The sequence below is a fragment of the Anabaena sp. WFMT genome (genome assembly GCF_051781005.1).
Classification (GTDB): domain Bacteria; phylum Cyanobacteriota; class Cyanobacteriia; order Cyanobacteriales; family Nostocaceae; genus Anabaena.
Map to the genome: position 1 here is coordinate 57,672 of NZ_JBPWOA010000054.1, position 107,691 is coordinate 165,362.

The following is a 107,691-nucleotide window of genomic DNA, read 5'->3' on the forward strand; positions in this document are numbered from 1 at the left end:
AAACTTTGCCTTTAAAGCATCAAAATCATCAGATGGAATTGTACTACTAACCAAGTAAATTACAGAAAGACCCTTTTTCGTTTCTAGTGGTACCTCTTGTGGAGGTAAAACATTAAATTCAATATTTTTAGATTTAAACCAATTTTGAACTAATTCTGTTTTGTGGTTGTCCACTGCTATTCCTATTAATCCCAGTACCTTATCTTCCTGACTAGTAAACAACATTGTCGGACGTTCTTTGATCTTCTCCAGCAATAGCCAACTTTTTTCAACCATCACCTCTTGCTTTGTTACCGTATTTAATTGGGAATTATCTTGAAAAGCTTGAGATTCCTTTGTCCAAATTTGGGGATATTGTAATGTGCTGGGTTCAATATTAATAAAAGTGTGAGAAAAATTACTTTGTAATGTACAATTCACAGAACCTTGTTGACCATGTTTAAGCACTCCCAAATTTTGTAGTGCTTCCTTATCTTTTTTATAGTGAAGAACTCCTAATAATTCTCCATTGAGAAAAACAGCATCCCTATTTTTACTGGTTGGTACTTCTAAACTAACGCTTTTATATTCTTCTCCAGTAAAAACTTGACCTTTAAAATCATAAACATTAATCTTATTAATTTTCAACAAATTCCCATGAGGTGATTCAGCAATAATAAAACCACCTTCATGTTGACTATCACCAATAGATTTTAATTTAAGTTGTAGCGGATTCCCATTAGCTAAATAATTTATTTTTCTTAATTCTTGAATTGAATCATTATCCAATTCTCCTAACGTTTGACCAGCTAATTTAATTTTAGCTGTGTCAATGGGAACTGCTACATTACCAATAGCGAGTGTGACTTGTTCATTATTGAAAGTCTTACCTGCATGAGAAAATTTGCTAATTTCTCTAATGGTAATGTTGATTGGTGGTTGTGATGGTAAATTAATAGTTGCTGTGGCTGTATAAGATTCACCAGGTGTAATATATGCTTGTGCCTGAGTACCAATTGGTAATTGGCCTGTTCTTTGTTCCAAAACAGCAAATTCTTTGTATTTTTCATCATTGTCTTTGACAAATACCAATCTAGAATTATGTCTTTCATGTCCTGGAGGATAGCGACTGGCTTGTATTTCTATCGAATATTTTTCTTGCGGATTCCATTCTCTACCAACAAAATTATCTCCTTCCTTACCAATTCCTAATACTTTGAGTTGTGAAAATTGTAATTTATCTAATTGGCTAACTATTTCCTTACCAAAAGTTGCAAATACAAAGTTAGAAACTTTCTTACGAGAGTTTAAACTTGAATTATCTCCTTGTTCTAATTCATCTTGTCGAGAAGCTGATATATTCCATGTTGCGGCGGCGGCTGGTAATTTTTGGTCTTCAGGAATTAAATTATAGAAATTTTCAGCAACAGCATAAGCTTCTTGAAACAATAATTTGATTTGACTTTCTCTCAGTTCAGGTTTCAGTTCAACTAATGTTGCTCCCTGAGTTATCATTCCTGGTTTAAGTTTATAGTCAATTACAGATTGTTGACTAACTGTTCCCAGTTTTGAATATTTAGCTTCTCCATTTTCCGTTTCTCCATCAATTTGCGCTATTGCTAACAAAGTATGGGGACGTTGCAAAGACCGATATTTTTCTGGAATTTCTTCTAAACGAATATTGAGTGTAGAACCTTTCCAAATTCCTGGATGTTCGTAGCGAGTAAGATTAGTGATGGTAATTTCTGTACCATTGCTTGTTTTGACAACAGCATAAGGTCCTTGTTCAGTTTCTCGACGTTTATTCAATCTGGTAGCTACATTGAATTTATCATCAAATTCCTGTTTGGCTAATATAGCCTGAAATTTTTGTTGAGGAGTAAATTCTACACCTTTAAATAAATCTTGGAATTGGATAATAGGACGTGATTCTAAAGCAGATGATTCAAAGTATTTATTAACTTGGTTAATTAGTAACTCCACTGGTGAATAACCAGTAGTGTTAATGCCTTCCTTTAAGTAAGCAGATGAAGATTTTTTATCTTTTATATAATTAACATCTCGATAAAGATAGCGTTTGTTTTCAGCTATTACCTCCATATCAGGTTTTTTGGCACTTTTAAATAAATCCACCGCAATTTGATTTTGGAAACAAGCTTCTTCAATCATTTGTCGGTAAATATTCCGATTAATTGCCATTGCTTGTTCTATCACTTGAGAATTTCTATCTTGAACAGATGCAAGTTTGAGAAATTCCTGCATCTGTTCTCTGTATTCTTCCCTTATGGCTTGAGGATGGTTTTGATTATTTTCTAAATTGACTAATTTTTTATAATGACTACCAACTTGGTCTAAATATTCGGTTTGTTGTTGAGAATTCCCATAAGTTATTAAAGTTTCAATTTCTGACTCTAAAGCTTCCAGTGCTGTCACATGATTATTGATAATACCAACGCTGATACCATCGCTCATGTGAATAGCGATTTCTTCAAATTCAGGTTGTGTACCATCTTCTCTGTAAAAAGATTGCTTTTTCAGTTTGACTGTGGGAGCATAAGCATTTTCAGGCAGATTTCTGTATTCAGCTTCGGCGGTAAAATTTGGATATTTACTGGCTAATTCCACACCAATACAGTCACCATCAAAGTCTCGACCTTGACGTTCTGATTCGGTTTCTATGGGGTCTAATTCTTCGGTTTCAATACCTTGTGCTTTTAGGGCTTCAATCCTAGCTTGAATGCGCTTATGGTCTTCATCGTTGACGATAATAATTCCTGCCAAGGGGTTGCCATCTGGTCCTAAGTAATCTTCAATATGTTTGTTGATAGAAACACATAAACCATTAGCATTTAAAAAAGGTGAGCGAAAATTCAGGATTTTTTCACCTTCTATCATCCAAGGTACACAAATTTCACCATTTTTAAGTTCTTTGGAGGGAATAATCATTCCCCTGTCAAATGTGAGGACACGACCAAGGGCAATATCCCGCCATTCATTTTGTACAAATCGTGTAAGTTCTTGTTTAACTTTCTCAGTTTCTAACAGTTGGTTATGGCCAAGTAAGTCTGCTTTGATAATTTTGTACATTAACAAGTCATCTTGTTCAGATTCACTATCTTCTTGTAAATCATCTAAATTAGGATTATCGTTATATAACTCTACTGGTTTATCTGGTGTTTCATTCTCTAATTGCTCTGGTTTTTGCTGTCCAATAAATGCTTTGCGTTTTTCGTATTTTTCGCAATATAGCTGTGCGACTTTTCTAGGGTCTTTCTGAATTTCTGCAAGTTCTTGTGCTTGCTTTTCTAATTCTTCCGCAAAGTCTTTTATACCTTGGGGGAAAGAAGCTAGTAGTTGAGAAATGGCAGTTTTACCCTTTTGAGACTGTGATTTTTCACCTAACCAAATAGTTTGATTATATAAACCTGGTTTGATTTGGGGTTTAATTGGTGTGGATGGGTTATCTTTATCCGTTCCTTTAAAGCTAGATATGGGGATAATGAGGTCAATTTTGGGTGAATCTTTTCGCCAAGAAAGTTCCTCGATACGCTGCGGACGCAACGTTCCTTTACCAAATCTGTATTTGGTATCCTCTCCATCATTTTCTCTCCATCCAAATCGGTGCTGAATTACACAAAAGTTTTTATCTTTTAGTTCGTTTTTATTAGTTAATTTATTGTATAGCTCGGTTGAAATTTGCCCGTAGCAGTCACCTACTAATTTCCAGGCATCTTCGTTTTTAAGAAATCCTCCGTTTTCTCCGGTGGCATCATCTACCACTAAAATATTGAGTTTTTCATGGATGGCGTTTTTGCATGAGCCTAAAAAAATCGAACCGTAAGCACCACGGTCTTTTCGATCTGGACAGAGTTTTTCAATGACCTCTAAACATTCTGGTGAACCATAGAGTAGCCTAGTTTTGGATGAAAACAGTAACACATCACCATTTGGATGGTTTTTTAAGTCTTCTGCGGTGCAGTGTTCATCCATTTGTCCAAAGGAAAAATCCCTCTCTGGTAAGAAGAATTCTAAAAGTGTATTATCTAGTTTTTCAGTTAAAATTGAATCAGCATTTTTGGCATTACCATCTGTATGAATCCACTGCTTTAGTCTAGTATCAAAATGTTTAAATTCTAGAGTCATGAGTAGTATTTGAGTTTTAATGAATAATAGATTTTTGTGAGGTTTAATATGTCAAGATTAAAACGCTGGCTAAATATCAATCAAAATAAAGTCAACCAAGATGGATATTTGAAACAAAAGTATTATCAACAATTAATTGATGAGGGGATGCCTTCCCATCTTATTGAACAACACGCTATGACATTGAAGAAAAATTATGATCAGTTAAAAAAATTAGATGAAACTGACCCTGAACCGTGGATCAATTACACTGCCTACGATTTCTTTACAGAAGAAGAGAAGCATCAATTTAATGTTGATGGTTCTTTGAAACCAGAGTATGTGAAATATGCTCATAGTATTGGTATCAGTGCTGAATCATTAGCAGAAATGGAACGTCGTAAAAAAATTGAAGTTGATAATTACAATGAATTGTCGGCTCGATATGCGGAACAGGGCATAAATTTTGGTGAACAGCAAATGCAAGCAATTATTTCAAACAACAAAACTTATTTACAAAGAAGGAAGCAGATGGAAATAGATTTGCGTAATTTTGAAGATGTTGATACCTTGCCTTTTGAACCAGAAACACGGTATTGAAATTTGCCAATTTGGTAATTTATACATCACTGTTACAGGAGGTCACAAGGAATAGGTGACAGGTGACAGTGTGAAAAGTCTTTTGTTATCTGGGTTTTATCATCAATTGATGTCCTAAGTAAGTCGGCACGAAAAAAACAAGTTATGTAACAAAATGTAAAATGCCTTCTGCCTCCTGCCTTGCCACAACGATAAATTTCAACGCCTACCTACTTAACATGGGCGATCGCTATAACTACTAATAGTTTCCTCAGATTTGATTCTAAAAGTTATTTCAGTGATGGTGCTAGTAAAAAAAAGTAGAATTGGAGGTAATTTTTGTTTGTCGCTTTATATCGTTTGATATAAATCAAACCCATTTTTGATATAACTGTCTTTACTCCAATTCTCCGCTGTTTTCTTTTTCTTTTTGTCGGTTGTGGGTTAACAGTAGCATTTTCAGTCTTTCCAATATCATCAAATCTTCATCTGTCAACCCTTTATCTTTACTTTCAGCGTCATCATAGAGAGAAATTTCTGCAATTTCTTCCCCATTTTTGCGTTTTAGTTTGAGAATGTCTTTCTCTAGTTGAAGATCGTAGTATTTTCCTGAATATGTTTCTGGTTGTCCTGCTTGTTGCCAAAAAAATCTGATAATTGGGCTGATGTTGTTAGTGTGATTTTTTGAACTATTAACCGATTGGTGTGCGCTCAACAAAGGTGTAATGTTGGAAGGTATTGCATTACTCCCCTGACCGGAAGCTGGGTTGTCTACAGAAACCTTGCTTCTATTCTCAGTGTCCAGAGTATTTTTTGCAGGTTTACTAGAAGCGATAGCGAAGCGCTGCTGCAAGCAGTTCGCCTCCGGTAGTGCGCTCCGCGCAATCGCCAAGTGCTGCTGCAAGTCGTTTGCCGCCGATGGGTGTTTCGCCATAACTTGGCGTTCTGTTATTATCTTCGTTACTGCATTTTGAGCGATCTCCAGAGGTGGGTGTTTCGCCATAACTTGACGTTCCGCCATCGCCTCCTCAACTTCGATTAGTGCTTGACTACCCTCATTTGTATTATTTTTAGCTAATGGTGTAGTAATAGCTTGATGTAATTCTGATTGTGATATGTCTGCGGTGAGGGAAGTGATTACTTCCGGTAGTTCTGGTGCAGAATTCCGCGCCGCACTAATTCCTGAAGTAGTTTCTTGTTTATGCGTAGTTTTATTGGTTAATGGTATTGCTTCCTCCGAAGACAATATTGTTACCGTTGTTTCTATAGCAGGTGTTGGCATTTCTACCTGTTTTTTACCCTGACAAGAATATATTGCTGGTAAATCTCGCTCAGGGTTATAAGATACACCTCGTTTTTTCTGAAGTCCTGGAAAGCTGTATGCTGACCCTAATTTATACCCACCGACTTTGACACCATTCAACTCGAAAGCGATCGCCTCTTTAAACAACCCCCCGGTACTAAATTGGGGATGAACCACAACACTTTGTTGCTGAAGTCTGTGTATCAATTGGGTAACAGTTGGCTGGTCTTTCGTGGCTGCATCAATGATGTCAGCCAACAGTTGGGTAATAGGGGGTTGATTGGAAGAGTGGTGTTTTTGTTTTTGGGTTTGAGAATGGCGATCGCTAATAGTTGTTTCAATTCCAATTTTCTCCACTGTTTTAGCCACCCTATCACTGCTACAAGACACCTCTTCCAAACCGTACTCTTTCTCCAATTGTCGTAATATCACCTCACTGCGGCGATAATCCCAGGAATCTGGCACAACTGAGCCATTCATGCGGATACGCGAAGCAATGATATGAATGTGTTCGTGGTTGGTGTCATGGTGACGGGCAACAACGTACTGGCTTTGATTTAATTCCTCTCCCAAGAATTTCATGGCCTTGAGCCAATGCTGGGCAATTTCTGTGTATTGCTCATCCTCCAAATGTTCATGGTATTCCCCTTTGTTATGGGATACATCGCGGTGAGGAATAGAGAGAATGACATGAGCGCAAGCACGTTGGAGATTGGGGCGAAATCTTCTGGCTGCACCAAACTCTTTAGTTAGTTGTATGGGTGTATTTCCACCCATATTGCTCTCGATCATGGTGGCTTTCTCCTTACCCAGCACATATTCTAGGGTAGAGCGAAAGCTGTGATTTTTAAACTGTTTGCCAATCAATGGAACTCCTTTCAGCACTTTCTACGACGGGTTATGTAGGGGTTGGCTGAATACTTTGTTGAGATAATGATTTTGGAAAATGTGGTGAATTTTAGAGCGATAGCGTACCCCTACGGAGAAGCAAGCTACGCGGAGCGTCCCGGAGGGAACTAGCGCTGCTGCAAGCAGTTCGCCTTCATCATGTCTTTGACTAATCAAATAATCTCTTCTGGTTCATCAACTGTCACCCCACACTCCAGTAGTTGCATTTGTGTTTCCTTGATGGATGTACGCAGGGATTCTACTAAGTTTTCTAGCTGCTCAACATCAAAATTGACGGCTTGTCCTGTTTTCGATGCGTGAGTTGCTGCTGTAGCTATCTGGTTAAGATTCACCCCAATAGCATTCAGTTCTGTGTACAACTTCCAATTTAATTCAGGGGGAGGGGGCAATTCTACAACACGCCGTCGAAATGCAGCACGTCGAATAAATTCTGTGATACTCACTCTGCCTTCTTTTGCTTTCTGTTTAAGTTGCTCGTACTCATCAGCAGCAAAACGAACTGAAAGCCTAATTGTTCTGATAACTCCATCTGTTCTCTGAGTTTTTTTTGGCATGATGATTATTTCCAAAAAAACTTGTTCAGCTAAAAAATGCAGTGAAAATACGATTTTGAGTGGTTGAGTCCGAGTATAACGCATGCACAAAACATGGCTTGCGTCTCACCGGGAATTAAGGCAAACACGATTAAGGTATAATTTATAACGTATGATTATACCTTTCAAACCTTTCTACTGTAGGTATTTCAAGGCTATTTACTTAGTATGTAAATTAATATACAAATGTATAGTCCTTACTGGAAATTGGCTAGGATTGGCTAGGATTGGTTGCTTTTTTGCCACCTAAAAAGTTTATTTAGTTAATTTGTACTATTAAATTATCCATCAAGTGGCTGGGATTGGCTAGGATTGGCTAGGATTGGTTGGGATTGGCTAGACTTACTAAAATGAGTATTATTACTTATAACAACGGAAGTACACAATAATACTTTTCTAACCTAATAGTTTTCCATTAGGGTGTGAAATTTTTTGTGCTTTATTTATTTTATTTGTTTTTAAGCGTGTTTGCATATAAATAGTAATCAAGTTATATCAAAAATTATATCTGTTTTATACTTTTTGTTAGTTTTATATTCATACCTGAATGCTGCAATATAGTTTTTATTATTTATTAGATTTTGTGATACCAGATACCTTACCTATTGGATATTAGGGTTTAAAAATCATAAAAGATAAATGGAATGACTATTATGGCAGAGCAAAAACTTATAACCAAGAGACTTAGATTTCAATTTCGAGAAAATACACCAGATGGAATATTGTTGAATTATTTGGTTAATTATCCCCATAAGAATTTTGATGAATTAGTATGGCAAGCAGCTCGAATATATTTTATGCCATTAGCTTATATCAACGTAAATGGAGTTGATGATAATTTATTGAAGGAAATAACTTTATCATCATTATTTGATTGTTTAAACCATTGGAATTATATTCAAATAAAGTTAAATTTTAATTTACCCTTATCTCAAATAATTCTTCAAAGTATGGACAGTTTTAGTACCGCTTTGATTACAAACGATTCTGTAATAAAACAGAATTATGCTAGTTATCAAAACCCAATAGAACAAATAGTTACTAATAACACAACAGTTCTCCAATCTCCAGAAACTGATCTACATGATGATTTTTGGGATGAAGATGTAGAGGTAGAGATGGAATTAACGGATGAACAAAAGGCTGTTAGACAGGATATTCGTTCTTTATTTGGATAAACACTATAACTAAATAATTTAGCTACTTCCTGAATTCATACTTAACAAAATTCAATCACAAAAAATATATTTTAGTTAATTGGTGGAAAAGTGAGTAATAAAATGACTAAAACTGCAAATAGTGTAACCCCGGATTTAATGCTGGCTATAGATTTAGGTGGTTCTCAAACTAAAGCAATTGGAAGTGTATCTCATAAAAATGACTTTCCTACGTTGCTGTGTATGGAACCAGAAATAGCAGATGTATCAGTTGCGTCAGTAGAAGACTATGAAAAAACTAAATCAGGTGAAACAGATCCAGAGAATACCTGTTGGGTGGGTATTGGTGAGGAATATTATGCTATTGGTTTCCTAGCGAGAAAAAAATATGGTGGTAACTCCTTACTCAAGCAGTTGAAAGAAGAAAATGCAGTACAAAAAATCTGTGGTGTTTTGTGGGTGGTTAGTCAAAAATTGAAACTGATGAACAAATTCACAGTTTCACTTGCTGTTTTATTACCACCTTCAGAATATCAAGATAAGGAGCGTCTTGAATCTAAATTAAAACAGGCACTAAAACGTTTCAATACACCTACTGGTGAAATCAGGATCAAGTTGATAGACTTGAACGTTGTCCCCGAAGGAGTTGGTATTTATCTACATAGACGCACTATTTTGGGAACAAACATTAGGAATTGCAACCTTGCGGTAGTAATGTTGGGATATCGCAATGCTTCTGTACAGATATCTAATAAAGGTGCAGTAACTCCAGGGGTATCAAATACCTTTGGGATGTCATGGATGTTGGATGATTTTGTTAGACGTTGTAGTGGTTTATCGAAAGATGATCCACATCTGATAGCTGCGGTGGTAGCAGCAGGATCTGAATGTAAGTCGGAAGTTTTAGCTACCTTATCACGACGTAAAAGTGAAGCTGAGGTGTTAGCAGAAGCTCAAGATATATCTTTTGCTCTCAAACTTAGTCGGGATGAATATTTTCGAGCATTAGTACGCTGGTTATTACAAGAAATACCCCGTGATATTAATGAGATGATTTTGTGTGGTGGTACTGCGGAATATCTTAAACCAGAATTAGAGGCATATTACAGTAATGTGAAATTGATTTGGAATGGTGGTGTAGAAATTCCCCCAGCACTCGATAAAGTAGGAATGGGTATGCGATTAGCAGATGTATGGGCTTTGTATCAAGTATTGTTTGGTAGTGCCAATTTAACTACTAAAAATAGTAATACTACAACTAATAATTCTGGTTCTACTGTTTCAGGGAACAAGGTTGTTAACCTGCCTTCACCAAAGCCAAAGGGCTTTTTGGAAATGCCAGATAGACTTTAAATTTGTTAATGAAGTCGAATTTTTGTAGCTGGTAGTTTATTGTGATGATTAAACCTTTAAAAATTAAGAGAGGCGATTGCCTTTGGCAGTGTGCTACGCGCAATCGCCTGAGACAACTCCTCCCTTTTTTGGTTCTTCGGTACTTGCTATTCCTCTACGGAATTTGGTCTATTTTGTAACCATTGTTCTAGATCAGCTATCGTTGAGAAATCTAAAAGTGCTTCCCCCAGTAATTCTAACTGTTCAACAGATAGTTGATGAATTTGCTCAATTAAGGTGGATGCAATTACACCAAATCGCCGACTAAGTTGTCGTATAACTAATCGTTCTTCACCTATTAGTTCACCGCGTTCCATAGCCAGTTTTTCTGTTGGGCTAACTAAGGGCATTTTTCTTTCCTCCTCCAAACGTTTAATTTTAGTGATTAATTCTTCTTGCAAATGCTTAGGTAAAGTCATCATTGTATCAATGATTTTGAATAGCTTAACGATTTGTTCTTTCGTTAACCCTCGCTCGTAAAGTTCTCGAATTAACTTCCATTTCCATGCTTCCCGTTCAGTAAGATTACTGGTTGTGGCTTTAGTCTTCAAGTGCGCTATCGTGATGATAGCAAAGGGATTGTTACTAGATTCTAGCTCATTCCAACGCGATTCGTAATCAAGGAGTTTAGCAATGGGAAATTTAAGGTGAGTTTCACCATTTCCAATAGAATAATGATAACAATCAGGTCGCCAATTTGGTCTATTATCACCTAAAATTGCTAGGCTAAGTACCTTGTTGTGGTAAAGATCAAAAGCGCGGTAGTGGTAGATAAACATTCTTTCTGCAAAGTCAACTTCATAATGACTTTGAACTTCAACGTGAATCAAAATCCATACCTGTTGTTTATCTAACAACCAAACTTTATAAAGTTTATCCGCAATCCGTTTTTCTGTTTCTGATGAAGCTGTAATCTCTTGAAGTTCTTTGTCTAGGGGTTGAGGGGATTCTTTCCAATCAATTAATTCATGGATTTGAGGAAAGAAAAAGAATAAGAAGCTTTCAAAATATTCATTTAATGCTTCTTTCCATGATTCATCATAGTTAGCTGTTAATTCAGTCATTTTTTTAGTAGATGAGCATGATTAAAAAAAATATTATATACAGATTTTGCTCTATTTATAATTTTTTTACAATAAATATGATTTGAAAAATGCTTTAACTTTCAAGACTATCGAAGATTGTTCCACAACGCTGGCACATAAAAGAATTATCCCATTTTTTATAAAGTCTAGGGTATTTACGTGAGTATAAAATGTTTTTTCTTAATGCCCAGAATAGATAGATTGGGAAAACTACAAACATTAACAATTCAATCATAGCTAAGGCTTTAAAAATTGTGAATACTATAATACCTATCCAGGTAATAAAAATGGTTTTAAGAATTAATATAATATTTGATTTTGGTTTTTCGGGTGGTGCTGCTATCTTGCCTAGTGATGTAGTATTAGTTTGATTTTTATAAGCAGCAGCAGACTTTGAACCTATAGAACCTCTGACTGTGCTAGTGCTATGGGTGACATTTTCTTGATAAATTAGGGATAATTTACGGGAATTATTACTTTGGCATTTAGGGCAAATAATTAGCATAGTTATCCAGATGATATTTACAGCAGTTTGTATTTTGATGAATTACATTTTCTATGCTGGTTTCCAATCATTGAGTGGTATTAACCAGATTTGATAATGCTATAAATTTATTCAAGCTGTATGATTTTATCCCAGGAGTGACTTTAATGTTTGAATACGCGAATCTAATATTTTCTAGTATAGACATAACAAATATTATTGTCAATGAAAAGAACTATTCCCCCCTTGGTTTATGAGTTTGTAATGATTCAGTTATTGAGGGAAAGATTAAAGGTGAATTTTTTTTCTTTCCCTGTAATAGTAAAACCTGACCAGGATTGATACCTAAACCATAAATTAAGATTTAAAAATGCTATGATTTAGGCTTTTGGATTTTTTACATATTCTCCAAACATGAATTAGACAGTGAGTGATTATCTTTATTTGTTCACGCAGCAGCTTTTTGAGGTGATTTGCGTTTGCGTGTAGAAGTAGTTTTTGGATTAGGAGTTGTATTATTCTTTTTTGGTCTTCCTCGACGTTTTGGTTCTGATTTAATTTCTTTTGCAGGTGGTAAAAGTTTTAGTGTAGGAACAGGAAGAGGAAAAGGAATAGTTTTACTTTTCATTGTTTCGTAAGATGAAATATCATTTTCTAATTCCATTGTCCAAGGATCAGATAATATTTGATAAATAACTGGTTTATTGACTTTAGGAATTGATATTGATATTGATGTGTTGTCTGGTGTAACTGATGTTGTAGCTTGTATTAATTGAAAAATCCCAGTAACAAAATCTATAAACATCGCTACAAAGAAAGTAACAACAATAGCTTCAATCATTAAAGTAAGTATAGATTGCATAATTTTCTCCTAAAACACAGTGATTTTTGGTTTTCATGATTTTCACAAATGTTTCGCGTAGCGATATATCAATATTTTCACTGTATTAAAGCAAGATTTATATGTCGTTATTTAAGTTTTTTTGATGTATATGTAAGACTCAATACTGTCCGGTTGATTTTTGTAACGACCGTCTTGAATGTTAAGTGATGCCTGCGGCGGGCGTAGCCATCACTACATGATTTCATTTTTTGAGCTTAACCGATAAGTATTGATTTAAGACTCGATAAAAGTTGATGTGAGAAATAAATGAAAAATGCGTAAGTTTATTTTTGTTTAATACCAATTCTGTATAAAGATGCGCTCAATTTAAAGATTAGCGAACCGCAGAGACGCAGAGGACACGGAGAAAGAAAATACAAGGTTGAAAAATTCGGCGCAGCCTCATAAAGAAATGGTATAACCCTCTTCTGTCAAAGTGGGGGAATTAAAATAGGAGAGAGAGGCTAAAACCCTTGCCATCAAGGAGGTTTGAGATGAACCTACCAAGAAAAGCAACAAAAACAGTTTCATTTGTAGATGAGTACTGTGAAACATACAAAGATATCTTCCCAGAAGTAAGAAGTTACGAATGTTTGAAATACTTGCATCTGGGAATGATATCGGAAGTAAAAAGAAAGACGCTACCAGCAATAGCAAAGGTAGTAGGCATAACAAATGCTCAATCATTACATCACTTTTTGAAAGAATCACCGTGGTCAGTAGAAAAGTTAAGAGAGAGAAGATTAAAGCTATTATCAAAAGCCCTAAAAGAGAAAAAGTTTATATTGGTAATAGATGAAACAGGAGATAAAAAGAAAGGAAAGAAGACAGACTATGTAGACAGACAATATATTGGCAACTTAGGGAAAATAGAACAAGGGATAGTCTCAGTAAATGCTTATGGAATTTGGGAGGAAGCAGTATTCCCATTAATCTGTAAAGTGTATAAACCTCAAAAGAGGTTGAAACCAGAAGATAAATATCAAACCAAGATAGAAATCGCCAGAGAAATAATAGAAGAACTCAGAGAACGCCAATTCAAATTTGAGGTAGTATTAGCAGATAGCTTGTATGGAGAGAGTAGTGAATTCAGGCGGACTCTAGAGAAACATAACCTCAAATATGTCGTAGCAATTCGGAGTAATCATGGTGTGCTAATGCCTGCTGGAGCTAGGGTTAAGAGGAATAGATGGCAAGAATTTGACCGAGTATTTACAAACGGGAAAAAGGAGAAACGCTACATTAGAGAAATTATTTTTGGTCACCGCCGAGGCGATATTAGATATTGGGAAATTACAACCGACCCGGAACAACTGCCAGAGAACTCTACCTGGTATATTATGACTAATTTACCCGGTAAAATCCAAAAGTCTGTCGGTAATACCTATGGTTTAAGAACTTGGATTGAATATGGATTTAAACAATGTAAAAATGAGTTAGGTTGGGCTGATTATCGCGTAACTGATTATGCTGAGATAGAGAAATGGTGGGAAATTGTTTTGTGTGTCTTTTTGATGGTTAGTTTGCAATCTCCATCCTTTCTCAAATTGGCTGCCGATAATTGTGTCATCAATTCTCCATCCCTTCTATCTCAGTTTCAACAACATCCTTGGTGGCAATTTGGTCACGGGTGGAAGCACATTCTCAATAACTTTCGCTTAGTTATTCAACCTGCTATCTTTTTAGCTTTGATTCTGCCCTGGTTATCAGTTTTTTCTTTCCCCTCTGTTTATCACTATTTGTCAAAACTTGTGGCTTTAATGAATCAATTTCATGTGTACGTACCCTCTGGATAATCCCATTTTTTCTTCTTCCTTAATTCCCCACTTTGACAGAAGAGGGATAACAACAGAAAATTATCCCATACTGGATATGATTGAACCGCAAAATACACAAAGGGAAGAGAGTTTTAGAGAGTTTTTGGTGTGGCTGCATTTATTTTTTCAAAATTGAGAGCATCCCAATTTACCTGGAAATGCTGTATGTAATGTTTTTGAAGTATTCATTATCTAACTTAAAAAATAAAAAATAGGTATTAGGAAACTACTTCCCCAATACCCAGTTTTAAAGTAATCAAAAACTCTAGCAGTAATTTCAAAACAGACTAAGTTGCACACCTGCTACCTTCTTTAGACTGCTAGGAAAATCATGAATTTTGCTAATTGTGCTAGATGTAGAAGCTTGATAATCAATAGGTTTGATAGTCTTGACAACCTGAGAAATATCACTAATCCATTCAATATCTTCCGTGCTGCGACTAAACAACTTATCTACTATTCCTGGGTGAATATGGCATTCTTGAATACACCTTTCATCATTTAGCCAGAAATCATCATCACTGTCTTCACCATTCTCATCATTAGAAGATAATTCTGATGTATCCAAAGCAGCTTCATCTTCTTGTAAAATAGCATCAATTTCCTGCAATCGTTTGGAGACATCATCAATCCTTTCTGAATGTGGAAAAGATTGTCCTACAAGAGATTCCAATCTTGCTTTTTCAACCTTTGCATTTTCAAATTCTTCCTGCAATCTTGGTAGATATTTCGGTAATGAATCTATCATAGTATCAAGACTGATTAAAGGATGAGAACGTTGAAACTCAATACTTCCTTTTTTGTTGTCAATAACCCAAGGGAAATAATATTCATTTCCACAACATTTGATGTAAACGCCTAACTTATTATTACCGGGACGATAATAAGCATACACATCAAAACCTCGGTAATTAGCAACCTTTCTTGTAGAAGTATTTTGATCCTGGAAAATCTCTTTGCACTCCAGCGATATTCGTCTAGAAATTTGCGCTGCTTTTATTTCCTTAAAAACTGGCTTGATTATTTTCAAATCTTCCTGAAGCCAGTCAATCTTGCGTTCTAAATCTTGAATTTTGCGATTCCAGTTATCTATATTCCAACCCAAACTAAATTGTTGTCTTTGATGACTCCTTTGTTGAATAAGTAGAGAATTCAACTCACTACGCAAATTGGACTCCTCAATTAACAGAGAATTTCCTGTAGCCATTGACTTAATTTGAGCATAGGAATAAATTCCCTGATCACAATCTTCAACATTATCCAAATCCTCACCATTGAGGAATTTAGCAGTCATTTCCTGCTTCCATTGCAAAGTTTGCCATCTGAGAGCATCTAGACGTTCAGTAATATACCTAAATATCCACACAAAAGGTAGGGTAAAACCCATAAATTCCCCATTTCCCTGCCTAATACCTCTCCCCTCCCTTTGAGTAAGGTCAGATGGTCGCCAAGGAGCATCTAGGTGGTGTATAGCCCATAATCCGCGACGGTGGACATTGCAACCTGTACCTAATTTCTTTGTGCTTCCCAGTAAAATACGCACCTGACCAGAATCAATTAACTCAAACAGTTTAGTCCGTTTAGATTTATTGAAATCATGGACAAACGCAATTTGTGATTCTGGAATTCCTAATGCTATAAACAGCATTTTCAAATACAAATATGTACTGTATTTATCTGGTTTAGGAATACTAGCATCACAGAATATTAATTGAGTTCCCTTGACAGTATTCGTCAGTTTCCAAATTTGCCAACTATTCCAAACACACTCATGCAACTTACTGATATCTGCTTCTTTATTTTCTCCCAATAAGCGCATAGTTAAAGCAGCTTTTGTGAGGTCCGTTGTTACCTTCAGCATATTATCAATGCTGGGTGCAACTTGCCGAGTGTAAATTTTCTCAGACCTTTTGAGAGCATCCCTAAGAAATTGTAATTGTGCTGGAGATGGGTCTACAACAACATCAATAAACTTAGGTTTGGGACGTTTTAAAACATCACCAATGTTATCATTTGTGCGAAGGTCAACAAATTGATCCATTAGCCCTCGGAGAGCTTGGATATTGCAGAAACTCTTAAACCGAGTCACTACTTTATATTTACCACTAGCAGTAACTTCAGCCGAAGAAGTAGGTTCGGCAAATTGACTAGCCCATTCATCGAAAGTTTCTATTCCCAATTCTCGTAATTTAGGAAGTTGAAACATCCGCATCCAATTAAATAATTCTGCCATAGTATTGGACAGAATTGTACCCGTTGCACCAATTACCTTTCCTGTGAATTTAGAACAAGTTTCTGTGAGCATATCTCCCAGAATATGCAGAATCTTCATGTAGGTATCACTAGCACGTTGACTCCAACTTTTGGGAATACCTCTGATGTTATACATCTTGGTAATAATCGAGAGATTCTTAAATTCATGAACCTCATCTATCACCAACATATCTGTCAAATTATCAAAATCAATGTGATTGTCTTTTCTTGTGGATGCTGTTACCTTGTTGATTTTATTTTCTAGGCTTTTTAACGCCTTCTTTAATTGTTTAGTGGTGATTCTATCGTTTGACTCGTTTCTCAAGAAAGCTTGGAGAATTTCTTTTTCTTGATTGTGGAACGCTAATTGATAATCTTCCGATAATGCTAAACTGAAGAATTGGGAGTGAGTAATGATAGTGCAATCAAAATCCCCTGTTTGAATGGCAGCAGTGAAGATTTTTCTCCCTTCGGCATCTAGCTTTTCAGGAACTAATAAGTTTGCCATTGGATAGAGATATCTAAAACTCTCTTCAATTTGCTTTTCAGTGCCATTCAACACAACTAACATTGGCTTGTTAGCTAATCCTAACCTCCGACATTCCATGATAGATGCAATCATGGTATATGTTTTACCAAGTCCCACATCATGGGCTAGGAATGTGGCATTTTCTTCAAGGATTCTCGAAACACCATCTAATTGCCAATAGTTCAATTGCACATGAGGATTACTACCTGGAAGCTGGAGGTAATTACCATTATATTTTCGGGCAGAGAAAACATTAATTTGTGTGTTGTAATATGTATACAGTTCCACACATCTTTGTTGATTCTCCCAAATCCAATTTCTAAAGGCAAATTTGATGACTTCTAATTTAGCTCTGGCTTCTTCTGTTGCTTCGTTAGATGCTAGAGTATTAATGGTATCCTTGCTTTCGTAGATAATGATTCTGGGGTCTTGACGATTTAATCCTTTTTCCAAAAGTTTGGCACTATCTATATAACTTGTGCCGTATTCTGTAAGGTCGTCAGAATTCCCTCCTATTGTCCAAAAAGATGTGCTAGATGAAGTAATGTGAGATATCGTTACTTTAATTTTCAATATCTCTTTCGCAAACTGCTGGTAAATTTCTGGTTTAATCCAGTTTGTACCCAACATTATGTGAATCTTCTTGTTCAAGATTTTATCTTTTTGGGAATCTGTGAGAGAATTCCAATCAATATTGGATGTTTCTAGACAAGTAAGTTTGATATCTTCTGTAGCATCGGGAAGCATTGGTAACGGTTGAACTGCTTTGAGTGCTTCTATGTTTTTGGCTAAATTAACTGCGATTGCTTCTTGCAGTTTTCTGTAAACGTTACCAGATAAATATTGAGCAGCAAGTTCCCATTTCTGGTTAATTGGATTATAAAAGATGAGATTATCAGCATCGAGTTCTTGAATGATTTCCTCTTGACTCAGGTTGCTAATTTCTGAGATATAATCCAAATCTAGACAACCTTTGATATTCAGTGAATGTGTCAAAGCATCTTGGGCTGAATTAACTTTTGTAGGAGCAGAATATGAACGACAGACTCGTTTAGAGAAAATATCAGCTAATTTGTAATTGCTCTTTTCTAGAGTTCTGACTAAATAATAGTTGGGGTCTTTTCCCAGATGTATTAGGTTGTACTTACTATTGATTCTGCCCCATTTATGAATGAATGAGTTGTAGCTGTTTTTAAGTTCTTGTTGGAGTTGTGTTAATTCCTCATCATTTACTGTTTGTTGGGCATTGATAACTTTTATTAAACAGCTACGTAGTTGCCAAAAATCTTCAATTCGATTTCTCTCTACAGTTTCTACTAAAACTAAATGGCTTTTCGCTCTTTGATAAATTTGGTTTTCATGAATACAAAAAGCCATTTCTTTAATATGTTGCAGTTCAGGGAGAACTAACAGAAGATCTTCAGTTTCCTTTCTAGGAGAGTAGTTAACATTTAGAGGTATTTTGCACAGGGATTCAGATAAATCTCTGCCGTCATCTAATAGTGCAAAACCTTCACCGTACAGTTTATTAATGCTTGGTGTACCTAATAAGTGATGTACATGAGGATAGATTCTCTGTTGTAAATGTGTGTATTGGGGAGATTTTTGCAGTTGGTTTTGATAATATTTATCAAAACTTCTGCCTTGAAATTCACTCAAGAAATATTCGTTGAGATGAGCTTTAGTTTTGTCACCTTCATTACCCCAATCTTGAGGAACAATTTGTACTTCTTGAGTATTTATCCATTTTGATGTATTAGCATGACGAGGATTTTTGACTTTTTGAAAGATTAGTAGAATGGGACTAACTTGAGTTCTAGCTATGGTGTTAAATACTCCACTAGGAAGTCTTACGGCTGTTACCAGTTCTAGTTTTTGTCCTAACCAAGCTCGGAACTTTTGAGAACTAGGAGCATCTAAAGTGTATGTAGAAGTAATGACTGCAATTAACCCTTCTTCTCTTACCAAGTCGGCAGATTTGGCTAGAAAATAGTTATGGATATTGACTCCGAGAAAGTTATATTTTGAGTCATTTACTCCATAATCACCAAAGGGAAAATTCCCACATACCAAATCAAAATATCCTTCTGGGAAGCTGACTTTTTCAAAACCCTGATTATAGATTTGAGCTTCGGGATATAAATGTTTGCCTATTGTAGCGGGTGTTTTATCTAATTCAATTCCAAATAGTTTTGAGTTGCAGCGTATATCTTCTGGCATTAATCCAAAGAATAAGCCTGTACCGCAAGCTGGTTCTAAGATTCTGCCTCCGGTAAATCCTATGCGCGATAGCATTTCCCAAATACTACGGATGATTTTAGGTTCTGTATAATGGGCATTTAATATGCTACTAGCAGCGTTATTAAATTCATTTTGTTCCAGTAAAGTTAGCAATTCTTTTTGTGCTTTAGCAACCCATCTGCTTTGTGGATTTAAGCTAAATATTTCTGGTAAACAACCCCATCCGTTGAATTTGGCTAATGTTTGTAGTTCCTCTTGGTTGGGTAAGTCATTGAGTGTTTGTAGAGTAATAATTGCCTGTTTGTTGTTTTCCCATCTTTGTTGGGGTGTGGCTTTTAATTCTGATTCTATTGTTGAATTGATTGTAAACATATACCATTGCCAAAAAATAGTTTTGGTAATGGGCGCATAGCGCAAATTTACGATTTAAATATGTTATAGATATTCGCATTCAAGTCAAGTATGGGCAGTAATAATTGAACGCAGATAAACGCAGATGATTTGGGAGCATCCCAAATGTGTAAGTTTATTTTTTGTCTGATGTCAAGACATGAAATGAACTAACCACGAAGGAGCGAAGGACACGAAGGTAAGAAGCAAGAAGAGAGTTTTCAGATACTTATTCTGCTTTTTTGTAAAATTGTGATGATTCCGATGATTTTGTACTTCATTAGACTAGGAAATGCTATATGTGCATCTTTAAAGTAAAATGATATCAGAGAAAAAATATAGCTTACATTCATTAGTAAGCCATATCATTTATAAATAATTTGTGAACATTTATGGTTGAAAAAATTACATTAACAGGTTGAAAAACTTGAGAATTTAAATGTTGAACAGTATTAAATATGCCTCCAAAAGTTCTTACTAATTGTTTTTAAGCTGACAACTTTCCTGTTATTACCAGATTCTGCTGTATTTTCACCTTGAACAGATTCAGTCGCCAATAAAGATTTTAGTAGTGATAGTTGGTGGTCTACGTCTCCTACATGACGGTATATTAAGGATGGTATTATTTTCATGCCCAAAGGTGTAGGGACAATTTTTAGATATTGGTTTAATGTCTCTAAATAATTGCTATTTGCGAATTGTCTTTCAGCTACATAAGGGCGTAATATTTCTAGCAATTGAATAGCTCTTTTGATTTCCAAAGAATCAGAAGTATGATCAATTTGAGGTTGGCTTTCTCGGTAGCCTTTCATTTTCTTTTCAGCAATGAGATTGTTGAATTTAGAAACTGCTTGTTGAAAATTACCAAATGAGTGAATTTTCTGTTGAGATTTGTAGCCTACTCGACCCCATTCAACAGTTAAATTTTCTTGCTCAACTTTAGCACTCCAGAACTTATTGCTATTCTGGGCAGCATCTACGAATACTAAATATATTTCCATGATGATTACAACGATATTTCATGGTGGTAAACCGCTAAAAACTCTCATTGGTATTTAGCGGTTTAGTGATTTATGGCTTACTTGACTACTGAAAGCGATAGCGAAGCGCTGCTGCAAGCAGTTCGCTTACTTCTGTACCGGAGACAATCTAATTGGTACGGAATTTAGAGGTACGAAGACTTCTCTTGGAAACCTGCACAGGACTAGAAGCTGGTCGTGCCACCTTTGACCAAGACTGCATCCGTTCAACAGCAGCAGCATCTTGAACAGCTAAAGGCGTAATATTTCGCTGGCAATTTTCTAAATCAGCTAGTGTCACCTGCTGCGGTCTTCCTTCATCAAAAGCCAGTAGTGCGGCTTCTGAGGCTAGAGTTTCCAATTCAGCACCACTAAACTTGCTGGTACTAGCAGCGATCGCTTCCAGATACTCTTCAGGAACTTTTATACCGTAGCGTCCTAGATGAATCCTGAGAATTTGACAACGTTCAATTTCTGTGGGTAGGTCAACAAAGAAATTCTCATCAAACCGTCCTTTTCGCTTAAACTCAATCGGTAAAGCCGTCGGATCATTACAAGTTGCTACCACAAACACCCCTGCCGTACACTCAGACATGAAAGTGAGGATATTTCCTAAAATTCTTTGTGAAACCCCAGAAGTATCGCCATTAGCGGAAAGCGCCTTCTCAACTTCATCAATCCATAGAACACAGGGAGCGATCGCTTCTGCTGTACTGAGTGCGCGGCGGACATTACCTTCAGATTCTCCCACCAGACTACCAAGCATTGAGGCAATGTCTAGTTGCAACAATGGAAGATTCAGGATGGTGGCAATATTCTTTGCTACTATTGATTTACCTGTCCCCGGTGGTCCTGCTAATAGAACCCCTTTAGGTTGGGGTAAATTGAGCGATCGCGCTTCTTGGGAAAATAACCGACGACGGCGTTGCAGCCAATCCCGTAGTAAATCCAGACCGCCAAAAGGTATTGTTGTGGGTTTACCCAGTTCAATACCCATTTGAGCCAATAGCCGGGTTTTGTATTCGACCACTAAGGAAATGACTGTTGCATCAATCACAATGCCTTGAGAAGTTAATCGTTCTTTCACAGTCAACCGCAGAAAGTCGCTAATTTCTTCCAAAGTTAGTCCTAATGCTGCTCTTGCTAAGGTTTCTTTATCTTCAGTGGTAAGAGAAACCGTAAAATTCACCTCTTGCTCACTGGCAGATTCTTGCAAATAGAGTAAATATGATTCTAAGTGGTCTTGAATTTGTTCAATGCTGGGTAAAGGAACTTCACAGCAAGGAATTAGCCTCAATAAAGATTCATGCAGTTGAATATTTTGACCCAGAAGTACAATGCGCTTTTCAGTTGGTTTGAGACGATGGTATAAGTTTTTGACTCTGGTGAGAATTTCCCAACTCAATTGCAGGGAGTTTTTGCCCACAAAAGGGTGAATATCTCCCAGAATGAAAACCCCATTCCCCTCGAAATTGTTGATGTACTCGAATACATATATTAGAGGGTCTATGTGAGGAGGCTTTTTATAAGTCTCAATTGATTTGAATACCAGTCCACCGTCGTCAGCAATCAGACATTGTTCTAAGCTGGATACTCCTAAATTCCAGAAATACACAGGACTGTTGAGTTTGTCCATAACTTCAGTAGTTAACCATTGAATAATAGTTGCTTCTTCAGGAGATAGAACCTCTAAAGCCACAATGGGTATTTGAGAATCAATGGTGGTAATTAGGTTTGATAGTTTCATGGTTGTGAATAAGGAATTTTATTTGTTCCTCAGTGAAAATGTATTGATGAAGTAGCAAAGCTTGTTTAGGCGAAGGATAATCAAGAGAGGGAGGAATATTGAAGATATTTTCCCCCTCTCTGGTTTGGATTTATTGATGTAGTCGGTGTTGATGGGTATTAGTGGTGCGAACCTGTTGTTGAGATTCTGGTTTGTAAGAGCGATCGCTCTCTACTATTCCCAAAGCTTCCTCAAAAGGTTGGGTTGCTTCTAGACAGGACAATCCCTCAAATCCTTCAGCTTCTATTTTTACTTCACCTGTAGCAGTGTCAAAATGTATCAATATTGCCCTTTCCATAGATTATCTCCGTACTTGCTGAGTTTGTTGATGTGCTGAGAATGCAAGACGCAAGGTATGTACTTGACCCTTGGTTTCTTCGGTGATGGTGCATTCTCCTAGCTGTTCCTGTAACTGTGCTGCTTTAGCGCGAACCATGTTTTTACCGTAGGCTTGCATGAGGGTATGAGAAAAGAAGTTTTCTCCCAGTCGGGGTACGGTTTCATAGGAATCGTGGATGATTTGATACACCTTTACTTCTTGATCCCACAGAAACCCGATATCTGCGCGGGCATTTAAAGTAGGACCAGGGACAACAATCTCTGCACTTTTTCCTTCAGAGTCGTCGTAATAACCTTTGAGCAATTGTGGTTTCTCATAAACTTGCACGGTAAGCTGCAAATCTTGTAGAGCATCAACTAAACATTCACGATTAGTTAATTTTGTGGTGACAGTTGAGAAATGTGACATCTTAGTTACTGTGAATTGGGAAATTAAGACTGATAAACAGGGAAGCAAACAGTTGCTATTACTTCCTCTCTTAATTGCGTAGCAAGTGTATGAGGTGTATTATTCTCATCTACACCTCACACCTCGTTTTTGCTCAAGGATGATACAGACAGGTTTTTCTACCGAAGTTTGAGAGACATGGCTGTAGCTTTGCTTAACCCCATACCTTCATCACTTGCTAATCTTTGAAGATGACGTTGTTCATCCAGCAGCTTGGCGTAAATTTCGTCCATTTTTCCCTCTAATTGAGAACGTCCCTGTGAATCAAGCCTTTTGGCATCTACAGAAGCGTTTTCGAGAATGTCTTCTAGATGAGTCATCATTTGTTCGAGACTGCTACCTGCTTCAAAACTGGCGTTACCCAAAAGCATTTGCACTTTCTTGAAATGACGTTCCATCTTTTTCTTGAAGTTGACTGGCTTGCGTCCTGGTTCCCAGTTGCTCAAATCTTCGAGTAATTGCGCTGCTAGTTGTTCACCTCCAGCGATCGCTGATTCTCTGAGTGTTTGTTCTAAATTTGTGTCATACTGCTCGATGAATCGAGTTATTTGCTGCAAACATTCAGCTTGTTGTTCTGACAATTGCTCGCTAATAGCAGGAATAATCACAGGACGACCAATTATTACTTGTAAGTAGTCTTCTAGTTCCTCTAAACAGGGAAAAGCTTTTACTAAGTTTTGCTTAACTTCTTGTTGTTGTTCTACAGATAACTGCCAAGCATTCAGTGAGAGGAATTTATCAATTCGTTTTTGGTAATCTGTGTAACCCTCGTCATACTCTTCTCTCAATTGGGTGCGTAAAGTAGGAGCAATATTATCTCGAATTTCGATTAATTGACTCCAGACTATGGGCGCTAAATCTATGGAACAAATCCAATCACCATTGTCATAATTCATCCATTCTTGGACTGAAGCAACTTCTTGTCTTAATTTGTTTGCGGCTTCATCTAAAGCTTTGAAAACTTTGATGCCTTTTAAACCAACTTCTGAAGTTGTAACTTTTACTAAGTCAGATTCTTGCTCATTTTGAGACGTTTTGAGAACATCTGCCCATTTCGGAGCATTGCTTTTAGTTGTTTTCTTTAATTGAATCTTGAACCGGATGCGTGTTTTGTTTAATTTGGAGAAGTTGTATCTTTCAACAACAGCGTTTTGGAGGAAGGTTTCATTTGAGTTGGGAATGACTACTTGTAGCATATTGTTTTGGGAATCATATTATTTGCTCACTCCCAGATAAGCGTTAGCTTGCAACTGATAGCTACACAAATTTGTTCCCAAAATTGTGATTTCAAGTTTGAGATTGCCGACGTTATGGTTGAAAAAAACGGCGGTGCTGATTTGAGGTATGAACGTGATTTTGGATGATGTAAGAACTCTTGTAGAGATGTTATCTGGAACGTCTTTACACCTAAATTTATACTTGTCTTCAGTAACGCAAAAAAAAACAGTGTAATTAATTTAAAAGACCGATGCTTATTCAAGTTTATCTAAATACAAAAATCATACTTTTCTTGCTATAAGATAGTACGAACTTTATATCCATTGACATTTTGTTTTCTAGTGCTAGTAAATGGCGTTATATACTTCTCGCATATCAGTAGTACGTAGATGCCTACCTGATTTGGCTGGCGGGATTAAAGGAGTTAAAATTTCCTTCTTTGCATGATACTGAACTGTTGGATAGGTTCTGGGAGACATATTTCTAAATAATCGGACAAAATTAATTACACAAAAATCTGGACTAAAATCCTTGACTGGTAAAGGATTGGTAAATAACTAATATGTAATTAATTCTGTCCAATTACTTACCAATTTTGTGTGAAGATTTGCCGAAAAAGTATATAATGAACACCAAAGGATACGAAAAAAGAACTAAAGAAAGAAATTTGGCGTAGCCTCATAAAGAAACTCTATTACACACTATATACACTTTTTCAGAAGTATCTTTTCATTATTATTCAACCTTTTTACCCCTTTTAAATTTACTTTATAAATAGCCTCTCAACAAAATTCTAAAAACTAAAGAGAAATAAAAGTTGAAGTGGCAATAATGACAGCTAATACCCATAAAGCTTAGTAAACCAAGTTACCAGTACCTCGTAACTGTCGCAAAGAATTGAGACAAAACGGACAGTCACACTTAAATATCCTAATTGCAGCGTCGCTTTCCTCCTCCGTAAAATTCAGTTCTGCAATTTTGCTATCAGATGGCTGTGCCGAGAGTACCATAGACTTAGGTGCAGGAGCAGCCTTGGGATCTCTCTCGGAATCTCGAATACACACGAAATCTTTCAGACCGTGAGGATTAGTAATACAAGTACGACCGTCACTAGTGTGCATTAATCGCTGATTTAGATTAACACTAGCAAGGGCAGGATTAATGATACCCAGTGTAGACATTAATGATGTAAAAATTGAGGAACTGGCAAGTAAATTTAGTATGAGCTTTTTATTCATAAACTTCCTAAAAAAAGATAACTGACCATCTACGTTATTCGATTCACCATCAAAAATCAAGTGAATTTTTGGAACAACTAATTTGATAATGCCGTTCAGAGAAAGTTCCTCATCCAGTTAGGCTAAATTTAAGAGTAAGCTTTTCTGGTTCACCCTGAAAATAAACTTATTAAAAACGATTTATACTTAATTTCGGTTCTTTTTATGGAAAACCCGGTTCAAAACCATTGAAAGCCTTATTGTGTAGGCATTTCATTAAAAATATCGTCATAATTGTTTATAACCCTTGCCCCGTAAGGTTTTTGTTATAATCCATCCTCCATCACCATAAAAGTAATGCAAGAGCCTTAATTTCTAGCTTTAATATTACTTACTGCTGAATTTGCTGAAGCAGAGTTTGTGTTTGCTGATACCTCTGAATATCTCCTTGCTGTTGAAACAGACTTGCAGCTTGCTGTAAATCGGTAATAGCACTTTTGCGATCGCCTAAAGCATATTTAGCCAGTCCTCTGTTACCATAGGCATCAGCTAAGTTGGGGTTGATTTTTAGTGCTTGGTTAAAATCTGAAATCGCCATCTGATGATTTCCCTGTCTATAATTCAAAAAACCTCTATTGTAATAAGCATCTACAGACTGCGGATCAATTTTGAGTACCTGATTAAAGTCGGTAATAGCAGCTTGAAGATTTCCCAGTTCTGCATGAGCCATTCCACGACCATTGTAACCATCTGTATGGCTAGAATTTAGTTGCAATACTTGATTAAAGTCGATAACGGCTGCTTGAAAATCTCCTAACTGAGACTTGGCCAAACCCCTCAAGCAGAAACCTTCATAGTATCGGGGATTTAACTTGACTACCCGACTAAAATCTTCTATTGCACCGTTGAAATTGCCTTGCTCCAGCTTTTGCACCCCCTGGTTATAGTATTCCTGAAAATTCATCTTTGGGATAGGTGTTGGTGATTCCGGGGCAGCATAGACAGCAGTAGGTATACCACTCAGTACGCTAGTTGTTATTCCTAGAATAGTAACAACTTTGTGAATATAGTTCATGACTTGACTTTCTCCATGTTAAAACACATCAAGACAACACAATATTTTTTGCAACTAAATCCATCCTAAGCCATTTATCAATTGAAATTCAACCAACCCAAAATACTTTGTAAGAGCAACCAAACATTTAGTCCAACGATAACAATAGCGACCAGCCAAGCTAAAGATTTAAGCCATAACGGATTGACAAACTCACCCATTAAGCGGCGATTACTCGTAAATATCACCAAAGGAATCACTGCAAAAGGTAACTGTAAACTGAGGATAACTTGACTTAAAACTATGAGCCGGCTAGTGCTATGTTCCCCAAAGACAATAATTGTGATCAATGCTGGAATGATAGCAAGCAGACGGGTAACTAAACGCCGTAACCAGGACGGAAGACGAAATTGTAAAAAGCCTTCCATAACTATTTGTCCAGCCAATGTTGCAGTCAGCGTTGAACTTTGACCGGAAGCAAGTAAAGCGATCCCAAAAATAGCACTAGCAGCACTAACCCCTAACAATGGTGAAAGTAGTTTGTAAGCATCTTGTATTTCTGCTACATTCTGATTTCCAGAAAAATGAAATGTTGCAGCAGATACAATTAAAATTGCTGAGTTAATAAACAGTGCTAAGGATAAAGCAAACGTTGAATCAAATGTGCCAAACTTAATCGCTTCCCATCTTTTCTCAGAAGTTGGTTGCCAATCGCGGGTTTGCACAATGGAAGAGTGTAAATATAAGTTATGAGGCATCACTGTTGCCCCTAAAATACCTATAGCAATGTAGAGCATTTCTGGGTTTTGTAAAATTTCTTTTTTGGGCAGATATCCAAACATTATCCCCCCCATATCAGGTCGAGAAAAAAGAAGTTCTGCTGCAAAACAGATGCCTACAGTTGCTACTAGCATTGTTACCAAAGCTTCTGTATAGCGAAAGCCTTTATGTTGTAAAAGTAGTAATACTAGGACATCCAGCGCAGTGATACATACGCCCCATAATAAGGGAATACCGAATAATAATTGCAGAGCGATCGCACTTCCTAACAATTCTGCCAAATCACAAGCAGCGATCGCAATCTCACATAATACCCACAAGCAAAAGCTCACTTTTGGACTGAAATAATCCCGACAAGCCTGTGCCAAATCTCGCTCCGTAGCCACACCCAAACGCACACACAGCGATTGCAGCAATATCGCCATCAGATTCGACAACAGAATGACTGTCAACAAGGTATAGCCAAACTTAGACCCCCCAGCAATATCTGTTGCCCAGTTTCCGGGGTCTATGTATCCCACAGAAACCAGATATCCTGGCCCCGCATAAGCCAGCATTTTGCGCCAAAAGCTATTAGTGTTAGGGACTCTAATACTACGATGAACTTCTGGAAGGCTAGGTTTATTTTCTGGGATAGTCATTTTGGTGTTTTTACATTGTCATAATTTATTCTTTCATATTCTTCTCATAATTTCAAAAAAATCTGCCACGAATATTAATTTTCTCAAGATTTCACAAGTAAAATTCCTGTCTTACTACTAAAAATTGTTATATTTTTTATACTCGTCAAATAACCAGGATGTTCTTAAGTGAGAGAAATACTAAAATCCTTACTAAACTTTATATGGGCTGGCCTATTTGAGATCGGTGGTGGTTATCTTATCTGGCAATGGTTAAAAGATGGAAAACCTTTCTGGTGGGGAATTGCTGGAGGTATTGGGTTAGCTGTATACGGTATGCTTGCTACCCTCCAACCTGCTAACTTTGGTAGAGTGTATGCTGCCTATGGAGGCGTATTTATCGTTATGGCAATGCTTTGGGGTTGGAAAATGGACAAAGTAGCTCCAGACCGCTACGATATTTTAGGAGGATGCTTGGCGCTATTAAGTGTATTAATTATTATGTATGCGCCCAGAAGATAGAAAAATGACCAATCAGCAACTAAAGACTTGATTCATTTAAGTGTTCTTCTACAGAACGATATAAGTTAATAATGTAACTATCAACCAAACTGTAATAGACATTTTTACCTTCTCGACGATAGTTCACCAACCGCATCGCTTTAAACAATCGCAGTTGATGACAAACGGCTGATTCCGTCATTTTTGTTAATGCAGCTAAATCACAAACACACAACTCTTGAGAAGCCAAAGCTGATAGCAGACGTAGGCGGTTTGGATCTGCAAGTATCCCAAATACTTCTGCTATCTGTTTGGCCTTGGAAGTTGCGAGAATTTCCGCTTGAGTTGAGCGCACATTATCTAAATGCACTACATGAGCGTCACAATTTGGAGCATCAGAATGTTGAAAATGCTCGAAGTCTGGCTTTCCCCGGCTCTTTTTCATAGTTTTTGTGCGTAAGCAATGGTTATTAATTTCATAGTATCTAAAATGATAACCATTGTACAATTGAATAGTTGTTCAATTGTTGTATTAGAATATTGGCAGTTAACTTTATAGTTTTTTCTGTAAAACTGTCATGACTCAAACCCCCTCCCTCAAAACCCAGTTTTTGCAAGTTGATGGTATGGACTGCGGAAGTTGTGCCAAGACGATAGAAGCCAGTTTGCAACAGCTTGGCGGTGTAATGGAAGCTTCCGTGAGCTTTGCAACTGCAAAAGTTAAAGTTTTTTATGACACAGATATCCTCAGCGAAGCTGAAATTATCAATCGCATCACTGCTTTGGGATATACGGTTAAACAAAATAGTGAGGTCAAGCCTCATAATCGTGACCATTCCTGCAACGGCGACCACGACCATCATCATACCCACTCCTATGAGAGCGAACATGAGCATTTTGAAGTAGCTTCTACTCAAAAACTACAGGCAAAAATTGGTGGGATGGATTGTGGCAGTTGTGCCAAAACAGTTGAGGTTGGCTTACAGCAAATAGTAGGCGTTCTTCAGGTATCAGTCAGCTTTGCAACTGAAAAAATGCAAGTATCCTACGACCCGCAACAGGTCGATGAAGAGACAATTTATAATCGAGTTCGCAGTTTGGGTTATACAGTTGAACTCACTCAAGAATTAAGCTCTCACCAACAAAGCCAAAGCTGTAACCACGACCAACATCAAGACAATTCAGTTCCAAAACAAATTCCAAAACGCGACTCAGCAAACTGGAAATTTTGGGTGAATAACCGCCGGGGACAAAGCGTAATTTTAGCGGGAATAGGGTTAGTTTTGGGCTTAGTTGCTCAATATTTAGCATTACCTATTTGGATAATGCGAGCTTTTTATGGCATTGGTATAGTAATTGCAGGCTATCCTATTGCACGGGCTGGTTTGTTTGAGTTGCGCTTGCGTCGTGCCGATATGAATCTGCTGATGACCATATCAGTTATTGGGGCAGTGATTTTGGGGGACTGGTTTGAAGCAGCATTAGTCCTGTTTCTGTTTTCTTTGGGTACAACCCTGCAAGTTTTCACATTTGGTCGCACACGCAATGCTATCAGCGCCCTTATGGATTTAACTCCACCTACTGCTACTGTGAAGCGGGGGAATAAAGAAGTTACAGTGGGCGTGGAAAGTGTGCAAGTTGGTGAAATTTTGACAATTCGACCAGGACAACGTGTGGCTTTGGATGGTGTTGTTGTTTCTGGTACAAGTGCTATTGATCTTTCGCCAATTACGGGAGAATCAATCCCAGAAGATAAAGAAAAAGGTGATACTGTCTTTGCGGGAACGTTGAATCAGTCAGGCTTTTTAGAAGTTAAAGTAACTCATATTGTTAGTGATACGACTGTTGCTAAAATTATCCATTTGGTAGAATCAGCCCAAGGCAGCCGCGCTCCTTCTCAGCAGTGGGTGGATCGGTTTGCAGAAGTTTACACCCCAATTGTAATTTTGATGGCGATCGCTATTACTCTGATTCCGCCTTTGGCATTTGCTCAACCTTTTAATGTTTGGTTCTATCGAGCGCTGGTAATGTTGGTGATTGCTTGTCCTTGTGCTTTGGTGATTTCTACCCCAGTTTCCATTGTTAGCGCCATTGGTGCTGCAACTCGCCACGGCGTTTTGTTCAAGGGGGGTAATGCACTGGAGACAGCCGGACACCTGACAACTCTGGCTTTTGATAAAACTGGTACGATTACCCAAGGGTTGCCCATTGTGCAGAAGGTTTATGACTTTGGCAAGGTAAGTGCAAACATGGTGTTACAAATTGCCGCTTCACTGGAGCAACAGTCAGAACATCCGCTCTCTAAGGCAATTGTAGCCAAGGCGCAAGAACAAAAGATGGAGTTAGAAACACCTATGAACTTCATGGCATTACCAGGTAAAGGAATTCAGGCAAACTTCGGTGAGATATTATACTTAGTTGGTAATCGGCGGTTGTTTTCAGACCAAGGGATTCTTTTGTCTGATGAGGCTGAATCTTTGTTGGCTGAAATTGAACAACTTGGTCAAATTCCGGTACTTGTAGGGGCAAAGGAAGGGTTATTAGGAGCGATCTCACTTTCTGATGGTATTCGATTAGAAGCAACCGAAGCCGTGCGACAATTGAAGCGGCTGGGGCTAAAGCGGTTGGTAATGCTGACAGGCGATCGCACCCGTGTTGCAGGGCAAATTGCTCAACAAGTGGGAATTACAGAGTATCGGGCTGAACTGCTACCTGAAGATAAACTCCAAGAAATTCAACAGATGCGTCGTGATGGAGTGGTAGGGATGGTTGGAGATGGTATCAACGATGCCCCAGCCCTGGCTGCTGCGGATATTAGTTTTGCGGTGGGTGGCATAGATATTGCTTTGGAGACAGCAGATGTAGTCATAGTGGGAAATGACCTCAGACGACTGGCTTATGCAGTAGAATTGAGTCGTCGCACTGTATCTGTGATCCAACAGAATGTTATTTTTTCTTTAGTAACAAAGGCTTTATTTCTGCTATTGGGAACGTTTGGGTTTGTTGGGTTAGCTGTAGCCGTCTTAGCAGATACAGGGACTTCTTTGTTAGTGACTGCAAATGGAATGCGGTTATTCAAAACTAGGACTTTTGATGATTAGATAATGGTGTATGATAGCAGTCATAAGTTGTTTTATCGATTAGAATTTTTGCGTATTCAAGTGATTGCTGAGATAAAATCGGCGGACACGCTTTGGCTTATGTAACCTCACAAGCAGTATGTAGGGCGTTTCAAACACAAATCATTAGCTGACATTTGTAGCCCTACTTTTAAATTTGATTGCATACTAAACTTTATTATCGTTGACAGCTTTTTCATGGATTACCTCTTCAATCTCTGCCAGTTTCTTGCGAAGGACTTCCTGAAACTCCATTAATTGCGAAACCTCAACTTTCTTCAACGCTTCCCCAGAAACTTTATATAAAGAGCGTGTTGCTGTTGCTACTGGTTTAACTTGTTTTTCGATTTTCTCAGCGTCGGTACTTTGTGAAGCGATCGCCTCAGTGACTAATTGCCGGGTTTTTTGTACAGATAATTTTTCTGCTAATACCTTTTGGGTGATGTTGATTCTAATTTCTTCTGCTTCTGATTCTGGTAGTCCCAAATTTTTCGCAGAGAGTTTTTGTAATGCCATTGCGTGAACACCTTTAAGTCCAGAAGACCTAATAGCAGCTTTTAAGTCTTCAGCTAAAGAAAGCATGGGAAAAATATTGGCATCAATAGAAGCGGGATTAAGTTGTAAATCTAAAAGTATAGTCAACACTGCCACTTCTCGCTCATCTAAGTCCAAAGTAGCTAAACCTTGTTGCTGTTCCTCTGGCGTTACCGTGAGCAGTTCAACAACAGAGTTCATTCGTTTTTGTGCATTCAACCGTCGCACTACTGTTGAGAGAATCCGGGGAATATCCTGGGGTTCTAAACCAGTATTAGTTGCCAATTCCCGGACAATAGCTTCAGCTTTATCAAGAGGATTGAGGTCTTCCCGGTGTAATGAAGTGATTAAAGCTTTGCGGTGTAGAGCATCAGGTTCAGGAATAATGACAGCTTGCAGATTTTGCCAACCCAAGTTTTTCGCACTACGCCAACGCCGTTCACCATCAAATATAACTAAGTGTTCCCGTTGAATTAAAATAATTGGCTCTAGTTGTCCATCTGATACCAGAGAACGAGACATAGACTCAATACTTTCTGATAAAAATGTCTGTCTCGGTTGTTCTGGGTTGGCTTGAATTTTGTCTAAAGGAATATGTTGGATACCTGATTGTGACTGAAGTTGCGCCCTAAGTGTTTGTAGCTGTGCTTCTAACTCACTCGACCCTTGAGAGCGAAGTTCTTCTATTTCGGCTTTGAGACGCTGAATTTCTGCCTCAGCTTCTGATAACTGTTGGGATTGCTTTGCGCCTGAAAAATAATTGGTGAGGTCAGGAGATTTACGGGTGGTCATAAGTTAGCACAGTTTTAATTTGTTTATTGAAACAGCGATCGCGCAGTACCAATAGCGCAGCGTGGCCTAAGCCATCATGCGATAGCGAAGCGCTGCTGCAAGCAGTTCGCATTAGGTAAGTGGTTATGCAAAATTATTGACACATCAAGAGTTTGATTAACAAGTATTTCAAGCACTTTGATGAGGCATTAATTTCAATGAGCTACTGAATAAAGGAGTATTTTCCAGCTATTGCTAAAAAATAAAAATGCGTAATTTTTACAACAGCTTGGTTAAATTGAGAGTTTTTTTACTCCTGCCATCAACTTGGTTAAGCCGTGACTTTCTCTTTACTCTTACTGCCAATCAAAGCGGCTAATTTTGAGGCAATTTCTTTAAAATCATCTTTTGCTGGATGACTAGGACGGTGAATAGGTAATGGTAATCCTTGTCCACTGGCGTTAACAAATTCAGCACTATCCCGAATTTCTGGAAAAGCATGGATATTCATCTGCTCTAACTGAGATGGTAATGCAGCTAACATTTGTCTATGGGCTGCACGTCGAGCATCGTATTGGTTGGGAACAAAGCCAAGAATTTCTGGTGTGGGTTTTAAGCGTAAGTGTTTGCAGTGGTAGTAATACCATTCCAGTAAATGAGCCGCTCCTTGAATTGATTTTGGTTCTAGCTGGACAGGAATAATTATGTGTGTACTAGCTGTCAGTGCCATTAAAGGTAAGGGACCAAGGGTCGCTGGACAATCAAAAATGATTAAATCATGTTCTAGAGGATAGTCAGTTAGGCGATCGCCTAATAAGTAAGCTCCTCGTTTGTGTAAAACTAATTCATCTGCTGTTTGGGTCAGAACCATACCACCCTGACAAATGACTACTTTATCAGTGTGTTCACTCCAGCAGGGTGTCAACGGCCAGTTACCATCAAAATTCTCTTTGAGGACAGCAGCTAAAGTATGTTCTGGTTCTGGTTGATTTAAACCACAAAACAGTGTCAGTGACCCTTGCGGGTCAAGGTCAAACAGTGCTACCTTATACCTGCGTTTTGCCAGAGCATGAGCTAAATGGACAGAAAGGGTTGTCTTACCACTTCCTCCGGCATTACTTATTACAGCTAATCTAATTTGCATGACTATTTTTTTTGATATTAGGGAGTATCATATATTGAGTTCTCCACCTCATATATCAATATCTGATGTTTTGATGTGGAAGTATCATAATATCGAATACTGACTTTTCCACGTCATATATCAATATCTGATGTTTTGATGTGGAAGTATCATATATCGAATTTTTTAAATCATATATCAATATCTGAGGAATCAGACAATCTGGAGGAGGTATTTTTTTGGTGAAAATTCAAGCTGAAGTCATAGCCTTGCCCCAACAAGTGAAAACAACTATCTGCCCACAGAAAAAAATACCTCTGGCAAAAAGCCAGAAGTAAGAAGATTAAAAGGGAATGTGAGAAATATCAGTATTGCGAGAATGTCCGTTTTGAGAAGCTGTAGCTACACCAGCACCAACTAGCTGTTGAGTATTTTCCTGTGGTGTGGGTGGTTGAACAACAGGAGTAACAGTTGGTGTATAAGTGCGATTACCAGCAGTAGTGCAGATGAAGTTGCGAATAACTAAGGCAGTTTTCTTTTCTTTATATCCCTTACCGCTATCCACTACGTTAAGATCCAGATAGCCGATAGCGATACCAGTGGCATTAATTCCAGATTCAGCAATGGAAACTGCTGCTGCTCCCTTGGTTCTGTAAGGAATTGTGTCTTCCACTACGCCATCTTTTGAATAGTAGGAGAAAGTACATTCACCATAGACAATCTTTACACCTTGACTGTCAAAAGCTTCATCAATAGTCAGTAGTTGGATGGTTTGGGTTGAGTTAATCATGGTTTATCCTTGTGATGAAATTGTCAATTGTTCATAAAAATTGCGCTTTGCGCTTTTTAACCAAAACATCCCACAGACAGAAGTGATGCTGCGGGATGATTGACTGGCTAGAAATTGGCGTTAATTATGGAGTCTTGGTCTTCACCAATTTCATTTGAGTCTTTGCGTTGAGCAGAACTGATGAGTTCCAAATTGTTGACACGAATGATCGGTTTTTGTCTGGGTTCGTTGGTGTTTTTGTCTATCCATCTATCAAAGACTATTTCACCGGTGATCCCAATAGTTGAACCTTTTTGAACCCAGTCTGCTGCAACTTGAGCAATATTTCCCCAAAGTTCTAAATCAAACCAAAGGGGAGTTTCACTTCTGTAGGGAGGTTTAACAGCAAGGGTCAAGGATGTTTTCATTGCACCTGATTCAAAATAGCGTATCTCAGGTGTTTGACCAACGCGACCAACTAAATCAACTTTATTGATGTATTGCTGAGTCATAATATTTTCCTTGGGTAATCAAATTTTTCACTGTATTAGCGCGACAGCGCATTCTCGGTTATGCAGCAAAATGAATGATTTGGTGCTAATTTGGTGCTGGTATTGGATACAGCCCAGTATCAAACTTGATTGCGCCTAGCGCATTGATTACTGGTTGTATTGGGGAAAAACTGCGTAAAAAAATAACCCCAAATCTGCTAGAGATTTGAGGCTGATGACTATTACACAATTTTTTCTTTGGTTGCTAAACCATGCAATTTGGTTACTAACTTTTCCTCTTTCATGCGAGAGAAACCAGGGACTTTGTGCAATTTGGCTAACTCCCTCAGTCTTTTTAAAGTTAGTGTTTGTAAATCTTCCAAACTTGCTAAATCTGGGGAATCGGGAATATTTGTTACTTTTGAGGAAGAGTTATCAGGTGTAGGAGAATCGGTTGAATCGGTGATAATTTCTGCTGTGTTTTCAGAAATAATAACTTTACTGTCATCAGTATGACTTTCGTCTGGTGAGGAAGTAGATTCAGATAATGTTGCTGGGGCGATCACTTCAACTACTGAGCTATCCTCAATCTCTTCGTTTATGGTAGGTACTGTATTAGCACTATCTTCACCAGGAGTATCATCTGTTGAGGAAGTAAATTCAGGTGATGTTTGAGCGATCGCATCCACTACTGAGTTATCCTCAATATCTTCGTTTAAGGTAGACACTGTATTAGCACCATCTTCACTAGGAGTATCATCTGTTGAGGAATTAGATTCAGATGATGTTGGTAAAGCGATCGCTTCCAGCAGTGTGCTTTCCTCAATTTCTTCGTTTACGGTAAGTAATGTATTACTACCAGCTTCACTAAAAGCATCATCTGGTGACGGAGTGCTTTCAGAGGGTGAAGCAATTGCATCATTACTGCTGAGGTTAGGCGTTTCTGTATCCCTGCTTGTGTCACCAAGAATTTGCTCAATAGTGGTTACACTGGGTTCTTTCAAAACGGTAATTCTGTGGAAATTTCCCACTTTTCTCACAGAAATTCTTGCCCCAGCCGTGCGGAGTTTTGTTGTCAAGTCATTGAGTAGGAGAAAAGCTACATCCAATTGACGGTAATTATTGATAATGGCACTCATGGTTTTTTGTTTGATTTAGTTCACCACAAGAGCGCATAGCGCAATCCTTTTATCTAAAAACGTTTTTGGTATCTTTGATGAGGTTTAGATAGATTGCGTTGAAAATGTAGTTTTTGGTATTAGTCAGGAAATAGTAAAACTTCCCATACCAAGCGGGGAGAGGCCATTTTTAACAGAGAGTTTTTTGCATCTTCCAGTTTTAACAGCCAATTTTGATCACTGAGAAATTCCTTCCAGCAATATTGCAGGTAATCTATCAGCCATAGTTGTTGATGAAAATCTAATTGCACTTCAATATCTTTGGAAATACTTAACGCTGTTAACACATTGCTAGGTGGTTGAATTAGTTGTTGCAAAATTGATTGTGGGATAGATTGGAGTTGATCATGGTAAGCGATCGCTACCCCTGGAGAACCACCAGCAAACTGTATAACATTTGGGTGATTGACAATTTCAGAACGTCCCACATTTTCTAAAACTGTGGTCATTTGGGCGTTGTTTAGTCGCTGGAAAGGAATCAGTTGGCAACGGCTGGTAATTGTAGCAAGTAACCGTTGGGGTTGGGATGAAATGAGGATAATTGTGCCGGATATTGGCTCTTCCAAAGTTTTCAGGAGTGCATTAGCAGCAGTGGGTGGCATTCTTTCCGCATTTTCTACCACAACAATTTTGTAAGGTGCAATTAGGGGGGAGGTAGTCAGGAATTGGGTGATTTCTCGAATCTGCTCAATTCTAATTTGGGATGGAGTTTTTCGCAGTACCCCAGAAGCTGCTATTTCACTTTCACTTAACAACTGTTTTTGGTGTAGGTATGTTGGTTCAACCCATAAAATATCAGGACAGTTAGTTAGGTTTTGGATGTTGAAAGTTTCAGCGATAAAGCTTTTAGCAGCTAAGGATTTTCCTACTCCCTCTGCTCCAGCAAATAAATAAGCAGGGACAATTCGGTTGTGTGCGATCGCACCTTTGAGTAAAGATACTGCTAAATTTTGACCAATGATTTTTGATAACTGCCAGTTTTCTGCAATTGGCTGTGTAGATTCGGAATCTATACTTTGAGAAGGTTCAAAAACAGAAAGGTCTGTTGTGAGATGAAGTAGATCAAGTTGCTTCATTTTTTGAGTTTTGGAAATTGTTGATTAGACATCTCCAGAAATTTAATATCCCTCCAACAACCGCAGCATTTTAGGTTAAATTTCCGAGGTGTCTATTGCATTTGAAAGAAGTAGTACCTACGAGCAAAGTTTGATAATTTGAGTTTGCAAGGCGAGTTTTTCATCTACACCAGATTTCAGCATTAGCTCTAGTTCCAATAGTATTTTCAAACCATTTTTCAGCTTGTTTACACAACAATTAGCAACCTCTTGGCGGATGTAATACAAGCGTTTGGGATTTTTCACGTCTGCGAGTTGGGTGATCGCATTGTCGTCTTGACACCCGGTGATGATCATCTGTTTGACTGTTAGCCAAGTGCGAAAGGTTGTAGTCAGGGTAGCGGTAATCTTTAAAGCTGGTTCATTACAGTTAATTAAGCGATCGCCAAATTCCAATGCTTGAGCAATGTTACCCAAGCGAATGGCGTTGGCTAGTTGTAAGCTATTAGCAGCACTTTCTGACACTAATTCTTTCACCATATCCCCATTGACTGTTTTACCCAAAGCATAGGTTTTGAGCTTTTCTAGTTCGGTGAATATCAGTCGTGTATGATTGCCTGTGTAATCAATCAATACTTTGTAGGCATCGGTAGTGAGTGTTACACCTACTTCGTCAGCTAAAGTACGAGCTTGCTGTATTAATGCTTGGGTTTGCCATTGGGGAATGAGAGGAAATTCCTGTACCTGTGCGTATTCAAGTAGGAGTTTGACTGATTTATTTCTCGCGTCAGGTTTGTGAGTGTTGGTGATCAGGAGGGTATTTGTTGAGGGAATTTTGGGGAGAATGGACTCCAACTGCAACAAAATTTCTTTTGAACAAACTCCCAGTAATGTGCTGTTGGGCAAATGTACTAATCTTCCTCCACTCCCAACTGGTGGTGTCATGATATCGGATAATGCTTGAGGAATGGTTTCTTTAGATTCTGGGGGGTATTCTGTATAGTTAAAGTCTGCCCATTGTTGATCTAGAGTGTGGGTTTTTAGTTGTTTGATGGTGCGAGTTAGGAAGAATTCGTTTTCACCAAAGTATAAGTATGTTGGCATGGTAGTACGGCAATTGTATTGTCGTACATGAGCGTTAGCTCTAAACCCACTATTGAAATTTTATAAAGATCAAAGAAACATATAGCTATTTTTTTTTAACCATGCTAAAATTTTTTTTCTGAATGCTAAATATTTAAAAAACAATGAGTAATATACAAAAAAATCTTGAGCAGTATGGATTTGCTGAAATTACTGTTGAAGATGGAATGACACAAGGCAAAGCATATACAAAGCAGTGTTCGGGATCTCGTTCGGAATGTTGTACGCGGACTTGCTCAAGGGATGAAAACTTTGTAGGGAGTGCAGATGAATGGGAACAGTTTCTTAATGTTGAGGGTGGACAGGTTCAATACTGATGAATGAAATATCAAATAAGTATAAACCCCGTCTTCGAGATGGGGTTGATATTTATCTAGAGTCTGAGAATGATGTTACTTTTGTTTATTTAGCTTCTCGAAAAAGAATAAAATTTCGATGTCACCCTTTGCTGATAAAAAGTCTTTCTTGGTTAACAGGAGAGTTCTCTATTGAAGAGTTGAACTGTCGTTTAATTAACTTGTCATGTGAAGATTTTTTAGTAAATAATGGATTTTCAGAATTTATTAAAAATTTATATAAAAAAGGAATTCTTATATCTGAACATTGGATTGAAGAAATTTCTTTACCATGTTTCTATAAGAAAAGGTTAGAACGCCAACTAAATTTCTTACTTGATATTACTGATAGCTCTAATGAAGTTGCTAGAATCCAATCCAAAATTTATCAAGCTAAAATAGCAATATTTGGTGTTGGTAGTGTTGGTAGTTGGTTATGTCGAGAACTTGTGATGATGGGATTTCACAATTTCTTGTTAGTTGATTACGGTATTGTTTCCGAATTTGATATATCTAGACATGGATTTTTTGAACAAAAAGCAATAGGGTTTCAAAAAACTGAAGTAGCCAAACAAATGATTCTTGATATTGATCAAGAGGCTTGTGTACAAGTTCTTGATCATGCCTTAACAATAGATTCTGATTTAGAAACTTTATTGCTAGGCATTGATTTTATTATTGATACAGCTGATGAACCTTATATCGGTTATACAGGTTTAAAACTGTCTCGTTATTGTGTTAAACATAAAAAGCCACTAATGATTGCTGGTGGTTTTGATGCACACTTAGGCTCTTTGGGTGAGTTAATAATACCAGGTGATACTCCTTGTGCAGATTGCTATAATACTTTTTTTAAAGAATCTTTAAAAGATTGGAAGCCTATTAGTCATCCTGTCAAGGATAGAAGAAGCTCTTTTGGAGGTTTAGTATCTTTGTCGGTTCTTGCAGCTTCAACATCTGCGATGACTATTCTTCGTTATTTTATTAATCCTACAGCTACATTTGAAGGCGAACGAGGAGAATTGCTCTTCGATGATTACGACTTATCAGTATTTCCTGTTCCAAAAAATCCGACCTGTTCTGTATGCAGCAATTTAGATAATGAAAGATAAAAATTTTCGTCTTAGACCATCTGTTAGCTTTGTTCCTATTGATGTAAATAATGAAAAAAATCAGCGTTTTGACTTCTTTTTATCTAATACGCGTCGGATAGTTCCAGTAGTATTCTCTCAACCTATATTAACTGAGATTATATCTAATTTAGATGGAACTAAATCTGTCTCTTCTATTATAGAAGAATTTGGCAATAATCATGAAATATCTATATGTTCTCTCTTCAATTTTCTTGCTTCTAAATGTCTTATTGAAGATATAGAAACCGCAGACAAAATTGCCAAAAGCTCTTATCGAAGAGTATTAAATTTTCTTGGAGATTATGTTTCTTATAATTCAATTTTTGAAGTGTGGAATCAAGTCAAAAATCATCATGTTGTTATAGTAGGATTGGGTGCAATTGGAAGTTGGGTATCTGTTCTTTTAGTTCAAAGTGGAATACAGAAATTAACCCTTATTGACAATGACGTAGTACAAGAAAATAATTTAAATCGTTCGCTCTTTACATATAAAGATTTAGGTTTAAAAAAAACTACGGCAGTATCCAATAGACTAAAGTCTATTGATTCGGATGTCAAAGTTAGTGAAATAACAAAAATTATTCTGCAATCAAATGATATATTAGAAATATTAAATGATCTAAAAAAAGATTATGAAAATATTTTATTAGTTAACTGTGCAGATTTTCCAAATGTTGATGTTACATCAAAGCTAATTCATGAAGCTTGTATGCAAAGCAAAATTCCCTATATTATATCAGGAGGTTATAATCTTCATTTAAGTTTAATTGGTCCCACAATTATTCCTTATGAAACAGCTTGTTTTGAGTGCATGGCTCTGACGCTTGAAGACATAAACGCACCAGAATTAAAAAATATTAGAAAACTTCCTCGAACACAGCGTAATATAGGAAATCTTGCTCCATTAACTGGAATATCATCATCGTTTGTAGTTAATGAAGTAATACGTATTGCTTCAAAAACGCCTGAGTTAAAACCTGCAATGGTAAATAGAAGAGGAGAATATAATTTTTTAACCAATAAAATTAATTTCATTGATTTACCAAGACGACCTGATTGTCCGTGTTGTGGAAATAAAAAATAATTTGATATGCAAAACAATCAACCTGTTAATGATTCAGAAGAATTTGTTTACCAAGTTTGTCATAAATCCTTCCTTTCTCTCTGGAGTTATGCAAATCCTAAAGGCAAGAATTCCAAAGAGCTATGTGACATCCTTATTGTTTGCGAGCCAGATGTTATTATTATCAGTGTTAAGGATATTAAGCTCACTGATAGTGGAAATATTAAAGTAGATTGGCAAAGATGGCTTAGTAAAGCTATTGAAGGTTCGGCAAATCAAATCTATGGGGCTGAAAGATGGATCAAATCAGCTTCAAATGTGATCCGAAGCGATGGAAGCCAAGGCTTACCCTTTCCATCATCAGACGTGCGGCGTATCCATCGTGTTGCTGTTGCTTTGGGTGGAGATGATAAAGTTCCAATTCAATTTGGTGATTTTGGCAAGGGATTTGTTCATGTATTCGATAAAATTTCCTTTGAAATAATACTAAAAGAACTTGATACAATAACGGATTTTGTGCAATACCTTATTGATAAGGAAGATTTATATGATTCTGGCAAGCTAACCGTCTTTGAGGGATCTGAAGAAGACCTTTTAGGTTACTACATATACAATGGACGTTTTTACCCACAGGATTTCGATGTCATTGTTGTGGGAAGCAACATTTGGGATGAGATAATTAAGAAACCAGAATATAAGGCGAAAAAAGAAGCTGACAAAGACAGTTATATGTGGGATAGACTAATTGAACATCTAAGTCAGGATGCCCTGAACAATAATTTAGAATTTGGACCAGATTTAAATGAATCTGAACTTGTGTTTCGTGCAATGGCAAGAGAAAACCGATTTCAACGCCGAATGCTAGGAAAATCTTTTAGGGATTTCATGGATTTGGCTGCTCAACGTATGATCGAGTCAAGAACCTTAATATCACCGCAATCCAGTATAGCTTATGTATTTTTAGCAAAGCCGCACGGAGAAGAAAGACAACACCGTATCACTGAGTTAGAAGGAAGATGTTTTGTAGTGCGAGGGTTGCAACAGGATTATAAAACTGTCATTGGTATTGCAACTGAGCGGTACGAACCTGGTAAGGGGTTTTCCTTCGATATAGTTTATCTGCATAAAGAAACCTGGACAGCCGAAGACCAGAAACAACTAGAGTATGCCCAGAGGGAATTTGGCTGGTTTGCAAGTCCACAACAAAAATTAGTTCATGAGGATGAATATCCAACTAATTAATATTGTGCAATACCACTCTATCCCCAACAGTTATTATGTTGCCAATTCTACTCGCACTTTACACTGAGCGATCGCCCTTTCCATTACCATAGACGATCGCTCATAATTAGTATAATCCCTAACTCAAAACAGACTCAACTGCTTCCCCACATCACCTTGAGGCTCAACAACCGAAAGTAACTCATCTCGTTTTTTAGCCATCAACTCCAAATAATACCCACTGGAATAGGCTTCAGAATTAGTCAACCCCTTAATTCCTTGATAAAACGTCACAACATCCCCAGTATTACCCAGAACCAAAAGAGCCTTTTCACCCTTCTTAATTTTCCGAGTAACCTGTAACTGTTCCACAGGAAAATCACCAGAACGAATAACTTTGGTTAATTCCTGGTAATATTGTTCTGCCTTAGCTTTTGACAGAAGATATTGTGTCAGGTAGTTCAAAGGAAACTCCTTTTCTAAACGAGAGCGATCGCGTTTCCGCCATGAACCCTTAGTAGTAATTTTACCATCTTCATGCCAGATAATATAATTCTTAGCTCCTCTAGAGGGAACAAACATCGCTTGAGCAAGAATTTCCAACTCTATATTGATACCAGTAGGTAAAGCATTTTGCAGCTTTTCAAATATCAGCAGAGGTTCAGAGTGGGAGAAGAACACACCATCAGTATCACTTTCAACCTGGATACCTCCCGCTTTTTCAATCACATCAATCATGAATCGTAGAATCCGTCTACCATAAGCTGTAACCAGTGCAGCAGCTTCCATATCGTTAAAACCAACACCAGAAGTCCCATAAAAGCCAAACAACGAGTTGATTAACACTTTGAGAGCAGCTTCAGCTTGTTTAGCAGCTAAATCTCCAGCTTTTCCTAATTCCTTGAGTCTGAGTCGTTCCCTGGTGAGATAATCGAGAATACTTAACCCCACTCGTTGCGTATCCTTGCGGGAGCAAATCCCATATTTAAGCATAATGCTGGGATACAGACTGGAAACATCAATTTTGGCAATGTGTTTGTGTAAACCTGGTACAGAAATTACCAGTCCTCCCTCAAATTTCAACTTCAGATCAGCAGTTGGTTTGTAACCTGAATATTGTCTTTCTAAAACGCGCTGCCATTTAGTACCATTACCAGTGAGCGATAGTTGTTGTAAATTCATACCTGGTACTATCAGCGATTCATAGTAATAGGAAGGAACTAATTTATCAGCAATTAATTTCGTATCTTCCAAGTCATAAATTAGGTATTTTCTGATTTTTTCCCATCCTTGAGAACCTGCACCTTCACCCCAACAATGTTGAATTTCTTGGGGTGTTAAAACCAACCTAGCAGATTCTCGCAATCCCATTTCTATCACTGCACTTTTTAGGGAATGTTGATATAAAGCTTTATTGACAAAATCCCATCTCAAGACACAAATGTAAACATCAATATGTTGGCTGTTGCTGATGAATATTTCGGAGATATTCATAGGCTTGCCAAATACCTGTGCTGTCTTGATAATTCTCGATTGCTGAGAAATAGTAAATGGATGAGATATGTTATTGATTAGGCATCTAATAATGATAAATGGAAAATCAAAATCTGTACCGTTGTATGTGAGAACTACATCAGGAGATATAGACTGAAAATAGGAAATAAATTGGCAGAGTAATTTTGATTCATTTTCATCCATAAATACAAAATACTCGCCCAATTCATTCATACAACCAATAGCGAAAATTCTATCTTGACTAGGAATCAGCCCTGAAGTTTCAATGTCAATAACCATTTGCTTCAGGGCATTGTAAGGTTTAATAGTCTGTAAAGGTTGCCAGGAGCGATAAACTGTATTATCTGCGTAGAAGATGTTTAATTTATCTTCGGCAACAGTAATTTGATTATCGCTTTTGGTGATAAAATGGCGATGATTGTAATTAATATTCATTTTTGGTGTTGGTTACTTACCAATAGTTCCTATCTTTTGCATTTTGAAAAGTGCAGAATTGATTTCCAGTAAATATTGTGGTGACGGATACTGAGATAAGAAATAGTGAAAGTCGTCTAAATGTGTAATCGTCAGTTCTTGAGGTAAGATTTTTCCTTGAACATTCAGGAGAATTTTCGGATGTTCACGCCATTCACAGGTTGTTATTTTAAATAATTGGTAAATCACAGAATTAATGTGGAAATTGTAAGAGGATACCGGGTGATTTTTGACAAATTCACATAATTCCTCTAAAGTATTTAAACTTTGTGTGCAGGATTCTCCACTTTTAGATTGACAAGATATTTGCATGATTATTACTCCAATGGTAACAAATAATTTGAAATAGATAGACTGAGCTATTACGAATGACTAATTACTCTCTTTCTTTTAGAAAATATTGATTAAACCACGAAGACGCGAAGAACACGAAGGAAGAAGAGAAAACAAGAGAAGAAAACAAAAGAAAAGGAAGGAGATAGGTAAACTGATACCAATTCTTTATGAAGATGCGCGAAATTAAGATTAACGTTCGCGAAGCGTGGCGTTAGCCATACCGCAGAGACACAGAGAGAAAATCAAAAAATTTGGCGCAGTCTCACGAAGAAATGGTATGACAGTAAAAAGGAAGTGGTAATTACAGCAGATTCAAGGTTTATGAGATACAGTAACGATTGAATTTCGAGTTTTAAATCTACTTCCTAAAATTGGTGTACCTCATTTACTCTAAAAGTGCTGTATTTAGTTGAATAGCTACTGTTGAATTTTTAATTTTCATTGATAATCTTTTATCGAAAAGATGCTAATTGTTGTACCGTTTCTACCCAAATAGGAGCTTTCTTACCATTGACTGGAATCAAAGAATTCCAATGTTCTTGCAGGGATTCAAGACTCATATTTGGTAGTTTCTGTTGCCCCCAAGCGATCGCATCAGCAGGTGTTTTCCAATTCGTCCAAGGTGGATTTTCAGCAATGGGAATAAATTGACTCGAATTTGTAGAATTAGCAGCAGGTAGTAAACCTAAAATAGCAACTTCTAACCATAACTGTGGTTGAGTAGATAATTTTACTTGCACTTCACATTGTCTCAAGTGCTGCTGTCCTGCCAAAATAGTTGTAGTCTCCCAATCTTTAGCTATTTGACACAATTGTTGCCAAGTATCTTCAGTTAGCATCACCATTTCCTTACTGCTAGGAGAAGTTTTAGCAATCAACATATCTCGATAAAAGCTAGTGAGGTTTTGCATAATTATTAAAGGTTCTTTACCCCATTCCAACAAATTCCGAATGATGGTAATGATTGAATTACTATCATTTTCAGCGATTCTTTCCACCATTGTTAGCAACTCATACTCAGGCACATTCCCCACCATTTCCCATACCCAATTTTGGTCAATGGTGATATTTAGTAAACTCAATTGATCCAGTAAACATTGACTATCCCGCAAACAACCAGAAGAGATTTGTGCTACCAGACGTAATGCTTGTGGAGTAATATCAATTAATTCCTCATTCACAATTTGGTTGAGGTGTTGTATCATATCCTCAACACCAATTCTTTTAAAATCGAACCTTTGACAACGAGAAATTATTGTTGCAGGAACTTTGTGAATTTCTGTGGTGCAGAGGATAAACACTACATTTTTTGGTGGTTCTTCCAAGGTTTTGAGTAAAGCTTGAAATCCTTGTGAACTGAGGCTATGCACTTCATCTAAAACAAACACCTTGTAGCGACTATTGACAGGTATAATGTGAGTACGGTCAATAATTTGTCTGATATTTTCAACACCAGAGTTACTAGCAGCATCTATTTCCACCACATCCAGAGATAAACCTTTGGAAATGCTGGTACAGGAATTGCACAGGCCGCAGGGTGTAGGAGTAGGAAAATCACCATGTTGACAATTGAGAGATTTAGCAAATATGCGTGCGCTGGAAGTTTTACCTGTACCTCTAGGTCCAGTGAAGAGGTACGCCGGGGCAATTCGTTGGGATGTGATAGCATTGGTGAGAGTAGTTGCGATCGCTCTTTGACCAACAAGTTCAGCAAAAGACTGGGGACGATATTTCAGGTGAAGTGGTTGGTATGTCATGTTTTTTCAAAAGTAGATAAGTTGAATTTCCCCAAGCTCATGTATTAGTAATAAACTTGGGGTGTGAGTAATTTTTGGTGTGGTTGTTAAAACAGATTTGATGTAACGAACCACAGAGACACAGAGTACACAGAGGAATTAGGGTTGAAGAGAAATTTTGCGTTACTTTTGACTGACAAGTATTGAGGTTTGGTTTGATAAATCTAAACTACTGCAATTTTTTATTCAGTCATTCTATGCAGCAGCGACTTTCTTTTTCCTTCCTCTAGGTTTAGGAGTAGAATTGGCAGAAGTTCGAGAATTAGTTCTAGTTTCTGCTGTAGTTTTCTGTGGAGAAGAATCTGTTTTTATCACATCATTTTTATCCTTGATATCTTCTTCTATTTCCACCGCTTCAGCCGCTACATTTATTCCCTCATTTACTTCAGTTACTGACGAAATATTTTCTGTAACGATAACTTCCTCGTTATCATCTGAAGCATCTTCTTCTATTGCTGTGCTGTTATTATTAATAAGTTGAACTGGCATTACCAAAATTAATTGATTGAGAATGCCATCAACAGGAGTAATAACCACAGGAGTTGTAGTTTGGTTGATATTAATTAATACCTCATTTGTAGGTAGAAATTTGAGAGCCTGTTCCATATATTTGATATTAAACCCCATGACTAATTGTTGCTGATAATCATCTTGTGGTTTAATATTCAAAGATTCCACAGCACCACCTATATCTGAAGATTCAGTAGATAAAGTTGCTTGTTGATGCTGGTAGTCACAGATAATTTTGACAATCTTATTCTTTTGGTCAGCGACAATTCCCACTCGTTTTAGAGCATTATCAAATAATTTTCTATCAACAATAAATTGATGTTGAAATTGTTGGGGAATTAGAGATGAATATTTCGGATAATCTCCTTCTAATAATCTCGTGGTAATTTGGATATTGGGTAATGTAAATACCGCAATTCCATTGTCAATGTTAATAGTACATTCGCTGTTATCTCCTACACTACCTAAAATCTTTTGTAATTCTATTAGTGTAGGTTGAGGAATTGTGACTTCTACTGTATTTGAATCAGCTTCAATTTGTGCATGTTCTGTCAATTGCTCATCTGTTTCTATCGTTCCAGAAACAACTGCTAATCGATGTCCATCTGTTGCTGCTGCTTCCCAACTACTATTAGTAAATTGGAAATGAACTCCAGCTAAAACTTGTTTATTTTCATCATGACTAGCAGCAAATAATGTTCCTTCTAATGCTTGTAACAACTTAATTGCTGGTAATATAATATTCTTCCCTTCAATTTCTGGCAAAGATGGAAACTCTTGAGGACTAACTGTTTGAATTCGACATTTACCACAGGAGTGAGTAATAATGGCAGCATTATCTACAATTTCCAAAATAATATCTTGTTTGGGAAGACTAGAAATTACTTGGGTGAATAATTTAGCAGGTAAAGCAATTTTACCTTCTAGTTCTATTCTAGATTTGCATTGAACTCGAATTCCTAAACTCAAATCAAAAGCAGTCACTAAAATTTCTTGTTCGTGCTTATCCGCAACCAACAATATATTGTTGAGAATAGGATGGTGAGGTTTGTTAGGTACAGCATAACTAACCACAGCGAGGGTATCAGCCAGTTCCTTTTGAGAAATTGTAAATTTCATAATTGTGGGTTCTTTAATGTCAATGAAGTAATGAAATAAGAGGTGCTTAGTTTGCTACTAAACACCTTTATTTACCCTGTAGTTTGTATGCAGATTAGTTATTTTCTGGAATTCATGTTTGGTAAATTCTAATCAATCGCTAAACACCATTAAGATAAAAAAGACTACAGAAACGAAGATGTATGTTTATGAACTGATTTCTACTGCGTGACATTTACCGTTATTACTTGGAGAAAGTGACATGAGATAATGATGAGTCAACTGTTCAAGTTCATTGGTAAGTTGTTGTTGTCGTTGTTGAGAAAGAGATTGATAAATATGTTGAAGGGCTTTGATAGTTTCTCGTACTTGGTGAAGACAATCAGTATTGAAATTTATTGTTACTGTTTCTCCATCAGCAAAAAATGAACAGGATTGATGATTATTATTGCTGTATGAACTGACATGGGTGTCTTTGGTAATATTGGCTGTAAATGAATGAGATATTTTCATGTTTAGATAGAGATTGTACAATTTTTGGCAAGAAAGTATGATTATCTGATTGACAATGAAAGCGTTGACTGTATACAGTATTTCTATCTGTATACACCTCTTGAAAATTAGAAAACCTATCTAAAAAAAGAGATTGCGCCTTCTGATTAAAATCATCAAATACTTGGCGCGTAGCGCATAATAAATTATTTGTTTTCGTGTCAAATACCTATTATTTAAACTAATTCTGTTGATTTTGAAACTGGGTTTGTTGGTTGATATCAAGTTTGGCGATTTGAATAATTAACTCTGTTGGTACATTCCAAGATTTACATTCCCAATTTTGACTTAACCTCTCTGCTTTTCTTACATAAGTAGAGGAATTAGTGGTATTTTCAATTAGCCATTGTTTAAATTGAATTGCTTTTTCTTGAGTTTCAAAACCGAAATATGTGACTTTTCTTTGTCCCAAAGGACTGGTGATAGTAGCAACTCTGGGTGAAAGGATATTGAGAGTCCATCCACTAGCACTAAGTTGTACTCTAGTAATGTTGAGCATTGGTTTTATCTCTGTGGTTAGTTACAAAGACCTAAAATACATAAAAAATAAGAGTTTCAAGGATTTTTGTAAGTGTTATAAATAATCTTCTCCCTTGAATTTCTCCAAGGAAGAAGCGCGTCAGCGAAAGTGATTTAATCCTGTAGTGCTAAACTAAAATTGAACGACTTGGTGAAATTATTTCCTCATCTGTAAACTTTTGCAGAGAATCCATGCAAGTGTACAGTGAACGACAAGAACCTGTAGTATTATGGAAATAGGTTGCAAATTTTCTCAAACTTCTAGTTAGTGTTAATGCCAGCAAATACTCCGCAGCAATAACAGCTACCTGTTGATTAACAAATAAGCTTTGGCGGTTTCGTGCTTGAATTTCAGCACATGATAAACTTGTTGAATTTGATTCTTCAGGTAATGGGGTTAGCAGTTCTGGATGTTGTCTAGAAGGACTGGGAAGATTAAAACAAAAATTGGGTTTTTGAAGATTATCAAAAGCATCTGCTAAGGTAAATTGGTTAGTAGAACCAAGCACTACTTGTCCAGAACTAGAATTAGTATGATTACCGCAATCTAACCACCAAATTTGTGGTAGAGAACCTGAGTAAGTTTGGTCTAAGCAATTGCTAATTTCAGCACGCGCAGCAGCATTATCTACGCAACCGATAATAACTGTTAACTTGCGCCATTTGGTTGATACAATCTTTTTTGTGAATGGTTTAGCGATCGCTCTAATCTGTACTCCTAATCCTAAACTGTATCTAGCTGCTAGGACTTCCGCTTTGTATAACCCAACCTCAGACTGTTGAAAATTCTGTCGGGGGATGTTTCTGGGTTCAATGATATCTGGGTCTACAACTATACAAGAAGTGGTTTTGTTGCTGTTTGCTTCAATCTCCAGCATCAGTCTAGCAACCGACGGAATCAAAAAACCTCCTGTCCCACCAGCACCCACAACTATAAACTCAACGTGATTATGTGCGGGTAGCATAAGCGGGACAGAATGAGCAAAAGATAGGTCTAATTTCATCATGGTGTAATATCTGTGACATCAAAACCGTTTTGTAGCGGTATCATTCCTTGAATTTTTACCTCTGCGTTCTCTGCGTCTCTGTGGTTATTTACAGATGTTTTCAACTATTTAAATCACACATTGATTCCTAACGCACTTCGTGCTTCGCTCCGCTGGTGCGCCTTTGTTTCTCTGCGACTCTGCGCGAAACAAAAACTGTGGTTTATTTACCTGTAATTGCTGTAATCATTTAGATACTACTGAATTGGATGTTAAACAACTTGGTAACTCAAATACCCAGTCACCAGGGATGTACCAAAAGTGGCTGTATGTACCCAACCGCACGCAGATATGGGGATTAGTGAAAATCTCACCCAAAACAGCGAAGATTCTGAATTTTCCGGCTTCTTCCTCGTCGTCAGTAGTAGAAAATTGTGCGCTCATACTGTGGTGACTGTGTATCTCAATCATCGCAGTCTCATAGAACAAGCTGGTTGCCTCTACTGGAGTTACACTGGTAGATGTGGCAGTTTGTTCTGGGGTGTGCAGATGCCACTGTCCGTCCGTAAAGCAGAGATAAAAGAGTATTTCTTGGTGTCCCGCATTTTGAGCTAACTGTAAAATTTGCAACGTTAACCTAGCGGAAACTAAGGGATATTGCAGGTGAAAGTAGGGTGTGAGATGTGGTAAACCGCGAATACTGCATTGGTTGATAGGAAAGCACGCAGATAGTCCTTGACGTGCAGCACGGACAAACGCTCCGTTCCCAGCTACCCAGTATTCCATCATTTTGCCTGTTATCAGTGGTAAGTCGGTGCTGGTGGCAAATTGATAATTGATAAGTGCAGGTATAGTCATGAGATAATCTCTTCAATTGCAGTGGTAATGGTTTTGTTACCCCAAGGCACTAAATCCCGTGTGGGGTATCTTTTAGATTTGTTGTTGTGTAGTTGCTGTAAAAGCAATCGCACATCTTCAGGATATGATTTGGATTTACCCTGCACCGAATCTTGATTGAAAGCACTATCCCAAAATAATTGCCATACCTGCATGATATTTTCAAGGGAACAATGGGGAACAGAATTTTCACCAAAACAGATAGAACCGTTCTCCATCACGTTTGGTAAAGGTGCATAAAACAGTGGAGAACTTTGGTTAAATTTCTTAATAGCCCAAATCCAATATTGACGATTACATCCTGCAAATATTAACCCCGGCATAGGTATTTTTAAAGTTGTAGTTTCTAAGGAGATGCAAGAACGTTGTGGTGGATAAAACTGCACTAACCATTCTCCTTTGTGGCATCTTCCCCACCTCACGGTATTTACTGGTAAATAACCTGAATCAATCGGTTCAGCAGCAAAAGCTTCTCTCAATGCAGCAGGAGCGATAAATTTGTAATTTGTTGTTTCTCCTTCTTTGTAAACTAGAAGGTATTGACCAGGCAGAAATAGTAGATGTGCCAGTGTTTCTGTATGAGTAGTTTGGTTAATAATTGAATGTGAGATATCACCAATGTTGAGTTGAGGTAAAATGTTAGTTAATACCGTGCTTTGTTCCATAGTTTGATTACCTGTTTTCTATGGTCAATAGAAGATTCAATCCATTCTGAAAACTCCGTCATTTTCTGGCAATATGTTTGGCATAATTGCCATTGTTCGGCTAAATATTTCAGCACTGCTTGCTCCCAATCAAATGAGACATATTCTTCATGGGTGACATTTAACCAAATACATTCTGTACTGTGGTCAATGATAGATATGACATCATAAAGTAGAGACAAAGGTGATGTTGTTTGTTGACATAGTAAGGAAAGATTATCCCAATTTATTTTATCCACCGTTACCAATTTATGAGGAATGAATCCAAAGCAAGAATTCCAATCTTCTTGAGGATGTCCATAACCTATAATTGATAATAGAAATTGTTCTGTGAAACTGAGTTCTTCTAAACCTATTTCCCACCAATCTATGTTTTGGGAGTAAACGGGAATTTCTGTGTATCTTTCTGTGCATTCCCGAAAATCTTCGTGGTAATCTATGGGAAATAACCACTCATTTACCAGTTCCAAAAACTCAATTTCTAGGTCACTGTAAACACTGGGATGTGAATGTTGTCTCAAGGGAGTCGTTGAGGATGACCATTCACTGGGGAACAGTTCTTTGTAGAGACTGAGGTAATTAATTTGTTCGCTGAGTTCTTCTAAATACCAAATTCCCTCTTGCACAGTTTGGGGAATCTGGTATGTTTTCAAAGACTCAGCAGCCAATTGATATTGAGACTGCATTAGAAGCCGGAAATTGGTATTTGTGAAGGTATAGGTGGAGATTTTTTGAGAATATTTAAACTCTTCTCTAATTCAGTTTGCCATTCTCTCCCAGTGGTAATTGCTGTTGTTAGTTCATCTTGTAATAACAGCAGATTTTCGATATTCAGATGACCTTGAATTTCTAATATTTTGATTTGCCAACTTAATAGTAAAGCTGGGTTAAATTGATGTTCGCTGGTAATTAAGGTTTGGAGGATATTACCTAAACCCTTAGTACCTGCTTTCTTGACCATGCGAATTTGGGTAATTCCCTCTTTATCCGTTCGCGTAATTTCTGCATGAGCAATTTCTGGGTAGAATGGTGTCAGGGCATTGCGGAGAGTTTCGTCAGTAGCTGCAATTTCATCAGCTATGGGTATTTCTTGACCTTCAATCATCAAAATGTGAGGCATATTAAAACAGTGTTAATTGATTAGAGGGTTTAGTTTTGTGAGGATTAGTTGGTGGTAAATCAGGAGGATTGACAATTTTGTTATTCTCTGATTGGTTGACAGATAATTTCTGTTTTTGAGCTTCTTTTTGTTGGGCTTGTTCTGCTATTTGTGGTAAAATAGCTTTTAGTTTCGTAAAAACTTCAGCTATTACTGGATATTGTTCGATTTCATGCAGTGTACTAACTTGCATGATTGGTGGTTGTTCCTTGATTCCAGCCGTGATTAATACCTGCCGTAAATCGTTTGTAGTAGCTGGTAAAATTTGGATGCCTAAGATGATAGTGTTGCTGTCAAAATCAAATCTATCTTCTTTTTCAGATGCTACGTTAACAACATCAGTTTCTGTGAATGAGGTGGTGAAATCAGCATCGTTATCGTCAGTTTCTACATCTTCATCTACAATTTGTTGATTTTCAATTTTTGACATAATTAGTAGTTAGGAAAGATTAGCTAAACGGTGTAAAATCTGTATATTCATTCCCCATTTCCTGAATGATTGCCATTTGTATTCACACTCCCCTGGTGTGTATTTAGCTGATAGCTGACTCCATTCCTCCCAAGCAGAAAGTAGGGTAGGATTGACTGATTTCAAAGCCATTCCTACCTTGATCCATGAATCATATTTATCTGCAAAGCGAGGATGAATAATTTCTAGTAGTAGCAGTGCTGTTTCTGTATCCTCACCTGTAAATTCTCGATTGGTTGGTAAGGTATTACTGTTTTTGTGGTAGCCTCTTTTTGGTGGTTTCGCACGTTTGGTCATTTGTTCGATTATCCAAGATGGTGCGATCGCAACTTCAACTTGGTCAGGACGACAACCACTCAGCCAACGATAATAACCTGTTTGTGGATGAATACTGGGGGGAAGTATTGATGGTAGTTTAGTACCTCTAAATTCTAAAACTTCACCGGGGGCGGTGGTGATTTTGCGGGATTTGAGGTGAGGGTGAGTGTTACCTGGTAATTTCAGTAAATATTGCGCCCTTCCTGGTCGTCCCGATGTAAATGCAACTGTAGTGGGTAGTGGTTGATGTGCGATAATTGCTGCATGGGCGCTGTATCCATCACAGTCTATGGCGATTAAAAATTCTTGGGAGTTTTGACCGCAAAGTATACCTATACCTGTGGGGGTTACTTTGTAAAACCCGTGATGTCGGTTTCTGACTGGTACTTTCTCATATTGCTGGAGTTGGTTCAGCAATGCTTGAGGAGACCAGGGGTGTTGTTCCCATTGATACCCTAATGGTCTTTTTCCTTGGGTGGGGATGATAGGCCAGTGTGGGGGGAGTAGTTTTAAGGTGTCAATTAGTTTTTGGGTTTGTGGTTTTTTTCAGCATGGGTTTTAATTTTGGTTGAGGTTGCAAATGGGATAAAAATGTTGGCAGTTTCTGACTTGAATGAAAAATAGGCCTTTTTGGTTAGAGTCGATGAGGAGTATTGTTTTGTTTAAAGGATAAAGTGGCTGCTCCAATTAAGCTGGAAGGCTTATTTTTCCGTTGTGCAAAACCTGTTGCGATTGCTGTGACTTGAACCATAATTCGGGTCTTGGTAACTTTTGGTGATGATGAAAGGTTACGACTATTATGATCACCAAAAACTGACAACAACCACTTTATCCTTTAAAAAACTGCAAACAATTCCTTTAAGTCACACAAAAATAGTGAAAGTAGAAAATTCATCTTTTCCATTAGACTTTTCAGCAATGTCTGCGTTAGCAGACTTTGGTCACATATCACTAATTTGGGTAAGTTTATATTATATCTTGTATAAACTAAATAAATTGTGATTTCAAGGATAAAGTGAGTCTATTGCATTTCTTCCACGTAGTTATGACCAACGCAAACAGATTGGTTGAATTAAGCTACTGGTAACCATATCAAGTAACCCATGTAAGTTATGATTTATTTTGGGGTACTAAAATAAGCTTAATTGGATGTATTCTGGGGCTTGCTCTATTACAGATTCATCTAATAAATCATCCTCAAAATCATCAAATTCTTCCTCAACATTTAGCCTAGATATATATTCAGAAATTTGTTTGGCAGAATGAACTGGTTGTGGTAGTAAAGTTACTATTTCTGTGTCAAGAAAAGGAGAAGCTTCTCGTAATCTATGTACTACTAATGTCCATTCTTCTGGCTTATCTTCTGATTGGAGACATAACCAAGAAATTTCTAGCGCGGATTGGTTCCATCCTGGCTTTGATACTCTATCACGCTGCCTTGAACTTGCTGGTCTTTTTGCAGATTGGGGAGAACGACCTATTGAGTAAAAAGCAGAGCTAAAATCCGGGTTATGATAAATGCCACTATACCTGTTAAACCCAGATATAGGACAAACGTGAGCTACCAAACCATCACTGGAATATCGTAGTCTAGCTACACGCAGAAGTTGTGGATTTTGGCAAGAAAGAAGTTTGTTTTGATGCCAAAGATTATTTGGGTCTTTTGCCTCGTCTCCTGACACAAGTTTTAAAAGTGAAGGAAGGTCTTGGCGGAGATTTTGGTCATCTAATAATAGTAGAGTTGGATTTTTTATTTCTAAATCTGCAAAAGCTCGCCCCACAAAGTTTTTTATCTGCTCTGAGGTATAGTTTGAGTTATACTTCTGCTCAAACATGGCTACCGTGAATAAACTTTCATCATATGGCATCCAAGTCGGCCCATAATCCCCTGGTAAAGACACTTGCATTTGAGATGAATTATTTTCTGAAGGGATTTTGATAAGTATAGGGATAACTACCTTTGTTTCTCCTTTACTTCGAGCGTTGAGACGAATTATTTTGATAGCAATTATATCTAAATTATGAGGCAGTGATGTTTGATAAAACCCCGTATAAAAGGGTATACCTAAAGGGAAATTTAACTGGCGCATTAAATCTAAAATTGCATTTAAGCACCTTGCTTTGTAAGCTTTTTTTTGAGTATTTAACTTGTTCTTTTTACTTTCATAGTTTTTAACTTGTTTTTCGTCATTAGAATCTATAGGAGCAAATTCTTCTGGATTGATATATTCCGTTTCTGGTTGTAAAAATTGACTTACCCAACTTGCATAAGCGTGTCCCCAACGAATTGCTGCTTTTGGGTCAGTTAACCTCCTTTGCTTGTCGAATTTTCGGTAATCAACTAACTCGATAAGAATACCTCGTTTTTCGTTACTAGGTTTAGGCTGCGTTAGCAGTTGGCGTTCGATTAGTCTAGCTCTATTTTTGCTGGCGGCTGCTTTGGCTTGGCCAGAATAAGAACCACCTAAAGATAAAGGAGAAAGCCATTCATTAGGCAAGGGAGTTTTGTCTACTTTCAATAAATAACTTTCTCCTAAACAGTTGGTAAATTTGTAAGTTTCATTGTCTATTTCTTGAACAGTTCCTTGTACTTGTTTGCTTTCTAAAAATTCTCTCAACACCTCTAACAAAGTATTTACTGAATTAGATGAAATCCTAATCCGGTAAACTTGCTCACTAATGGTAGATGTTTCTTTATGTTTAGAAAGTCGTCGTTTTCTGCAATGACTAAAGTCTATTTTATTGATGATTGGCGCTGCCACTACTCCAGGCGGTAAAGCTGTTGTTAATCTTTCAAATAACTCAAATCTATCAGCTGGTTCTAGCCCAACTCCTACTGGGTGAGAACCTAGTCGCGTTCTGTGTGATAGTAAATATTGTGGTGCATATTTTGCGGGGTCGCTTAAAAACTGCATTGCTTCTGGAATATCAATATGAGGAGCTATCATCGCCAAAATTTTGTCAATTCTAGCTTTCCAAATAACCGAGTCATGCCGCATTAACTTGAGGTTGATTAGAGTAGTTTCTCGTTCTACACTTGGATCTGAATTTGGCTTGAGCCATCCTAAATTTTCCATTGCTACATAAACGCTGCTGTCTTCTCCTTTCGGCAGGAATATTTTTTGTCTGGCACCGGGAAGTGGTTGATTTCCTGGATTATCCCAAGCAGTCATAGGTTTAGAAATATAGCGTCTAATACCTGCTTGAAATAGTAACAAGTAGGGAGTTTTGCCGTTAGGAGGAGCGATATAAAACTTTAAGTAATATGAATACCTAGCTACTTGTTCAGCATTATTGGAAGGTGAATAGTTGATAGGAGGCCAGGTAACTAGATAAGCCTCTTTGCCAGTAGATGGAGACACCACTAAAGGCCAATATTCTTCATGACCATTAGCATTCCTTAAACCTAACTGAAATCCCTTTCTAGTTAACCAGCGTGCTATGAGTTCAGGCAAGACCACTTCTAGAACATCAAAGGGAGCATTTTTTAAATTTATGAGTTCCCAATTTAATTCTGCACGACCTGACTCTATCTCAGCTAGGACGGATTTGACTACTTTCAGGTCATAGTTGACTGACAACCAATTTTGTATAATTGCCCAAAATTGGTTTAAATCAATTAAACCACTATAAGCATGAACAATTATCCAATACTCTGGTCTAATTTCTGGAACGCGAGAAAAGGAGTTAGGAAAAATGTAGAGAATGTCAGAGGCACAACCTCTTAAAGCTGCATAGAGACTGAGTATGGGAGGAGTATGGTCTACATCTGCTAGACCTTTTATAATGTCTATCCAAGTTACCGGCAGTCTTAATCCATACACTTCTCCCATGACTAAAGGGTCAAAATTATCATTGAATAACCAAGCTAAAGTCTGTAGCCTGTCAATGGGAGGTAATTGTTCTTGTGCTTGAGTCATTTTATTTACCGTCCGTTGCTATTATGTTCTAAATGTTCTACCAGAGCTTTTAGACGGTCATAAATTGATCCATATAAAATTCTGGCTAATTGTTGTTCTACCTGGGGTTTATTGCTATTAGGAGAAAGGTACTCTCCAAAAATTTCTACCCATCCTTTTAGGAGACTACGTTCTGCACCTTGTGGATAAAATGCTGAGTCACAGAAGAAGACTCTTGTAGGAACATTTCCTCTGGTAGCTCTGCCCAAAGCCTGTACTATAGAAACAGCTTGATCCCAAAGAAGTTCATGCCAAAAATCAACATCAATGGAAGCCGAGCCATGATGTGAAGCTCTGAGTCGTCGATGCCAGTTTTTGTAAGACAGGCTTCGCAATTTAGCGATCGCTTCTGCTGCCGTTTCTCCTAAGCTAGACGGTAAAATATTACTCCCTTGTAAAATATCATCAAATACCAAGCGGTTTATCGCTCTAATTTGCCTACCGAAATCTGTTGGCACTGGGTAAGGGCGTACTAAAAAAAATACACTACCCAAGTAGGCTTTGTTGGTTATTGGTGACAAAATGTTATATCCGCGTTGTACGGCTCCTAAAGGTGCTACCAATAAATCACGCCCTCTTGTTGAAAATTGTTCAACTTGTCCTCGTCGTAGGAGCCATTCAGCAATTTTTTCGTCTCTGTCTGATTGAAGACAATCTACCCGATTTCTCCACCTGCTAGATTCTTGCAATTCTCTAGCGACTAACTGTGCTTCTGGGTAACTGCCTGTAATTAGAATGACAGCTCTTGGTGTGCCAAGAGAATTCCAGTAATCTAACTCTTGTGTTATTCGGTCTTTACCACCACTGCCAAAAGCTAGATACTGAGTAAGTTGCAGTAGACTATCTTTTCGTCCTCTCCCAGAGCGTCCGCTAACTATTATTGCTTCTCCTCTACTGTCTGGAACTCGGATGAATTCAAAATAGCTGTTAGACAGTGCTTCAACTGCTTCAAGGGGTGGAGATAGAATTGCATGGGGTTGAATCCCAATATTGAATTGGGGACTTCCAGGCGACCAAGAGGTGGCACTAGTTATTAGCGTGTGAGGTCCATAATCGCCAGTTAAATTTACATATAGATATGGAAAGTTCAATAGCAAATAACGCCCCAAACCGAAGCAGGCTAAATATCTTAGTAAGCCCCTTGGAGTTTTCTCCTCTGTTTGGTCTACAAATTGATACCCTAACAGATGACCGAGGGGTGATTCTACATTTAAATCTATGTACTCCTCTGGAGGATTTTGGCTTAAAGAAAGTCCTTTGCCTAGTTCCGCTGTCGCAAGGAGCCAGTAACGAACCAGTTCGTTTACCTGTCGATCCATTGCTGTTAGCAACACACTAAATTCTAACCTTTCTAATATTTGTTGCGTTTGTGGTGATTGAGGAAGATGCCAAGGTAAACGTTCTTGTAGCCAAATTCTCAGTTTTTTAATTAAATTTTCCCCCTTATCATTTCGAACATCGCTGACTAACTTTTCTAAATCATTTTCGATAGTTTCACTATCTTCTAACCCATTTGATGAGGGGAGTAGATAGTAGTTTTTAAATTCCTCCTCTAAAAAAGACAAAACTTCTGATAAATCTGTCTCTGGGAAATTATCTGGTACTAAATTGCGTATAGACTCAATTAATTGTTCATAAATTAGAGAATTATAAAGAGGTCTTTCGCCTATCCATTTCCGTAAATGTATTTTGTCAAATAATCTAACGAATATTCCATCTGATAATCGTGAGGCTTCCCTAGCAACTCCTCTTAATTCGTGATAACGGGGGTCATTGAGTTGTGTTCTTCCTGAATAAAAAGATTTTTCAGCTATAGTGTGTTCAATGAAATCAAGTATAGCTGTTTGAGAACCTGCTAAATCGTTGGATGGAGCAAAGTCATCTTCTATTGATACTTGTACCCTATCCCCTTCATCAACAATTAGTAAGGAACAGTAATGATAAGCAGCTTCTAGTACCCGCATTTCAGTTCCTACCAATTCTATTGGCATTGTTGTGTAGATAAAAGCAGCAGACGTAGCTACCCAGATAGAGGCATTCACTAAATCACGGTTTGCTTGGTGAACTGGACAGATAGGAAGCAATGGGCAACTATGATATGTAATTTTATTTGAGTAATTTTTTTCTTGTTTTTTGAGGTCATCAGGACTTACTAAATTATGGCAAGGTTCTTGACCCGCTGGAATAGAAACCTCACTCAGTAGTCCTGAAAGAATGCATTTCCCTGTTAGCCAAGGGAGAGCAGGATTATCTAATAATTCTGCATTTTTTGTATCTTCTACTGAGTTGTAGGGCTGATATAAATCTTCAGGTTGTAACTTATCAGCATGAGCCATTCCATATTGATATTGATGGGAGTCTCTAGCTTTTCCCAGTATTGGAGCAGCAGATAAGCCGACTTTGATAAAATCTGCTGCCATATCAATGGCATCAGTTACTGTATTAACAATAATGCAGATTCGGAAATTTTGGTTGCTGATTGAATATTTTTCACACAAATGGTGTACCAGTAAATAGATAAGAGTACTTTTACCAGAACCAGTAGGTCCTAACAAATGAAAAATACCATTTATTGTGAATTCATTCGTAAGCTGTAAATTTTCTTCTATTAAAGATAGAGATGAATTTAACTGTTTCCATCTTTCACTCCATTGTCGTCCAGGTAGTTTTTCTTCAAGTTTTATTGCTGATTCCCTTAAATCACATAATCTGATTCTCAAAGGAGATAAAGGAGAAGAGCGTCTTTGTTTTTCACTAACTGGTATTGCCGTGGTACTAATATTAGATAAACACTCTTTCATTCCGTCAATGAGTTTAGTAGGAATAAATACTGAAGTTGCCTCTGAATTAACATAAAAGCAATATTCTTTTTCTGATTTAGCCCAATTTCGCGATATAGACTTATGCTTGGCTGGTTCATTCAATGCCTTATTTATAGTTTCTACGCGTTGCGGAACAAAATTAACTACAGGTTGCCTAGTGTATGTTCCTGATTCTAAGGATATGTCGAAGAGCCTGATGCTTAGAGGCTGTTGACTATACCACAGAAGGGATTTTTTCCAAGCTGTTGCTGTGCGAATATACCGAACTCTATGACGTACTCTTGTGCAAGCTTCTATTAGCTTCTGATTGTTCTTTAATTCGTTCGGAATGAAGTTTGTTAATAAACTCCAAGCTTCTTTAATATTACTGTAGCTAGCACTTTCATAAATTTCGGCATATAGGGTTATTACTAATTCAACCTCAAAAAATCTCTTACTTTCTGTCTTAGTAAAGGTAACAGGAATTAAATCATCTTGACCTAATCGGAGGAGTTCTTTGCTAATCTCTGTTAACCAATCTTGCCAGTCTCTCATTTTTACTCCTTAGAAGATTTAAAATTTTTAACTTGACCAACAAATTGTTTGACTGAAAAAATACCTATATCTCTAAGAGCAGAATTCTCTTGACATCTCACATCCCAAACAGCTTGAAATACTTTTTTATATTTACCTTTGTATCTGTAATCCGGGAAAATATAAAAAGCTTTATCCCAGGCAGGAAATTGTTTTAAAGGTTTTAAAGACCAAGCCAGTTCTCTAGCATTTGCTTGGTCTTTCATATCTACTGCCCAAACTTTCCCATTTGGGAATTTAATCATCAAATCATAATTATCTATACTGGGCCAAAGGGAGCAATCTAAGCCTAGATTGACTAGAGTATTTATTAATTGGATTAATGACCGTTCTGGAGCTACTACAGAAGCCTGGATACCGCGAATAGTTCGCATTGATTCTGGACGATATGGTATCCATTGTTGAGGAGTATTTATATCACTAACAAGGCGAGAACACAAATCACTATAACAAACAGCACGATGCCGTGAAGAGCCTTGCCACTCCAAAGTCCACCCACATCTGGGACATAATGCTATCTGTTCAACTCCATTTTGTTTAACTCGACAATTTAGAGGGATACGTTCATAAGTTGCACACAATAAAGAACGAATTTCAGGTTCCCAGTCTAAATCGCTGTTGATAATTTTAGTTCCCCATTCTAAATAAGGATTTTGTACTAGAAACAGCCTAGCTCTTATATATTGCTCATCTAACTTATTTTCTGAGCAGTATTCTAGAATATCCTTAAAAGGAATGTCTTGAATTTCTATCTCAGGATTGCCTGAGAGCATTCTTTCACTTAGTTCATAAGCTAAATCTGTGGGTTGTCCCAGAAATAAAAGTGAGCCAAAAAGATTAGCATCAGCCATTAATTGACCGACTCCGGGCCAATCTTCTACAGGCTGGTGCAGCCAATTAACCACCTCTTTGTGATGCAAAGGTGGCATGCTTTTATGAGTTATACACAAGACAGATAATTGTTCAAGCCCTGATTTGATGTGTTCATTGGAACTGGTAATAGGAGAGGCATTTCTTTTAGTGATTTTTTCTTGTTGCTCAACTAACCCTACTGCTATTCGGGTGAGAATCTTTTTTGCTTGTATTTTTTGTGAATCTAGAGATGGTATATTACTCATAGTCTCGGTTAAGTAAATAAAATACAAAATAAGATAGCAGTTTAGTTATGTACAGTGGACAATTGAAAATTTTAGTCCTCCCACTAGTAGTTTTGGCTTCTTCATACTCACAGTCGTGTCTTTCCAATCTCTGGTGACTATGAAACTTTAATAACCATAACGCTTGGCTTCAACGGTACTTTCTCGGTTTACACTGTCAGTATAGCTTTTGTTAAGATTATATGGTTGCTATGTAAATATAAACATTTTATTAATTTTGATTTTAAAAAGGTATGTTGAACTATGAAAGCCTGGGTGAGAGGCTTCGGAAACTGCTGTATGTCGGGCATTAGATTTCCGTTTCTTGGAGCAGTTCGCCGAGCGATTCGCTTCCTACTTTTTGATTCCGCAAGAGGCACTACGAAAAATATGGGTTTGAGATTGCTTCCCAACCGTCGCAATGACGAAAATACGTTAATCTTGCGTAAGTCCTCAACAGAAGAAAATTTCTCTGCGATGTGCTGCCGAAATGCTTGGTATTAGTGATATCGAGATGGAGAAGCGACTCCACTGTATAGAGGGAGAAGAGGTTGATTTGGCAATAAATATTTATGAATAGACCTGTAATTAACACGCTCCGTGCTACAGGTAAAAAATTTACATATTTTGTTTATAGAGAATATTCAGTAACATTTCTATAGTTGTTTGATTTCTTCTTAGCATCCATATTTTGTGATATTATACTTACTTTTGGCGTATATTTATTTGCAACTACTTCCTTACGCCACCTTTCCAAATCATTAGTTATATCTCTCAAAGGTGGCATTTTACTTTGCAGATTATCACCTTTTAAATTCTGTAAAATCAACAGTTGAAAATACAATTCCCTCTGTTCACCTACAGAAAGCATCTCCTGAGATTTTTCAACTTTATCTCGAATACCACTTTTAACCTCTTCTGCATTAATGAGAGAAGAATTAATATGAGAATTATCCCTTTCCACTTGCTGCCATACCTTTTTAAGTGCAGGATGTAGGGGAACAGATATATCAGCAATATTCTTAACCTCCTTGCTACCATCCCTTGTTTTATCAACTAAACCATACTTCTCCAAATCAAACAAATGAGCATTGCGGGATATAAACTTCAACTGTGTTAAATCCCAATCGCTAATATTAAGATAATCTACCTGCTTAATAATACCTTCTGCTGTTTTATGGAGAGTAAAAGATACCATTTCTTCTTGTTCACCCTGATGATTAGTTTTATGTAGCCGTAATTGTGCCACCCCAGCTTCTACATCCCTGGATCTAGAAATAGTGTATTCTCCTATAGTTAAAGTATCAGTCTTAGCTTGTTGTAAAGCCGAATTGAGTAAACCCAAAACCTCAGTTTTTCTAAAACTTTCCAACGTTGCAAAAGTACCAGCAGGTGCTAAAGAACCTAATTGGTTAGCAATATCTCTGATATCTGCATTTTGTAGTTGTGGTAATTTCTTTTCACCCGAAATCTTCTCAGCTACCATCAAAAACTCTTGTCTTTCTACTGCTAACATTTTTGTAGGATGAACTTTAATTTTTATCTCCTGACGAGAATTGACAGTAAATTCCATCAGAGAATGAGAAAAGTTAGATAGTTCATCACGCCGATGATGGATACTATATCTTTCACCTTCTTTTCTAATTACAAAAGCATCACTTCTGTAAATTTTAGAACCATCTGCTAAAGTTTCTCCATAAGCCTTGAGAAATTCAACTGCTGTTTCAGCGATTTTGGCATTTTCAACTTTCAATTTATGCCGCATTTTCAGCCAGGTTAAACCTAGAAATCTTTGCCAATTAGCTGCAACATCCTTTTTAATAGGAACTTCTACTTCCCTAACCCAGTTCTGATTTTGAGAAGTTATTGCTGGAGATGAAACCACACCATTGTAGTTTGGTGTAAAAGCGACTTTGCGCTTTGGTGTTTCAATTTCTTCCTCTGTTGTTTCAACAAATTTATCTGACTTTTTCTTTTTATTAGTATCAGTTTTAGGTGTTGTATCTGTGACTGTTTCTTCAAATTTGATCTCATGCGTTGAAACTTGTTTATTAATAAAATCAGGTTGATGTTCTTCTGTATATGTCGTCTCAGCAGCTATAGGTATATCTCTCGTATCATCCCATTCTGGTGAATCATCTACTGGTGGTTCTGGTAATGGAGTATTTTCATCCCAAAATATGAAAGTCTCTTCTTCAAATGGTGAATCTAAAACAGATGTAAATTCGCTCTCTATTACAACACTTTCTCTGGTATGTTCTATTGATGTTGTAAATTCCAATTCTGTAGTATTATCAACAATTTGAATTTCAATATCTTGATTTCCAAAAAGTTGACCTAACAGTTCATCAACAATTGTTGTTAACTCTTCCTTTAACTCTGTTTTATTACTTGTGGAATTTTGACTAGGAGGTAAATAACGAATTATGGGTTCATAAACTACAGCAATAATTTCCTCAGTGTCTAAATTTTCAGTCACCCAGTTATGACGACATTTACCTTGATTATCTTGCTGGTAAACAGTTAATTTATCACCTGATTCAATAGTGGCAATGATAGCTAAGGAAGAGTTATTATTATATAGAACAATATCTGTGATGTCTCGAGAATTATCTGCTGCTGTTAACATTAACAGCTTGGCGATATTCTGTGCTTGGACATCAGACATTTCGGCAGATTCCCATTTCCAAGCACCAGGAAATTCCTCATCTGGAACAAGCCGATATTTCTCACTTCCTATTTGTACTTCAATTTCAGATAGGTTTTCTAGTTCTTGCTGCAATTTTTCTCTAGCTTTATCTATTAAAGCCTGGATTAATTCTGCTAATACTGAGGCTGTAATTTGAAGTTCATCAATTATATGGTCAACGGTTTTTTGATAACCTGTTGCTAATTGTGTTACTCTTTCATCAAACATATTAATATATCCATTTGAGAGCAGGATTTAAAGGTTAACAAGATTAATTTTAAAAATGTAATTTTTTGTTACATATAGCAATTCTATTTTGTTTGTGTATCCTTTATGGAATCTGTGAGCAGCACAGTATTTTTTAAACTAACCGCAGAGACGCAGAGGGCGCAGAGGTAAAGAAAAATGAAACCTTTACATTCCTTTGAAAATTGCTATATACAAATTGCTGAAAACTAGACAATTACGTTAACATTGGTAATTAGAAAAATCCTTTATAAGCATCAATAGGTAATGGTACAGCACCAGCTTGTACAGGTTGCTGAGGAATAGGAAATAATTTATTCACCTCTGCCACTCGTTTATCTAAATCCTCTTGAGTAGGACGTTGTTGAGTGCTTTTATCTGTTAACTGAGCAATCAATTCTGTCCACCTAGAGTCATTTTCTTGCTCAATATTAATTAAAACTTTGGGTATTTTAATTGTTTTTAATAAAGGAACAGAAGCTTCATTTTGATTACAGTAAGCCGGGTTGATAAATATACACTTCCCCGGTGGCAACTTCAAAAACTGTGCTGGTTCAAATAACTTCCTTGTTTTATCCTGTTCAGAAATTGAGGTACTGCTTTTACCTCCCCCAGTGCTTTTTGATTTCTGCTTATACTTAATTTCTTCATCTCCCAGGTAAGCACTAAATAACCGCGCTGATTCTTCCTCACCTGGATTAAAAATGAACTTCGTACCGCAAGCACCCAGCATGGTTTTAGCAACCTCCTTACCATAGTATTTTTCCAACTGTCCCATGTTCTGCCATCCCAGAATGCCGCAAAAACCCTCACTGCGAGATTCATTGAGCCATCTAAACAGGTCTGGTAGGTATAAAGAAGGCACTTCATCGAGGACAACAACTAATGGGTCTTGCCTTTTTTTAGCGATCGCTCTGGCTACAGTCATGTGTAAGATACTGCACAATAGTGGACCCACAGCATCCCGTCGTTCCCTATCCAACCCAAAAATAATCATCTGTTTACCCTTGATTTCCAGAGGTAGAGTCGTCTTACCCACAAAACACCCCAAAGTATTCTTTTTCATAAACCGGGTAAACATCAAACTGGCAGTACCGGCAATACCTGCAATAGTTTTCTCAGAACCAGCCGAACTGAATAACTGACCAAAAGCAATCTTAATCCAGGGATTGAGGTTAGCAGCCATTAATCTTTCTACCATGCGATCGCTACTGAGAATAGCCGCTGCTGTCATAATATCTGGATACTGAGTTTGCTTAGTCAGCATTAAGATAGCTTCAGTCAACTGGTCACCAGCAGGCCCAAAAAAAGCATCCTCGTTACTAGCAGCCATCATTTTGAAATTTTTGTTGATTACAGTTGCTAACTGCCTTGCCGTTTCCGCATCTGTAGAATCTCGGAGAAAATCAAGGGGATTACACACCTCACTTTCAGGGAAACCAGGAGCGAAAATATGGACTTGATAACCCATCTTTTTCGCATAACTGGCAACTTTAGCCTGAGTAGGGTATTTAAAGTCATATAAAACAATCGGAAAACCTTGGTCAATGGCACTATAAATCATCGGGTTAATAGCAGAAAATGATTTACCACTACCAGGCGCACCAATGACTGCTGTTCCTCTTTGTACATCTGGTATGTATAACGGTGTGGGACTTCCTGGTTCTTTATCTTGAGTTTTTTGACCTGTAAATTTGTGTCTACCAACATAGAGAGTAGCACTATCACATTGAGGATTAGCAATTTGTTTGATAGCTTTCTTTTTCGCTTTAGCTTTCTCCTTTCTTCCCCCAAAATAACTGGTAGCCAATTTGCCTTTTTTCGTTCCCGATAATATTTGTAGGAAGACAAAACCGAGTAATAATCCTGTCAGCACTAACCCATTATAGGAAAAAAGATAATGAGTGTATTTACCAATTGGTGCTTGGGGGTTTTGCAGTTCGGAAATAAAGTTGTTTGTAGTCATTTTATTTCTGTTTTTTAATGAGTTGATATTCTTTGAATATTTCCTGGTTTACACAAAATATCTTTTATCTCACGCAGAGTCGCGGAGAGGAGGCTAAGGGACTAAATATTCATTTACTAGGGAATTGTTAAAGGAGTACCCAGAAATATAGGTGATTTCTCTTGATAACTGAAGAAAGGAAACGGTCCAATAAAATAAGGTGAACAACCTAAATCAAACCAACCTCCTCTCCGACAAATGCGGAAAAAAATAGCTGTTGATGCAGTTCCAGCACCTTCATTAATATCCCACACAGCTTGTTTAAACCCCTTACCAAAAGGATGTCTTCCTGTTGGTTCTTTCCCACCATTAAGATTGCCTAATATCCCAAAACCACCCTTTACTTGTTGAAATTTACCACTCATCCATTGAGTACCTGTGATTCCACCAGCACCTGATAATTCTATGTGAGCGCATTTGTTCGTACATGAAACATTAAACCCAACTTGGTCACTACCACTAATTGAACGTTGTCGGTTTGATTCTACTTCCTTTAATGGCAAGTCTAATTTACCAACAATACTTCCTTGGGGTACAGGTGCATTGGGAAAATTAGCGAATGTTACCTGATTTAGTCCAGGTATTTTTGATATCCTAGTATTCTGCCAATTACTAAATTGTTTCAAAGCAGTTTTTTCTATTCCAGGAATGGAAGTTAGTTTATATGCAGATAAATCAATTTCTCCTAATTCTATATCTTTTATCTGGGGGAAATTATTAATAACTTGTCCTATGGTTTGTCCATTAATATTTGCAACCCCTAATATTTTTTTAATCAAATCTCGAATAGGTGGTACATTTTCTACATATTCATTAACTAGATTGGGAATGGCTTTAGTTAATTCAGGCACAGTTTGCCATTTAACAGTATCAAAATCTGATAATTTAATATTTACTAGAGAAATACCACTTAGTTGCCCAATTGATTGTAAACTGAAATTTTCTAAATTAAATACATTTTCAAAATCCCCTAATTCCATCACTTCATCTAAACTTTGTCCTGCTTGCCAATTTCTGATTGATTTATATCCAGGAAATTCAACATTGGGAAGTTCAACACTACCAGGACTAGAGAAAACAAAAGATTTAAATGTAATACTTTGCCAATCAGGAACTGGTGCATTGTTGATGTATTTGCTAGGGATAGTGTTCACTGTTGGTGTAGGAGATGCCGTTACTGGCTGAATTCCCAAAATATAACCAAGTAAATTATGATGGCGAAAGGATATTAAGCCATGTAATAATAAACTTGTACATAAACCCAAAAACATCCAGTATTTGATATGGTAATTGAAATTTAATTGATTAGTTTTTGTACTTTCAACAGGTTTTTGATTATTTTGATGATGACGATTTAGCAGCATATTTACATCCTAATTAATTACTAGAATAATCGTCTGAAAAATCTTGATTTCACTGAATTGTAGGTTTAACTTTTTGATTAGGAAGTTGATTAGGAGCAGTTGATTCAGATCCTAATTGCAATAAACGCTCAATTAGCTGAGGAGAAACTTTGACACTTTCAGCAGCATTGGTCAAATTTTTACCTGACTGTAACTCTTGAATTAGTTGTTGTAATTTCTGCCATAAAGGATTACTAGGAGTTATCCACCGTTTTTCTGCTGCTACCTGTAATCCCTTAGTAATAGTGGCGACAATTATAGAATCTGTGGGTGGTGCTTCTTTGCGGGTGACATCAGGAGTGATAGAGATGGTACTATAGCGTGGAGTACCTTTACTTGTTAGCACCTGAAAGTTGTAAACTTGCCGTGTTCCTGCTGAAGATTGCGTAATCACCGTTAAGTGTGCGCCATTTTTAGCTGTAGGCATTCCAGGAATACTAACCGGGTTAATTTGTCGCAGATGAATTAAACCTGCTCCTGAGTCTTTACAATTCGACCTGTCGGACAAACCTTGCAAACAACCATCTACATCCATAAGGATGCGGGAAGGATCATCTAACCACACTCGTTGAATAACCTCACCAGTCTCATAAAACGAGATGGATACACCATGTCCCGGCCATACTTCCACAGTTTGCAGTTGTGCTTGAGTTCCAGTGGCCTTACTTTGAGGGATAATGCGGACAGAACTCTTGGTATGAGTTGATTGTGTTCTTGGTGTTGGTAGTGCCTGAGATGGAATATTGATCAAGCAAGACGTTGTGATAGCTAGAGATAACCAGAAAAACTTGTTCATTTTCGCCCTCCAAGAGACCTTCACCAATGTGTATTCGGTAGTTTAAAGTCGCAAAGAGCGATTTACTTGAACAGTAATTTGGGTATTTTGACGGATAAACCAAATATTAGGTCGTTTCATAATTTCTGCGATCGCTTTTTGATTGCGTTCCTCTACCTGCTTGGAAACTGCACCAAACGCTCCTTGAGCAAAAGCACCCAATAAAGAGCGATTTCCATTGCGACTGGTTTGGATACTGCTAAATCCACCATTAGATTGAGAAATGCTACTTTGAATATCAGGTTGATTAACCACCTCCCCCACCTTGGCCAGTCCTGACATCAAACCTAGTCCTGCATCCAAGCTTAAAATCTCTTTACCTTTGTCTCGATATTGATTAGCAATTAAAGGTTCTCCCCCTTGACCTTGTATGACAATTGTTCCTGGTCGTAATGTATATTCAGTGCCATCTTTAAGAATGGCAGTAACAACAGCAGTAACTCTCCCAGATGAATCAACTTCTTGAATTTCTGCACTCAAAAGTGTATTAGCAGGAATCGCTTCTTCCCCAATATTGCTCAGTAAAGGTTGAGTGAGTTTCACAACAAACTTAGTTTGAAGATTGGAATTAACATTTGCCGACCAAACGACGGGTGTTTCTAATATGCCAGTAGTGTATTCTCCTACTCTTAAATACTGTTCTTCTCTGCCCTCAATAATAGCTGCTTCTTCTGGGTAATAATTCTTGCTATCACTGAAATTAGTTACCTTATCACTTTTAGTTAAAGTCTTCTCACTAATTACCGGAGTCCACTTGGCTTTTAGTTCTTCAATTCCCCCATTATTATTATCAACAGTGCTATCTAAATCTGATGATGAGTTATTAGTAGTAACTGTTTCTAGTGGTTCTAGTTGAGAATTACGATTATAACTCGACCTACGCATGGGAGTATAATCAGATGTGCTAATATTTCGAGTTTGAGTGCTTGCTACCTCCTGTTTTTCATTGGTAATTGCTGCTGCATAATAAATTTGACCACCAGAACCAAGAGAACGTAAATTTGCTAATTCTGCTAATGGATCTGAAGGTTTTGCAAGAGCTTTAAAGGTAGTTTGTTGTTTGGGTAAAATTGTTGAAGTTGCAACAGTTTGTACTGGGGGTGAAGAGCGTGCCATTGGCACTTCTCTAACAGGTCTTTCCGTTCTTATATATCTTCTAGGTTGTTGTTCCCTAGTGACTGTTGATGATGTTTCCCTGCTGACAGATTTATTAGGAATAGTTTTAGTTCTCGGCAGGTTTTCAACTGTCTGCTTATCCTGTTTTTCAACTGGTGATTCCTGTCTAATTCTATTTTGTTCTTTGAATGCTTCCAGTTCTTCAGCTTGTTTCTGTAATGCTAATTTGGCATAAATATCACCATCTTTTTTGGGAACTTCTTCTTCAGGAGGAGAGGTAGTAGCAACTTCTGGTGTTGCTTCTTTCTTAGTTATCTTGCCATTCATCATGGGATTGAGGAGCATAAAAATTAGCATAAATCCTACTCCAAATCCTCCCCCAACTACTATTGTGCGTGACCAGGGAGAATTTACAAGTGAATGTTGTGTTTCTACTAATTCTAATTCATCTGCTAATTCCACATCTGATTCAGTAATAATATTTGGATTCTCAGTACCAGCAAGATTATTTTCAGCGTTATCTTCAGCGAAATTGAGTAAATCATCTATCTTATTAGATTCAGTTCTGGTTTCTAAATTCGTTTTCATAAATCTCCTTATTGTATTTACAGTAAATAACCAAAATTCTCAATTTTTATGTATCAGGTCAAAAGCATCTTATTAATTCAATAACACTCAAATCTTTAGATTGATTAACGCCTAATTTTTGATGATACTTTTTCGATAATAAACATAACTTCTATAAAAATCTTATGAAATGATATTTTGTCATTAAGATTTTTATTTTCAATCAACCACTAGCAATAAAGTAAATATCTGTTGTGTGAGATTAATTTTGAATTTTTCACTCCTTAATATAAACAATATAAACCTAGTCCAAGTTGAGAACTGTAGTTTTTTAAAAGGGAACAGGGAAGAGTATAGAATTTGAGAATAAAACCCGATTAAAAAAACTATGGGTTTCAAAATAGACGCGGTTTAGTTCAAATAAGGCTCTCTCCCCAGCTTTCCTTGTCTCAGTTCTTTCCTAAATTCAAATCTGTGATTTCAATAATTTCTAAACCTGACCTGCGAACCGAATAAATTTTCTGAGCAATCTCTGTTGTTTCTGGAGGCTTTTGAGGAGTTTGTATTACTTGAACTGTCACAGTTTTATTAAAAGCTATTCCGTTACCAGCATTATCCTCTTTACTAAAAGTCACCAGAGTAGCAATCACATTTACTTGCCATTTTCCTTTACCTATCTTGCGTGGTTCACTAACATATCTTGGTACTAGAGAACTTTGTAAACCACCTTGAAAGACACTTGGTGGTGTGAGTTCTGCTAATCTTTTCAGAAAACTGGCTCGAAAGTCTTGTTCTTCACTTAATGCAAAAGCAGCTTCCCAAGCTTTTGTCGTAACTCTTGCAGTCCCTTTTGTAACTTTTATATTAGTGCCATTATCTTGTTGAGTAATAATTTCTCCATTTTTAGTTGATTTGATTAATCCATCCCAATTGAACATTTTTACCAACGTATCAACCACAAATTTTTTAATCACTTCTGCTGAACGGTCATCAGGTTCGAGTGCTTTCACATTGATTGTATTTCCATCAGCAATCTGGACTAAAGATGGTGGTTCTTTACGAGCTAAAGTTGAAGTTGCACCATAATTGAGCATTTGTAATAAGAATGATAAAGAACTAAAAATTAGCGAGACGATAGCAACAATAGCAATGGGATTAGATACCGATTGTCCAGAACTTAAAAACTGTAATGCTTCCCTTTTCGGAACTTTGGATTTAGTGTGATTTAGCATAATTTCTCAAAATTGATAAAGTTCTGATTGATAAACTTTTTATTTGCGAATCATGGCTGTTATTCGGGACACACTGGCAGAAAGAGCAATATTACCTGCTGAGATAGCGCCACTAGCCAACCATTGAGCGCCATTATTAAGCTGAGTTAGCACTGCTAGACCACCTCCAGCAGCAATTCCTGTGGCTAAAAATGGGGCAACTAAACCAATAAATGCCAAAAAAATCATCGGTTGACTAGCTTTAGCTGTAGCAATTAACTGTCCAGCTAAACCTAAAATAATATTGAAAGAAAGTTTAGCAAGACCAACAGTAAAAAACCCTGTTAACCAACCAAAAATTGCTTTATTACCAATTGGCATTAAAGAACCTCCAACTGCTAAAGGAGCTATTAATGCAGTTAGAAGTAATGCTAGTTCCAACCCCCATTGGTAAGCATTATTTAATGCTAATAATAAACTGGTAATAAAAGTGGTAACAACTGCACCAATCGCCGCACTAGAAGCCGCAGATAATTTGCTAGTAATAGTTCCCACTAAACCATCACCTTCAGCTTCAGAAGCTGCTTGGTTGATTTTGTCCAAACCTTGAGTTACCCAACTACCTGCTGCTCCTAAATAACTACCACCTTCTACATCTTTAAAAATGTCAGGAAATTTGGCTTCTAAATCGGCTCTTGCTTGTTTGAGACATTGTATTTCTTCTTCATTTGATAATTGAGAAGAACGACATTCTTGAATCGCATTACCTACGGCTGTTTCTAATGCTGCTTGTCCTAGTGCTTGTTGGTAAGCTGCTCTCAAATCAGCCTCTGCTGCCGTGTACTCTAATATATAGTTATTGACACTGTTAATATATTCCCTCAATGCCAAAGTGCTATTCGCTAGTAGAGAACCATTATTAGCAAGGAGAACAGTGACAATTAAAGGCCAAATTAATTCACTGAATGCCCTTTGTTCTTCGTCATTAATCATTTGCTTACCCCATTGCACCATGAATAATGCGAGGGTAGCAACTGCAAATAATACTCCAACTTTGCATAGAGAAGCATATAATCCACCTGTAAGAGTTTGTTGCCATAGTTCATTAAAACCTTCTGCTACCAAGCTGGCACCAGCAGAGGCATTTTCAATTAAATCCCCTGCACCGAAGTTATTAGCTGCTAGTATTGTTAGACCTAACATAGTGTTATTCCTGGTAGGATAGAAGGAAAAAAAGAGTTGATTAACTCCTTGTTTAAAAATGTGATTAGTGTTAAAATTTTAGAGGCTATATATATCATTTCTTGACATAAGCAGGGTCTAATCTACTCCAACCAGTTAACTCTAAATATTGACTGGTCATACCAGTAGTTAAAACTCTTCTGGCACGATTTTGTTCTGCTTGACTTTCAGCAATTTGATTGAGCATGAGGTTAGTTTGTTGAGCATCATGTCGTGCTTGTAAACCATCAGTACGTACCTGTCCTAACATGGAGACAATTTGAGCATTTTGAGCAGCGATCGCTTTGAGGACATCTTGTGAAGCATCCATATTTTGAGCATCTTCAGCTAACTGCTGTGCTTCTCCAACAGTTTTATTGGTAGCATCAATTTCAGATTGAGTCCGCTGCTGTCCTTCTTTCCCTAAAACACTAGCTACCGTAGCGCGGGTGCTATCTCTTTCTAGTTGTTTCCCAGCTTCCACCGCACCAATAATGGTGCTACTTTCTGCTGCTATCCCTCCTTTTTCTTGCAACTTATCAGCTAATTTTTGACTAGCTGCTGTAGGGTCTGGTATCCCCATATTTCCCTTAGATTCTTCAATTGCAGCTTGAGCATCTTTTTGGAGATTTCCCCAACTTTTATCTACTTCTTCCTTGAGTTGATTCGCTACCTCGTTAAAATAGCCGTTTATGTATCCAAATGTTTGATTGAAGAAGTTGTCAAGTTGTCCTCCTAAGTCAATTGCAAAAGCATTACTTGGTATAGTTATTGCTGCTAATATAAAACCTGATGTAATAGCAGTTGAAATTAACTTTTTCTTGTTACTTTTCATGATATTTCACCTGTTGAGTAATTCAATAAATGAATGATATGCCCAGAATATTAGACCTTGTGTTTTAATAATTAAAAAATTGTAGTAGCATAATTTACAACACCAAAAATAACGAAAGATGGTTTTTAAAGTAGAGTGATTATTACAATCACATTCTTATATAGCAATCCTATTTGAGTTGAGAACTTATCAGTGATAGCGTAGCGTGATGTAAGTCATGGGGAGGAAACAGAAAGAGATAAAAAGAGATGTAACCCACTAGACTGAGAAAGAAAGGCTATATACCAATTTTATGTGAGGCTGAACAGAATCCTGAAATCCATTGATTGTCCCATCTTTATCTGTGTTTATCTGCGTTTATCTGCGGTCAATTATTCTTGATATTTCGTTCTATGCAGCTTCATATTAATTGGTATTAAACCCTAATTTCTCCGTGTCGCGCCAGTTGCTGCCTCTTTCAGAGGAGCTATGCCTACGGCACGCTGCGCGAACGCTAACAAGTCGGGAAACCCGCCCAACGCACTGGCTTCTCTGTGGTATGTCTTCGACACGCTTTGCGAACATTACTAATTGACTTGTGCGTAAGTCCTAATACCATTTCTTTATGAGGTATAAATTTCCTTTATGCCACTATTTTCAATGGTTTATCAGACTTAGTTTCCGAAATATAAATTTGTTTTGATTTCAGTTTCACCTGTTCTAAAATTTCATTAGCCTCCTCAGTAAGTTCTTCACCTCTAAGCAATTTGATGTATACTTCAGAAAACCTGACTATTCCCGTAATAGGATCATCTTGGTATTTCCTGAGATATAATGTTCTGAGTTCCTGTTCTTGGGGATTATTAGCAACAGCAGCTAAAAGGCAATAAGCAGGATAATAACGGCAGAATGTAAATTTCCCATTATCATCTAATAGCCATTGTGAATAAATACTTTCCTTTTTGGGAAAGAATGACTCTGTACTATTACGAGAAATAATCTCTGTTGGATATTGAAAATATTTGATAAATGACTCTATCGCACTACTTTGAATCCGACCAATCAGCCGAGTTGTCAGGTTAGCAAAGATTTTGGCAGATGATTTACTTTGATAGATAGTATCTGGCTCTTGTGCTGATAAAATTACACGAATTCCAGCTTTAGCACCATTAGCACATAATCTACCAATTAGTTCGGCAATTGCTTCAAATTGAAACAATATTGGTGCTTCATCTAAAAAGAAAATTGAAGCCTTAGAACTAAGAGCGCGACGCAAAGCCGCAGCATAAGCACTTAATGATAAAATAGCTGCATCTGCCTCAGAAGAAAGAGAACGCAATGCAAATACTAACAGTTTAGCATCAGTACGAAAACTGGAAGGTTGGCTAATAGATTGACCGACTCTACTATTAAGCCAAAATTTTAATCGTAGCCTAATTTGGTCTAGTGCTTTTAATTGCTCCTCACTATTACTAGCAATTGAATCTAGTTTAATATAACCAGGAGAACAATAGTTATAAAAGTCATTGAGTGTAGGCGTATCATTCCATTCCTCCGTTCCTAAACCTTTTTCTAATGCCAGTTTATAACGTAACTTGATGTCATCATCAGCAAAGAAAGTTTCAATTGCTAAGGTGATAATACTTTCAATATTACTCACCATTGTGGCATCAACACCAACAGAATTAGTGCCTATCACCATTGTGATGATTGTAGATTTAAGAAAATCCTTAAAATCTGTTAATCGCTCTTTTCTTAACTCTGTTTCTAAACCCCTCAAATCTGGTAATTCAAACAGGTTGTTTGTTTCACGGCTAATATCAAAATATGCCCCATCTTCTCCCATAAAATTAGTATAATCAGTAAAAGTGCTACTACCATCAGGCTTGGGATAATCAAGAGCAACAACAGGAATATCTTGAGCTAAAGCTGGGGTAAGTAAACCAGCCACCAATACTGATTTACCTGCGCGAGTTGTCCCAAATACTGCTAAATTTTTGTGGTGGTTGTATAAATCTAAATGAATAGGAGTACCACCTTCATCAGCAATTAATTCAAACCCTGTTTTATCCCCAGTTGCAGTTTTAATTACTGGCATCAATCCGGGGACTTCATTGGTAAAATAAGGCAATCTGCGATTAAACGGTTTAGTCAACAAGTTTTGCCAAACAATTGGTAAACATTGTAACCATACTTTCCAGGCATATTCCATTTCTCGCACCACAACAGCCGGACGGAGAAAGCAGCTAGAAACATAACGACAAGCTTCGTCTAGTTTCTGACGTGAGGGACGGTGTACCAGAAAGACTACTGCGGTATTAATTGGTACTGCACCTTTATAGATAGTTTCTTGTGCTGCGATCGCTTCTTCCATGTTCAAATTGGCTTTTACATCCACGCTGTTTTTATCAGCAGACATAGCAGAGGAAACGATAGATTGTTTAGTCAGACGTTGCAGTGCGGTTTTAGCTAACCCCTCGTTAGCTCTCGTCAGTTGACAAATGATTTCTGTATCAGAAACCTTATCTCTAGCGATTAGCTCCCACAAATAGCGCAATTGAGCATATTCATCCACCCAACCAATCGGTTTTTCTGTGAATGTTAATGCACCAATATAATGGTCTTGTAAATTTACCCAAGCTCTATCCAAAAAGGGAACTGATGCTTCTCGTTCTAAAATTAAATGACGGATGTGGAAATCGCTGTTTTGTTCTTCCCGCAATCCATCATCATCCAAAGTCAACAAGTGCGGAATATTTGGAGGGTTGCTGGTATTAAATTGTCCCCAAATTACTCCCCACAATTCCTGAGAACCCAAGGGTTTGATATTCAACCCCATTTTATTATTTAGCGTTTGTTCCCAAAGTTGAAAGCCAGATGTAAAGCTATTTTTGAGAATTGATTCAATGCGTTGATGTCGCACTTCGTGAATTTGTCCAGTAAATTTATGCCAACTTTCTTTAGCTTGGAGAATGAATTTCTCTACAAAGTCCGCTGTTTCACTATTTTCAGCAACAGTATAGGTACAGTAAATTCTCAAAAATTTGTTTTTGCGATCGCCTTGATTTGTTAAATCTCTAATTCGTAACCTTTCTGAGCGAATTAATAACATGAGTTCATTACTGAGACAATTTTCTTCTAATGCTTTTAGTTCCTGTTGACGCTCATGATCATCAGTAAACGAACCCAGATGAAAGGTTAAAGTTTCACCATATGGTATTTCTTTAAGTCCGGCTTCTATGCCCGCAAAAATTGGTAAAATTTGGCTTTCTGGGAGAGAAGAATGGATACCTTGACAATCAAAGCAGAATTTAATTTGGATATCGTCTTTTCGCTTGAGGATAATTGCTCCAACATCTTTTCTGCCGGCTATGGAGATACTAGCTATCGCTGCAATATGGGTTAAATCCTCAAAAGGAGTCAGGCGTTTGGCTACAGAAATCTCTTGAGCAGAGATATTTTGTCTACCTACCTTATCTTTGGGTATTTTTTCTTTCGCTGAAGAATTCATTGCCATGATTTCGTTACTCAAATAATGTAATTTTTTCTGATTTTGACCAATAAAAAAAGGATGTAAGCCTCGAAATTTATTTATGGGAATATGATAATTGTGAATGTTCAATGGTGTTGCTGTTAGCGCAGCTTGGCTTTATACCATTTATTTATGAGGCTGCGCTGAATAAATTCTTCAAATAAGGTTTGAACCAAAAGAAAATGAGATTATTTTTTAGGGAATCTATGGATCTACGGCTACGCCACACAAGCTATTAAACAAAAATTGTATTAGCCATATCAGGCGATGATTTTGTGTGATTTTTACCGAAATTTAGATAGTTTCAGATTCTAATTGATCCTGCATTTATGCAACGACTTTTGAATTTTCTTATCTAGTACACTGCGGCGTAAGTTAATGAACCATTCTCAATCGTTCAAAAGCTGATTCCATATTACTTTTAACTTTTGTGAAGCGGTACTAGCCTGTAGACGGCACTATTTGGAATTTGGCACGACCATTTTTTTTGAAGTTGATGTTAGTATTTCTGGTTTTTGAATCAGAGAGTAAAAGCGTTTGTATCCTCTGGTAACTCTGGGTACTGTGAGAAATTTTGATAGCCAGGTTTTATTACTGGTAAGAGTCCACCAAGTTGCACATCCCCAAGCTGTAACTAACCCAGTAACTAACAAAGAAGTTTGAAAAGTTAGCTTGCAGATCAAGTAAGTTGTCAAAGCAATAGCTGCCCAAGGAAAAACTTGATCTGCTGGAAATGGTCCAATTCTCGGTTGTTCCCCCAAAACTCTGTTGACTGTTCTAAATTCTTTGCGCTTCATTAGTTATCTGATGTTTTTGAAGGTGTAAATTTAACCTAAACTGCTATTATCAGACTGAGAGAAAAACTGAAATTTTGTCCGTTGTATTGTCGAAAAATAGTGAATTTATCCAAGAGTGATAGAAGTTGTTGAAAAACGAGCGCCCGTTATGAATCTCCAGAAACCACCTTGCTTTTTGAAAAGAGAGTTAAACGCCTCTTTTTTTGAATTACTTAGACTGCATTACCAGTAATCAAACCTGTGAGAATATCGCCAACTACAATAGTAACGCTGATGATCAGCGGAGTTCTTGCTAAATTCTGCCAATCTTCATCATTTCTGGCAGCATTGACAATTCTCACCAAGGAAATACCAAGATACAGCAGAAACAATGCTCTAAGAACATTAAAAAATAAGATGATAGCATCAGCAGGAATGCCTGCAAAAGCTCCTGTCATCCATGTTTGTGCGCCATTAAAAAATTGGGCATTAGCTGATGTTGTGGTGAAATCAAAAGTGAAAATTATACAGATAATGCCAACTAAAATGGCATAAAAGTTGATTCCCCAACGGCATTGCAATTTTTCAAATTTGGTCAGCAATTTATTTGCTAATTGGGGAAATGCTGCGATGATGGCAGTTAGCAAGATTAAAACAGACATCAGCAGGTGATTAATGGATGTATTTGCCAGCACTAATGCGGTTGCTGCTGCTACCAATAAGAAAATTGAACTTTTTTTATCAACTGGGCGACGTTGGGATACTATTGGATAAACTTCAATTGCCTGTTGCTTGGGAATTTGGTAATTACTGCAATCAGGACTATTGTGTATTCTCATGTCTCAATCTTTATAATTACTTACGAATAAGCATCATTTTCTACTATCCTGCTTCTCTGAGTCAGCTATCAAATTTCGTAATTGCAGATATAAGATTGTGTCTACTTTTTTTCAACACTTATTTCTAAAACATTGGTATAAAATTTATGACAACATCTATCAATTGATATAATAAATTTAGCGTTGCTGAATGATGGGATGATTTTATCTCACGCTCTAAAAGATAGCATCCTATTATGATCTAAATCTTCTAAGAGGGCGATTGTTCACAAAAGATAACGCCTCTCTTGCGGAATCTCGGATGTGTTTTAGCCGAGTTAAATCATCAATTTTGCTCATAAATAACCATCGCTTCTGCTAAAACTTGCTCACGAAAATAACGACTTAAATCTGCTTGGCAGCTTAATAGTTTTTACTCACTAACAGCATCCAGAAAGTCATCTTTATATTCTTTGAGAGTATCTTTAACTTCAGCTTCTATATCAGGACTAATTTTCTCAGTTTCCACCATGTAGGAGAAAAATTTTTTAAAAGAAGTCATGTAAGATTTAGTGCTGCTTTCAGATGCCCACAGTGCTTTACGAGGAAACCAATCAATCAGAAATGAAGAAACATCTTGTTCATCGGCTTCATCAAGTTTTTGTAATGGCTCATAATAAACAAGATATTCTGCAAAAAACTCAATATTGGTGATATGCAGTTTTATCGTTTTAGCTGAAAGATTAGCTTTCTCTAACCATACTTTAAACCCATCTAATAGCGGTTGATTATACTTTTCGATTTTGGCTACTTCTTTTTCAAATTCACTCATGACTTACTGTGATTCAGATGTAGTTAAATAAAATGTTAAGCACGTCTGGCTAAAATCGTAGAACTGTCTCCGTTATGCATTTTTATCTTTCCTTCCAGTTCATTTTCGTCTTCCAATTTCAACCAACCACTACCAGAAGCCTCATCACATTCATCATTGCCTTCCCAAGTAAATTCTAATTTGTTACCATTACCATCTTTAACAATATCGCCATCAATAGATCCAAAAACTAAGCCAAATTGAAACTCCCCATTTCCTTTTTCATCAATTTCGATATAAGCCTGTACTTCCATATTGAAATATTCTTCATCCCAATTCGACATTTCATAAATATGCCAAGTTCCAGTGAATTCCATGATTTTATGCTCCTGATTTAAATATTTACTATATCAGTATTTTTGTGAATTTCTTTCATCTTCCCCAGTGATTAATTGAAAAATATCATTAGGATGGTTATTATCATCTGGTTCAATAGTAGCTTCATCAGAAAAACCAGCAGCAGCAAATTGAGATTTAATGGATTGTAAGTTAATTCGTGTTAAATAAGATAGTTTACTTGATAAACCATGAATTGTTGTTAGACAACTACCTACCTGAATGTTGCTTAGAGTCCGCTAAATCATTAGCAAGCACCCATAAAGCTAACATATAAACATCTTGAGGAAACTGAATGGAAATTGTTTTTAATTCAGATACTCTTACTACTTTACGTTCGTTTATATACATTTGTACTCTTTTTTAATATTATGTGGATTCAATTTATTTACAATACCAATCTTTGCTGTAACCGTGTATATCGTCGCATATCATCAGTAGAACGCACAGCCAAAGATATAGCTTTTTTTGCCCCAATTACAATTGCTAACTTTTTAGCACGAGTTAAACCTGTATAAAGCAGATTACGACTAAGCATCATATAATGTTGCATATAAAAAGGCAAAATCACCACCGGGTACTCAGAACCTTGGGATTTATGTATAGAAACGCTCCAAGCGAGTGTAATTTCATTCAGGTCAGCATAATCATAAATTACAGAGCGAACTGACAAGTCAGCGATTGCGCTATCGCCATATTGCACATTTATTTCTTGTTCAACAGTGTCTATGTCTGTGATGATTCCTAAATCACCATTAAAAACTTCTCTTTGATAATCATTAGTCTGCTGAATTACTCTATCACCTACCCGCAATGTCATCCCACCCCTGGTAATCTCTACCTTATCGGGACTTTTAGGATTAATTAATTCTTGCAATACCGTATTCAGATTACGAGTACCCACTAATCCCCTTGACATCGGACAAAGCACTTGTACATCCGTAGCGGGGTTAAAACCTAATTTTGGGATTAAGTCTGTAATTAATTCGCAAATTGTTTGCACCCCATGTTCTGGCTGAAATCCCCCTCCATGCCACAAACAGTCAGAAACTGGGGAATTATTGATTGGTTCGATTGTGGGATACTGACCCCGATTAATTTGATGAGCAGCAGTAATAATTGCACTCTGTTGAGCCTGACGAAATACCTGAGTTAGTCGTACTACTGGGACTCTGCCCGAATTTATCAAATCAGCAAGTACACTACCAGGACCTACTGACGGTAACTGATCAATATCTCCTACCAATAAAAGTTGTGCGCCGGCGGAAACTGCTTTGACTAAGGCGTATGCTAAAAACAAATCTAACATACTGGCTTCATCAACAATAATTGCTGTTTGAGGTAAAGGATTGTCGTTGTCAGATTTAAAACCCCTGGTTCTGGGGTCAAATTCCAATAAACGATGGATGGTTTTTGCTTCTAAACCAGTCATTTCCGCTAATCTTTGTGCAGCCCTTCCCGTTGGTGCAGCTAAAGCAATGGATTTACCCATGGCCTTCCATAAACTGACTATGGTATGGGTAGTGAACGTTTTACCAACTCCTGGACCCCCTGTAATAATCATGATGGGGGAATAAGCAGCCATCTCTACAGCTTCCTGTTGCTGTTGGGAAAGTTCAATTTTTTGAGTTTGTGTAAATCTTTCCGTCCATGCCCGGACGCGGGGAATGTCAGTAGTAACAGGTTTATTCAAACGTTCATGTATAAGTTCTGCTAAGTTTTTCTCTGTATGATAATAGGTAGGCTTGTAGCAAAGTAATGTATCACCATCCTTTTCTCTAATTAACTCATCTTTCAAAGCCATGTTTGTGATAGTTTGAGTCATTGCCTCTTCTGTGGGCTGATGAGATTCAGTAGTCAGCAGTTTAATTACCGATTCAATTAGTTCTGGCTGTGGTAAGTAACAATGCCCATCTTCTGCGGCTTCACTCAAAGCATGAACAAGTCCAGCACAATATCTAAACTGAGAATCCGGTGCAACTCCCAGATTTCTCGCAATTTTGTCAGCAGTGAGAAATCCTATACCGTAGATATCAGTCGCTAATTGGTATGGATTATGATTAACCGTAGCGATCGCTTTATCCCCATACTGTTTATAAATTTTGACTGCATAGATAGTAGAAACGCCATGTCCTTGCAAAAACACCATCACTTCTTTGATAGCTTTTTGAGTCTCCCAGGCGTTTTTTATCAACTTGATCCGTTTTTTTGCTATGCCATTCACTTCGATTAAACGGTCAATTTGATTTTCAATGATTTCTAGTGTTTCCGTTCCAAAATGGGCAACAATCCGTTTTGCTGTGACGGGACCCACACCTTTAATTAATCCACTGCCCAAATATTTTTCAATACCCGTAAGTGTAGCTGGTTTAGTTTCTTTATAATTGATAACTTGAAATTGTGATCCATATTGGGGATGGTCACGCCAGAAACCCGTTAGTTGTAGTGTTTGTCCTGGCTGAATATTGGCAAAACTGCCGACAATAGTTGTTAAATCTTTGATACTAGAGCGAGTTAAGCGTGCCACTGTGTAACCGGACTCTTCTGAGTAAAAAGTTAGCCGTTCTACTACTCCCGTAATAGTTTCTTGGGGAACAGAAGCATTAATTTGTTGGGAAGTCGGGTTTGGTGCAGTGGACATTGTTTACTCAAATTATGCTGAGTCCAGTCATCACAAAGTTGTAACTCGAAAGCAATAAAAGTAGAATTACAGTACTTGTATACTTAGATTGAAATTCAAATAACACATAATCTAGCCTGATGAATAAAGTCATGAGCATAGGCTTAACTGTCAATAGTTATAGCAGTCGCCGCAATTGTTAGGGCATTTTTCTGTTCCCTTTAAATCAAAATACGATTTCTTAAGCATTTTAGCAACTGCTATAAATTAAACTGCTGCCATTAAGTCTTCCTGATTGAGCGGCTGATACTCTGGATTAGAAAACGACCGAAAGTCGTCTTTACACAAAGCAGTTATCTGACACAGTAGCCGAAATTGGAGCGGTGTCGGTGGTAAATTTACACGTTCTACTTTCAGTATTACTGAACTGGGGTCGCGTTCAAGAAGTTCAAAAACTTCATTTCTTAAGTAACGTGGGCAATAGCCTACGATGTGGTGATCCTCACTATGAAGAGTTAATGCTTGGGAATCGTAGGAGTTTTGAAATTCATGAGCTAACCATAATTTTTCTCCAGGTTCCAAGCGATTAATCCGCTCAATTGCACATTGTGGCAGGTGTCGCAGCCCATGTACAAAAAAGTGCAGCTGATATTGTCCTGCTGCATCTGGCTCTGGGCAGGGAAAGACGGTGAGTGTGTCTGTTTCTCGTTGTCCACCACTACGGGCTAGTACTGCAATTGGATCATCTTCATGTTCTGGAATATTCAGCCATTGCCGGAAACTTGCATAATCAGGACGGGAACGAGGCAACAACCGATTAGAGAAAATAGGAAATAATTGGGTTGATGTATATTCTTCATTCAAGTGCGGAAAGGAAGATAAAGGTGTAAAACTGCACATCCGTTCTGCCGCTTTTACGCCTTGGGTGTAGACAAACTTGTACCTTGTACCATCAAAGGTTAACCTACCAATCGGAAACCAAGAGCGACTATTAGAGTCTTGCCAAGCTAAAAATAATGTTTGAGGTGTCTTCACTGAAGTAATTCCCTTAATTTAAGCAGCTTGTGTTGGTTGAATTCCAGAATATTCTGTGCAAACTCAACGGCAATAGTTGAGATGCGCTTACGCTGAATACGACTAAAAATTAATAGGGTATTTGCTCTTGAGATGCTTTCAAGCCGCTCCAGCCATACATTGGCTGCTTGGGGATAACGATGAGCAACTCGGTGAAATACATCAAAAGTTTTAAGGGGCTTTTTGTCTTCAACACTGTTATAAAAAGCAGAATAACATTTATTTGCATACGCCTCGATTGAGCGTTTCTGTCTCTGTCCGTCAGGGAGGTCACGTCCCAAACACGAAGCATGGTCATAGGTAGGTGCTAAGTGTACAGTTTCTGTAGATGCCACCTTATTTCGCACAAAAGCCCAGTTTTCATGATGCCGGTCTCCGTTACCAATCCAGGCATCTAACAACAGGTACCCAACAAACACTTCTACTGCTGTTTGGATACCGCTCGGTGGTGTCCAAGCTATTGGCAAGCCCACATAATCTGCTGCGATAACTTGCAGGACAATATCTATTGTATGTTGTGATGCGCCATAGGTAACGAAGGTAGGGTAATTTGGCACAATTGGCGTGAGAATTTCGTTGCCATGAACAAGTGTCCCTCCTCCTGGTAAAAAGTACGGTGAAACTACACCCCAATTCCCTTCCCAAGTTTCTGCCAGATCATAAGTAGCATGGGGTAATCCTAAAAGCTCAGACAACTCAGATGCTACTTTCTCTGCCCAATCTTCTCCTAAATTTGGTCGCGCTTGCTTATATAGGCAACGCCCAAGTTGTTCATGCTCAAACCAAAATTTATACTTGCTGCCCATCATCTCGTTACTGGAAAGCTCATAATCTGCTTCAGTAACAAAAATGATAGGAAATTCAGGAGCGGGCTTCATTAGTAATTTATTTCCTTATTAATAACTTCAACCACCAAATATATCTATATTACCAATTGCATACTCCGATGAATCTATGGTCGAAGATGGCAACCCCTGAAGTTCTGCTTTGTTCCTCATACTTTCTACCTTATCTGCTTCTCTAATAGCTAACGGATTAATTTGCTGACGTTCTGCTAACAACGTCGCCACTGAAATCTCCAATGCTGGTAGTTTACTATTGGTAGGCACAGGTACATCATCGGGAAACATTTGACAGAAAGTAGTAGCCGCAGCCCTCTCCACAATAGTTTGAATTTCTGCACCTACACAGCGATTAGTTTCTTTCAATAGTCGTCGCCATTCCTCTTGACTGTAAGGGTCAATTTTACCAGAAACATCACCACTAAATCTATCATCAAATCTAGCACAGTGAAGTTTAAAAATACTGTGTCTTTCTCCATAATTAGGCAAGTCTACTTTATAAATGTAGTCGAATCTGCCTGCCCTAGTTAATTCTGGTGGTAGCCATTCCAAGCGGTTGACACTGGCGATTACAATTACATCACTGGTACGTTCTTGCATCCAAGTGAGTAACTGTCCTGCTAACCTTCTAGCTATATCATCATCTCCAGCAAATCCCTTATCAAAGTCATCAAAATAAATAACAACTTCATTCAAACAGTCTACTAAATTTAGTAACTGTTTCAGTCTTCTTTCTGCTTCATTACCATAGCTTCTCAAATTACCCCAATCTACTAAAATCAAAGGAACACCTAAAATTTGAGAGCATACTTTAGCAGAATGTGATTTACCCGTACCTGGGGGACCTACCAGCATTATACCTTTAGGAACTCTGAGTTTATAGGCTTTGGCAAGGGGACTAAATAATCTTTTGAATTTCTTAAAAGCCTCCTGCATCAAATCTAATCCTCCCAAGGGAACTTGGGGAGTAGGAATAAACTCAATTCCATAAAGTCTGTTAAGCAAATTGATTTTATATTGGAGTAGTTGTTTAGCTATTGTTTCTGCACTTTTATCATGAGAATGAATTGATTTTAGCCCTTTTATTAAATCGGAAATGTATAATCCAATCCCACTACGGATAATTGTAATTTTGTCAATTTCGCTCAAATTGGATGGTAAAATTCCCTCTGCTTCCTCATTAAGACTTGCAGTAATTTCTGAGATATCAGGTAATTCTTGAGTGACTACAGGAATTTGAGCAGCAAGTTCTGGGTGTAAGTTAGCTTGAGAACCTAAAAGAATAGCACATTTGATTTTACCAACAGCAGATTGGGAGAAGGAAAGATTGAGCAACTTTGATTTCACCCATTCAGATATCAAGAAAAACTGTGTTTCTTGGGCTACATTAGCACTAATCCAAGGGTAGATACTCTCGATAATTAATACACCTTCTTCCTGAAAACATTCCCAAAATTTCAAAATTCTAAAGTGGTCTTTAAGCTCTTGTGTCGGATTTAGAGTATAGCCATAAAAATCTTTGAAACTTAAATCTATATTATTTACGCATTCAACTTCCTTAATTATTTCTTGTCCCAAATTCCATAGATAGCACTTAATGCCTATTTTTGAGCAATATTGGCAAAGAGAGCGGAGCATTCGATATCTTTCTTGTACAGGAGATTCACAAATAATCACAGGCTCTCCTGTGGTGATGAAGTTAGTCAGTTTTGCTAAGAATAAGGATGCCATATTATTATATCCAGAAGCTTTTTATAGGATTAGTACCGCAGTGCGAAAATCAAAATGAATACGGCATTGAGCTTTTCAGATATCTGAAATACGGTTCTAAACTACAAAGTTTTTAACAATTATAATGGTGGGTTCACTTGTGCTGTACTAGATTTATACTAATTCTGTATGATTATTGAATCTTTGAAAATCCAGATTAGCCAAAACTTTGGCTGACATTGATGAAAGTTTTAACGTACATAACAAGATTCAAATCTGATTCGTATATCCAAATTCTAATGATAATTTGAGGTTTTATCTAGGATTAAACTACGTAATTTCTTTCTATCAAATGATAGATGCAGAATGTAAATAAAAATAGATTAAGTTACAGATTTAGAGTAAGAGGATTGTCTTTAAAATAGGAGTATAACCAATACTTTTCTGATTAATCCACAATTTACTTTGTCGTCTGGGTAAAGGAATTATAACTTTTTCCCCTTAATCAAAAGGTATTGGTAGTGTTGTTACTTATACGCAACAATGGTGACTAAATCAGTTCCAGTTTATCCTATTATTTTAATTCCCACCTTCGCTGATACTAAAAATCGTTCTCCTTCTATTAAACCAAATGGTGGTGGTAGTGTGACTGTGGGTGTTTCTGAAAAACGGTTTGGACAAGTGCTAAAATATTATTTTGGTGATTGGGTGCATTCCCAACAAGAAATGCTACCAAATGGTCATGACCGCCCTTATACCGCAGATTTTGTAATTGTAGAGCCAACTATTGAGCTATATCTTGATATTGAAGTGGATGAAAGCCATTGTTTTTCTACAGGAGAACCAACACATTTTATTGGCGATGATGATTATAGGAATAAGTGTTTTGTGGATGCTGGATGGGTGATAATTAGGTTTGCAGAGGAACAAGTAGTTAGTCAGCCAGAACGCTGTTGTCGCTTTATTGGCAATGTGGTAGCAAAGTTGAGTAGAAATGAATCATTGAGTTACCAATTTACAGATGTTCCACAACTGACTCCTGTTAAGCAATGGTCAAGAAAAGAAGCAGCTTCCTTGAAGAAAAAGAAGTATCGCCAAGGCTACTTGTCAGCTACACCATAAAAATAGCACCGAAGACCACAATCCCCAAGTATTCCTGGATCAACAAATGTGATCCATGGATCACAAAATGCAATTGAAACCTCCGATAACACCTGAGTTCGATGTAAGAAAATTCGCTAGAAATGAGTCTTCAAAAGGGTTAGAGGCTTGTAGGTAGAGAGACTATATTCTCAATAAATCTTAATTATTGAGAATGACTGGAAAACCGGGCTAGATTAAAGTAAATTTTTATAACAAAATCTAAATTTATATTACGAATACTATTTGAATACCAACTCAAAGTACCTCAGATTAGGAACAATTAAGATAGGCATCGCATTCACAAACTCTTGTTCCAATATTCCAAACCCGTCAGGATTACATCTTCCAACCACAACTTAAACCGTTCTGTTAAGTTATCATCTTCATCAGCATAAGAGAACTGAAATGGAGAATCCGTTAGTGTTTGAATATCACTAATATTGCGTTCACCATCCTCTGTATTATCTCTATGGTAGGCACAGGCTGAACATACTAGCAATCCCCGATATTCATGTCCAAGAACATGAAAGGAAAACAAAATTGTCGTTGATATTCCTATATTAATAACCAACTGTATCCAGGCATGATAACTACGAAGATTAGCAAAATATCCTAACTGTTTAGCAGTTTCCACAATTTGGTAACGGTGGTAATATGAACGAGTATCACCAGCAGGCGCACTAATTATAAAAACATCTGCATCATCCACTATATTTTGTACAGATAGCTTGATTTCATTGGCAACATCTTGTGCGCGATTAGAGGCTATTTCAAATAACTTTGAAGCAAAATCTTCAACTTTTTGACTGCGCTCTGGAATAGATGCTGATTGATTTTGCTTAAGCTTTTCAGCAATAGAAGCAATAATAACCTGAGTCCGTCGTGCCTCTGACAACACCTGTTCTGATAAACCAAGACTGCGGAGGAAAGCTTGCTTTTGGCTCTTGGCAAACAAATTAATTAATTTTGATAAATCCCCCTGATCTGCCTGCTCTAAAGCGGCAATGTAATCTGCTCGGTCATCACGAGTCAGAACTAAGGGAAACCAACCAGCTTGAATAAAAACTAAACTGGCAATACATCGAGCAACTCGGCCATTTCCATCTTGAAATGGATGAATCTGTGTAAATCTATGATGCAACCAAGCCGATTCAACTTCAGGAGGAATTTGTTGATTTCGATGTTGATGATGCAATTCAATCAACCTATCCATTTCTGATGCCACTTGTTCTGGAGGGCAATATTCGTGAATAATACCATCTGGTCTGATAGGATTGTTCGGTTGACGCTTCCAGTCACCGCTGATCAGAGAAACACGAATAATTTCGCCTGTTGATGGAACTAAAGCCTCTGTATTATCTTGGTTTTGGGTGAGAACTTGATGTAGCTGTTTTATATAAGAGGTTGATAAATTCCTTTGTCTACCGACAAAATCAAACAATCCTTCAATAGCAGTTTCCTGATCCCTGATTAAAGATACTACTTGTTTTACCGGACGATCTGTCGCTCCATGAGGAATTAGTGATTCGTTAATTCCTTGTTCAATTAAAAGGCGAGTTATTCCTCTATCTATATTGTATAACCGCTCAATAATTCCCGTTTCAATGGCTATTTCGCGGCGTAGTCTTTCCATAAAAACTTTAAATTCACCAGATGCGCGCAGCCGCTCTGCCTGCTCATTCCAAACAGTAACCAAAGGACGTAACTCAGAACTAGCTAAATTTTGCCAACTTGATAATATATCTTCTATTGGTTGCCATATCATAAGTAATTACTATTTGATGATTCTCTAACATTTTACCTCAAGTTTTCCAAGTTTTTATGCTCAAACTCTTATTTTTGATAACCCATATTTTGTGGTCAATTTTATTTGTTGATAAAAGCTGATACTCACTCATCACTTTGGTAAGCTTAGTAAGCATCTCTCACTTTTTTTCTAAATTTACCTTACAGATTTCGAGTAATTAGTAATATTTGTTATAACCCTCTTTCATGAAACTGGGAATCACAAAAATAATTTCCTAATTTCGAAATATAGATTTGATAAAGGTTGGAAGATTTTATTAATAACAAAATATGGAGAACATTTTGAAACAGTAATAAATCACCAAAAACCTTGTTAAATAAAGGGTATGGCTAATGGCACGGCTATCAGATTTTTACTTTCCGAAAGTGATGGAAGAGGGATTCCAGGTAAATTCAGAATTGCAAGTTATTAAATTTGCGTTCCTAATGGGTTGAAAGCATTTCCACAGGCGACACACCACCCGCTATGAATGAAATAAACACTCGAAATCTAAAAATTTCGTAATGATCAGGGTTTTGGCTCGTGTTTCTTAAAAGTTGAAGTCCTTGCTTTTGTTTTGAACTCATCTGTACGTAAATACACTCGTCTCACCTGTCCTGACTGATTTTTCTCCTCTTTGCAAAAAACTGGGATGCTCCCCACAAATCTTCTTCTCTATTTCTGCGATTTCCTCTGCTTGTGGTGATTTTTCTTCCATCTGTGCGACTGATTCTTCTGGGGCTGCTTGCCAATGGTCCGCGACGAGACGACTGGAAAATATAAGGAGACGCTGGATAATCGCGTTGGAGCTTGCGGAGCGCCCGAATCTCATCACCATATAGTGGTTGTGTAGAGGGAGTTCCGGTCTTTACCCGCTTAACGTGGAGATTACCTCCACTCCAATCTATTTGCTCCCATCGTAGTGCAGCAGCTTCCGCAACTCGCAATCCGTGACGGTAAATTAACAGGATTAGTGTTGAATCTCGATGGGTATGGCAACCACCAGCTTTCTTGAGTGCATCTCGCATGGCCTCAATTTCTGAAACTAGTAGGTATTCTCGTGTTCTGACTGCGGCATACTTACGAGAGTTGGGTGATTGAATCGGTGAATTTTCAATTTTACCAACTTTTGATTGTTGGAGTGTCTTTGTATTCATAACCAGACCCCCTGAAAAATCAATGTTGTTTTGTCTGGTATTACCTACTTTGACTCATAAGTTGGTATTTGAGTTTCAATTGTATTGATTAGTAACTATGTACTAAAATATGTCTGCTTGTATCATTCTTCGTGTTTACTTAAAACGGGAACGACAGAAAATCTGAAAACTATATACGATAAGCTTTTTCAGCTTCTATTTCCGTTTGAGCAAGGATCTCGGCTCAATGCCTAAATCGCTGTGTGTTCCCAAATTCTAATTTGACAATATCTCCTCTATTCGGAAAATAAGAATTAACTACCAATCCTCACTCCCCACAGCGTTTCCAGTTTCAAATTCAGGATGAAATTTATCAGGAGTCATACCCAAGAGCAACTCATCAAGCGTATATTTTTTTCTTTTTTGTGGTGTAATCACAATACTGTTACCTTCCACACTAAAATTTATCGCAATCCCTTCTCTTAAATTATATAACTGCATAATCCGTATATTGCCGCATTTCCGGAGCTTGAAACCCTAACACAATATCTTCCTTTGCCACCCCCAGATCCACAAGTTCTTGGGCTACTCTCATTTCCGTCATATTTTGCTCAATCCAAATCTTTCCCTGCTTAATATCCAAATGTAAAACACAACCATATACCCGCCGATGGCCATCCCATCCCACATTCATGACCTGGTAATGGTCTTGTTTCGGATCAAAAACAGTGTAGCAATCTATCGACCCATTGGCGATGGGGATAGCAGCATAATCTGTCAACAACGACTGAATTATATGGCGATAAGACTCTATGGTATCCATTGTACAATTACCTCTTGAATCGGGTCATAAATAATTTGTTTAATTTGATATCATTAAACATGAGATTTGTGCAAATTCCCGTTTAAAAAAAGTTTCATAAGTAACCACAGGCACAGCTAAATAGAGAATGCGAGTTGGATCACTGATTTCTAAGGCCAGCCGATAATTCAAAAACTGTCCTAACGCAGCATGGTAATCGGTCAGTGGTGAATCACTCAAGAAGGTTTTAATCTCAACTGCAATTTTTTCTTGGTCTCGCTCTGCTGCTAATAGTTGCTGGGCACCTAAATCAATTTCAAACTTTGTTCCGCCTACTTCCAGTCGCAGGGGATCATCGGTTATCTGCCACTGCTCCTTTTCCTTCTTCAATTCTAACCACAGCATGAAATCTATCTTTAGCTGCCATCGTTATCTTTCTCTGATTTACTTGCAATTATAGAACAATTGAAATAAAGAGTGCGCTTCGCGCCATCGCACTGCGGGCGTAAACCAACGGGAGCAATCACTGCGCTCACCGTAACCACACGCACCAAAAGCCATCTGGTGCGTTAACCAAATATTCCCAACGAGCGAACGCTTTCTTAGACATGAAGTTCCCTGCACATTCACGGAAGGATAGAATAAAATAAAAGCTTCCTGAAAGTCCCCTTCCAGGAAGCTAGATGTTAGTTGTCATGTGATGGTTATTTCCCAGATGGATATCACTAATGTTGAGGTTAGCCCGGTAGAAATTCTCCCTCCCTCCTCCAGTAAAGTTGTATCTCGTGATACTTCAGCATCTGTTACCGCCGAATTAGTAGAGGAGGTGATTCGTCAATATTATTACCGCACACCTGCTGTAGCAAATGATGAGGAGTTGATTTTGGCTTGGGCAGGGTCACAGAACCGTGAGCAAACTAAGCGAAAATACTATCGCTTTGGTCAAAAATTACTCGCTTGGTTGGAAAAACAAGGTGTACGGGATTTACGGCTGGTTCAGCCACCAAAGTTACTGGAATTTATTGCTAGTTGGGGTGAGGTTTCCCCTTATACTAAATCTAACCAGGTGCTAATGTTGCGATCGCTTTGGAGTTATGGTCATGGGGAGAATGTTGGCTATTTTTTACGGAATATCGCAAGTACCATAAATTACGATAATTTCAGTGACTTACCGAAGGCAGAGCGTTATTTAGAAGATTGGGAGATGGCGCAGTTGGCTGATGTTGCCCAACGGTTGGGGGAGCAGTACTGGCTGGTTTTTTCTTTGCTTTTTTATAGTGGGATGCGGGTGGGTGAGGTTGGTCGGGTGACGGTTCCTGGTGATAAACCGGGTCAGCCGAAGGAAGATTATCCGGGTTTATATTGGCACAACTTTAAATGGCAGCCAGACCCGATACCGTCAGATAGGTATAGGGGATATTACACAATTAAGTTTCGGGGGAAGGGGGGGAAGTACCGGGAGATTGGTTTGGACCACCAGACTTCGCTGATCTTTAAGAAGTACCGGGGGATGGCAGGTGAGAAGATGCCAGTGTTTCCGAATCTGTCACCTGACCCGAAAAAGCGGGGTTTGCCATTGAGTGACCGGGCGATTAAAAGGTTGATTCAGGATATATCTGAGGTGGCGAAGGTGAAGTTTTCTTGCCACTGGTTACGCCATTCTCACGCGTCGCGGGCGGTGGATAGTAAATCACTGTTTGAGGTGCAAGACCAGTTGGGGCATAGTAAGAGCGATACTACTAAGACCTATGTTCGTTCTAAGAAGGATGCGGGAACGGGGACTGTGTTGCCGAGGTTTTGAGGAGAAATGTGCGCCATGGCGCACAAAATTGAGTTGCAAGTTCGCGTACTTACTTAGTACAGCGCAGCTATCGCCTTTGAGACTGCACTCTCCAAAATTTTCTTAGGGGAAAACTTTATTGAGGACACTGTGCAGGATTTTCTTAGGGGAAACTTTCTCCCATAAATCTGCAATTTCATCTTTACTGTTAAAATTGAATTGGTAAACAGTATTAGCATGAACTTGGGAATTTTCCAGGGTGATAGTGAAACTATTATCATCTTTATAAATGCTGTTATTTTATAGTAATAAAAATGGCATAATTAATATTTTACAAGGAATGATTTAGTTGATAGAGATTATCAGAGTTCGTGCCACACCAGAACAAATAAAGCAGATGTTACAAGAGTTAAAGTTTTATATAAAAGTAGCTGTAGATGTAGATGTAGATGTAGCGACCTGCAATACTAATCAGTCAAACCTGCAATCAAGGGATTTTCAAACCAGGATTAAATGCAACTATAAATACACTTCAGCCAGAATTAATTGCAACTGACCGAAAGTCCTGTTAAATCGTTGTTTAGCAGTTTACTCAAAAAAGGCTCCAACTTATCAACAAAACTATTTGAGCTTCAGCCAGGATTAATTGCAACTATATAAGGTAAAAGAAACGACCGTTTTTTTTACCCCTATTATTACCATCAAGCAGAACCAAAACCGGAATCAAGTTTAGTAAAGAAACTCGGTAATTATATCAAAGGCAAAATATGCTGTTAGGTAACGAGTTTATTTACTTGTTGTGGTTCAAAGTATGTTGATAGGCTATGCCCGAATTTCAACAGATGACCAAAATCTGAACCTGCAAATGGATGCTTTGCAGCTTGCTGGTTGCGAGAAAATTTACTCCGACCGGACAAGCGGTGCAAAAGCAGAACGACCGGGACTCTCCTTAGCATTGGAAGTTCATTTACTACTTGCTTAATTCGGAAAGTGACAGAAGAGGGGTATTTTGAGTAAGCTACCCATCACCAATTGTCAAAAGCAATATGGCTGTATAAGGTATTTGTTAATTGTGCAAAGTAACCTTGTTAGGGTAGGTGAGAGTTTCTTGGGAGATTTTGATGAAACTCCTCTAAGTTTGGAAGGGAGCAACGTGATTTCATCCTAATTTCATCTCTACATGAAACACTAGTGATCAGAGTGTATTTCTTAAACCTAAAAGCACTTTTAACCGTTCCCAAGTCCTGATGCTTCATACTCACAAACCTAACAAGCGCAATGTCTAACTCAGAGCGTTCTCAAACACCCATAACGATTTTTTGTGTTTCTAGCACATTCCTCAGCCTACTGTTATTAGTAAGTCCCACAATTGTTCTGGCTCATGCTGGACATGGAAACGAATTTCAAGGAGGAAGTGAAGCTACTCAAACTAGTAATTCTATCCAGGTTGATGCCGACACAGCCAAACGCTTAGGAATTAAAGTCGAGCCAGTCAAACGTCAGCAGTTAGCCATCGGTATTAAAACTACTGGACAAATCGAAACTCTACCCAGCCAAAAAGTGGAAGTAACTACCCCCATTGCCGGGGCGAAAGTGGTGGAATTATTGGTAGAACCTGGTGCATCAGTAACAAAAGGTCAACCTGTTGCTGTTGTCACTAGCCCAGACTTAGTAACATTGCGCGTGGAATCTCAGGAAAAATTAGCACAAGCTCAAGCTGATTTACAGCAGTCCCAAGCAGACTTAAGACTGGCTCAACAGAATTACCAAAAATACCAACAAATAGCTGACGCGGAAATCGCCCAAGCACAGAGTCAAGTTGAATTTGCTCAAGAAAAATACAACAAAGATAAGCAGTTGGCTGATGATGGTGCTTTACCTCGACGCAATGCTTTAGAATCCCAAACGCAGTTAGCACAAGCAAAAGCCGAACTTACCAAAGCCAAAAGCCGTAGAGAAGTTATTGAAGCAGAAAATCAACTCAAACGCGCTCAAGCAGCAGTTGGACTAGCAAAGTCAAATATTAGTCGCAGTAATAATATTTATCAAACCCGACTTGCTCAAGTAGGAACGTTTGCTAATGCTAAGGGATTAGTCACAATCACTGCTCCCATCTCTGGTAAGGTTGCAGATCGAGAAGTCACTATTGGTCAAACCTTTGAAGATGCTGGTGGTAAATTGATGACGATTGTCAACGACACTCAGGTATTTGCTACAGCTAATATTTATGAAAAAGATTTCAGCAACATCAGAACTGGTCAAAGAATTATTTTAAAAGTTGCAAGTCTACCAGAACGAACCTTTTCAGGACGAATTTCTCGCATTGGGACATCGGTAGAAGGAGAAACACGAGTTGTACCAGTACAAGCCCAGGTGAATAACTCAAGCGGTCAACTCAAACCCGGAATGTTTGCTCAACTGGAAGTTTTGACAAACCAAACTTCCTCTGCTACTTTAGCTATTCCTACCTCAGCAGTGGTTGACGCAAATGGTAAAAAACTTGTCTATTTGCAAAATGGTAATGCTTTTCAGTTCACTGAAGTAACTTTAGGACAAACTTCTGGAGATATGGTTGCGGTCAAAAGTGGTTTGTTTGAGGGAGATATGATTGTTACTCAACGCGCACCACAACTTTACGCCCAATCATTGCGGGGTGGTAGCAAATCTGCAACCGGAGACAAAAATGAAACACATACCAACACAGAATTAACCCAAGCAAAAACAAACTTACCTATACCTTTGTGGTTATTGGGAATAGGAGGAATAACACTTGTTGGTGTTGCTGCTTTTGCCGCAGGTAGTCTTTGGTCAAGTCGTCGCATACGTCAGCGTTTTGTATCAGTTGGTCATCCCGAATATGATGGCTTTACTTATGAAACTGAAACTCATATTGATAACCATAAAAAACCAACCACATCAAATTCTGCTGCTGTCTTTGATCAACCAGACAATAATATTTAATAACTTAAAATGCTCAATAACATCGTCAGGTGGGTGATTGACCGACGTTGGCTCGTTGTCTTAGCTACAGCGATCGCTGCATTGTGGACATTCTACGTCATTCCCCAAATGCCATTAGATGTGCTACCACCCTTTGCACCGCCCCAAGTAGAAATTCAAACCGAAGCACCGGGACTCGCGCCGGAAGAAGTTGAATCTTTAGTAACTTTACCAATTGAGAGTGCAATTAATGGTACACCAGGAGTAACCGCAGTCCGTTCATCCTCAGCAGCAGGAATTTCAGCCGTGAGGGTAATCTTTAACTGGGGGACAGAAATTTATCAAGCACGTCAGCTAGTGACTGAACGACTGCAACAAGCAGCCAGCAAACTTCCCCCAGGAGTAGAAACGCCGCAAATTTCTCCTACTACTTCACCTGTTGGTTTAGTTGTTCAATACGCTTTTACAGTCGAATCAGAAAATAATTCTCAATCCAAAATTGACTTGATGGGAGCTAGACGAATTGTTGATTGGCAAGTCACAAATCGTCTTTTAGCTGTTCCAGGTGTGAGCCAAGTAGTAGTTTTTGGTGGTGATGCTCGTCAATATCAAGTTTTAGTTGACCCAGCAAAATTAGCAGCCTTTAATATTTCTTTAGAGCAAGTTACTAATGCTACAAAAGCCGCTAACGGTAATGCACCAGGCGGTTATTTAATCACACCAGATAAAGAAACATTAATTCGAGGTATCGGACGCATTGAATCAATTGCAGATTTGCAAAAATCAACTATTACTGCACGTAACGGAGTACCGGTGAGGCTACAAGATGTAGCAGATGTGAAAATTGGTGGTGCGATTAAACGGGGTGATGGTAGTTTTGATGGTAAACCAGCAATTATTTTAATGGTTAACAAACAGCCGCTTGCAGATACTCCCACTGTTTCCCGTGCGATAGAAGCGGCAATGAAAGAAATTCAAGCTGGTTTACCACCAGAGATTAAAATCACCACGACATTTCGCCAAGATAGGTATATTGATTCCTCGGTTCAAAATGTTAGTTCATCATTAATTCAAGGTAGCATCATTGCGGCAATAATTCTTATTCCCTTTTTAATGAATTGGCGGACTCTGGCAGTATGCTTACTAGATTTTTTCTTAACTTTACTGTTTGGATTGCTAGCCCTTTCTTGGTTGGGAATAGGACTGAATACAATGACGTTAGGAGGTTTAGCAGTAGCGATTGGTACGGCAATTGATGATGCTATTGTTTATGGAGAAAATACTTATAGAAGATTGCGAGAAAATAAAATTTCTGAAAATCCATTACCGCCATTAGAAATTATTTTTGAAGGTTCAAAAGAAGTACGAGAATCATTGATTGGTGCAACTGTTATTGGCATTATTGTTTTTTCACCAATTTTTACTTTACCAGGTGTAGAAGGCAGAATTTTTACACCAATGGGAATCTCTTATTTAGTAATAGTTGTCATTTCTAGTTTAGAATCGCTGTTAGTTTCTCCCGCTTTGTGTGCGATTTTATTACCTAATGTCAAAGTGACAAAAAGAGAGCCTTGGTTGGCGAGATTATGTAAGACAATTTATAGCTACTGTCTCAACTTTTCTTTTCGGAATTCGTTACCAATCATTGGTATTGCATTGGCTTTAACGGTAGCTGCGCTCGCAGTTATTCCTTCATTCGGTAGAGCTTTTTTACCAGAGTTCCAAGAGCAAACGATGGTAAATACTTTAACTTTATATCCTGGTGTGTCTTTAGAAGCGACAACAAAAGCCGGTTATGTAGTAGAAGATGCGCTTAAAGATGACAAACGCTTTAAATTTATTCAAACACGAGCCGGACGTGCTGAGGGAGATGCCGATGCGGCAGGTGTGAATATTGCACACGTTGATATTGAACTTAGTGACGAGGGGATGAAAGACCGCACGAAGACTTTAGAAAAGCTGCGGCAAGAGTTTGATAAGATACCGGGAGCAGCACCAAATGTGGGCGGATTCATCTCCCACCGTATGGATGAAGTTTTGTCTGGGGTAAGAAGTGCGATCGCAGTCAAAATTTTTGGTTCAGACTTAGCACAACTCCGCCAAATCGGCGAACAAGTAGAAGCACAGATGAAAACCATTGATGGTGTTGTAGATTTATTGCTAGAACCACAAATCCCCATACCACAAATTCAAATTAAATTTGATCGAGATGCTGCTAGTCGCTACGGTTTATCAGTCGGAGAAATTTCTAGCATTATTGAAACCGCACTCAACGGACAAGTCGTTTCTCAAGTTTTAGAAAATCAACAATCCTTTGACCTTTTAGTGTGGTTAAAGCCGGAAGCACGACAAGATTTGTCCACCATTCGGGATTTATTAATTGATACCCCTAATGGACAGAAAATTCCTTTAGGTAATGTGGCAATAATTGACAATGGTACTGGGCCTAATACAATTAATCGTGAAAATGTTTCCCGTTTGATTGTAGTTTCAGCTAATGCTAAAGGTAGGGATTTACGCTCGATTGTCAATGAGATTGAAGCCAAAGTCAAAAGCAATGTCCAAGTGCCTGCGGGTTATTTTATCCAATACGCAGGTCAATTTGAAGCCGAAGAACGCGCTACCCAAAATATTCTGGTGTTCAGTGCGATCGCATTTGTGGCAATTACAGTTCTCATGTATATTTCAGTGAAATCTGTACCTTCTACCATCATGATTATGATTAATTTACCAATTGGTTTGGTAGGAGGTGTAATCGCAGTAGCGTTAACTGGAGGCGTGATTTCTGTTGCGTCTTTGGTTGGATTTGTTTCCTTGTTTGGGGTAGCAACTCGCAATGGTTTGTTATTAGTGGATAACTATAACAGTAAATTTGCCGAAGGAATGCCGTTAAAAGAAATTATTGTTAAAGGTTCAATGGAACGACTTAATGCGATTTTAATGACAGCTTTGACTTCTGCATTAGGTCTAGCACCAATGGTACTACAAGGTGGCCCAGGACAAGAACTTTTGCAACCACTTTCTATTGTTGTTTTTGGTGGTTTGTTTACATCAACTGCGATAACTTTGGTTGTTTTACCTGCTTTGTATGCCAAGTTTGGTAAACATTTATTTCCCAAGAAAACGGAGGAGAGTAAAGCAAAAGACGAGAAATTTTTTATGCACATGTAGCTACTCAAAACGTCTAAACATATATACAAAGAGGAATAAACCAATGAAATCACTTAAATCTGGCTTAATTATTCTTGGAAGTGTGGGACTACTATTTTTAGGATCTTGCAGTAATGCTAATCAATCAGCTAATACAGAAAATAGTCCAGATGCTTCCAAGGCGACTACTCAAACACCATCTGTTTCTGCCTCACCAGCAACTAAAACAGATAGCGAACATGGTGCATCTCATGGAGGCCAAGTTGTAGAGACAGGAAGCTATCATTTAGAATTTGTTCCTGAAAAAGAAGCAAATGCAACTCACATGGATTTATATTTGCAAACAGGTGATAACCACGCCACAGTACCTAATGCAAAAGTAACGGCTCAAGTGCAGCTACCTGATGGTCAACAAAAGACGATTCCTTTTACTTATGATGCCAAGGATAAACACTATACTGGTCTACTGAATGAAAAAGCATCTGGTCAGTATCAAGTGAAAATTACGGCAGATATTAAAGGCGAACAAGCAACCGGACGTTTCAACTTTAATCGCTAACTAGTGTTTATCATGCTTTGATTTCGACACTGATTATTCTAGTTTTCGGGGCAATCTCACTTTTCAACCGTATATTTTTACACACAAATACTATTTTCATCAAAATGAAAAGTTTTTTGACTGCACTGGCTATCACTTCAACTCTTGCATTGACTCAAGGTTGTGCTTCACAAGTTAAATCTGGGGAAATTTCAGACACTAATCCCACCAGCATAAGTAATGCGAATCCCCATACTGGTCATAATATGGAGAATTCTAAAAAACCAAAAGAAAAAGATAATCCTCATGACGGACATAATATGGGGGACTCCCATGATGAGCATGGTCATTCCCAGTTAGAACCTGCGAACGCTACTGCAAAGCTTATCCTTCCCAGCAAAATAACTCCTAACACTCCTGTTCCTATAGCGATTGAAATAAAAGACAAAAATGGTAAAGCCATTGCTAATTTTGACACTTTCCAAGAACAATTAATGCACTTGATTGTTGTCAGTGATGATTTGCAGTCTTTTCAACATATTCATCCTGCATATAAAGGAAATGGACGCTTTGAAGTTCAATTTAATTTTCCCTATTCGTCTAATTACACTCTTTTCAGTGATTACAAAGTAGCAGGAAAAGCAGAACAAGTGTCAGTCCTCAAAGCACTAGTTCCAGGTCAATCACCAGCTAAACCAAAAATTGATTTAGCTACTACTAAAACTTTTGATAATACTCAAGTTAATCTCAAGTTATCTCAATCCACCATTAAAGCTGGACAAGAGGTGCATTTAATTTTTAATTTACAGGATGCTGCAACTAAAAAACCACCTACAGATTTAAAACCTTATTTAGGAGAAAGGGGACATTTAGTTATTCTTAAGCAATCATCACCGTTAACACAAGCAGACTATATCCATGCTCATGCTATGAAAAATACTCCAGATCATGAAGTTCATTTTATCACCAGTTTTCCAAAACCGGGAAAATATAAAATGTGGGGACAGTTTAATCGAAACGGGAAAATTATTACTGCTGATTTTTGGGTAACTGTTACTTAAATACATTGATATATCTTGATTTCATCTTGATTTCATCTTGATTTCATCTATACTTTGTATAATCTAAATTAGAAACATGCTCCTCATGTTTACACCCCACCAAGCTTTTTAGCCGTGCCACTTTCAACCATGACTAAAAAGCTTGATTTCTTATTAATTAAAAGATTTGTTATTTTACAAGTAATTTTATTAAATAGATTATTTTCCTGAGAAATTAAGTTACTTGCTACAAAAAATAATTATATTTTTTCACTAAATTAAAACTTAATTATTCAATTTCAAAACTAAATCCAGTAATTTACTTCTTTTGTTGTAATAGTATTCTTAAAATTAATAGTGTTATCCATTTATTTCTAGCACCACCAACTTGCAAATAAGCTTAAACACATTACTACAACCAATTATTAGTTCTAATTCTACCTGTCATCTTTCGACTGAAGTCGTTGGTAGCGATGTGGAGATTCCTTGAGATGAAGTTCAAGTTTCTTCATATTAATTTATTTGTAAATTTTAATGATAATTGCTGAAATTTCATCTTGATTTCATTATGAATTGTCATGCTAGTAGATAGAGTTAGTATAGAGGTTCAGCAAAAAAATCACCAATAATTCTCACCTAAATAAGGACAACTTAACTGGCTACTTCTCCTCATTAATCAGGGTATTAATGAGGTAGTTAAATATAGCTTTACCGAGCTTGATGTATGTATCTATGAAGAGCAGATTAATTCATAAATAATGCTCTGTAATTGAGCTGATGTATTTGATTATTTTGGAGTAAATGTAGTGAAGAGATCGCATCAATGGATAACTTGTCTGAACTGAGAAACCGAATTTAACACAATCGCTAGCTGTTAGCATAGGTCAACTCCTAAATTAGAGATAGCCAGAAACAAGAATTCACCACCTATTTAGGTGGTGAATTCATATAGGTACTATGTACATCCAAAGTTGGAAGGTAGGAAGTTCTGCCCTTCTTATTTTACTAAGAAAACATCAGCTAAATTAAACCACATTAATCCAGAAATCAGCAGTAATGATTTTACCGTTGCGATTGAATTGTCCCCAAAGTTTATACTTTCCTGCTTGCGGAAAGCTAGTCATAAAATGAACCTGTCCAGTTGGAGTATTATTGAGTGCGTGAGCATGGATGTAATCTGCTGCTGTTAATGAGCTTGACTGTCGCAGGATAACTAAATGTCCTTTTTCTCCCAAGTAAGGCTGCAAGTCTGTAAGCGGTTGATTGTTAGTAGCATCTTGTAATTTAAACATTAAAGTTACTTCTTGACCTGCTTTTACAGTGGGTTCAGAAAGAGCGAGATTGACTTGAGTATCATTGAAAGTTTTACTACGCTTAATGTCAATTTCTGGAGCAGCAATAGTGATTCCTGGAACTTGTGTTTTTAATACTGAAATTTGTTCTGACTGACCAGCAGGTTTGTAGTCACTAAAGAATGTGTAACCACCTGCTTTTGGAAAACTAGCTTCTACTTGAAACTGACCATTATCTTTATATGTGGGATGAAGATGGCTGAAAAACTGAAGATCGTCACTGACAATAATTAAGTGCATGAGCTTTTCTTGGAAATTGTCAAACTTGGCGATCGCCTTTCCTTCTAAATCTTGAACATCAATCAATAGCGAAATATTTTTATTTGGGGTGATGTTACTGGAAACTTTAAGTTTTACTTGAGTCAACGCTTTCTTCTCACCATGAACTGTGCTACTTGTTGAATGTTCTCCATGATGACTTTCATTGATTGAAAGCTCCTCATGCTGATGTGTGCTAACAGACATTGCTTTTTCTTCAGCTTTAGGTAATGATGAGCAAGCTTGAACTATTACCAAAGTAGTAGTGATAGCGATCGCATTGATAAATCTCTTCATTAATTCTGCTCCATTAGTGAATTTATGAATTGTCTACTCAACATAAAATTGAGTTTAAATTGTCTAGTTTACTGGAGAGTCAAGAGGCAAAATCAATAAATTATTATGTTTAATTTTTATTGAATTTCATGCAAAAGCACGTTTATTTAAAACAATAAACGTACCTGAAAATCTGATATTTAAAATTCCATATTAACCTTCAAGTAATAATAGGACAAATTGTTGAATGATATGTTTCAGATTGAATTTCCCAGCCAGAAAGCATCGCTGACAAATCTTGTCTCAAAACAAGTAATTGCTGAATCTGATAATCAATAGCTTGTACCTTATCCTCAAGCTTGGTTTTTATATGTTCACAAGGTAGTTCCCCCTCATCATGAACATTCAAAAATTCTTTGATTTCGGCTAAAGATAACCCCAGGCTTTGGGCGCGTTTAATAAAGTGCAGGCGAGCTAAAACATCAGTGTTAAATAATCTAAAACCACCCTCAGTTCTGCCTGATGATTTGAGTAGACCAAGCTCCTCATAGTAGCGAATGGTTTTAATCGGTACTCCACTTTCTTTAGCAACTACACCAATCTGTTTTGACTTTTCTTGAACTAGCATAATTACTTCTCTTAAATTTAATCGTCTACTTTATCCTAGATTCTCCAGTCAGATGGAGAGTCAAGTATCAACTCGATTAAAAATAATGGGGTAAAGTGAAAACCCCTAAGCTCAAGCCAGGGGATATACGCCAAGCTAAGAATTCTCGCTTATTTTCAGGGAAGTACGTCAACTTCTGATTGTTTTACTAACTTACCTGCTTGATGCCTAACCTTTGGTACACCTGCAAACAGTAAGCGAATTTGGGTAATCACGATATACAGGATAGGTACTACAAACAAACTCAAGAAAGTTGCAACGAACATTCCACCAAAGACAGCAGTACCAAGAGATTGACGGCTAGCTGAACCTGCACCTGTAGCCACAGCAAGCGGCCAAATTCCTAGCAGAGTAGAAATCGCAGTCATGAGAATTGGACGTAAGCGTTCGCCAGAAGCTTTCACTGCTGCTTTGGTAATTGAAAAACCTTGTTCGCGTAATTGGTTAGCAAATTCAACAATTAAAATTGCATTTTTACTCGCTAAACCAATTAACATCACTAACCCAACTTGACAGTAAACATCGTTATATAAACCGCGCCATGATTGGGCTAACAATGCTCCCAAAACCGCCAAGGGAACTGACAATAAAATAATCAGAGGATCAATGAAGTTATTATACTGAGCAGCTAAGACTAAGAACACAAAGAAAATTCCTAGACCAAAAATAATTGGTGCTTGTCCACCAGATTCTAATTCTTCTAAAGTAATACCTGACCATTCATAGCTGATGTTTCTGGGTAAAACAGTAGCGGCTAAATTTTTCATAGCTTCTATTGCTTGTCCAGAACTAAAACCAGGAGCAGCTGCACCGTTGATTTCTATTGAGCGATATAGGTTGTAGTGGTTAATTGTTTGCGGCCCGGTGGTTGGTGTAACCTTCACCAAACTACTAAGGGAAATCATCTCACCGCGTTCAGAACGCACATATAGTAGTCCAATATCTTCTGGGTTAGAGCGAAACTGTTGATCTGCTTGGACATAGACTCGGTACGTGCGACCAAAAGCGTTAAAGTCGTTGACGTAGCGGGAACCAATGAAAGTCTGCAAGGTGCTAAAGATATCTCTGACAGGGACTTGTAAGGCTTCGGCTTTTTCTCGGTCTACTTCGATAAGTAATTGGGGTGCATTAGCGGTGTAGGTACTGAAGACTCCTTGCAATCCTGGGGTTTGATTAGCTTTGCCGATTAAATCGTGGCTGATTTTGACTAAATTATTGATATCACTATTATTGCGATCGCCTCTATCTTGCAATTGAAATACAAAACCACCCACACTCCCTAAACTTTGGATAGTCGGAGGATTCACTGCAAACACGGCTGCGTCTTTAATTGCTGACAGTCCACTTCTAGCTTGATTTACAATTGCTGATGCAGTTTGTTCGGCTGTTTTTCTGACATCCCAAGATTTTAGCGGTGCAAATATCAAGCCTCGGTTAGGAGTATTACCACTAAAACCAACACCACCCATTGCAAAAGTACCTTGAATCTCTGGGATTTTCAGAAGTTCTTTTTCTGCTTGCTTCGCAACTTCACGGGTGTAATTGAGTGAAGTGCCATCTGGCCCCTGCATTAAATTAATAAAATAGCCTTGGTCTTCTTCCGGTAAAAATGCTGTGGGGACGCGCAGGTAAAGCCAGCCTGTCCAAACCAAAGATGCAACAAACAGTAATAAGACAACGATTTTGAAGTTGATGAGCAATCTGAGAATTTGTTGATAGCCTTTTTGTATCCAGCCGAGCAACCAATTAATCGCTCCAAAAATCCAGCCTGGTAAACCGCGTGGTTTTTGTGTTTTTCGTAATAACAAAGCAGCTAAAGCAGGCGTGAGGGTAATCGCGTTAAAAGTTGAAAGTACAATTGAGAATGCGATCGTTAGTGCAAATTGTTTATATAGTTGTCCTGTTGTTCCAGGGAAAAAACCTACAGGAACAAATACAGCCAAAAGTACGAGAGATGTAGCAATCACCGCCCCAAATAGTTCGTGCATTGATTGGGATGCAGCGCGACGCGGGCTTAAACCTTTTTCTTGAATCAAGCGAGTTATATCTTCAACAACAACGATCGCATCATCTACAACCATGCCACTAGCTAAGGTTAAACCAAACAGAGTTAAGCTGTTAAGTGAAAAATTAAAAACCTTTACAAACGCAAACATCCCAATTAAAGAAACCGGAATTGTAATTGCGGGAATGATGGTAGTGCGCCAGTCTTGCAAGAAAATAAAAATGACGATGACAACCAGCACAATTGCTTCTAATAAAGTCTTGACAACTTCCTTACGAGATGCTTCGACAAACAGCGAGGAATCATAGGGAAATTCATATTGCAAACCAGGTGGGAAATCCTCTGCAATTCTCGCCATTTCCGCTTTGACCGCATTGGCAATCTTTAAAGCATTGCTTCCAGGAATTTGCAGGATTTGATAGCCAACAGCAACGTGACCACTATAGCGAGCAAAGGAACTGTAATTTTCTGCCCCAAGTTCAGCACGACCAACATCTTTGAGCTTAACAAGTGTGCCATCTGTACCTGCTTTGATGACCATGTTTTCAAATTCGTCAGCGTCTTTTAACCGCCCTTGAGTTTGCAACTCTATTTGATACATTTGCCCATTGGGTGCGGGTGGCTGTCCAATACTACCGATACCTAACTGTAGGTTTTGTTGGTGAAGTGCGTTAATTACGTCCTCAGTTGTCAACTTGCGATTGGCTAGTTGAGTCGGGTCAAGCCACAACCGCATCGCGTAGCGGCGATTGCCAAAAGTCGCAATGTTACCGACACCTTTAATGCGTCTGAGGCGATCTAAAACATAAAGGTCGGCGTAGTTACTAATAAAAGTGTCATCGTACTTATCGCCTTCACTATATAAAGCCATCGCTAAGACGATACCACTGGATTGCTTAGTCACAGAAACGCCCGTTTGTCGGACAACTTCTGGCAATTTTGGTTCCGCAAGCAAGACGCGATTTTGCACATCAGCAGCCGCAGTATCAATGTCATACCCTTGGTCAAAAGTGACGATGATGTTGCTAGTACCGTCACTGCTGCTAGTTGAGGTGATATATTTTAAGCCTTCGACACCATTAATTTGTCGTTCTAAAACTGTTGTGACTGTATCTTCTACAACTTGCGCGCTCGCACCAATGTAATTGGCGGTGACATTGATTTGTACGGGGCTGATATCTGGGTACTGCTCTACTGGTAGTAGCGGAATGCTGATTATACCTACCATGAGCATGACAAGAGCGCAGGCGATCGCAAATACGGGTCGCTTGATAAAAAAATTAGCAAACATAGACTTATGCTTTCTGGGTAAAAATCTGGATTTAACTAAGGTTCAGGAATAATAGATGCGCCGTCTCTTAAGTTGAGTAAACCGGAAACAATAATTTTCTCTCCTGCGGTTAACCCTTTCAGCACTTGATACTGATTACCCTGGATACTACCTAGCTCTACGGGTTTGAGGCGTGCTACTAACTCCTGTTTTTTGGGTGAGGTTTCGGCTACGTACACAAAAGTTTCTGCACCCAAACGGATAACAGTTGTTGTGGGAATTAATACTCCTGGGCGTTTGTTCCAAATCACTTTCGCTTTAACAAATTGGTCGGCTCGCAATTGTTTGCGGGAATTATCAAACAGTGATTTTACTAAGACTGATTGAGTATCGTTGGCTGTGTTAG

80 protein-coding genes and 2 pseudogenes (1 of these 82 cut by a window edge) are annotated in these 107,691 nt (G+C 37.7%); 16 read left to right on the forward strand and 66 right to left on the reverse strand.

Annotated elements, in window-relative coordinates; all coding sequences use genetic code 11:
• Window positions 1–4,122: the 5' portion of a hypothetical protein gene (locus tag ACSQ6I_RS26545; RefSeq protein WP_438893202.1), read on the reverse strand. The gene continues 2,460 nt to the left of window position 1, outside the view; 4,122 of the gene's 6,582 nt are visible here — the first part of the coding sequence; it begins with the start codon at window positions 4,120–4,122; its stop codon lies beyond the left edge, outside the window.
• 48 nt (window positions 4,123–4,170) lie between these two features.
• On the opposite strand from ACSQ6I_RS26545, the gene ACSQ6I_RS26550 reads away from it, so the two are divergent.
• A complete protein-coding gene (locus tag ACSQ6I_RS26550; RefSeq protein ID WP_438893203.1) occupies window positions 4,171–4,701 on the forward strand; it encodes a hypothetical protein in 531 nt (176 codons plus the stop codon).
• A 376-nt stretch (window positions 4,702–5,077) separates the two neighbouring features.
• Here ACSQ6I_RS26550 and ACSQ6I_RS26555 read toward each other — a convergent pair whose 3' ends face one another.
• Both ACSQ6I_RS26555 and ACSQ6I_RS26560 read right to left on the reverse strand, forming a co-directional pair.
• The gene (locus ACSQ6I_RS26555; RefSeq protein WP_244887775.1) at window positions 5,078–6,868 is read right to left on the reverse strand and encodes a relaxase/mobilization nuclease domain-containing protein; all 1,791 of its coding nucleotides are present in this window, start codon (window positions 6,866–6,868) and stop codon (window positions 5,078–5,080) included.
• Between the two features lie 176 nt (window positions 6,869–7,044).
• On the reverse strand, window positions 7,045–7,446 hold the full coding sequence (locus ACSQ6I_RS26560; RefSeq protein WP_042466388.1) for a plasmid mobilization protein: 402 nt from the start codon (window positions 7,444–7,446) through the stop codon (window positions 7,045–7,047).
• A gap of 692 nt (window positions 7,447–8,138) precedes the next feature.
• On the opposite strand from ACSQ6I_RS26560, the gene ACSQ6I_RS26565 reads away from it, so the two are divergent.
• Together ACSQ6I_RS26565 and ACSQ6I_RS26570 are read left to right on the forward strand one after the other, a co-directional pair.
• Window positions 8,139–8,663 carry a hypothetical protein gene (locus ACSQ6I_RS26565; protein WP_438893204.1) on the forward strand — a complete coding sequence of 175 codons (525 nt, stop codon included), beginning with the start codon at window positions 8,139–8,141 and terminating at the stop codon, window positions 8,661–8,663.
• Window positions 8,664–8,765: 102 nt separating this feature from the next.
• Window positions 8,766–9,995, forward strand: coding sequence for a ParM/StbA family protein (locus tag ACSQ6I_RS26570; RefSeq protein ID WP_438893205.1), 1,230 nt, complete (start codon window positions 8,766–8,768; stop codon window positions 9,993–9,995).
• 146 nt (window positions 9,996–10,141) lie between these two features.
• Here the strand turns inward: ACSQ6I_RS26570 and ACSQ6I_RS26575 are convergent, their stop codons facing one another.
• The 3 genes from ACSQ6I_RS26575 to ACSQ6I_RS26585 form a co-directional block, all read right to left on the reverse strand.
• A complete protein-coding gene (locus tag ACSQ6I_RS26575) occupies window positions 10,142–11,098 on the reverse strand; it encodes a DUF4351 domain-containing protein (protein ID WP_015364299.1) in 957 nt (318 codons plus the stop codon).
• 94 nt (window positions 11,099–11,192) lie between these two features.
• Window positions 11,193–11,624, reverse strand: coding sequence for a hypothetical protein (locus tag ACSQ6I_RS26580; RefSeq protein WP_438893206.1), 432 nt, complete (start codon window positions 11,622–11,624; stop codon window positions 11,193–11,195).
• A 427-nt stretch (window positions 11,625–12,051) separates the two neighbouring features.
• Window positions 12,052–12,465, reverse strand: coding sequence for a DNA-binding protein (locus ACSQ6I_RS26585; protein WP_438893207.1), 414 nt, complete (start codon window positions 12,463–12,465; stop codon window positions 12,052–12,054).
• Window positions 12,466–12,980: 515 nt separating this feature from the next.
• Here ACSQ6I_RS26585 and ACSQ6I_RS26590 point away from each other — a divergent pair.
• On the forward strand, window positions 12,981–14,282 hold the full coding sequence (locus ACSQ6I_RS26590) for an IS701 family transposase (protein ID WP_438893208.1): 1,302 nt from the start codon (window positions 12,981–12,983) through the stop codon (window positions 14,280–14,282).
• Window positions 14,283–14,580: 298 nt separating this feature from the next.
• On the opposite strand, the gene ACSQ6I_RS26595 is transcribed toward ACSQ6I_RS26590, so the two are convergent.
• The 10 genes and pseudogenes from ACSQ6I_RS26595 to ACSQ6I_RS26640 all read right to left on the reverse strand — a co-directional run bounded on the left by ACSQ6I_RS26595 (window position 14,581) and on the right by ACSQ6I_RS26640 (window position 28,218).
• Window positions 14,581–19,698: a DEAD/DEAH box helicase family protein gene (locus ACSQ6I_RS26595; RefSeq protein WP_438893209.1), complete on the reverse strand. Its 5,118-nt coding sequence runs from the start codon at window positions 19,696–19,698 to the stop codon at window positions 14,581–14,583.
• A 470-nt stretch (window positions 19,699–20,168) separates the two neighbouring features.
• A complete protein-coding gene (locus ACSQ6I_RS26600; protein WP_438893210.1) occupies window positions 20,169–20,717 on the reverse strand; it encodes a WGR domain-containing protein in 549 nt (182 codons plus the stop codon).
• 148 nt (window positions 20,718–20,865) lie between these two features.
• Window positions 20,866–22,482, reverse strand: coding sequence for an AAA family ATPase (locus ACSQ6I_RS26605; protein WP_438893211.1), 1,617 nt, complete (start codon window positions 22,480–22,482; stop codon window positions 20,866–20,868).
• Between the two features lie 130 nt (window positions 22,483–22,612).
• Complete coding sequence (locus ACSQ6I_RS26610) at window positions 22,613–22,819, reverse strand: DUF2997 domain-containing protein (protein ID WP_127055541.1); 207 nt, start codon at window positions 22,817–22,819, stop codon at window positions 22,613–22,615.
• A gap of 3 nt (window positions 22,820–22,822) precedes the next feature.
• Complete coding sequence (locus ACSQ6I_RS26615; RefSeq protein ID WP_438893212.1) at window positions 22,823–23,269, reverse strand: DUF1257 domain-containing protein; 447 nt, start codon at window positions 23,267–23,269, stop codon at window positions 22,823–22,825.
• 158 nt (window positions 23,270–23,427) lie between these two features.
• Window positions 23,428–24,504 (reverse strand): hypothetical protein, encoded by a 1,077-nt coding sequence (locus ACSQ6I_RS26620; RefSeq protein WP_438893213.1) that lies wholly within the window; start codon window positions 24,502–24,504, stop codon window positions 23,428–23,430.
• A 369-nt stretch (window positions 24,505–24,873) separates the two neighbouring features.
• Window positions 24,874–25,005: pseudogene (locus ACSQ6I_RS26625) on the reverse strand (IS5/IS1182 family transposase); the annotation flags it as partial.
• A gap of 375 nt (window positions 25,006–25,380) precedes the next feature.
• Window positions 25,381–25,764, reverse strand: a complete 384-nt coding sequence (locus ACSQ6I_RS26630; RefSeq protein ID WP_015364308.1) for a hypothetical protein — start codon at window positions 25,762–25,764, stop codon at window positions 25,381–25,383.
• A gap of 370 nt (window positions 25,765–26,134) precedes the next feature.
• Window positions 26,135–26,818 carry a tetratricopeptide repeat protein gene (locus ACSQ6I_RS26635; protein ID WP_438893214.1) on the reverse strand — a complete coding sequence of 228 codons (684 nt, stop codon included), beginning with the start codon at window positions 26,816–26,818 and terminating at the stop codon, window positions 26,135–26,137.
• Window positions 26,819–26,895: 77 nt separating this feature from the next.
• The gene (locus tag ACSQ6I_RS26640) at window positions 26,896–28,218 is read right to left on the reverse strand and encodes an Nramp family divalent metal transporter (protein ID WP_438893215.1); all 1,323 of its coding nucleotides are present in this window, start codon (window positions 28,216–28,218) and stop codon (window positions 26,896–26,898) included.
• A 168-nt stretch (window positions 28,219–28,386) separates the two neighbouring features.
• On the opposite strand from ACSQ6I_RS26640, the gene ACSQ6I_RS26645 reads away from it, so the two are divergent.
• Window positions 28,387–28,719 (forward strand): YnfA family protein, encoded by a 333-nt coding sequence (locus ACSQ6I_RS26645; RefSeq protein WP_438893216.1) that lies wholly within the window; start codon window positions 28,387–28,389, stop codon window positions 28,717–28,719.
• A 19-nt stretch (window positions 28,720–28,738) separates the two neighbouring features.
• Here ACSQ6I_RS26645 and ACSQ6I_RS26650 read toward each other — a convergent pair whose 3' ends face one another.
• Window positions 28,739–29,143, reverse strand: a complete 405-nt coding sequence (locus ACSQ6I_RS26650; protein WP_438893217.1) for an ArsR/SmtB family transcription factor — start codon at window positions 29,141–29,143, stop codon at window positions 28,739–28,741.
• Window positions 29,144–29,276: 133 nt separating this feature from the next.
• On the opposite strand from ACSQ6I_RS26650, the gene ACSQ6I_RS26655 reads away from it, so the two are divergent.
• On the forward strand, window positions 29,277–31,799 hold the full coding sequence (locus ACSQ6I_RS26655; protein WP_438893218.1) for a heavy metal translocating P-type ATPase: 2,523 nt from the start codon (window positions 29,277–29,279) through the stop codon (window positions 31,797–31,799).
• 186 nt (window positions 31,800–31,985) lie between these two features.
• Here the strand turns inward: ACSQ6I_RS26655 and ACSQ6I_RS26660 are convergent, their stop codons facing one another.
• The 7 genes from ACSQ6I_RS26660 to holA all read right to left on the reverse strand — a co-directional run bounded on the left by ACSQ6I_RS26660 (window position 31,986) and on the right by holA (window position 38,842).
• Complete coding sequence (locus ACSQ6I_RS26660; protein ID WP_438893219.1) at window positions 31,986–33,143, reverse strand: ParB/RepB/Spo0J family partition protein; 1,158 nt, start codon at window positions 33,141–33,143, stop codon at window positions 31,986–31,988.
• Window positions 33,144–33,453: 310 nt separating this feature from the next.
• A complete protein-coding gene (locus tag ACSQ6I_RS26665) occupies window positions 33,454–34,266 on the reverse strand; it encodes a ParA family protein (RefSeq protein ID WP_127055531.1) in 813 nt (270 codons plus the stop codon).
• Between the two features lie 322 nt (window positions 34,267–34,588).
• A complete protein-coding gene (locus ACSQ6I_RS26670) occupies window positions 34,589–35,035 on the reverse strand; it encodes a hypothetical protein (RefSeq protein WP_127055530.1) in 447 nt (148 codons plus the stop codon).
• A gap of 107 nt (window positions 35,036–35,142) precedes the next feature.
• Entirely contained in the window at window positions 35,143–35,526 is a 384-nt protein-coding gene (ssb, locus tag ACSQ6I_RS26675) for a single-stranded DNA-binding protein (protein WP_127055529.1), read from the reverse strand.
• A 221-nt stretch (window positions 35,527–35,747) separates the two neighbouring features.
• Window positions 35,748–36,644 (reverse strand): hypothetical protein, encoded by an 897-nt coding sequence (locus ACSQ6I_RS26680; protein WP_190714858.1) that lies wholly within the window; start codon window positions 36,642–36,644, stop codon window positions 35,748–35,750.
• Between the two features lie 119 nt (window positions 36,645–36,763).
• Entirely contained in the window at window positions 36,764–37,759 is a 996-nt protein-coding gene (locus ACSQ6I_RS26685; protein ID WP_438893220.1) for an AAA family ATPase, read from the reverse strand.
• A 117-nt stretch (window positions 37,760–37,876) separates the two neighbouring features.
• Window positions 37,877–38,842, reverse strand: coding sequence for a DNA polymerase III subunit delta (gene holA, locus ACSQ6I_RS26690; protein ID WP_190714855.1), 966 nt, complete (start codon window positions 38,840–38,842; stop codon window positions 37,877–37,879).
• A 355-nt stretch (window positions 38,843–39,197) separates the two neighbouring features.
• Here holA and ACSQ6I_RS26695 point away from each other — a divergent pair, with 355 nt between their 5' ends.
• The 3 genes from ACSQ6I_RS26695 to ACSQ6I_RS26705 are packed head-to-tail and all read left to right on the forward strand — an operon-like array spanning window position 39,198 to window position 42,654.
• Window positions 39,198–40,328 (forward strand): HesA/MoeB/ThiF family protein, encoded by a 1,131-nt coding sequence (locus ACSQ6I_RS26695; protein WP_190714852.1) that lies wholly within the window; start codon window positions 39,198–39,200, stop codon window positions 40,326–40,328.
• Complete coding sequence (locus ACSQ6I_RS26700; RefSeq protein WP_190714849.1) at window positions 40,318–41,433, forward strand: HesA/MoeB/ThiF family protein; 1,116 nt, start codon at window positions 40,318–40,320, stop codon at window positions 41,431–41,433. The genes ACSQ6I_RS26695 and ACSQ6I_RS26700 overlap by 11 nt, the downstream gene beginning before the upstream one ends.
• Window positions 41,434–41,439: 6 nt before the next feature.
• Window positions 41,440–42,654, forward strand: a complete 1,215-nt coding sequence (locus tag ACSQ6I_RS26705; protein ID WP_190714848.1) for an NERD domain-containing protein — start codon at window positions 41,440–41,442, stop codon at window positions 42,652–42,654.
• Window positions 42,655–42,777: 123 nt separating this feature from the next.
• On the opposite strand, the gene ACSQ6I_RS26710 is transcribed toward ACSQ6I_RS26705, so the two are convergent.
• The 33 genes from ACSQ6I_RS26710 to ACSQ6I_RS26870 all read right to left on the reverse strand — a co-directional run bounded on the left by ACSQ6I_RS26710 (window position 42,778) and on the right by ACSQ6I_RS26870 (window position 87,163).
• Window positions 42,778–44,583, reverse strand: coding sequence for a DNA polymerase domain-containing protein (locus tag ACSQ6I_RS26710; RefSeq protein ID WP_190714846.1), 1,806 nt, complete (start codon window positions 44,581–44,583; stop codon window positions 42,778–42,780).
• A 12-nt stretch (window positions 44,584–44,595) separates the two neighbouring features.
• Window positions 44,596–44,934 carry a hypothetical protein gene (locus ACSQ6I_RS26715; RefSeq protein ID WP_190714844.1) on the reverse strand — a complete coding sequence of 113 codons (339 nt, stop codon included), beginning with the start codon at window positions 44,932–44,934 and terminating at the stop codon, window positions 44,596–44,598.
• Between the two features lie 476 nt (window positions 44,935–45,410).
• The gene (locus ACSQ6I_RS26720; RefSeq protein WP_190714841.1) at window positions 45,411–46,715 is read right to left on the reverse strand and encodes a DNA polymerase III subunit gamma/tau; all 1,305 of its coding nucleotides are present in this window, start codon (window positions 46,713–46,715) and stop codon (window positions 45,411–45,413) included.
• Window positions 46,716–46,949: 234 nt separating this feature from the next.
• Window positions 46,950–48,383, reverse strand: a complete 1,434-nt coding sequence (gene dnaN / locus ACSQ6I_RS26725) for a DNA polymerase III subunit beta (RefSeq protein WP_190714838.1) — start codon at window positions 48,381–48,383, stop codon at window positions 46,950–46,952.
• 186 nt (window positions 48,384–48,569) lie between these two features.
• On the reverse strand, window positions 48,570–48,875 hold the full coding sequence (locus ACSQ6I_RS26730) for a hypothetical protein (RefSeq protein ID WP_190714836.1): 306 nt from the start codon (window positions 48,873–48,875) through the stop codon (window positions 48,570–48,572).
• Window positions 48,876–49,095: 220 nt separating this feature from the next.
• The gene (locus tag ACSQ6I_RS26735; RefSeq protein WP_190714834.1) at window positions 49,096–49,413 is read right to left on the reverse strand and encodes a hypothetical protein; all 318 of its coding nucleotides are present in this window, start codon (window positions 49,411–49,413) and stop codon (window positions 49,096–49,098) included.
• 148 nt (window positions 49,414–49,561) lie between these two features.
• Window positions 49,562–50,440, reverse strand: coding sequence for a ThiF family adenylyltransferase (locus ACSQ6I_RS26740; protein WP_438893221.1), 879 nt, complete (start codon window positions 50,438–50,440; stop codon window positions 49,562–49,564).
• 225 nt (window positions 50,441–50,665) lie between these two features.
• Entirely contained in the window at window positions 50,666–51,277 is a 612-nt protein-coding gene (locus ACSQ6I_RS26745) for a hypothetical protein (protein WP_438893222.1), read from the reverse strand.
• The gene (locus tag ACSQ6I_RS26750; RefSeq protein ID WP_438893223.1) at window positions 51,274–51,981 is read right to left on the reverse strand and encodes a hypothetical protein; all 708 of its coding nucleotides are present in this window, start codon (window positions 51,979–51,981) and stop codon (window positions 51,274–51,276) included. The genes ACSQ6I_RS26745 and ACSQ6I_RS26750 overlap by 4 nt, the downstream gene beginning before the upstream one ends.
• The gene (locus ACSQ6I_RS26755) at window positions 51,960–52,706 is read right to left on the reverse strand and encodes a hypothetical protein (RefSeq protein ID WP_438893224.1); all 747 of its coding nucleotides are present in this window, start codon (window positions 52,704–52,706) and stop codon (window positions 51,960–51,962) included. Before ACSQ6I_RS26755 ends, ACSQ6I_RS26750 begins: the two co-directional genes overlap by 22 nt.
• Entirely contained in the window at window positions 52,706–53,140 is a 435-nt protein-coding gene (locus ACSQ6I_RS26760; RefSeq protein ID WP_438893225.1) for a hypothetical protein, read from the reverse strand. The genes ACSQ6I_RS26755 and ACSQ6I_RS26760 overlap by 1 nt, the downstream gene beginning before the upstream one ends.
• Before the next feature lies 1 nt (window position 53,141).
• Window positions 53,142–53,609 (reverse strand): hypothetical protein, encoded by a 468-nt coding sequence (locus ACSQ6I_RS26765; protein ID WP_438893226.1) that lies wholly within the window; start codon window positions 53,607–53,609, stop codon window positions 53,142–53,144.
• Window positions 53,610–53,618: 9 nt separating this feature from the next.
• Window positions 53,619–54,488 carry a bifunctional DNA primase/polymerase gene (locus ACSQ6I_RS26770; protein ID WP_438893238.1) on the reverse strand — a complete coding sequence of 290 codons (870 nt, stop codon included), beginning with the start codon at window positions 54,486–54,488 and terminating at the stop codon, window positions 53,619–53,621.
• Window positions 54,489–55,096: 608 nt separating this feature from the next.
• Window positions 55,097–57,886, reverse strand: coding sequence for a pPIWI_RE module domain-containing protein (locus ACSQ6I_RS26775; protein WP_127055513.1), 2,790 nt, complete (start codon window positions 57,884–57,886; stop codon window positions 55,097–55,099).
• 5 nt (window positions 57,887–57,891) lie between these two features.
• A complete protein-coding gene (locus tag ACSQ6I_RS26780; protein ID WP_127055512.1) occupies window positions 57,892–61,281 on the reverse strand; it encodes a hypothetical protein in 3,390 nt (1,129 codons plus the stop codon).
• A 2-nt stretch (window positions 61,282–61,283) separates the two neighbouring features.
• Window positions 61,284–62,438 (reverse strand): hypothetical protein, encoded by a 1,155-nt coding sequence (locus tag ACSQ6I_RS26785; protein ID WP_127055511.1) that lies wholly within the window; start codon window positions 62,436–62,438, stop codon window positions 61,284–61,286.
• Between the two features lie 649 nt (window positions 62,439–63,087).
• Window positions 63,088–65,373 carry a hypothetical protein gene (locus ACSQ6I_RS26790; RefSeq protein ID WP_438893227.1) on the reverse strand — a complete coding sequence of 762 codons (2,286 nt, stop codon included), beginning with the start codon at window positions 65,371–65,373 and terminating at the stop codon, window positions 63,088–63,090.
• Between the two features lie 253 nt (window positions 65,374–65,626).
• The gene (locus ACSQ6I_RS26795; RefSeq protein WP_438893228.1) at window positions 65,627–67,357 is read right to left on the reverse strand and encodes a type IV secretory system conjugative DNA transfer family protein; all 1,731 of its coding nucleotides are present in this window, start codon (window positions 67,355–67,357) and stop codon (window positions 65,627–65,629) included.
• Window positions 67,358–67,473: 116 nt separating this feature from the next.
• The gene (locus ACSQ6I_RS26800) at window positions 67,474–68,760 is read right to left on the reverse strand and encodes a hypothetical protein (RefSeq protein WP_190715016.1); all 1,287 of its coding nucleotides are present in this window, start codon (window positions 68,758–68,760) and stop codon (window positions 67,474–67,476) included.
• Between the two features lie 49 nt (window positions 68,761–68,809).
• A complete protein-coding gene (locus ACSQ6I_RS26805; protein WP_190715014.1) occupies window positions 68,810–69,595 on the reverse strand; it encodes a hypothetical protein in 786 nt (261 codons plus the stop codon).
• A gap of 42 nt (window positions 69,596–69,637) precedes the next feature.
• Window positions 69,638–71,338, reverse strand: a complete 1,701-nt coding sequence (locus ACSQ6I_RS26810; RefSeq protein WP_438893229.1) for a TrbI/VirB10 family protein — start codon at window positions 71,336–71,338, stop codon at window positions 69,638–69,640.
• 428 nt (window positions 71,339–71,766) lie between these two features.
• Window positions 71,767–72,549 (reverse strand): hypothetical protein, encoded by a 783-nt coding sequence (locus ACSQ6I_RS26815; RefSeq protein ID WP_438893230.1) that lies wholly within the window; start codon window positions 72,547–72,549, stop codon window positions 71,767–71,769.
• 39 nt (window positions 72,550–72,588) lie between these two features.
• On the reverse strand, window positions 72,589–73,731 hold the full coding sequence (locus tag ACSQ6I_RS26820; protein WP_438893231.1) for a hypothetical protein: 1,143 nt from the start codon (window positions 73,729–73,731) through the stop codon (window positions 72,589–72,591).
• A gap of 94 nt (window positions 73,732–73,825) precedes the next feature.
• Window positions 73,826–74,584, reverse strand: coding sequence for a hypothetical protein (locus ACSQ6I_RS26825; RefSeq protein ID WP_190715006.1), 759 nt, complete (start codon window positions 74,582–74,584; stop codon window positions 73,826–73,828).
• Window positions 74,585–75,206: 622 nt separating this feature from the next.
• A complete protein-coding gene (locus tag ACSQ6I_RS26830) occupies window positions 75,207–78,074 on the reverse strand; it encodes a hypothetical protein (protein ID WP_438893239.1) in 2,868 nt (955 codons plus the stop codon).
• Window positions 78,075–78,553: 479 nt separating this feature from the next.
• On the reverse strand, window positions 78,554–78,892 hold the full coding sequence (locus ACSQ6I_RS26835; protein WP_190715004.1) for a hypothetical protein: 339 nt from the start codon (window positions 78,890–78,892) through the stop codon (window positions 78,554–78,556).
• Between the two features lie 212 nt (window positions 78,893–79,104).
• A complete protein-coding gene (locus tag ACSQ6I_RS26840) occupies window positions 79,105–79,710 on the reverse strand; it encodes a hypothetical protein (protein WP_190715002.1) in 606 nt (201 codons plus the stop codon).
• A gap of 412 nt (window positions 79,711–80,122) precedes the next feature.
• Complete coding sequence (locus ACSQ6I_RS26845) at window positions 80,123–80,521, reverse strand: site-specific integrase (protein ID WP_190714999.1); 399 nt, start codon at window positions 80,519–80,521, stop codon at window positions 80,123–80,125.
• A gap of 35 nt (window positions 80,522–80,556) precedes the next feature.
• Window positions 80,557–80,877 (reverse strand): hypothetical protein, encoded by a 321-nt coding sequence (locus ACSQ6I_RS26850; RefSeq protein ID WP_190714997.1) that lies wholly within the window; start codon window positions 80,875–80,877, stop codon window positions 80,557–80,559.
• A 407-nt stretch (window positions 80,878–81,284) separates the two neighbouring features.
• Complete coding sequence (gene recD2, locus ACSQ6I_RS26855; protein WP_190714995.1) at window positions 81,285–83,537, reverse strand: SF1B family DNA helicase RecD2; 2,253 nt, start codon at window positions 83,535–83,537, stop codon at window positions 81,285–81,287.
• 246 nt (window positions 83,538–83,783) lie between these two features.
• Complete coding sequence (locus ACSQ6I_RS26860; RefSeq protein WP_127055496.1) at window positions 83,784–84,551, reverse strand: HIRAN domain-containing protein; 768 nt, start codon at window positions 84,549–84,551, stop codon at window positions 83,784–83,786.
• On the reverse strand, window positions 84,548–85,468 hold the full coding sequence (locus ACSQ6I_RS26865) for a HipA-like protein (protein WP_190648978.1): 921 nt from the start codon (window positions 85,466–85,468) through the stop codon (window positions 84,548–84,550). The genes ACSQ6I_RS26860 and ACSQ6I_RS26865 overlap by 4 nt, the downstream gene beginning before the upstream one ends.
• Before the next feature lie 27 nt (window positions 85,469–85,495).
• A complete protein-coding gene (locus ACSQ6I_RS26870) occupies window positions 85,496–87,163 on the reverse strand; it encodes an ATP-binding protein (RefSeq protein WP_190714993.1) in 1,668 nt (555 codons plus the stop codon).
• A 522-nt stretch (window positions 87,164–87,685) separates the two neighbouring features.
• On the opposite strand from ACSQ6I_RS26870, the gene ACSQ6I_RS26875 reads away from it, so the two are divergent.
• On the forward strand, window positions 87,686–88,264 hold the full coding sequence (locus ACSQ6I_RS26875) for a hypothetical protein (protein ID WP_127055494.1): 579 nt from the start codon (window positions 87,686–87,688) through the stop codon (window positions 88,262–88,264).
• A 319-nt stretch (window positions 88,265–88,583) separates the two neighbouring features.
• Here ACSQ6I_RS26875 and ACSQ6I_RS26880 read toward each other — a convergent pair whose 3' ends face one another.
• The 5 genes and pseudogenes from ACSQ6I_RS26880 to ACSQ6I_RS26900 form a co-directional block, all read right to left on the reverse strand.
• A complete protein-coding gene (locus tag ACSQ6I_RS26880) occupies window positions 88,584–90,050 on the reverse strand; it encodes a Fic family protein (RefSeq protein ID WP_438893232.1) in 1,467 nt (488 codons plus the stop codon).
• Between the two features lie 629 nt (window positions 90,051–90,679).
• Entirely contained in the window at window positions 90,680–91,228 is a 549-nt protein-coding gene (locus tag ACSQ6I_RS26885; protein ID WP_438893233.1) for a tyrosine-type recombinase/integrase, read from the reverse strand.
• A 297-nt stretch (window positions 91,229–91,525) separates the two neighbouring features.
• Window positions 91,526–91,708: an AbrB/MazE/SpoVT family DNA-binding domain-containing protein gene (locus tag ACSQ6I_RS26890; protein WP_190714987.1), complete on the reverse strand. Its 183-nt coding sequence runs from the start codon at window positions 91,706–91,708 to the stop codon at window positions 91,526–91,528.
• A complete protein-coding gene (locus ACSQ6I_RS26895) occupies window positions 91,695–92,030 on the reverse strand; it encodes a XisI protein (protein WP_190714985.1) in 336 nt (111 codons plus the stop codon). The genes ACSQ6I_RS26890 and ACSQ6I_RS26895 overlap by 14 nt, the downstream gene beginning before the upstream one ends.
• Window positions 92,018–92,436 (reverse strand): annotated as a pseudogene (locus ACSQ6I_RS26900) (XisH family protein). The gene ACSQ6I_RS26895 and the pseudogene ACSQ6I_RS26900 overlap by 13 nt, the downstream one beginning before the upstream one ends.
• A gap of 273 nt (window positions 92,437–92,709) precedes the next feature.
• On the opposite strand from ACSQ6I_RS26900, the gene ACSQ6I_RS26905 reads away from it, so the two are divergent.
• The 6 genes from ACSQ6I_RS26905 to ACSQ6I_RS26930 all read left to right on the forward strand — a co-directional run bounded on the left by ACSQ6I_RS26905 (window position 92,710) and on the right by ACSQ6I_RS26930 (window position 101,478).
• Window positions 92,710–93,810 carry a tyrosine-type recombinase/integrase gene (locus ACSQ6I_RS26905; RefSeq protein WP_241993554.1) on the forward strand — a complete coding sequence of 367 codons (1,101 nt, stop codon included), beginning with the start codon at window positions 92,710–92,712 and terminating at the stop codon, window positions 93,808–93,810.
• A 790-nt stretch (window positions 93,811–94,600) separates the two neighbouring features.
• The gene (locus ACSQ6I_RS26910; RefSeq protein ID WP_438893234.1) at window positions 94,601–94,771 is read left to right on the forward strand and encodes a recombinase family protein; all 171 of its coding nucleotides are present in this window, start codon (window positions 94,601–94,603) and stop codon (window positions 94,769–94,771) included.
• A 296-nt stretch (window positions 94,772–95,067) separates the two neighbouring features.
• Complete coding sequence (locus ACSQ6I_RS26915) at window positions 95,068–96,750, forward strand: efflux RND transporter periplasmic adaptor subunit (protein WP_127055488.1); 1,683 nt, start codon at window positions 95,068–95,070, stop codon at window positions 96,748–96,750.
• 9 nt (window positions 96,751–96,759) lie between these two features.
• Complete coding sequence (locus ACSQ6I_RS26920) at window positions 96,760–99,900, forward strand: efflux RND transporter permease subunit (RefSeq protein ID WP_127055487.1); 3,141 nt, start codon at window positions 96,760–96,762, stop codon at window positions 99,898–99,900.
• 43 nt (window positions 99,901–99,943) lie between these two features.
• On the forward strand, window positions 99,944–100,438 hold the full coding sequence (locus tag ACSQ6I_RS26925; RefSeq protein WP_127055486.1) for a hypothetical protein: 495 nt from the start codon (window positions 99,944–99,946) through the stop codon (window positions 100,436–100,438).
• 104 nt (window positions 100,439–100,542) lie between these two features.
• The gene (locus tag ACSQ6I_RS26930) at window positions 100,543–101,478 is read left to right on the forward strand and encodes a hypothetical protein (RefSeq protein WP_127055485.1); all 936 of its coding nucleotides are present in this window, start codon (window positions 100,543–100,545) and stop codon (window positions 101,476–101,478) included.
• Window positions 101,479–102,482: 1,004 nt separating this feature from the next.
• Here ACSQ6I_RS26930 and ACSQ6I_RS26935 read toward each other — a convergent pair.
• The 4 genes from ACSQ6I_RS26935 to ACSQ6I_RS26950 all read right to left on the reverse strand — a co-directional run.
• Window positions 102,483–103,364 carry a hypothetical protein gene (locus ACSQ6I_RS26935; RefSeq protein ID WP_127055482.1) on the reverse strand — a complete coding sequence of 294 codons (882 nt, stop codon included), beginning with the start codon at window positions 103,362–103,364 and terminating at the stop codon, window positions 102,483–102,485.
• Window positions 103,365–103,563: 199 nt separating this feature from the next.
• The gene (locus ACSQ6I_RS26940) at window positions 103,564–103,971 is read right to left on the reverse strand and encodes a heavy metal-responsive transcriptional regulator (protein WP_127055481.1); all 408 of its coding nucleotides are present in this window, start codon (window positions 103,969–103,971) and stop codon (window positions 103,564–103,566) included.
• A 155-nt stretch (window positions 103,972–104,126) separates the two neighbouring features.
• Window positions 104,127–107,306, reverse strand: a complete 3,180-nt coding sequence (locus ACSQ6I_RS26945) for an efflux RND transporter permease subunit (protein WP_438893235.1) — start codon at window positions 107,304–107,306, stop codon at window positions 104,127–104,129.
• 35 nt (window positions 107,307–107,341) lie between these two features.
• The coding region (locus tag ACSQ6I_RS26950) for an efflux RND transporter periplasmic adaptor subunit (protein ID WP_438893236.1) at window positions 107,342–107,691 on the reverse strand (350 nt) is incomplete at its 5' end.

Coding starts and splice junctions, on each gene's coding strand:
- ACSQ6I_RS26550 (WP_438893203.1), top strand. CDS start 4,171: ATGTCAAGATTAAAACGCTGGCTAAATATCAATCAAAATAAAGTCAAC.
- ACSQ6I_RS26560 (WP_042466388.1), bottom strand. CDS start 7,446: ATGCCAAAAAAAACTCAGAGAACAGATGGAGTTATCAGAACAATTAGG.
- ACSQ6I_RS26565 (WP_438893204.1), top strand. CDS start 8,139: ATGGCAGAGCAAAAACTTATAACCAAGAGACTTAGATTTCAATTTCGA.
- ACSQ6I_RS26570 (WP_438893205.1), top strand. CDS start 8,766: ATGACTAAAACTGCAAATAGTGTAACCCCGGATTTAATGCTGGCTATA.
- ACSQ6I_RS26575 (WP_015364299.1), bottom strand. CDS start 11,098: ATGACTGAATTAACAGCTAACTATGATGAATCATGGAAAGAAGCATTA.
- ACSQ6I_RS26580 (WP_438893206.1), bottom strand. CDS start 11,624: ATGCTAATTATTTGCCCTAAATGCCAAAGTAATAATTCCCGTAAATTA.
- ACSQ6I_RS26585 (WP_438893207.1), bottom strand. CDS start 12,465: ATGCAATCTATACTTACTTTAATGATTGAAGCTATTGTTGTTACTTTC.
- ACSQ6I_RS26590 (WP_438893208.1), top strand. CDS start 12,981: ATGAACCTACCAAGAAAAGCAACAAAAACAGTTTCATTTGTAGATGAG.
- ACSQ6I_RS26595 (WP_438893209.1), bottom strand. CDS start 19,698: ATGTTTACAATCAATTCAACAATAGAATCAGAATTAAAAGCCACACCC.
- ACSQ6I_RS26600 (WP_438893210.1), bottom strand. CDS start 20,717: ATGGAAATATATTTAGTATTCGTAGATGCTGCCCAGAATAGCAATAAG.
- ACSQ6I_RS26605 (WP_438893211.1), bottom strand. CDS start 22,482: ATGAAACTATCAAACCTAATTACCACCATTGATTCTCAAATACCCATT.
- ACSQ6I_RS26610 (WP_127055541.1), bottom strand. CDS start 22,819: ATGGAAAGGGCAATATTGATACATTTTGACACTGCTACAGGTGAAGTA.
- ACSQ6I_RS26615 (WP_438893212.1), bottom strand. CDS start 23,269: ATGTCACATTTCTCAACTGTCACCACAAAATTAACTAATCGTGAATGT.
- ACSQ6I_RS26620 (WP_438893213.1), bottom strand. CDS start 24,504: ATGCTACAAGTAGTCATTCCCAACTCAAATGAAACCTTCCTCCAAAAC.
- ACSQ6I_RS26630 (WP_015364308.1), bottom strand. CDS start 25,764: ATGAATAAAAAGCTCATACTAAATTTACTTGCCAGTTCCTCAATTTTT.
- ACSQ6I_RS26635 (WP_438893214.1), bottom strand. CDS start 26,818: ATGAACTATATTCACAAAGTTGTTACTATTCTAGGAATAACAACTAGC.
- ACSQ6I_RS26640 (WP_438893215.1), bottom strand. CDS start 28,218: ATGACTATCCCAGAAAATAAACCTAGCCTTCCAGAAGTTCATCGTAGT.
- ACSQ6I_RS26650 (WP_438893217.1), bottom strand. CDS start 29,143: ATGAAAAAGAGCCGGGGAAAGCCAGACTTCGAGCATTTTCAACATTCT.
- ACSQ6I_RS26655 (WP_438893218.1), top strand. CDS start 29,277: ATGACTCAAACCCCCTCCCTCAAAACCCAGTTTTTGCAAGTTGATGGT.
- ACSQ6I_RS26660 (WP_438893219.1), bottom strand. CDS start 33,143: ATGACCACCCGTAAATCTCCTGACCTCACCAATTATTTTTCAGGCGCA.
- ACSQ6I_RS26665 (WP_127055531.1), bottom strand. CDS start 34,266: ATGCAAATTAGATTAGCTGTAATAAGTAATGCCGGAGGAAGTGGTAAG.
- ACSQ6I_RS26670 (WP_127055530.1), bottom strand. CDS start 35,035: ATGATTAACTCAACCCAAACCATCCAACTACTGACTATTGATGAAGCT.
- ssb (WP_127055529.1), bottom strand. CDS start 35,526: ATGACTCAGCAATACATCAATAAAGTTGATTTAGTTGGTCGCGTTGGT.
- ACSQ6I_RS26680 (WP_190714858.1), bottom strand. CDS start 36,644: ATGAGTGCCATTATCAATAATTACCGTCAATTGGATGTAGCTTTTCTC.
- ACSQ6I_RS26685 (WP_438893220.1), bottom strand. CDS start 37,759: ATGAAGCAACTTGATCTACTTCATCTCACAACAGACCTTTCTGTTTTT.
- holA (WP_190714855.1), bottom strand. CDS start 38,842: ATGCCAACATACTTATACTTTGGTGAAAACGAATTCTTCCTAACTCGC.
- ACSQ6I_RS26695 (WP_190714852.1), top strand. CDS start 39,198: ATGAATGAAATATCAAATAAGTATAAACCCCGTCTTCGAGATGGGGTT.
- ACSQ6I_RS26700 (WP_190714849.1), top strand. CDS start 40,318: ATGAAAGATAAAAATTTTCGTCTTAGACCATCTGTTAGCTTTGTTCCT.
- ACSQ6I_RS26705 (WP_190714848.1), top strand. CDS start 41,440: ATGCAAAACAATCAACCTGTTAATGATTCAGAAGAATTTGTTTACCAA.
- ACSQ6I_RS26710 (WP_190714846.1), bottom strand. CDS start 44,583: ATGAATATTAATTACAATCATCGCCATTTTATCACCAAAAGCGATAAT.
- ACSQ6I_RS26715 (WP_190714844.1), bottom strand. CDS start 44,934: ATGCAAATATCTTGTCAATCTAAAAGTGGAGAATCCTGCACACAAAGT.
- ACSQ6I_RS26720 (WP_190714841.1), bottom strand. CDS start 46,715: ATGACATACCAACCACTTCACCTGAAATATCGTCCCCAGTCTTTTGCT.
- dnaN (WP_190714838.1), bottom strand. CDS start 48,383: ATGAAATTTACAATTTCTCAAAAGGAACTGGCTGATACCCTCGCTGTG.
- ACSQ6I_RS26730 (WP_190714836.1), bottom strand. CDS start 48,875: ATGAAAATATCTCATTCATTTACAGCCAATATTACCAAAGACACCCAT.
- ACSQ6I_RS26735 (WP_190714834.1), bottom strand. CDS start 49,413: ATGCTCAACATTACTAGAGTACAACTTAGTGCTAGTGGATGGACTCTC.
- ACSQ6I_RS26740 (WP_438893221.1), bottom strand. CDS start 50,440: ATGATGAAATTAGACCTATCTTTTGCTCATTCTGTCCCGCTTATGCTA.
- ACSQ6I_RS26745 (WP_438893222.1), bottom strand. CDS start 51,277: ATGACTATACCTGCACTTATCAATTATCAATTTGCCACCAGCACCGAC.
- ACSQ6I_RS26750 (WP_438893223.1), bottom strand. CDS start 51,981: ATGGAACAAAGCACGGTATTAACTAACATTTTACCTCAACTCAACATT.
- ACSQ6I_RS26755 (WP_438893224.1), bottom strand. CDS start 52,706: ATGCAGTCTCAATATCAATTGGCTGCTGAGTCTTTGAAAACATACCAG.
- ACSQ6I_RS26760 (WP_438893225.1), bottom strand. CDS start 53,140: ATGCCTCACATTTTGATGATTGAAGGTCAAGAAATACCCATAGCTGAT.
- ACSQ6I_RS26765 (WP_438893226.1), bottom strand. CDS start 53,609: ATGTCAAAAATTGAAAATCAACAAATTGTAGATGAAGATGTAGAAACT.
- ACSQ6I_RS26775 (WP_127055513.1), bottom strand. CDS start 57,886: ATGACTCAAGCACAAGAACAATTACCTCCCATTGACAGGCTACAGACT.
- ACSQ6I_RS26780 (WP_127055512.1), bottom strand. CDS start 61,281: ATGAGAGACTGGCAAGATTGGTTAACAGAGATTAGCAAAGAACTCCTC.
- ACSQ6I_RS26785 (WP_127055511.1), bottom strand. CDS start 62,438: ATGAGTAATATACCATCTCTAGATTCACAAAAAATACAAGCAAAAAAG.
- ACSQ6I_RS26790 (WP_438893227.1), bottom strand. CDS start 65,373: ATGTTTGATGAAAGAGTAACACAATTAGCAACAGGTTATCAAAAAACC.
- ACSQ6I_RS26795 (WP_438893228.1), bottom strand. CDS start 67,357: ATGACTACAAACAACTTTATTTCCGAACTGCAAAACCCCCAAGCACCA.
- ACSQ6I_RS26800 (WP_190715016.1), bottom strand. CDS start 68,760: ATGCTGCTAAATCGTCATCATCAAAATAATCAAAAACCTGTTGAAAGT.
- ACSQ6I_RS26805 (WP_190715014.1), bottom strand. CDS start 69,595: ATGAACAAGTTTTTCTGGTTATCTCTAGCTATCACAACGTCTTGCTTG.
- ACSQ6I_RS26810 (WP_438893229.1), bottom strand. CDS start 71,338: ATGAAAACGAATTTAGAAACCAGAACTGAATCTAATAAGATAGATGAT.
- ACSQ6I_RS26815 (WP_438893230.1), bottom strand. CDS start 72,549: ATGCTAAATCACACTAAATCCAAAGTTCCGAAAAGGGAAGCATTACAG.
- ACSQ6I_RS26820 (WP_438893231.1), bottom strand. CDS start 73,731: ATGTTAGGTCTAACAATACTAGCAGCTAATAACTTCGGTGCAGGGGAT.
- ACSQ6I_RS26825 (WP_190715006.1), bottom strand. CDS start 74,584: ATGAAAAGTAACAAGAAAAAGTTAATTTCAACTGCTATTACATCAGGT.
- ACSQ6I_RS26830 (WP_438893239.1), bottom strand. CDS start 78,074: ATGAATTCTTCAGCGAAAGAAAAAATACCCAAAGATAAGGTAGGTAGA.
- ACSQ6I_RS26835 (WP_190715004.1), bottom strand. CDS start 78,892: ATGAAGCGCAAAGAATTTAGAACAGTCAACAGAGTTTTGGGGGAACAA.
- ACSQ6I_RS26840 (WP_190715002.1), bottom strand. CDS start 79,710: ATGAGAATACACAATAGTCCTGATTGCAGTAATTACCAAATTCCCAAG.
- ACSQ6I_RS26845 (WP_190714999.1), bottom strand. CDS start 80,521: ATGAGTGAATTTGAAAAAGAAGTAGCCAAAATCGAAAAGTATAATCAA.
- ACSQ6I_RS26850 (WP_190714997.1), bottom strand. CDS start 80,877: ATGGAATTCACTGGAACTTGGCATATTTATGAAATGTCGAATTGGGAT.
- recD2 (WP_190714995.1), bottom strand. CDS start 83,537: ATGTCCACTGCACCAAACCCGACTTCCCAACAAATTAATGCTTCTGTT.
- ACSQ6I_RS26865 (WP_190648978.1), bottom strand. CDS start 85,468: ATGAAGCCCGCTCCTGAATTTCCTATCATTTTTGTTACTGAAGCAGAT.
- ACSQ6I_RS26870 (WP_190714993.1), bottom strand. CDS start 87,163: ATGGCATCCTTATTCTTAGCAAAACTGACTAACTTCATCACCACAGGA.
- ACSQ6I_RS26875 (WP_127055494.1), top strand. CDS start 87,686: ATGGTGACTAAATCAGTTCCAGTTTATCCTATTATTTTAATTCCCACC.
- ACSQ6I_RS26880 (WP_438893232.1), bottom strand. CDS start 90,050: ATGATATGGCAACCAATAGAAGATATATTATCAAGTTGGCAAAATTTA.
- ACSQ6I_RS26885 (WP_438893233.1), bottom strand. CDS start 91,228: ATGAATACAAAGACACTCCAACAATCAAAAGTTGGTAAAATTGAAAAT.
- ACSQ6I_RS26890 (WP_190714987.1), bottom strand. CDS start 91,708: ATGCAGTTATATAATTTAAGAGAAGGGATTGCGATAAATTTTAGTGTG.
- ACSQ6I_RS26895 (WP_190714985.1), bottom strand. CDS start 92,030: ATGGATACCATAGAGTCTTATCGCCATATAATTCAGTCGTTGTTGACA.
- ACSQ6I_RS26905 (WP_241993554.1), top strand. CDS start 92,710: ATGGTTATTTCCCAGATGGATATCACTAATGTTGAGGTTAGCCCGGTA.
- ACSQ6I_RS26910 (WP_438893234.1), top strand. CDS start 94,601: ATGTTGATAGGCTATGCCCGAATTTCAACAGATGACCAAAATCTGAAC.
- ACSQ6I_RS26915 (WP_127055488.1), top strand. CDS start 95,068: ATGTCTAACTCAGAGCGTTCTCAAACACCCATAACGATTTTTTGTGTT.
- ACSQ6I_RS26920 (WP_127055487.1), top strand. CDS start 96,760: ATGCTCAATAACATCGTCAGGTGGGTGATTGACCGACGTTGGCTCGTT.
- ACSQ6I_RS26925 (WP_127055486.1), top strand. CDS start 99,944: ATGAAATCACTTAAATCTGGCTTAATTATTCTTGGAAGTGTGGGACTA.
- ACSQ6I_RS26930 (WP_127055485.1), top strand. CDS start 100,543: ATGAAAAGTTTTTTGACTGCACTGGCTATCACTTCAACTCTTGCATTG.
- ACSQ6I_RS26935 (WP_127055482.1), bottom strand. CDS start 103,364: ATGAAGAGATTTATCAATGCGATCGCTATCACTACTACTTTGGTAATA.
- ACSQ6I_RS26940 (WP_127055481.1), bottom strand. CDS start 103,971: ATGCTAGTTCAAGAAAAGTCAAAACAGATTGGTGTAGTTGCTAAAGAA.
- ACSQ6I_RS26945 (WP_438893235.1), bottom strand. CDS start 107,306: ATGTTTGCTAATTTTTTTATCAAGCGACCCGTATTTGCGATCGCCTGC.